Raw genomic sequence first — 113,433 nt, 5'->3', positions numbered from 1 at the left:
GCCGATGGCGAGGGCGCCGATCAGCACGTGGATGAGGCCGTTCACGGCGAAGCCGCTGCGGGCGACTCCGCGGAAGACACGGCTCTGCGAGACGTCTCGGGCCGCGCGTTTCGGGTTCGGGGTCATCGTTTCAGCGTGGCACGGCTGCGGCGAGCCCGCACAGAAGCCCCTGTGGAGAAGTCATGACGAGTCCACAGGCCCGTTCCCCGGCCCCGCCGCCCCGTAGAATCGACGGGTCATGAGCGCAACTTCCCCGCATCCGTTCTCCACCGCATCCGGCACCGAGGTGCGCGTGCGGTTCTGCCCCTCGCCCACCGGAACCCCGCACGTGGGCCTCGTGCGCACGGCCCTGTTCAACTGGGCCTATGCGCGTCACACCGGCGGCAAGATGATCTTCCGCATCGAAGACACGGATGCGAACCGCGACTCCGAGGAGAGCTACGAGCAGATCGTCGACGCCCTCACCTGGCTCGGCCTGAACTGGGACGAGGGCGTCGGTGTCGGCGGCCCGCACGCCCCCTACCGGCAGTCGGAGCGCTACGACATCTACCGCGGCGTCATCGCGCAGCTGATCGAGTCGGGGCACGTCTACGAGAGCTACTCGAACGCCGAGGAGATCGACGCGCGCAACGAGGCCTCCGGCCGCGCGAAGCAGCTCGGCTACGACAACTTCGACCGCGACCTGACCGAAGAGCAGCGCGCGGCCTTCCGCGCCGAGGGGCGCGAGCCCGCGCTCCGCCTGCGCGTTCCCGACACCGACCTCTCGTTCGACGACCTGGTGCGCGGCGAGATCACCTTCCCGGCCGGTTCGTTCACCGACTTCGTGGTGGTGCGGCCCAACGGGCATCCGCTCTACACGCTCGTGAACCCCGTCGACGACGCCCTGATGGGCATCACGCACGTGCTGCGCGGCGAAGACCTGCTCTCGTCGACCCCGCGGCAGATCGCGCTGTATCACGCGCTCATCGACATCGGCGTCACCACCTTCGTGCCGCGCTTCGGCCACTTGCCCTACGTGATGGGCGAGGGCAACAAGAAGCTCTCGAAGCGCGACCCGGAGTCGAACCTGTTCCACCACCGCGACCGCGGGTTCATTCCTGAGGGGCTCGTGAACTACCTGGCCCTGCTCGGCTGGTCGCTCGCGCCCGACCGCGACGTGTTCTCGCTCGACGAGATGATCGCGGCCTTCGATGTCGAAGACGTGCTGCCGAACCCGGCGCGCTTCGACCTGAAGAAGGCCGAGTCGATCGACGGCGACCACATCCGTCTGCTCGAGCCCGCCGATTTCGCGGGGCGGCTGATGCCGTACCTCGTGGCGGCCGGCGTCGTGACCGCGCCGCTGTCGCCGTCGCAGGAGGAGCTGCTCGCCGCCGTCGCGCCGCTGGTGCAGACCCGTATGGCGCTGCTGGGCGAGGCGCCCGAATTGCTCGGCTCCTTCTTCTTGGCCGCCGCCGAGCTCGAATACGCTCCGGATGCGCTGGCCACCCTCCCCGACAACACCGGGCTCGTGCTCGCGGCGGCCATCGGTGCGCTCGAGGAGGTTCCGCTGTCGGAGTGGGCGGCGGAGGGCATCCAGTCGGCCCTCGCCGATGCGCTCATCGAGGGGCTCGCCCTGAAGCCGCGCGTGGCCTACGGGCCGCTGCGTGTGGCGCTGTCGGGGCGGCGCATCTCGCCGCCGCTGTTCGAATCGATGGAGATCCTCGGCAAAGAGGAGACGATCGCGCGGCTGGACCGCCTCGTGAACGAGCGATGAAGGGCCGGGGCGAGGGCGGCGCGCCGGCGACCGAGGTTTCGGCTGCCGCCGCTGCGGCTGCGGCTGCGGCTGCGGCGATCGTGCCCGACCGGGAGGTGAGCGCGCCGACCGGTGACCGCTACGACGTGATCGTGATCGGCGGGGGACCGGCCGGGCTCTCCGCGGGCCTCAACCTCGTGCGCGCCCGGCGGCGCGTGCTGATCCTCGACAGCAACCGGCCGCGGCACTCGGCCACGCTGGTGTCGCACGGCTTCCTCACGCGGGACGGCGTCTCGCCGCTCGAGCTACGGGCGCTCGGGCGCGAGGAGTTCGCGGCCTACCCGACGGCGGAGTTCCATCAGGGGCTCGTGGAATCGCTCGAACCCGCACCGGCGGTGTCGGGCTTCGTCGTGAACGCGCGCGGTGTGCGCGGCTCGGCCGACCGGGTCGTGACCGCCCCCGTCGTGGTGCTCGCGAACGGTCTCACCGAGACCCTTCCCGCGCTCCCGAGCATGCGCGCCTACTACGGCACGAGTCTGCACAGCTGCATCGAGTGCGACCTCTTCGAGAAGAGCGGGGCGCCGCTCGCGCTCATCGGCACCACGTCCGACCTCGCCGAGCGGGCGCTGCTCGTCTCGCAGGTCACCGACGACCTCATCGTCTTCACCCACGGCTCGGAGGCGGTCACCCCCGCCGAGGAGGCCGCGCTCGCCGCGCGTGGAATCGCCGTCGAGCGCCGCCCGATCGCCGACCTGGTGGGCGACCGTTCGGGCCTCACGGGCGTCGCGCTCGAAGACGGCGCCGTCGTCGCCCGCACCGGAGGCTTCGTGCGCCCGCTCTGGTCGGTGCCGCTGGGCTACGCCTCGGGGCTCCATCTCGAGGTCGACACCGACGGCTACGTGGTGGTCGACGACCGCGGCGCCACCTCGGTGCCCGGCGTCTTCGCCGCCGGCGACATCACGCCGCCCGGCCCGCAGCAGCTCGTGGTCGCCGCCGGCGCCGGCGCCCGCGTGGCCGCGGCGGTGACCCGCCACCTGCTCGGCCCGCTCTAGCCCCGCCCCGCTGCGCTGCCGCGCGGGGGGCGCCGCGCCCCCGCCCCGCGGTGCCGCCGCGCCCCCGCCCCGCGGAAACGACGGAGCTCACGCGCGCCGACGGACCCTGCCTCCGTCGTTTCGGTGCCTGAGCCGCGCACTCCGTCGTTTCGGGGCGCGAGCTGCCAGTTCCGTTGTGGGTTTGCGTGAGCCGCCGGTTCCGTCGTCGCGGGGCGTGAGGGGTGCTGCTCCGCTGTGCGCCCGCAGAAACGACGGAGCTCACGCGCGCCGACGGACCCTGCCTCCGTCGTTTTCGTGTGTCCGGCGCGAACTCCGTCGTTTCGGGGCGGGAGCCGCCAGCTCTGTTGTGGGTTTGCGTGAGCCGCCGGTTCCGTCGTTGCGGGGCGTGAGGGGTGCTGCTCCGCTGTGCCCACGCAGAAACGACGGAGCTCACGCGCGCCGACGGACCCTGCCTCCGTCGTATCCGTGTGTCCGCCGCGAACTCCGTCGTTTCGGGGGGGGGGGGCGACCGGATGCCGACGCCGCACGCTCAGGCTTCGGCGCGCATCCGGCGGATCCAGTCGCGGCGGCCGGCCAGGTAGGGCTCGAGGTCGTGCACGCGGGTGAAGGCCACATCTTCGAAGGGCACGTCGCGCGCCTGCACCGCGAGGGTGCGGTCGCCGAGCATGGTCGCCGCCCACCACAGCGGACCGCGCACCCACACCTCGAAGGGCTCGTGCCGGTCGTCGACGCGCAGATCCACGATGCGGTCGGGCAGCCGATCGGTCGGAGGCACCCGCACGAACGGCACCGAACCGCGGTTCGCCAGCGTCACCGCGCGGCGGCGCAAGCGCTCCACCACTTCGCGGCTGTCGCCCTCACGCCAGTGCACGTGCACGGCGAAGGGGTCGGCGACGGGCGGCGGGGGAACCGGCTCACCGTCGTCGCCGCCGCTCCCTCCCGATCCGCTGTCCGAGCTCGCGCCCCCTCTGTCGCCGGTGCCCCGCGCGCCGTCTAGACCGCGCGCCCCACTCTGACTGGTCGAACCACCCGAGCCATTTCCGCCGTCGATCCGGCGGGCGCCATCCCGACCGCCGGCGTCGCCCGCGTCACCAGGACCGCCCGCGTGATCTGGACCGTCCGTTCCGCCTGAGCCGTCCGTTCGGCCTGGACCGCCCGTTCCGCCTGAGCCGTCCGTTCGGCCTGGACCGTCCGTTCCGCCTGAGCCGTCCGTTCGGCCTGGACCGCCCGTTCCGCCTGAGCCGCCCGCGCCGCCGGTCCCGTTCGCACTGCCCGTGCTGCTCGCTCCGCCCGTCCCGCTCGCGCCACCAGCGCTGTGCGTGCCGCCCGTCCCGCGCGTGCCGCCCGTCCCGCGCGTGCCATTTGCTCCGCCCGTGCCATCCGCACCGGAGCCACCGCGGCCTGCCCAGGAGTCGGGCCGCGCCCGAAGCAGTTCCGCGTGTGAGGCCGGGTCGCCGGACGGCTCGGGCTCGCCGAGCGAGATCACCTCCGGCATCGCGCGTGCGTACGACAGGCCCCGCGCCTGCCCCCCGTAGTCCCACTCCGTGACCATCGCGAAACCCGGCCAGCGCGCGAGCCCGAACGCCCCCACCGGCTCGAAAGTCGCCCGCAGGCGCGCATCCGTCTCATCCACACGCGACCAGAACTCGTCGGGTGAGAGTCGGCGACCGAACTGCATGGTCCCAGCCTGCCATCTCCTGCGCTGTCCAGCCGAACCGCAGGGATGCCGCGCCCCCGCGGAGTAGGGTCGGCGCCATGGCCCACGCTGACCTCTTCAACCTGCAGAGCACCATCGAAGGCGCGGGGGTCTGGGGGCTCCTCGTGGTCTGCGCGATCGTGTTCGCCGAGACGGGGCTGCTGATCGGCTTCTTCCTGCCGGGCGACACCCTGCTGTTCTTCACCGGGCTGCTCACCTTCACCGGTGTGATTCCGCTGCCGCTGCCGGTCGTCATCCTCGCCGTGTTCGTCGCCGCCTTCCTCGGCGACCAGGTGGGGTTCCTCATCGGCCGCCGCGCCGGCCCCGCCATCTTCGAGAAGCGCGACTCGGGTTTCTTCAGCCGCAAGAACGTCGAACGCACGCAGGCCTTCTTCGAGCGCTTCGGCGGCTGGGCGGTGACGATCGCGCGCTTCGTCGGCGTGGTGCGCACCTTCGCGCCCGTGGCGGCGGGCGTGGGCAAGATGAAGTACTCGCACTTCGCGGGGTACAACGCGCTCGGGGCTCTGCTGTGGAGCGGGGCGATCATCGGGCTCGGGTTCGCACTGGGCAACATCCCGGCGGTGGCGGAGGTGGTGCAGCAGTACATGGAGTGGGTGCTGATCGGGATCGTGGTGCTGACGGTGGGGTCGGCGGTGGTGGCTTACGTGCGGCAGCGGCGGGCGGCTGCTCGGGAGAAGGGGTCGGATGCTGCGGAGAGGGATGCTGCGGAGGCGCGGGGGGCGGATGCTGCGGAGGGGGATGCTTCGGAGGGCTCGGAGGGCTCGGAGGCTCGGGAGCGGTGAGGTGGTGGCGGTCTCGGTTTCCGGCTTCGGTTGGGCTTCGCCCAAAGGCGCCGGAAACCGAAACCGCCACCACCTCACCTGGTCGGTGGGTGCGGGCCGTTCCGTCGGTGGGGTGGGGTTGGGTGGGGATGGCTGGTCAGAGCAGGCGGAGCTTTTTGACGAGGGAGTCGATGGTGGGGCGGGGGCCGACGAGGCTGAGGGCGAGGGGAGCGAGCGCGTCGGGGGCGGTCGCGGCCAGCGCGGCGAGGTAGTCGTCGTAGACGCGGGTGGTCTGGGCGGAGAGGGGCATGTCGGCGAGCCAGACGTCGGCGGCGGCGAGGGCCTTCGCGCGGGTGTTGGCCAGGCGCTCGGCGGTGGCTCCTAGGAGGGTGCAGCCGGCCCACGGGAGGCCGGGATGCGCGTGCTCGGCCGCATCCGCTCCGCTCGGGCCGAGGAGGCCCTCGATGGCCTGGCCGGTGGCGGCGGCGACGCAGGCGACGGCGTTGGCCGCTCGCCCCGCGGGCAGCTCGGAGTCGACCACGATGACCCACTTGAGACGGGCCGCGCGCGTATCGGCGCCGGTGTCGATCTCGTCGGGCGAGTAGCCGGGCCGCGCGTCGGGCGAGGGCTCGGTGTCGAGCCCGGGTTCAGTTGCGTGCGAGGTGCTTTCGTTCATCATTTCGTCTCGAGCCTACGCACGCATCCGACTGCACTACAATCGACCCGTACTTAATCCGGCCAACGAGATGAATGGGCGATGCTCGACGAACTAGATACGGCCATCCTGCGGGAACTGCAGACGGATGCGCGGCGCACGAACCGCGACATCGCGGCGGCCGTGGGCGTCTCGCCCACCACTGCGCTCGACCGCACGCGGGCGCTGCGCGAGCGGGGCGTCATCCGCGGCGCGACCCTCGACGTCGACCTGCCCGCGATCGGCCGGCCGGTGCAGGCGCTCATCGCCGTGCGCATCCGGCCGCCGTCGCGCCGCAACATCGAGGGCTTCCGCAACTGGGTGGCGGCCCTGCCCGACACGCTCGGCGTGTTCGTGACCTCCGGCAACGAGGACTTCCTGGTGCACGTGGCCGTGCCCGACAACGACAGTCTCTACGCCTTCGTGATCGACCGGCTCACCGAGCGCCCCGAAGTCGCCGACGTGCGCACCTCGGTGGTCTACGAGCACCTGCGCAACACCCGCATCGCGCCCGCTTGAGCGGTGCGGGACTGGCGCCGGAGCGGTGAGGGAGCGTCAGACCGGCGGCTGGGGGTCGTACTGGATGCCGCGGCGCACCTCGATCGCGCGCTCGCGGCCGGCCAGGCGGTCGACGAGGTGCAGGGCCATGTCGATTCCGGCCGAGACCCCCGCCGAGGTGATGACGTCGCCGTCGTCGACGAAACGGGCCTCGCGGTCGACGCGGATGCTCGGATCGAGCTCGCCGAGGTAGTCGAGCGACTCCCAGTGGGTCGTCGCGGGCCGCCCGGCGAGGATGCCGGCCGCGGCATAGACGAGGGCGCCCGTGCAGACGCTCGCGAGCAGCGGCACGGTCTCGCGCTGGCTACGCAGCCACTCGAGCTCGGCCGGGTCGGCGAGGCGGGGCCGGGTGCCCTGCCCGCCGGGGTAGATGAGCACCTCGAGCGGGGGAGCGTCGGCCACCGTGGTGTCGGGCAGCAGGCGCAGGCCCTTCGCGGCGGTGACGGATGCGAGCTCGGCGGCGAGCATCCGCACCTCGTAGCCGTCTTCGGGGTGGGTGAGCGTCCAGTAGGAGAGAACCTCCCACGGGCCCACGGCGTCGAGCTCCTCGACGTTCTCGAAGAGCAGGATGCCGATCGTCTTCACTGTCATGCTGCCACGCTACGGGCGAGCGGATGCCGCGAGCCACCGCATTCCGGCCAGATCCCCGCGACTTGCCGCCACAAGCGCCCGGGCCGCCCCGTGTGTACGATCTGGGCATGATCGACGATCGGCTCCGCGGCATCCCTCTCGGTTCCGTCGATGTCACCGCGCCCGTGGTGCTCGACCCGTTCGCCGGGGTCGAGCCGCGCGACCCGGCGCTCGCCGACTACCGGGTGATCGCGAACAACCGGCAGCCGGTGGCTCTGCGGGACATCATGATCCAGCCCGTGCGCACGGGCTACATCGGCGCCGACCGGGTGAAGCCCGATCCGGCGCTCATCCCGCCGTCGGGAGCCGAGGCGGTGCCGGAGGTCGAGGTCGAGGTCGTGTACCTGCCCGTTCGTGACGGAGTGGCCCGGTGCCAGGTCTACCGGCCGGCGGGGGCCGACCCGCAGGAGCGCCTCCCGGTCGTGCTGTACTTCCACGGCGGGGGATTCACCGTGGGATCGAGCGAGGACACCGACTATCTCGCCCGTCGCATCGCCCGCGACGCCGGGGTGCTCGTGGTGTCGGCGAACTACCGGCTCGCTCCGGAGCATCCGTTTCCGACGCCTTTGGACGATGCGATGGACGTGTATCGCTGGCTCCGGGGCGACGGGGGAGCAGGCGACGGCGGCGACAGCGCCGACGGCGACGACGGCGCCGGGGAGCCTCGCGCCGGTGCCGCCCGGCTCGGCGGGGACCCTGCGTTCGTGGCGGTCGCCGGCGACTCGGCCGGATCGAACTTCGCCGCCGCGCTCCCGGTGCGGGCGCGCGACGAGGGTGTGCGGATGCCGGATGCGGTGCTGCTGCTGGGCGCGTTCGTCGACTTCCGCGCCGAGCGCTGGGCGTCGTTCCAGGCTCTCGCCCCGCGGGGCATCGTCTACGACAGTGCGTTCTTCGGCTTCATCCGTGGTGCCTACCTGACGGCCACCGACTGGGCGCATCCCTGGGCCAGCCCCATCGAGGCCGCCCTCGACGACTACCCGCCCACGTTCCTCACGTCGGGCACCCACGACCCGATCGTCGACTCGGCCCGGGAGTTCGCCCGCCGGCTCGAGCGGGCCGGCCGGCCGGTCTCGGCCTACTTCCCCGAAGGACTGCCGCACGGGTACTACTTCTTCCCCGGCATCCACCCCGCCGAGGAGCTCGAGGCCTTCGCGCGCGCCGCGGAGACCCTGCGGAGCGCGTTCGCCGCCCCGGGGCCATGAACCCGGTGCGATGAACCTGGAGCGATGAATGCGGTGCGCTGAACGGCGGTGCGCCGCGACGCTAGGGTGAAGGCGTGGTGCACAAGGCGGTCGACTCCTTCCTGCCGGTTCTGCCCGGCGGAGCCATTCCGCGCGGTGCCGGCTCGGACGTCGTGTTCGACGCCCTCGTGGGGGCGCTGATCTCGGGCGAGCTCGGACCCGGGATGACGCTCCACGACGCCTCGATCGCCGAGCACCTCGGCCTGTCACGGACGCCGGTGCGCGAGGCCATCCAGCGCCTGCGCGTGCTCGGCGTGGTCGAGGCCTCGCCGAGCCGGCACACCCGGGTGGTCGACGTGCCGCCGGAGCGCACCCGCGAGGCGCTGCTCACCTGGGCCGGGCTGTTCCAGGTGCTCTGCGAAGAGCTCGTTCCGCTCCGCGACCCGGCGACGGCCGAGGCGCTGGCCCGGGCGCACGGGGCGTTCCTCGCCGCGCGGGCGGCGGCCGACGACGTCGGCATGGCGCAGGCGAACTTCGCGTTCTACGCCGCGCCGCTGCCGCGCTCGCAGAACGCCGTGCTGCTCGACGCCATCCGTCGCGTGGTGTTCATCATCCGGCTCGGCGGACTCACCCTGCCGGCGCGGATCGACGTCGACGTGGTGGAGCAGGCCCAGCGCGATCTGGTGCGGGCGTTCGAGGGCGGTGACGTGGCGCTCGCCGCGTCGGCCTGCCGCTCGCTGCGCGAGCTCGAGATCCCCCAGAACACACCGGAACAGATGCCCGCAAGGGGTTGACTCGGGCGGAGGCCGCACCAATATACTGGTGCGGCCTCGTTCCCTGCGACTGGAGTCATCGATGATCCGTCCGAGTTCTCGCACCACTGTGTTCGCTTCGGCCGCCGCGGCCGGTGCCCTGCTGGCGGTGAGCCTCGCAGCACCCTCGTCGGCGTCGGCCGCCGTGCCTGAGTCGGCGCCGCAGGCGGCGAGCGTCTGCTCTTTCGACTCAGGCGTGTGCCAGGTCGACGGCAGTCCCGGTTCGCCGCAGTCGGTGACGATCCCGGCGGGCGTCGACCGCATCACGGCGGTGGTGATCGGCGGGGCGGGCGGCGCGAGCAGCCTGGGCACGCCCGGCGGGCAGGGCGGCCTGACCGTCGCCACCTTCCCCGTCGCGACGGGCGACGTGCTGAACATCGTGATCGGCGCGGCCGCGAACGGCGAAACGGCCGGCGTGGGATACACCCCGGGCGGATCCGGCGGCGGCTCCTCGCTGACGCCCGGCTTCATGCCCACGGGAGGAGGCGGAGGCGGATCGACCGCCGTCGTCGATCTGGGCTCGGGTGAGGTGATGGCGGTCGCCGGCGGTGGTGGCGGCGGCGGTGGCGACCAGCTCGGCGGAGGCGGGAGCGGCCAGGGCGGCGACGGCGGCAACCCGGCGTCGTCGGGTCAGAACGGCGGCGGGACCGGCACCGCGTCGCAGGGCGCCCCCGGCGGCCAGGGCGGCGGGGCGTCGAGTGCCGCCGGCGAGAACCGCGAGGCTTTCCTCGACCTGCCCACCTCGGGCGCGGGCGGCGGAGGATACGCGGGCGACGGCACCTCGGGTGGCGGCTCGAGCGGCAGCGTGGGAACCCCTGACGGCACGAACGACTACCCGGGCGCCGGTGGCGGAGGCGGCGGCAGCTCCTACGTCTCCTCCTCGGTGGTCACCTGGCGGTTCCTGGCCTCCGGCCCCTGGAACACCGCCGGCGACGGCACGGTTCTGCTCTACACCTCCTCGGCATCGATCTACACCTGCACCGGTGGGGTGCAGCACTACGACTTCGTGCATCCGGCCACCGGAGCCTTCGTGATCGCGGGTGGCGGAAGTGGAGGTTCGACCGAGGACGGCGGCCAGGGCGGCGGCGGCGCCCTGGTGACCGGTCAGTTCGGCTACTCGGGCAGCAGCCTCGACGTGCAGGTCGGATGCGCGGGCGGCGGTGACGTGACGAGCGGCTACGGCTTCGCCTCGGGCGGCGAGGGAGGCCACACCCATTCGGAGGTCACACGCGCCGGAGCGGGTGGCGGCGGTTCGTCGGGCGTGCTGATCCCCGGTCAGGGCGTGCCCACCGTCGGCGCCGGTGGTGGCGGCGGAGCAGGCGGCGGCATCTTCGACGCCATCTGCAATTGCTCCGGCGGCAACGGCGGCGTGGGTATCGGCGCTCCGGTCGTGGGCGGTGTCGGTGCGGCCGGCGACGGCGGCCCGGGCGGTGGCCTCACCGGAGGTGACGGTGGCCAGGGCGGCTTCGCGAACGGCGCCACGGGAGACTCCGGTGAATCGGGCACCGCGGTCGACGCGCCGGGCGGCGGTGGTGGCGGCGGCGTCGAGAACGGCGGCAGCTTCGGCCGGCGCAGCGGCGTCAGCTCGGCGGGCGGCGGCGGGGGAGCGGGCTCGTCGCTCTCGACCGCGACCTTCGTCTCGGGCGGCAGCCTCGACCAGGCCGTGTTCACCGACGGCATCGTGATCATCGTTCCGGTCTCGCCTCCGCTCGCCGACCCCGGCCTCGCGCCCGAGGAGCCGTCGACGGCGGTGGCGGCGGCCTCGACCCCCGCGGCGCGACTGGCCGACACGGGCGTGAGTGCGGCATCCGGAGACGGGCCCGTGGCTGTGGGTCTGGCGGCGGTGCTGCTGGCGGCGCTCGGCGTGCTTCTCACAGTGATGCGGCGTGCCGGCCGGCGGACGGCGCTGCGCCGCTGATGCTGGGGTTCGTGGCGGCGTTCCTGCCCTGGATCGTCTACTGGATCCTGGTCGGCAACAGCACCTACCTGATCGCCGTCGCGGTCGCGTTCGGCGTCGCGGTGGTGCTCCAGCTGGTGCAACTCGCCCGGCATCGCCGCATCGGTTCGCTCGAGTACGGCGGGCTGGCGTTCTTCGCGCTCTCGTTCGTGTCGGCTTTCGTCGTGGACGACGCGGTGATCGAGCAGTGGCTGCAGCCGTTGAGCAACGGCGCTCTGTTCCTCATCGCGCTCGTCGGGGTGCTGATCGGGCGCCCCTTCGTGCGCGACGCGGCGCGGGACAGCGTGGATGCGGCGACGGCTGCGAGCGACGGCTTCCGCTACGTCACCACGGCAATGACCTGGATGTGGGTGGCCGTGTTCGCGCTGATGACCGTCTCCTCGCTCATTCCGCCGCTCGTCGACGGCGCGGCGACCATCCGCGACGCGGCGGGCACGCTCTCGATCGTCTGCTACTGGGTGATTCCGTTCGCCCTGTTCGGCATCGCGGGCACGGTTTCGGCCGTGTTCCCGGGGTGGTTCGACGGGGCGACGAAGCGGCTGGACGCGCGGCAGGCGGCACTCGCCGGTGCCGGTGCCGGAGCCGGTGCCGGCGCAGAGGGAGGCACCGCGCTCGTGGTGGCCGACTCGGCCGCTCCGACCGGTCCGTCGGATCCGGACGAGCACGCCGAGCTCCACACGGCCGTCGCCATCCACGCCCCCGCCGAGACGCTCTACACCGACCCGCTGCCCGTCACGATCACCGGCCTCGTGCCCGGCAGCCGTATGACCGTGCGCGCCCGCACGCGCGACCTGCTCGGCCGGCGCTGGGCGGCATCCGCCGACTATGTCGTGCCCGAGAGTGGCATCCTCGACCTCGACACCGCCGTACCGGTCGCGGGCGACTGGTCGGGCGCCGGCTGGCCGGATGCCGGTGGGCGCGCCCTGATCGGCGCCCTGCGGTTCGCCGAGCTCGACCGCGTTCCCGAGCTCTTCCTCCCGCCGGCCGAGCCGCTGGCCCTGACGATCGAGGTGGGGCAGGACTCGCTGCCCGCGCTGGCGCGCCGCACGATCCGGCGCTCGCCGGCGCCCGCCGACCCGGGCGTACTGGTCACGGAGGTCGACGTCGACGGCCGCGCGGGCATCCTGGCTCTTCCCGTCGGTGCGCCGCCTGAGCGAGGCCACCCGGCGGTGGCGTGCTTCGGCGGCAGCGAGGGCGGTGTCGACTCGCTGCGGCTGGCGGCCTCCGTGCTCGCCGGTGCGGGCTACGCGGCGCTGGTGACGGCCTGGACCGACACCGACGAACGGGGAGGAGCGACGATCTCGGGCATCCCGCTCGAGCGCTTCGGAGCGGCCCTCGCCTGGCTGCGCGGCCACGCCGCCGTGGATGCGCGGCGCACGGCGGCTCTCGGCATCTCGCGTGGCGCCGAGGGGCTGCTGGCCGCGCTCGCCGGCGGATTCGCGGGTGCGGACGCGGTCGTGGCGCTGAGCCCGAGCTCGGTGCGCTGGCAGGCGGTGGGTGAGGACGGCGAGGAGGCGGGTGCCGGATCGTGGACGGGCGGCGGCGAGACCCTCGCCTGGCTGCCCCTGCGTGCGGGCGAGCTGGTGCCCCAGCTCGTGCGCAACGGCTGGAGCCTGTCGCGCGCAACGGCGCACGCGGAGCCCACGCTGCTGCGGCTGCGTCCCGCTTACGCGGGCGGGCTCCGGCACGCGGGAGCGGAGGCGCGCGTCGCTGCCACCATCGACGCCACCGCGATCGCCGCGCCGGTGCTCTTCGCGGGCGGCTCCGACGACGCCGTCTGGCCGGGTGCCGAGATGGCGGCGGAGCTCGCGTCGGTGCGCTCTCGCGCCGACGACGTGCTGCTGACGTTCCCGGGAGCCGGTCACCTGCTGCGTTTCGGCGTGCAGCCGACGGATGCGCTCTGGACCGGGGGCATCGCCCTCGGCGGCACCCGAAGCGGTCACGCGGCGGCCGAGACCGTCTTGTCGGCCGAGGTGCTGCGGTTTCTTGATCGTGCGCTCGGGCGGTGAGGGGCCCGACGTTCCCGGGAGGCCCGCTCGTTTTGGGAATCGGCCACCGGGTAGGCTAAAGTAAACAGTCGGCCCGGGCTTCGGTGCGGGCCAGTGGGGTATGGTGTAATTGGCAACACGGCTGATTCTGGTTCAGTTGTTCTTGGTTCGAGTCCAGGTACCCCAGCTTGAAACTCCTTTGATTCCGCGGGAATCAGAGGAGTTTTGTGTTTCGAGATACCCGGCAAATCGAGTACGGGGTCCTCAACCCCGTCCGGAGGGGTCTCGCCGCAACGCAGCATCGAGGAATGGCGGCAAGCCCACGCCGGCCCACCCTTGCGACGCGCCGGCCGCAACGTCCGCTACCTGCGCCCCGAAGTCCTCGCCTGTTCCAGGACCTGGTGCGACATGGCTGGAACCCGGCCAGATCGGCGCGACCCAGATCCGAACACTGGCCAGCGGACGGGTCCAAGCGACGGCCAGGATGCGCGACGACCTCGGCGAACCGCGCCGCCTGAAAGGCACCGGCAACACCAACCATCGCGGACGCCTGCGACGAGTTCCTGTACGAGAGGGAGCAGTCGGAAACAGTCGAGGACACCACGATGGAGTCCTACCGGTCGACGGTCAAACACATCGTCGTCCCGGCATGCGGAAACCTGCCGGCCGGCAGGGGAGACCGAGCTACGCGGTGAGGTGCGCGCCACCGTCAGACTCAATGACGGTGCCCGTGATGTTGGGGTTGGTAGACAAAAGGACCAGGACCTGGGCGACGTCATCCGCAGTGGCGATTCTCTTGGTCGGCAGCCCGGCGGCGATCTGGTCGAACAGGCCTTCGCGATCACCGTCGGGGATCATGTTCCACCACGGGGTATCGACGTAGCCGGGCGAGACGGCGTTGACTCGGATGGGTGCGAGCTCGGCGGCGAGGGGCGCGACGAGTGCTTCGATTGCAGCGTTCAGAGCGCCGATACCGGCGGTACCAGGCATGCCGGCCCGGGCGGTGATCGCACCCACCAAGGTGACCGACCCGGACTGGGAGAGATGGGGGACGGCGGCCTTCACCACGGTGAGGGTGGGCCAGAACTTCTCGTCAAACGCGGTGCGCAGTACGGCAAGGTCGAGATCCGCGAGTGGCCCGGCACCTTTGTTGCCGCTCAACGTCACGATCAACCGGTCGACCGTGCCCAGCTCAGCGAGGAGAGCGGAGACCGCGCCGGCACCGTTCGCGTCCAGGACATGCACCTCGAGAGCCGGGTGCGTCGCCTTGACGCCAGAGAGCGTGTCCGCGTTGCGGCCCGCGATGTGGACGGTGTCTCCGAGCGCGGCGAGCCGCACGGCGGTGGCCAAGCCGATTCCGGAGCTACCACCGATGATGAGAGTTGTGGACATGAGCCGACTCCTTTCGCGAGACGTTGCGGTTCGCATTAACGATAACAGAAAAACGACCCGTTGCGTCTCGCTTTTGTTAGACTGGCTGAATGACAAACACTGAGCCGACGCGTCGCGGGCCCAAACGCAGCGAGGAATCGCGACTGGCGATCCTCACATCCGCGTTCGAACTGCTTCAGGAAGTCGGCTATCGCGGGCTGACCATCGAAGGGATCGCAGCTCGCGCCGGCGTCGGCAAGCAGACCGTCTACCGGTGGTGGCCCACCAAAGCCGACGTTCTCCTCGAAGCCGGTGCCGTGAAGGCCGATCTCCGGGTCTCGATCGCAGATCACGGTTCCTACCGGAGCGACCTGGAACAGTTCCTCCGCGATTCGTTCACGCTTCTCGAATTCCCCGGACTCACGGGGCTGCTGCGAAGCCTGATGGCGGAAGCGCAGATCGATCCCGACTTCGCTACCCGCTTCCGCGACGGCTTTCTCAACCGACGGCGCAACGCCCTCATAGAGATTCTCGACCGCGCCACCCGTCGCGGCGACGCACCCATCCACCTGACTACAGAACTGATGGCCGACGTCGTGTTCGGCGTCATCTGGTACCGACTCCTCGCAACCGAGCGCCCCCTCAACACCCACGACGTCCCGCCGCTCCTGCATCTGCTGACCTCCGGCCCGGCCACCGAAAGAGACTCGCGTGCCTGATACCACCATCGTTATCACCGGCGCCACCGACGGGCTCGGGCGCGCCCTGGCCACCCATCTGGCGGCCGATCCGAGCATCCGGCTGATACTCCATGGGCGAAGCCGACACCGACTCGACGCCCTGCGCGCTGAATTCACGGCCTTGCCCGCACGGATCGACACTGTTCTCGCCGACCTCAGCGAACTCGCTCAGGTTCGCGGCCTCGCTGAGCAGATATCCTCCCTCACCGATCACATCAGCGTGCTCGTCAACAACGCCGGCATCGGAGCCGGAGAACCCGACGGCACCACCCGCCAGCTCACCATCGACGGCAACGAACTGCGCTTCGCCGTCAACTACCTGGCACCCTTCGCCCTCACCCAACGACTCCTGCCACTCCTCGACGCCGGTGCCCCCGCCCGAATCGTCAACGTCGCCTCGATCGGACAGTCACCGATCGACTTCGACGACCTCACCCTCCGCCACGGCTACAGCGGGCAACGCGCCTACGGCCAGTCGAAGCTCGCGATCGTGACCTACAGCCTCACGCTCGCGCAAGCCCTCGACCCTTCACGGGTGACCGTCAACAGCCTCCACCCCGCCACCTACATGCCAACCAAAATGGTCCTCGACTCCGTCGGCTACAGCATCGACAGCCTCGAATCCGGCCTGATCGCAACACTCCGACTCGTCACCGATCCCACCCTCGCCGGAATCAGCGGCCGCTTCTACGACGGCACCACCCCAACGCGAGCCCACGCGAACGCCCACCGCGCCGACATCCAGAGACGCCTCTGGGAGATCAGCGAACAACTCACCGACTGACCCGCCTCAGTAGGAGTGAATGCTCGACCTCGGGGAAGCCGACTCGGCTCGCGGCGCGGAGTCCTTGGCTCTGCTCGTCCCTGTCTGGCGGGTGCGCTCGGGTCCACCGGACCGGCGGTGATAGGTCACCGGGTGGCGGCACCGGCGAGGATGATGTCGATCCCGGCGAGGAACTCGGCGCGGTCGTCGTGCGTGCGCAGCGGCTCGGCCATCGTGCGCGTGAAATCGTAGGCCGAGGCATCCAGCCCCGCCCAATCGTCGGCCAGTTCATCGAGGACGTTCTGGCGATCGACCACCCCGCCGGGAAGCCGTGAATTGGTCGCGTTCTGGCCCGCGGCCCCGATGATGTACATCAGCAGGGTGGATGTCGTCGTGAACTGAGCCGGCTCGTCCACACCGAGCAGCCGCACCTGCCGGCCGATCCGCTCGAAGATCTCGAGCATGGTGGACTGCCAGGGCGGTCGCGCCAGCTGGGCGCCGATCCACGGGTGGTCGTCGATCGCGTCGAACAGCCCCAGGGCGATCGAGTGGATCGTGTCGGCCGCTGCTTCCGAATCCGGGTCGGCATCGCCCACCGCACGCTCGACGAGCGTCGCTGTGGCGACCCTCAGCAGCTCGCCTTTGTTCGCGACGTGCCACTGGATGGCGCCGTGACCGGTTCCGAGGCGGCTCGCCAGGGCGCGGAACGTGAGCCCGGCCTCGCCCTCCGTGTCGAGCAGGCCGATCGCGGCTTCGACGATGCGGTCGCGGGTGAGTGCTCCTTCGCGTCGTTCCGTGGTGCGCGGGTTCGTGGTCATGCCCCCATCTTGACACACCCTGGTACGGCGTGCCAGAGTTACTGGTACGTCGTACCAGACGCTTGGTGGACCTGAGGGCCCTGCTCACGAAAGGAATTCAGATGACCATCCCGGTCACGATCATCGGCGCCGGTCTCGGCGGACTCACCCTGGCGCGGGTCCTGCACGTCCACGGCGTCCCCGCCACGATCTACGAGGCCGAACCTTCGGCCGAGGCCCGCACGCAGGGCGGTCAGCTCGACATCCACGAATACAACGGGCAGCTCGCGCTCGAGGCCGCCGGTCTCACCGCCGAGTTCCGCTCCATCATCCATCTCGGCGGCGAAGCCTCCCGCGTGCTCGATCAGCAGGCCGGGGTGCTGCTCGACGAGCCCGACGACGGATCGGGCGGGCGGCCCGAGGTGCTCCGCGGGGATCTGCGCCGCATCCTGCTCGATTCGCTGCCCGAGGGGATCATCCGCTGGAACCACAAGGTCGTCGACGTGCGCTCGCTGGGGGAGGGACGCCACGAAGTGACCTTCGCCGACGGCTCGAGCGTCACCACCGAGCTGCTCGTGGGAGCGGATGGCGCGTGGTCGAAGCTCCGGCCGCTGCTGAGCGATGCCGTTCCCAGGTACGTCGGCACCTCGTTCATCGAGACGAACCTGCTCGACGCCGACGTTCGCCACCCGGCCAGTGCCGCCGCCGTGGGCGACGGGGCGATGTCGGTGCTGGCGCCGGGCAAGGGCATCATGGCGCACCGCGAGCCGGGCGACGTGCTGCACACCTACGTGGCGCTCACGAAGCCACAGGAGTGGATCGCCGAGATCGACTTCTCCGATGCCGCCGCCGCGACCGCGCGCGTGGCCGCCGAGTTCGAGGGCTGGGCTCCCGCGCTGCTGGAGCTGATCACCGACGGTGACACGCCTCCCGTTCCCCGCGCCATCCACGCCCTGCCGGTGGGCCACCGGTGGGAGCGGGTGGCGGGCGTCACCCTGATCGGCGACGCGGCACACCTCATGTCGCCGTTCGCCGGCGAGGGCGCCAACCTGGCCATGTTCGACGGCGCCGAGCTCGGCAAGGCGATCGTGGCGCATCCGGACGATGTCGAGGGCGCGCTCACCGCCTACGAGGCCGAGCTCTTCACCCGCAGCGAGGAGTTCGCGGCGGAGTCGGCCACCAATCACGAACGGTTCTTCGCCGACGACGCCCCGCAGGGTCTGCTCGACCTCTATGCCGGCGCACCCGCCGAGTGACCCGCTGCACCACCCGAACACCGATCGAAACGGAAGACCCGCAATGCACGCAGTACTGATCCAGGCACCCGATGGCGCCGACGCGTTCGCCGTCGCCGACCGGCCCGTCCGCGCCCCCGAAGCCGGGGAGGTGCTGCTGCGGGTTCTCGCGGCCGCCGTCAACCCGGCCGATGTGATGATGTGGCGGACGCTCGGCGGTGGCTCGGTCGAGGTGCCGTTCACGGCGGGGATGGACGCGGCCGGACTCGTCGAGGCCGTCGGGCCCGGCGTCGAGGGACTGCACGCCGGTCAGCGCGTGATGGCCGTGGTGTTCCCCCGCCGGCCGGAAGGCGGGGCGCAGGCCGAGCTCGTGATCGTGCCCGCCGCATCCGTCGTGCCGATCGCCGACGACCTCGATCTGGTGGACGCCTCGACCGTGCCGATGAACGGGCTCACCGCCCTGGCCGCTCTCGCGCTGCTTGACCTCCCGGCCGGGTCGACGCTCGCGGTCACCGGTGCGGCCGGTCAGCTGGCATCGCTGGCCATTCCGCTGGCCGCGCGAGCCGGCCTGACGGTGATCGCCGACGCGAAGCCCGACGACGTCGAGCTGGTGCGGTCGTTCGGCGCCGATCTGGTGGTGCCGCGCAGCGACGACTTCTCCGCTGCCGTGCGGGCTGTCGTTCCTGGGGGCGTGGATGCGGTGCTCGACACGGCCACCGTCACACGAACGGCGCTCGGCGCGATCCGCGACGGGGGAGCGATCGCCGTGCTGCGCGGCTGGGAGGGCTCCGAGCCGGAGCGGGGCATCCGGGTGGAGCGGGTCAGCGTCGGCGTGGCGCTGCAGAACACCGCATGGCTGCGCGGGCTGGCGGCCGACGCCGCCGACGGCGTGCTGCCGTTGCGCGTCGCGGGCACCGTGCCGGCAGCCGAGGCCGAGTCGGCTTATCTGCGCACCGAGGCGGGCGGACTGCGCGGCCGCCTGGTCATCACGTTCGGCTAGCCGGACCGGTCGTGCTGGCATGCGTTGAGATATACCTCTGTGCAAGCGTCGGGGGAGCGGATGCGGGATGGGCGTCGTTCCTGCAGCAACGACAGGTTGCGACTGGCGGCCCGTCCTGAGGCTCCCCGGCCGAGCGAATCACGATCGGCGCATCCGGCGGCGGAGCAGCAGGAGTGCGGCGCCAGCGCCACCGAGCAGCAGCACGCCCCAGAGCACGCCGGACGCGGATTCGGCGCCGCCGCCGGTGTTCGCGAGAGCCGGGGCCGGCGTCCCCGCCGGAGTGGGCGCGGCGGTTGGCGTCGCCGGCGGCGTCGGCCCGGGCGCCGCGGCCGTGGGAATGACCTGCGAGTCGGCCCGCACGCGCAGTCCCGTGCCGACGTCGTTGACGGCGGCGACCGAGACCCAGTAGGCCTTCCCCGCGACGAGGCCGTCCACCTTCTTGTGCCGCGCATCCGCGTCGGCCTTCCCCGTGACGGGGTCGCCGCCGTCGACCGGCGTGACCCGGATCAGGTACTGCGTGATCGCCGAGCCACCGGCATCCTGCGGGGCCGCCCAGTGTGCGGTGAGCGACTCCGTGCCGGCGTCGGCATGCACCTCGGTGGGGCCGGTCGGGGTTCCCGCCGTCGCGCTGATGATGACCTCCCCGGTGGTGTTGTCGAAGCCGATCGTATGCTTGAGGTAGAAGCCGTTGCCCGCGTTGAAGGTCTGGTTCGCGTTCTCGGTGTACAGGCCGTATCGGTAGGGCGCGACGCCCGGCTCCTCGATCTCCGCGTAGGGTTCGGCGGTGGCCGAGCTCGCCCAGGACACGGTCGCGCCCGTCTTCAGCCAGCCGAGGAGCTGGGCGCCCGAGCCGGGTTCGGGCGTGGAGTACACCGGGTCGACCAGGGGCTTGAACTGCTCGCCGCGGATCATGCCACCGCTCTGCCCGGTGTCGAAGACGGTGTCGTTGCAGGCCTTGGCGTGGTCGCCCTGGAACTCGATCGACCAGCACACCTCGGGCTCGAAGTAGACCGGCTGGCCCGACGGGTAGAAGCGGTCGCCGTCCTGCTCGCGCTGCAGAACGGTGTCGGTCTCACCCGCGTCGGCGGGCCTGCCGACCCGGATCACCGGATGCGCGGCGGTGAAGTCCACGGTGAAGCCGACGCTCTGCTCGTCGCCCAGCTGAGCGAGCGGGGAGAAGAGGTCGTTCCTCGGATCGCCGGCGTTGTGCGCATCCGACAGCCGCTGGCCGATGCCGATCACGCCGCCGATGTCGTCCTGGTAGCCGAGGCAGTGCGGGGTGCAGGAGGTCGCGTCGAGGAAGGCCACGTCGCCGGGGGACGTCACCACGCCGCCGACCTCCACCCGGGCCCGGGCGATGGTGCCGGAGGCCGAGGAACCGTCGTAGTCGATGTTCTGGTCGATGCCGGTGTCGAACACCGGGGTGGTGGGGTTCGTGATCGCGTTCGGGAACACCACCATGAAGTTGGTTCCCGTGTCGATCATCATCGGGATGGGGTCGCTGCCGTTGATCGAGACCTCCACGCGGGGGAGGTAGCTGCCGGTCACGGCGGTGAGGAGGGTGACGGGGATCTCGGGCTGAGCCGGGGGCGCGGCATCTGCTGCTGCCGCGTCCGCCGCTGCGGCCCCGATCGCGACGCGCGGTTCGGCGGCCACGGCCGAGCCTGCCGATGCCGTGATCGCGCCGGCCAAAAGCAGCGCCGCGGTCAGCGCAACCGCCCTCGCGCGCCCGACTCGACGTCCGTCCCCAGCCCGCCGACGCTCGCTCACGTCCGTCCCCCTTCGCACCCGCCATCCCCCCGGATGCGCGGCGAGACCAGCATAGAACCGGGGCCTCGGCCGCGGCCAGTGGATTCAGGAGTGCCAGCGGGTGAAGTCGGCGGCGGTGGTGGAGCCGGCTGGTGCCAGCCAGATCCGGGAGGTGTCGGCCGGCCGAGACGGGTCGTAGAGAACGCTCGCGGGGTCGCCGGTGGCGGGGAGGTCGCGGCGGGGCCACTGACCGGTCTTCTGCACCCAGCGGTCGGTGCCCGCGGCATCCGTGAATCGGACGGTGACGGTGCCCAGCAAGCCGCCCGAGCTCGGGTCGATCTCGGGGATCTCGACGATGACGCCCTGCTCGATGCGGCCGTGGGTGAGCAGGTGGGCGAGCACGTCCTTGTGCGAGCGCCGGCGGGCGCGGGCGATCGCGCCGATCAGGAGCAACACGACGGCCAGGATGCTGAGGCCGATCGGGAGCAGCCAGAACGCGCCGGGCGAGGAGAGGGCGAGCACGCCCCACCACGCGCCGGCGGCGAGGCCGACGAACAGGATCGAGCCCGGGCCGACGACGGGCGCCGACAGCAGCTTTCCGGTGAAGCGGCGGCTGGCGCCGGTGTGCACCAGGAAGCCGATGATCAGCAGCGGCAGGCCCACGATCATCCCGAAGATCGCCAGCGGCGGTTGGTCGGTGGCGGCCATGTCGTCGAATTCGGCGAAACCGAACAGGGCACGTGTCTCGAGGGCGGCGCCGACCGCGATCATCAGGAGTCCGATGACCACGCCGGTCAGGGCCGCCGGCGACCCGATCCGGGCCGCCTCCCGACGGCGTCGGGCGTCAACCGGATCGATCGTGCTCATGTCCGCGCTCCTCTTCGTCGTGCTCGCACGAACACGCTACCGGAGCGGCCTCTGCGGAATCACCGGCTCGCTTATTATTCCATAGCGCGGATAAATGCATTAGGGTGATAAGCCTGCTTCGAAGGGAATACTCATCATGACCGAGTGGATTCTGGCGAGCCCGTGCGGCTCTGTCGCGATCACCGTGACTCTCGACGGCGCCGGCGCGCTGTTCTATGGAATCACCCGCAATGGCGTCGCCGTTCTGGAGCGTTCGCGATGGGGGCTCGTCTGCCGCGACCGTGTGTTCCGCGACGGCCTCGTCGTGGTGCATGCTCCGGTGGTGTCCGTCGTCGAGCAGGACTACACCCTGCGCCACGGCAAACAGCGCTCGCGCCGGGTGCGAGCTGTGCGGGCGACGATCGAGGTCACGAATCCTGAAGGACACGGTCTGGCGGTGGAGCTCAGTGTGTCGGCGGACACCGCCGCATTCCGCTACCGCTTGCTCGGCGCTAGCGCGACGGTGACCCTTGACGAGGAGCTCACCACCTTCCGCTTCGTGAACCCCGGTCGCGCCTGGCTGCAGCCCACCTCACCCGCGGACGGCGGCGGCCCGGCCCACGAGAACCTCTATGCGAACGGCGTGGAGATCGGCACGGCGACCGAGGCATCGTCGTGGGACTTCCCGGCCGTGTTCGAGTCCGGGGCGCAATGGGCTCTGATCTCGGAGTCCGACCTCGACGGCACCTTCCGGGGTACGCGCCTCGCTTCCAGGCCCGACGGCCGGGAGTACTCGGTCACCGGGTCCGTCACCGAGGAGGGCATGGGGTACGGAGACGTGCACCCCACGTCTCGCGCGCCCTGGACGATGCCGTGGCGGTTCATCGCCCTCGCCGACAGCGCGCCGGAGCTGGTGGAGTCGATGGCCGTCTGGGATCTCGCCACTCCTTCGCGGGTGGACGACGATTCCTGGGTGGAGCCCGGTCGTGCCGCCTGGAGCTGGTGGTCGGAGAATGACAGCCCTCGCGATCTCGATGCACTGCGTCGCTACGTGGACCTGGCATCGGACATGGGCTGGGAATACTCGCTCGTCGACGCGAACTGGACGGTGCACAGCGAGGAGCAGATCCGCGGTCTCGTCGACTACGCGACCGAACGCGGCGTTCGGTTGTTCCTCTGGTACAACTCGGCCGGCACCAACAACGACTCCACTGAGGAGCCACGCGATCTCATGCACCGTGCTGACACGCGGCGCGCGGAGATGGCGAGGATCGCCGGCTGGGGCATCGCCGGAATCAAGGTCGACTTCTTCCACTCGGACAAACAGCTCGGCATCCAGCACTACCTCGGCATCCTCGAGGATGCTGCCGAGGCCCGTCTGATGGTCAACTTCCACGGAAGCACCATCCCGCGCGGCTGGGACCGCACCTGGCCACACCTTCTCACCATGGAGGCGGTGCGCGGTGCGGAGTGGTACTTGTTCGAGCCCCGCTTCGCCGAGGAGGCGGTGTGGCACAACACGATCCTGCCGTTCACGCGCAATGTCATCGGCTCGATGGATTACACCCCGGTCACCTTCAGCGACAAGGTGCGGCCGCACCTCACCACGGCAGCCCACGAACTGGCGCTCGCTGTCGTGTTCGAGAGCGGTTTGCAGCACTTCGCTGACTCACCCGAGGCGTATCTCTCGGCGCCCGAGGCGGTGCGACGGCAGCTCCGCGGCGTTCCGGTCGTCTGGGATGAGACCGTCGGGCTCGCCGGGGAGCCAGGCGACAGCGCGGTCGTCGCGCGCCGGTCCGGCGACGAGTGGTGGATCGCCGGAATCAACGCCGCCACGGCCAAGGAGCCCGAAGTGCTGGACCTCGCCCGGCTTGGACTGGGCGCCGGGGTGTGGGAGGTGCTGGGCGATGGGGAGACCCGCGATGCCGTCGTGGTGGAACGGAGGGACGCTGCGCAGCCGTTCGTGCGGCCCGCCCTTGGCGCGGGCGGAGGGTTTGTGGCGCGCCTGCTGCCCCGCTGACGGGCGAGCTCAGCCGAGCAGCAGCGATGACGGGCGAGTTGCGAACCGCTCGTCGAGTACGAGGCACGCGGCACCGATGGCGGCGACGTCCGCCCCCACGTCGGTGCCCGACACCTCCAGCTCGTGCAACGACGACATCGAAAACGCGCGGGCGGCCTGTTCGTGCAGGGTGGGCAGGTAGAGGTCGGCCAGCGGCGCCCAGGCGGGGCCGCCGCACACCACCATCTGGGTGTCGTGCATGTTGGCGATGATCCCCACCGCTCGAGCCAGTCGGTGCGCCGTCTCCTCGACGATCTCGCGGGCCGCGGAGTTGCCTCCGTCGACCCGCTCGCGCAGCGCGGCCAATCGGCGCACCGCGTGGCCGAGCTCGCCGTCGTGCGGGGTCGGGTCGAGTGCGCCACGAGCGACGCCCTCTCGCACGAGGCGCAGAGGCGAGCAGAGCGTGCCGAGGCATCCGCGATGCCCCTGGTCGCAGAGCGGACCCATGGTGTCGACCATCAGATGACCGATGTCGCCGGCGTTGGACGTGTGGCCGCGCACGACGAGGTCGTCGGTGATGAGGCCGACGCCCACGCCGCTGCCCAGATAGAGGAATGCGGCGTCGCTGACACCGGCCAGCGCGCCCGCCCAGCGCTCCGCGACGGCGGCGGCCACCACGTCCTTGTCGACGATGACGCTCAGGCCGGTCGCCGCGCCGAGGCGCTCGCGAAGGCGCTCGTGGTGCCATTTCGGCAAGTGGGGCGGGTCGACCATGGTGCCGCCCTCGACGTCGATCGGCCCGGGGACCGCCAGGCCGAGCCCGACGACTCTTGACCGGTCCACTCCGGTCTGATCCAGGAGTGCGTCAAGGGTGGGAGCCATCTGCTCGATCACCAACCCAGGGTCGTCGGGGTCGATGTCGGTCGAGTAGTGGGCCACGAGGCCGCCCGCGAGATCGAGCAGCACAGAGGTGACGGTCGCGGGGTCGATGTGGATGCCGAGGGCATACCGGCTGGACGGAACGATCTCCAGCGTGACGCGGGGCCGGCCGAATCCCTTCGTCGACGTTCCGGTCTCGGCGATCAGCCCCTGATCGAGCAGGCGCTGGCAGATGTCCGAGACCGATTGAGGTGCGAGCCCGGTCGCCGTCCGGAGTTCTGACCGGGAGGTACCGGACTTGGCGGCGCGGATGTACGACAAGATGACGGAATCGTTGAATCCGGCGACATGCCCGAGGTTTGTGCCCCGGCGGAGGCCGTTCGGTCTTCCGGGTGGTGGAGGCATCGTCATTCGCCTACTTTATCCGGCGTCCGCTACGATGATGCTAGTTGATCCGGAATCTGGAATTAGTAAGGAAGGCATCCCGACATGAATCGTGTCACGTGTCGGTCCGACGTCACCGTCGTCGGCGGCGGGCTCGCCGGTGTGGCGGCGGCCATCGCTGCCGCCCGGAGCGGCGCCACCGTCGCTCTCGTGAACAACCGGCCGGTTCTCGGGGGCAACTCGTCCAGCGAGATCCGGGTCTGGGTCGTCGGTGCCACCGCTCACGGTGCTCAGAAGTACGCGCGTGAGACTGGCATCATGGGCGAGCTCTTCCTCGAGAACCAGTGGCGCAACCCCGAAGGCAATCCGGTCCTGTGGGACCACGTCGTTCTCGACCTCGTGCGCGCGGAGCCAAACATCGCCCTGTACCTCAACACGGATGTGCGCGAGGTAGACGCCGTGGGTGAAGAGCGCCAGCGCACCATCCGCTCCGTGCGCGGATGGCAGATGGGCTCGGAGCGGCTGATCACCTTCGAGTCTCCGGTGTTCATCGACTGCTCCGGCGACGGCCTGGTGGGCGCCCTCGCCGGCGCGCGGTTCGCTAAAGGACGCGAGCCGAGGGAGTCGTTCGGCGAGTCGCTCGCGCCCGTGGTGGCCGACGACAACATGCTCGGCAGCACGATCCTGCTCTACACGAAGGATGCGGGCGAGCCAGTCGTGTTCGTGGCTCCGGACAGTGCGCGCGATATCGAGCCCACCGGCATCCCGGTGCGGCGGCAGATCGACACGGCGATGAACGGCTGTGACTACTGGTGGATCGAGTGGGGCGGAGAGCTCGACGCGGTCGACGACAACGAGAGCATCAGAGACGAGCTCTGGGGCGTGGTGTTCGGCATCTGGGACCACATCAAGAACTCGGGCGAGTTCGACGCCGACACGCTCACGCTGGAGTGGGTCGGCACTATCCCCGGCAAGCGCGAATACCGGCGGTTCCTCGGCGACCATGTGCTCACCGAGGGCGACATCCTCGACCAGACGCGGTTCCCGGATGTGGTCGGCTTCGGCGGGTGGTCGATCGACCTGCATCCGGCCGGCGGGATGTACGCGGAGGACGGCCCGTCGGCGCACCTGTTCGGGCCGGGCCTCTACGAGATCCCGTTCCGCTCCCTGTACTCGGTGAACGTCGACAACATGCTCATGGCGGGTCGGGACATCTCGGCCTCGCACGTGGCCTTCGGCAGCACGCGCGTCATGGCCACCTGCGCGGTGCTGGGCGAGGCCGCCGGGGCCGGGGCGGCGCTCGCTGCCCGACTGGGCGTTTCTCCGCGTGAGGTTGCGAACAGGCACATCGATGAGTTGCAGCAGCACCTGCTCCGTTCGGATGCATCGATCCTGGGCGTCGCCCGGGACGATCCTGCCGATCTGGCACGCACCGCGACGGCCTCCGCCACGCGCGTCGTCGACTTGCTCGCTGTCCCGCGCTCGCCCTCAGGGGAGCAGCTGGTCTCCCTCGCCGAAGGAGACTTCGGACTTGTGCTCCCCGCCGATCCGCGGCTCGACTCCGTGACGTTCGAGGTCGTAGCCACGGCGCCCGGCACGCTCTCCTGGGAGTTGTGGAGCACGCGGAACGGCCTCAACCACATCCCCGTCGACCGGATCGTGGGCGGTTCGGTCGGCGTCTCGGGCGAACCTCGTCAGAGCATCGACATCCCCACCGGCTATTCGCCGGAGCGACCGTGCTCCGTCGTGCTCGTACTGCGCGCGCACCCGAGCGTCTCGCTCGTCTCCGTCGCCGGTCCCGCGCCCTACGGCGTGATGGGGCTCCTCCGCCGTGACCCGAAGCTCGCGCACGGCACGGCTCAGTCCAACGCCTGGTCGGCCTTCGAACTGCGTCGCCGCTGCGTGGTGTTCTCGGCCCGGCCGGCGACCGAGGCCTATTCTCCCTCGCAGGCGATCCGTGGCGGGCAGCGGCCCTTCGACGGCCCTGACCTCTGGGCCTCCGTGCTGCCGGCAGGCGAGGCCGCGGTGCTGGAATTGGCCTGGCTCGCGCCCGTGCGGGCCGGCCGCGTTGAGCTCGTGTTCAACGACGACGTCGACGAGGACCTCATCAATCTGCACCACCATCGCACTCCCGAACGAGTGCTCCCTACTCTCGTGCGCGACTACCACGTGGAGTGCCGCACGGCCGAGGGCTGGGTGACCATGACGACCGTGACGGACAATCGTCGTCGGCGCCGCGTCCACCTCTTCGACGAACCAGTCGAGACCGACCGGCTCCGGTTGGTGGTCACCGCCACCAACGGGCACCCGCATGCCATGGTCGGCGCCCTCCGCGTCTTCGCCTGATCCCCGACAACTGGAGTTCCACTGTGCATGACGACCGTCAGCTCACCGAGGGTCGGCTGACCCGCTTCATCGACGATGTGCTTCCCGGCGCGCTTTACCGGCGCCGGAAGCCGTTGCAGGTTCAGGCCTGGCACGTGCCGGGCGAACCGGTTCCCGTCAGCAAGGCGCTCGCCGCCGAGTACCGCGCGGTCGAGGTGCCCTTCCCCTGGGGTGCCCCGTGGTCGACCTCCTGGTTCCGGGTGCGGGGCTCCGTCCCGCCCGAGTGGTTCGAAGACGGCCGACTGCCGGCCGGCACCCGGCTCGAAGTGGCGGTCGATCTCGGCTTCTACGGAGACCGGCCCGGTTTCCAGGCCGAGGGGCTGGCCTTTCTGCCCGACGGCTCCCTGGTGAAGGGGATCGCTCCGCGCAGCGCCTACGTGCCCTGGCCTGAGGGTCGGCGCGATCACGAATTCTTCATCGAGGCAGCCGCGAATCCGGATGTCGCGGGAGAGTACACCTTCCGCCCGACGCCTCTCGGCGATCGTGAGACGGCTGGCGCCGAGCCGCTTTACACCGTGCGGCAGATCGACCTCGGCTTGCTCGACACCACGGTGTGGGAGCTCGCCCAGGATATCTGGACGTTGCGCGGACTCATGGCCGAGCTGCCCATCGAGGGCTCGCGTCGCTGGCAGATCCTCCGCGCTCTCGAGCGGATGATCGACGTCGTCGATCCGGACGACGTGGCCGGCACCGCCGCTCGGGGGCGCGAGGAACTCGCCGGCGCACTGTCGTCTCCCGCCGCGGCCAGTGCGCATCGCGTGGTCGCGGTGGGCCATGCGCACATCGACACCGCCTGGCTGTGGCCGCTGCGCGAGACGATCCGCAAGTGCGCTCGGACCTTCGCCAGCGCCGTGGCGCTGATGGACGAGTATCCGGAGTACCGCTTCGCTTGCTCGTCGGCGCAGCAGCTGTTCTGGATCAAACGGGACTACCCCGCTCTCTTCCAGCGGATCCGGGAGAAGGTGGCCACCGGGCAGTTCGTCCCCGTCGGCGGCATGTGGGTCGAGCCAGACATGAACATGCCCGGCGGTGAGTCGATGGCGCGCCAGCTGGTGCTCGGCAAGCGCTTCTTCCTGGAGGAATTCGGCGTCGACTCCCAGGAGGCCTGGGTGCCGGACACTTTCGGCTACTCGGCAGCGATCCCGCAGATCCTTCGCGAGGCCGGAATGCGCTGGTTCATGACCCAGAAGATCTCCTGGAACCAGACCAACGAGATGCCGCACACCAGCTTTCTATGGGAGGGCATCGACGGCTCCCAGGTGTTCACCCACTTCCCCTCTGCGGACACGTACATCTCCGAGCTCTCCGGCGCGGAACTCGCGCACGCGGAGCGCAACTTCAAGGAGAAGGGCACCGCCGGGTCGTCGCTCGTTCCCTTCGGCTGGGGTGACGGGGGCGGAGGGCCCACCCGTGAGATGCTCGCGGCAGCGAGCCGTCTCCGGTCGCTCGACGGCTCACCGACCGTCGAGATCGACTCACCCGAGGCCTTCTTCGAGCGAGCAGAGGCCGAGTACGGCGAACCGCCGGTTTGGGTGGGAGAGCTGTACCTCGAGTTGCATCGGGGGTCGCTCACTTCTCAGCACCGCACGAAGCAGGGCAACCGGCGCAACGAGAACCTCCTGCTCGAGGCGGAACTGTGGGCGGCGACGGCGGCGGTGCGCGCCGGTGCGTCTTATCCCTACCGGGAGATCGAGGCGGCCTGGCAGACGGTTCTGCTGCATCAGTTCCATGACATCCTGCCGGGCACCTCGATCGCGTGGGTGCATCAGGAGGTGGAGGAGGCCAATGCGGACGTCGAGCGAACGCTCGAGCGGATCATCGCCGCCGCGCTCGCCGCGCTCTCCGGGCCAGGGGAGCGGGAGCTCGTCGCGAATGCGCGGTCCTTCCCCGATGCCGGGGTGCTCCCGTTGGGGGTGGGAGAGCCTGCTCCCGCCGGCGGTGAGCTGGACGTTCGCGAGACCGAGGCCGGCTTCGTGCTCTCCAACTCCCACATCGTAGTCGGAGTCGACCAGCTCGGGCACATCACCTCCCTCCGCGACACGACGTCGGGCCGCGAGGCCATCCCCGCCGGCGAATCCGGCAATGTGCTGATGCTGCACCGCGACACCCCGAATCTCTGGGACGCCTGGGATGTCGACGTGCACTACCGTCGGGCCGCCCGGCCGATCGACGGGATCGAGTCCATCGCGGCCGGACGTGAGCCGGACGCGGTGACGCTGACGATCCGGCGCAGATTCGGTACCTCGTCGATCAGTCAGGTGCTGCGGCTCGAGCGCGGCGCCGGATCGCTCGCGATCGAGAACACGATCGACTGGAAGGAGAAGCACAAGCTGCTGAAACTGGTGTTTCCGATCGACGTCCATGCCGACCGGTTCGCGGCCGAGACGCAGTTCGGGCATGTTTTCCGTCCCACCCATGTCAACACCTCCTGGGATGCGGCGCGCTTCGAGGTGAGCGCGCACCGGTGGATCCACGTGGCCGAGCCGGGTTACGGCGTCGCGATCGCCAATGAGTCGACGTATGGACACGACGTGACGCGGCACACCGTTGACGGTCGGCGCACGGTGGTGGCGGTGGGGCTCTCCCTGCTGCGATCTCCGGAGTTCCCCGATCCCGGCGCCGATCAGGGCGAGCACGTGATCCGGTTCGCTGTGCGCCCCGGGGCGGGCATCCGGGATGCCGTGCGGGAGGGGACCGCCCTGAATCTGCCGCGGAGGCGCGTGCGCGGAGGGCATCCCGTCGCGCCGGTGATCTCGGTCTCTCATCCTGGCGTGAGCGTCTCCAGCGTGAAGCTGGCCGAGGATGGCGGAGGAGACGTGGTGGTGCGGGTGTACGAGTCGGAGGGCGCTCGTGCCGAGGTCACGGTGACGGCGGATTTCGACGCCGGGACGCCCCGTCTCGTCGACCTGCTGGAGAGGGATTCCGGTCGCGAGACCGTCGCTTTCGGACCGGGGCGCATCACGCTCTCGCTGGGGCCCTTCCAGCTCGCGACCGTGCGGATCCCTCGTCTGTGATGTGTTTATCCGTAAACTTGACAAAGTCGCTTCCGCGGACGACGATGTAGACGTCCGCCTGCATGGACGATCCGAGTACAAAGGAGTATTGATGTCGAAACACAGCACACGCGCGACGGCGGGGGTCACCGCTTTCGTGCTCGCAGCGGTATCGCTGACCGCCTGCTCTGCAGGCGGGGGCACCGCGGCGGAGACTGCCGACCCCACCGCGCCGGTGACCATCGTGGTCGGTAATATGCCGACCAAGGACCAGGCCTCCAACCTCGAGCTGTTCAACAATCAGGTCGAGGCGTTCGAGGCCGCGCATCCCAACATCACGGTCCAGGGTGTCGAGACGAAGTTCGACCCGTCCACCTTCTCCGCGCTGGTGGCGGGCGGCTCGATGCCGACGACGATGATCGTGCCGTACACCAACATCCAGCAGCTCATCGCGAACGGCCAGGTGAAGGACATCAGCGAGGCGATCGCCGCCGATGACGTGCTCGCCCAGCTCGACCCCGACATCCAGGCCCAGACGAAGAACGCCGACGGCGCGTCGTTCGGCGTCGTGACCGCGGCGTACACGATGGCGCTCATCTACGATCGTTCGCTCTACGCCCGTGCCGGCCTCGACCCGGACGCACCGCCCACCACCTGGGACGCCGTCGCCAAGAACGCCAAGGCGATCGCCGATGCCACCGACGCCGCCGGCTTCGTGCTCCCCACCACGAACGGCTCGGGAGGATGGTCACTGTCGGCCATGTCGTACTCTTTCGGCAGTGAGCTGCAGGAGACCAAGGGCGACACGGTCACCGCCACCGTCGACTCGTCCGGCGTCACCGACGCACTCCAGTTCCTGCAGAACGTGCGGTGGAAAATGGATGCCGCGGGAAGCAATTTCCTGCTGAGCGCCGATGACATGCGTACCGCGCTCGCGTCGGGCCAGATCGGCCAAACCGTGCTCGGGGCGGACCTCTACCGCGACGTGGTGGGCAACCGCAAGATGCCGGCCGATGATCTGGGCATCGCGCCCCTGCCGCAGGCCGCTGATGGCCTCGGAACGCTCGGCGGCGGCGACATCTCGGTGATCAGCCCCACGGCGACAGCGAACGAGACGGCTGCGGCCCTGCAGTGGGACAAGTTCCGTTACCTTAACCGCTTCCTCGACAAGGATGCGGCCGTGCAGTATGCCGAGAAGTCGAAGGCCGGCGGGCTTCCGGTCGGGGCTCCGGAAGTGCAGCTCTTCACCCCGGCCGTCTACGACCAGTACCTGGAGTGGATCGCCCCGTACATCACGGTCGATCGGGATCACTTCACGGCCTACTTCGACAGCCTGAGCCAGTTACCGATCCTCGGCGAGCCGAGGGTCGCCGCGCAGGAGACCTATTCCACGCTCGACGCCGTGGTGCAGCAGGTCTTCACCGACGAGAGCACGGACATACCGGGCGTCGTCACCGGCGCCCAGACGACGGTGCAGGGGCTCATCGACTCGGCGCAGTGACGGCCGATCGACGCCCGGGCGTGAGGGAGGGCGATCCTCCCTCACGCCCGTCGACACGAACGAGGGACCATGGACGAGGGACAATGACCAACCGACCGACGACAGCGACGCGGCGACGCCGCGGACCTGCACACGCGCTCGTGCGCTGGTACCGCGGCGGGGGAGCAGGCAACCTGCTGTTCACGCTTCCCCTGCTGGTGATCTTCGCCCTCTTCAGCTGGTGGCCGATCTCCCGGAGTCTCGTGCTGAGCTTCCAGCACACGAACCTGGTGACTCCGGCCACGTGGGTCGGCTTCGACAACTTCGCGCGTGTGTTCGCCGATCCGCTGCTGCCGACCGCAGCATGGAACACACTCTGGTTCACCATTCTGGCGGTGCTGATCGGCTTCCCCGTGCCGATCCTGCTGGCTGTGTTCATCGGCGAGCTGCGCCGCACCAGAGGCCTCGCGAGCGTGCTCGTCTACATCCCGGTGATCATCCCACCCGTCGTGGCTGTGCTGCTCTGGAAGCAGATTTTCGATCCGAGTCCGAACGGTCTGCTCAACACCGTTCTGGGCTGGGTCGGAATCGGGCCGTTGCCCTGGCTGCAGAGCGCCGCGATGGCGATGCCGAGCATCGTCGTGCAGGCCACCTGGGCCGGCTTCGGAACGACTACCATCATCTACCTCGCGGCTCTCATGTCGGCACCCCCTGAACTGTACGAAGCGGCCGAACTCGACGGCGCCGGTATCGCGAAGCGCGCCTGGCACATCACCCTTCCGCATTTGCGCACCGTGATCCTGCTGATGCTCATCCTGCAGGTGATCGGCACTTTCCAAGTGTTCACAGAGCCTTTCGTGATGACCGGCGGAGGCCCGAACAACAGCACGCTCACTGTGCTGATGCTGATCTTCCGCTACGCCTTCGTCATCGGCGACTACGGCAAGGCCACGGCGCTGAGTCTGCTGCTCGCTCTGCTGCTCTCCATGCTGTCGGCGGTGTACCTGTGGGCGACGAGGAAATGGAACCGCACATGACGATCCCGAAGAACCCCGTTGAGGGCACGGATCCCGACATCGACCGCGGGATTATCTCGCCCAGCGAACGCAGCCGCCCGTCCGTGCGTCTCGGGCTCCTGGTGCTCAGCATCGTCGTGATCGGAACGCTCGCGCTGGTGGCGGCGGGCCCGATCCTGTGGCTGGCCAAGTCTGCGGTCTCGACAACGCAGGACATCCTGCGTGAGCCGTTCGCCTGGTGGCCGAGCGGCATCCAATGGGACAACCTCGTGCAGGCCTGGAACGGGATCGACGTGGGCAGGGCTCTCGCCAACACGGTGCTGATCGCCCTGGGCAATTGGTTCTTCGGCCTGCTCGTGGCGCTCACGGGCGGATACGCCCTCGCGATCCTCCGGCCGCGCTATGCGCGGGTCCTCACGGCGATGGTACTCGCGACCCTGTTCATTCCGAGCATCGTCTCGCTCGTCTCGCTCTACCTGACAGTGATCGACGTGCCGCTGATCCACGCCAACCTGATCGACACGTTCTGGTCGGTCTGGCTGCCCTCCGCTGCGACGGCGTTCAACGTGCTGCTGGTGAAAAACTTCTTCGAGGGCCTGCCGAAGGAGGTCTTCGAGGCGGCGCGGGTCGACGGGGCGAACGCCCTCGACGTGTTCTGGCGCATCGTGCTGCCGATGTCGAAACCGATCATTGGAGTGGTCTCGCTCCTCACCCTGGTCTCGGCATGGAAGGAGTTCCTCTGGCCGCTGCTGGTGTTGCCGTCAGCTGGCGTGCAGCCGCTGTCGGTGGTGCTGTACAAGGCGGCCAACACGGCCGAGACCGCGGTGCTGATCGCGGGGATGTTCATCTCCGTGATCATCCCCTTGCTGCTCTTCCTCGTGTTCCAGAAGCAGTTCCTGCGCAGTGCCGGCCAGGCCGGCGCGATCAAGGGCTGACGGGTGCTCCGCATCGCACCGGCGCGCGGGCCGGACCAGGCTCCGGCGTCGAAACCCGGCGTCGGCCTGCTGTCGACGCATTCATTCTCCTACGCCGTGGGGGTGGGCGAGGAGGTCATCGGCAGCCTCTGGCGGGCGCCCGTGGAGGTGCCCGGGGTGACGGATGCGCTGATCGTGCCCGGCACGAGTATTTCGTACGCCGTGTTCCCGGCCTTCCGCGCCGGCGCGGCGGCGGGGGAGGGATTCGAGGCCACGGCGGTCGCCATCGACCTCGAGTTCGACGACGGAAGCTGGCTGAGCGGGCACCCCGTCGAGGACGAGGCAGGCTACGGTCCGTCGGCCGCGCAGCGCTTCGACTCGCGCAGTGTGACTCCGGACCAGTGGAATCGTCGTACCTTCCCGCTCGACGCGGTGGCCGGGCGGCGGGTGGCGGGTGTCTGGGTGGTCGCCGAGGCCGTCGGCGCCGCACCGTATTCGGTGCACGGCTGGATCAGCGACATCGCGATCGAGGCCGTTCGGCCACAGGCGGACCGACTCACCGACCTGGTCGACACCCGCCGCGGATCGCACTCCTCCGGTGAGGCCTCGCGCGGTAACACGGTTCCGGCCGTCGCCCGGCCGCACGGCTTCAATCTGGGCATCCCGGTGACGGATGCCGCGAGCTTCGAGTGGCAGTATCAATACCATGCCGGCAACGGGCCCGACAACCGCCCTGCTCTGCAGGCGCTGGCCGTGTCCCACACCCCGAGCCCGTGGATCGGCGACCGCGGAATGGTCCAGCTGATGCCTATGGCCGACGTCTCCCTCTCCGATGCAACGGGGCCGCGGCGTGCCCGCCCGTTCCGGCACGCGGACGAGACGGCCCGGGCACACTACTATGCAGTGGAGCTGGGTGACGGTGTCGCCGCCGAGATGACCGCGACCGATCACGTGGTGATCATGCGCTTGACTCTGCCCCGTGGGGGTGGAGTTCTGCTCGACCAGCCCGATGACCGCGGCTCCCTGGTCTTCGACGCTGCGGATCGGCTGGCCCCGGTCACCGGCTACACGGACTCGAAGACCGACCGTGTGCCCTCCAACTCCTCCCGGATGTACTTCGCGATCGCCTTCGATCAGCCGCTCGCGGCCGTGCGCCGAGCCGCGGTCGCCGAGCGTCCTCGGGTCTCGGCAATGCTCGAGTTCGAGTTCGAGAGCGCGAGCAACGAGGTAGTTGCGCGCATCGCCACCTCGTTCATCGGCGTCGATCAGGCTCTGGCGGCGCTCGGCCAGGAAGCGCCGGCCTCGGCCGGATTCGATGACCTGGTCGACGACGCCCGGGAGTGCTGGCAGGACCAGTTGTCGGTGCTCACCATCGACGGCGGCAGCGAGGCGCAGCGGATCGACTTCGTCTCGAGCCTGTATCGTCTGTTCCTCTACCCCAGTCATGCCGGTGAGAACATCGGAACGGCGCACGAGCCCCGGTGGGCGTATGCCGACGTGGCCGGCTCCGCGCCGAGAGCCCACGGCGAACGGCACACGGGTTGTGAGGTACGACCGGGCCGCTCGTTCGTGAACAACGGATTCTGGGACACCTATCGCACGGCGTGGCCGGCATACTTCCTCCTCGAACCGGATCGGGCATCCGTCATGCTGGACGGCTTCGTGGAACATTTCCGCGCGGCGGGCTGGATCGAGCGCTGGTCGGCACCGGGAGCCACCGACTGCATGGTCGGCACGAGCAGCGACATCGTGATCGCGGATGCCGTTGCGTCGGGAGTCGAGCTCGCCGATTGGGAGGCCGCCTACGACTCGGCGCTGCGCAATGCCACGACGGTGAGCGATCGCACTGAGGTGGGACGCGCCGCGAACCACCGTGCGGTGTTCTGCGGCTACGTCTCGACGGCGGTGCACGAGGGACTCTCCTGGTCGCTGGAGAGCGCACTGAACGACTTCGGCATCTCCCGACTGTCGGCAGCGCTTCTGGAGCGGCTGCCCGGCGGGCATGCTCGCCGCGTGGAGATCGCCGCGAACGAGAGGTACTTCGGCAACCGTGCGCGCAACTACCGGCGGCTGTTCCAGCCCGAGTCGGGATTCTTCGTGGGCCGGGATGACGACGGATCGGCGCGCGTCGAGGCGGGCGGGTACGACCCGGCTGTCTGGGGCGGTGACTACACGGAGACGAACGGGTGGGGGATGGCCTTCTCGGTGCCGCACGACGGCGCCGGACTCTCGGATCTGCATGGCGGTCGTGCGGGGCTCGAGGCGAAACTCGACGAATTCTTCGCCACTCCTGAGTCGGGAGCTGCCGCGATCGCCGGATCGTACGGCCGGGTGATCCACGAGATGACGGAGGCTCGTGATGTGCGGCTCGGCATGCTCGGTCTGTCCAACCAGCCCGCGCACCACATCCCGTTCCTGTACGCGTTCACGGATGCTCCGCACAAGACACAGGCGATCGTGCGCGAGTGCATACGACGGTTGTTCCTTGGCTCCGACATCGGGCAGGGCTATCCGGGCGACGAGGACAACGGCGAGATGTCGGCGTGGTACCTCTTCGCGAGCATCGGCCTGTACCCTCTGACGCCGGCTTCGGGCGAGTACCTGATCACCGCCCCCGCGGTGGAGCGCTCGGTCATCCGTCTTCCCGACGGACGGCAGACCTCGATCCTGGCTCGAGGCCTCAGCCCCTCGGCGACGTTCATCCGGAGCGTCACTGTCGACGGGCAGCCCTGGGAGAAGGCTTCGATTCCGGTCGCGCTGGTTCGCACGGGCGTGGAGATTGTCATCGACCTCGTCTCGACGCCGGTCTCGCGAGCTGTCGAGCCGCACGACGCGCCGTTCTCGCACAGCCTCTCCGCCAGTCTTCCCCCGCTTCTGCTCGACCGCACAGCCCGCGTCGAGGATTCGCCGTTCGACGACGACTCCAGCACCGGGGTGGTGCTGGAGCCGGGTGAGAGCATCGAGCACGAATTCCCCGTTCCCGCGGTGCTGGACCTCTACACCGTGACTCTCGGCGATCCGGTGAGCTGTGCATCCTGGGTGATCGAGGCCGCTGATGCCGACGGAGTGTGGCGGGTGGTCGACGAGAGGCTCGATCAGCGATTCCGCTGGCCGCAGCAGACCCGAGCCTTCGAGGCCGCCGCGGAGGGCGCGTTCGCGCGGGTGCGCCTGACGGTGGCGGGCAGTGAAGCTCTCGACCTGCGCCAGCTCGAGTTCCTCGGCTGAGAGTATTCCCTCAGCCGAGGAACTCGAGCTGGGCGACGTCACCCGGCCAGGATCACTGGGCGGTACATCGACGGGTCCTTCGTGGCGCCGATCCCTGATCCCCATTCCAGGTAGCCGGTGCGCCCCGTGCCATCGCTGTCGTTGACGATGAACGAGTAGTCGACGACGCTCGCCGCTTCGGGGAGGCCGATCACCGATTTCGGAAGCGTCACCGCGTAGGTGGTCGTGTGCGCCGTGTCGTCGCGGGTGATCGTGGCGGACGCCGTTCCGATCGTGCCGGTGACGCCCGCGAAACCGTAGACCACCGTATTGCCGCTCGTGAGCAAACCGGCACCGATCTCGAAGCGCTGCGCCGCGGTGGCTCCGGGCGCCGCGAATGCGAATTGCACGGAGTCCTTCGTCCAGATGTCGGCGGCCGTGGCGCTCGGGGTCTGTACGTCGTCGGTGACCACCGCGTGGACGACTACAGAGATTCCCTGGTCGGCCACCCACATGCTCCCCGACAGGTCTTCGGGCGTGGCATTCCCGTCGCCAGCAAGGCTGAGCGCGCGGCCGTCCTCACGCAGGTCCGCGGACGGGGCATCGGGCGTGCCCTCGGCGAAGGCGGGGGCGAGAGCCGTCGTGCCGGTGATCGAGCGGGTGATGCCGTCGGCGAAGACGACCGTGACCGACTCGTCGAGATCGCTCCACTCCGGCAGGCCCGCCACGTCGATGGGGAACGAGAGGGCTTGGCCCGGTGGCACGGTGGTCGGCACGGTCGTGTCGAGCGCGGCTGTGCCGAGCTCCGCGCTCACCGCTGTGGCCGTCAGCGTGGTGTTCGTGCTCCGATTTGTCACCACCACATCGGCACCCAGACCGGCGATGTCGTCCTTGGGTACGATCGCCAGGCTCACCTTGTTGTCGACGACAGACACGGTGTGCGAGAACTCGGCGACGGTGCTGCCGCCCGCCTGCGCCTGCACCACCACGCTTTGCGGGCCCGCTGCGGCCGCTGCCGCTATCTGAAGGGTCGCGGTCGTGACGGTGCCCGAGACGGATGGCACGAGGATGCTGCGCGATCCGTCGGGCGTCGCGAACCTGACAGTCGTCGGGACGGCGTGCTCGATGCCCGAGCAGTCGACGGAGACGGCCACGTCGATCGTTTCGCCGGCCGGGGCCGCTGCGGGGAACGCCGCCGTATATTCGTCGCCGCTCGTGACACAAGACGTCGGAATCGGTGTTCCGGGCGTCTCTCCACCGGGGTCGACCCCAGGACTCGTGACTGCCGTGACCGGGCCGGCGAGATAGACTGCCTTCTCGCCGAGCGTGAGAGGGAGCACCCCGCCCACCGGAGTGACCGTCGTCGTCGCGCCCCACTGATCGGTGATCGTCACCGGACCGTCGGCGGCGATGTCGACGGTCACGGGAGTGGTCGACCACAGCACGCGCTTCGTGACGCCCGCCGGGTTCTCGAACACACCCGAATAGGCGCCCTCAGCGAGTGTCTCCATCCCCCTCGGCGCGAAGTGCGCCAGCTGGCGGGTGAGGGTGGCGTAGGTGACAAACACGGGTTTGGGTGCGGCCACCGTCAGTCCTTCGTTCATGTTGCGGAGCATCCCGTACCGGCACTCCTTGTCGCTGGAACTGACGCATGCGTCCACGAAGCCGTACCAGAACTCACGATCGAGACCGGTCTGCAGATTGAGCACCATGTCGCGCGCGAGATAGTCGGCCTGCTGTTGCTCGGTGACGCCCGCGCTCGATGTGTTGTATCCCGTTTCGGTGAGCCAGATCGGTGCGTCCTGGCCATCGGAGTACTGCTTGATCAGCGCCTGGAGCTGAGTGAGCAACGGCGCCGTCACTCCTTCTGGGGCGAGATTGCGTGCGTACTTGTGCACGCTCACAGCGTCGAGGTACTGCAGGCCGCCGATCTCGAAGAACCGCTTCAGCCAGTCGAGGTCGATGCCGGCCAAAGCCGGTCCGGCCACTTTCGCGCCAGGAACCTGGTCGTGCACCGCTTCGGACACCGCTTTCAGGATCTCGAGGTAGCAGTCGGCCGTGAGGCCGCAGGCTCCGTCATTGAAGCCGGTGCTGTCGAACTCGTTGTACACCTCGTAGTCGGCCGCGGTTCCGAACTGGCCGGCCACGTAGCGCCCATAGTTCGCGAAGCCGGCGATACCGGCCGGGGTACTGGGGGTGTGTCCGCCGTCGTAGAACGGATTGCGATAGTCGAGGATGATCAGCGGTCGCATGCCCGCGGCGACGATCGCGTCGAACTTGTCCCGGAAGAACTGCGGCATCGTGTACTGCCCCTGCGTCGGTTCCACGCGGGCCCAGGAGACGTCGAAGCGCACGTAGGCCGGTCCGAGCTGGTCGATCGTGCTCATCTGGTCTGCAGTGAGGAATGCGGCGGAGTATGACAGGCCGAAGCGGCTGTCGGAGCCCTGGGCGCTGTCGTCCTGTGGGGGCAGCACGGCGAAGGAGGTCGTGCGGGTCAGAGGCGTCGAGCCGTTGGTCGTGAGCTGCAGGCCGTAGTACCCCTCGGCGAAGGACGACAGATTCAACGTCGCTGTTCCGCCGCTGACCGCCAGAGTGCCCGATCCCGCGGCTGCCCCAGAGGCATCCGTGGCGGTCCAGGCGATCGCCGAACGATTGCTGGTCAACGCGATCGACCGGCTGGGCGCCGTGAACACGAGCGATGGCGTAGTGATTCCCAGAGTGGGCGTGGATGGTGGCGGTGACGTGCTGAAGGCCTCGAAGCCGGGGTTCGACAGCAAGTTCGTCGTGGACCCGGGCGCGGTGATGCTGAGATCGTCGAGCCAGACGGTGCCTACGTTCTGCAGGAGGAAGCGGTAGTCGAGCGTCGACTGCGAGGAGGTGGTGGTGTAGGTCCACGTCACTTGGGTCCAATCGTACGTGCCCGACGGGAACGAGCGTCGGGTCGCCCAGTCGGGGCTGAGCACGACCTGAGCCGTCGAGGATGAGGCCACGGCGGCACCCCTGACCCAGACGGCGAAGACATACGCAGTCGAAGGCTGCACGGGGATCGATTGAACGATGCCGCCGTAGGCGTTGTTTGCTTGCGGGGTGGTGCTCACGATCTTCGCGGCCGTGGAACCAGAGTGATGGATGCTCGCATCGGCGGTGACGGTGACGTCCGTGCCACCCGTGGCGAACTGCGACCACGAGGTGAGGGTGTTCGATTGGTCGACGCCCGCGGACACCGCGGTCGCCCCGGCCAGCGTCAGAAGTGCCGCCGCGATGAGCGCGGCGAGGACCATGCTCGCTCGTGACCTGACACACGCGAGAGTTGTGGGGAAGCGATGGTTGGCCTGGTGCATGAGTCCTCCTCGACTCTTTATCCGTAGTCTGGATTAAACAGTTCCCCAGCGAGTGTGTCAAGGGGCGGCGAAGCCGCGAGAGCCGAGTGGTTGCCCCGACGTCCCGGCGCGGTATCGTCGAACCGTGATCATCCGGGCCGGGGCATCCGACGAGCGCGACGCCTGCGTCGCCGTCTGGCTCGAGGCACTCCGCGCGCGCGACGAGCAGGACCAAGGGCCCGAGGTCGCCACGCGAGCCCACGCGAAGTTCGATCGGCCCCTCGTGCGGTTCGCGGTGGCGGTGGCGGGCGCTCGCGACGACCCGACGGCGTTCGCCCTCACCGAGGGCGCCGGCATCCGCTCCGGGGAACGCATCGCGATGCTCGAGCTGCTCGCCGTCGCTCCGAGCGACGCCGGGCGCGGTGTGGGGCGCGCCCTCGTCGTCGACGCCATCGACGCGGCGGCCCGACTGGGCTGCTCCACCCTCGAACTGCAGGTTCGAGCCGGCAACAGCAGGGCGGAGAAGCTCTACTCCTCGCTCGGGTTCACCCCGCAGGGAGAACCCGCACCGCACCCACTCGGCGGGCCGCCGATGGTCGCCTACGCGCGGCCTCTGTCCCCGATCTCCGCGTAGCCTGCGGTTCTCAGGCGGCCGGCGGCGCGAAGATCTCCGGATGCCGCGCCAGCTCGAGCCGGGTGCGCCGGATGTGGCTCAGCAGCAGGCGTTCGGCGTCGTCGCCGTCGCGCCGCCGGATCGCGTCGACGAGCAGGTGGTGCTCCATGTGCGTCACCGCCGAGCCGCCGATGCCCACCAGCCGGCTGAAGGCCCGCCGGTAGTGCTGAGTGGTGTTCCAGAGCTTCGCGATCATGCCCGAGACCAGGGTCGAATCCGCGGTGCTGTAGCTCAGCAGGTGGAATTGGCGGTCGAGACGGATGAACGTCTCCACGTCGTTGTTGAGTTCCATCGACGTGGCCAGGGAGTCGAGCTCGGCCACGATCTCGTCGGTCATGCCCGGCAGGCTCATGCGCAACAGCAGCGGCTCGAGCCGCTCGCGCACCTGGTAGACCTCCGAGCACTCCTGCTGGCTGAGGCTCGCCACCCACGCGCCCGAGTTGGAGACGAGCGTGACCAGCCCGTCGGCCTGGAGCACCCGCAGCGCCTCGCGCACCGGGATGCGGCTCGTGCCGTACTCCTCCGCCACGATCTCCTGGCGGATGCGCTGTCCGGGCGCGAGATCGCCGTGCAGGATCGACTCGCGCAGGGTCGCGGCGATGCGGTGGCTCGCCACGGCATCCTTCGGTGTGCTCGCGCTGGGCATCGTCCTCCCCGATCTGGTCTCAGCCGACGGTACTCCCATCAGCCCGCTGAGCCCGCCACCAACAGCGCGATGTTCGCGGGCCCGGCGGTGAGTGCGCCGCTCTCGATGCGCCGCGCGAGTGCGGTCACGAGCTGGTTGTTCGGTGCCGTTCCGCCCAGACGGTCCTGTGCGGCGGCGACCAGGCCGTTGAGTTCGTCGACCTCCGAGCGCCGGTGCTTGCGCCAGTCCTGCAGCACGGTGGTCATCGTGTCTGGGAGCGTGTAGCGGTCGAGCACGATCTCGAGCAGCTCTTCGGCGAAACGGTCGGGCGAGACCTCCGCGTCGGCCCGCATGCCGAAGATCGGGATGGTGCGGTTGCCGAGCGCGACCGCCGTGCGCACCGCCTCCTTGCCGGTCTCGACCATGAACGCGCGCATGCCCGGCACCTTCTCGGCCTCGGCGAGGGGGAGGTCGAGGATGGCTGAGGGCACCAGCTCGGCGGCGTTGACGACGAGCTTCATCCACTTCGACGAGCGGATGTCGGCCGAGATCTCCACCGTGCCCGCGTGCCCGAGCACCTCGGCCACCTCCGGCTCGCGGCCCTCGGTCGACGGATGGAAGCTGCCGATCGCGAACCAGGCCGGGGCCTGCTGGTTCACCACACCCGGCTCGAACATGTTCGCGGCCACCTCGATCACCGCGCCGAGGGTGCGCTCCGCGCCCAGCACCTCGGCCATGTCGTCGAGGGTCATCCCGTTCTGCAACCCGATCGCGAGGCCGGTGGGCTTGAGGAGCGGCTTGATCAGCTCGCACGCCCAACGCGTGTCGTAGGCCTTGACCACGACGAACACGAGATCGAACGGCTCGCGCAGCTCGGCCACCTCGCAGAGGTGCAGCACCCTGACGGGGGTGACGACGGTTCCCTCCGGCGTGTGGACGGTGACCCCGCTGCGGCGCATCGCCTCGACGTGCGCCGGCCACTGCTCGATGAAGGTCACGTCCAGGCCGGCCCGGGTGAGATCGGCGCCGATCGCCGCTCCGTTGGCGCCGGTGCCCAGAACCGCGATCCGGGGGCCGCCTCGCGAGCCCGCATCCTCGGCGCCGGTCATGAGGCGGCCGCCGGGATCGGGGTCGGCTGGAAGGCCAGCAGTCGCCAGCTCTCACCCTGCCGCACCCAGACCGAGATGGTGCTGCCGTTCAGCTCGACGGGGTTGCCGGCGATGCGCACGCTCGCCGTCATGGTGCCCACCACCACGGCGGTGTCGCCGCTCAGCAGGATGTCGGCGATCGGGTGGTCGATGCGCGAGTAGTCGAGCACGCCGGCGCGCAGCTTCTCGAGCAGGCTCGACCTGGTCTCGCGGGCGGCGCTGGAGTGGCCGTAGCCCAGCCGGTCGTGCAGCAGAGGCGCGAGGGCGTCGGCGTCTCCGGCCAGCATCGCCTCGAACCTCAGGTTCTCGAGGGCGGTGACGGCGGCGGCGTCCTGCGCGGCGCTGTCACGCACGGCGCTGTCGTGGGCCGGCGTGTCGCGGGTCGCGTGGTCGTGGGTCACGGGGTCTCCTCATTCTCCGGGGCGGGCCGGATGCCAGAGCAGCACCTCGGCGTCCTTCTCGTAGGCCTTGCCGCCGGGGTAGCTCACCAGCTCGAGCTGCATGCCCCAGGGGCTCAGGAAGTACACCCAGCGCTGACCCTCCGAGGCCCGCGACGAGCGGGTCGGCTCGCCGAGAACCCGGATGCCGCGGCTCGTCAGGTAGGCGATCGCGGCGTCCAGGTCGTCGACGTAGAACGCGAGGTGATGGCCGCCGATGTCGCTGTTGCGTGGCTGCTCGCGCTGCCCGTCCTGCGGCAGGTACTCGAAGATCTCGAAGTTGGGGCCGAAGCGGCAGCGGTAGAAGCGCAGCTCGCGCACGACGCTCGCGCGATCGACGTTGAGATGCACCGCCATCCAGTCGTCGTCATGAGCCATCGGGCCGAGGGAGTACACGTAGTCGCAGCCGATCACGTCGACGAAGAAGGCGTGCGCCTCGTCGAGGTCCGGCACGGTGAAACCGATGTGGTCGGTGCCGCGCAGCCCGGGGATCCCATTCGTCATGGCATGACTCCGATCGTCGTTGATGTATCCAATATGACGCGATTGCGGGAATATGTCTACGTTCAAAAGGAAAAAATGCTTGCAATGGATCCATTCGGCAATTACTGTGCTCAATAGCCGGTTGCCGCGCGCCCTCGTCGCGAACGCCGCAGCTCACACTGTCAAAGGAGAAGTGGATGCCCCGCGAGAAGCGATTGCAGCCGGGATCGAGTTGGGTCGAACTGACCACGACGGCGTCCGACTGGAAGGCCGCAGACCCCGGCCTGCTGGCCACCATGCTCGGTCAGCTCCACCTGATCCGGGCGTTCGAGGAGACCGTGCTCGAGCTGGCGGGCGAGGGCCTCGTGCACGGACCCGCGCACTCGAGCATCGGTCAGGAGGGCGGCGCGGTCGGCTCGATCGTCGGCCTGCGTTCGAGCGACGGGGTGAACGGATCGCACCGCGGCCACCACCAGTTCCTCGCCAAGGCGCTCACCCACGTGGCTCCGGACGGGCTTCGGCTCGGAGCGCTCGTGACGCCCGAGGTGCAGACGGTGCTGCAGCGCACGCTCGCCGAGATCCTTGGCCTCGCCCAGGGCTACTGCCGCGGTCGCGGCGGCTCGATGCACCTGCAGTGGTTCGAAGCCGGCGCGCTCGGCACCAACGCGATCGTCGGCGGCGGGGTTCCGCTCGGAGCGGGGAACGCGTGGGCGCAACGGCACGCCGGCACCACCGACCTCACGGTCAGCTACTTCGGCGACGGCGCCACCAACATCGGCTCGGTGCTCGAGACCCTGAACCTCGCCGCGGCCTGGAAGCTCCCGTTCTGCTTCTTCATCGAGAACAACCTCTACGCGGTGTCGACCCGGGTGGAGGAGGTCACCGCCGAGCCGCGGCTGTCGGCCCGCGCCCTGGGGTTCAACATCCCGGCCTGGCGGGTGGACGGAATGGATCCGCTGGCCGTGCATCTCGCGATGCAGAAGGCCGTAGAGCGGATGCGCGCGGGCGAGGGCCCCACGGTCATCGAGGCCGAGGTCTATCGCTTCTTCCACCAGAACGGTGCCTACCCGGGCAGTGCCTTCGGCTACCGCAGCAAGGACGAGGAGGCGGCCTGGCGCGATCGTGATCCGGTCACCCGGGTCGGGCGGGAGATGAAGGCGCTCGGCCTGATCGACGACGACGGCATCGCCGCGGTGCGCCGGCAGGCTCAGCACGCCATGGCGTCGGCGGTCGCCGAACTGCTCAACGCCGACCCCGACGGCAAGCCGGGCACCCGGCGCATCCGGCCCGAGCTGTGGCCCGATCCGGGTTTCAGCGACGTCGGGGTGCGCGGAGATCTCTCCGAGATCGCCGAGGCGCGCACGGCCGAGGAGGCCGACTTCACCGGCCCGATGTCGCCGCGCAAGTTCATCGACGCGGTCGCCGCGGTGATGGACCGGCGGATGGGCTCCGACGATCGTGTGATAGTGCTCGGCGAAGACGTCCACCGTCTGAAGGGCGGCACGAACGGCGCCACCAAGGGGCTGTCCGAGAAGTATCCCGATCGCGTGCTCGGCACCCCGATCAGCGAGAACGCCTTCGCGGGCCTCGGCGGGGGCATGGCGCTCGACGGTCGTTTCCGCCCGGTGGTCGAGTTCATGTACCCCGACTTCCTCTGGGTCGCCGCCGACCAGGTGTTCAACCAGATCGGCAAGGCGCGGCACATGTTCGGCGGCGAGAATCCGGTGCCGCTCGTGCTGCGCACGAAGGTCGCGATGGGCTCCGGCTACGGATCGCAGCATCTGATGGACCCGGCGGGCATCTTCTCCACCGCACCCGGATGGCGCATCGTCGCCGCCTCCACACCGTTCGACTACGTCGGGCTGATGAACGCGGCCCTCGCGATCGACGACCCCGTTCTCGTGATCGAGCACGTCGATCTCTACGCCTCGACGGGATTGATGCCCGACGACGACCTCGATTACCAGATCCCCTTCGGCACGGCCGCGGTGCGCCGAACCGGCAACGAGGTGACCGTTCTCAGCTACCTCTCGATGGTGGGTCACTCCGCCGAGGCGATCGAGGCCACCGGCGTCGACGCCGAGCTGATCGACCTGCGCTTCCTGGACCGGGCCTCGATCGACTGGGACACCATCGGGACGAGCGTGAAGAAGACGAACTGCGTGCTCATCGTGGAGCAGGGCGCTCTGGGCACCTCCTACGGCGGGTGGCTCTCCGACGAGATCCAGCGCCGGTTCTTCGACTACCTCGACCAGCCCGTGCAGCGCGTGACCGGAGGCGAGGCCTCGCCGAGCATCTCGAAGGTGCTCGAGCGCGCGGCCATCGCGAAGACCGAAGAAGTGGTCACGGCGCTCGAGACGCTGCGGGCCGCCTTCGGCGAGGGGAACTGAGCATGGCGACTATCATCCGCATGCCCGGTGTGCTCGCGGGTTCCCAGGAGGCCGTGCTGGCCGGCTGGCTCGTCGCCGTCGGCGACACGATCGCGGTCGGCGACCCGATCGCCGAGATCGAGACCGAGAAGGCGACCGTCGAATACGCGGCGGAGACCGCGGGGGTGCTCGGCCGCACCCTGGTCGGCCCCGGCGACTCGACCGAGGTCGGCGACCCGATCGCGGTTCTGCGCGCCGACGGCGAGGGCGACGCCGAGATCGATGCCGTGCTGGCGGGAGCTCCCGGCCCGGACTCCGGCGTCGGCCCCGACCCGGAACCGGGCCCCGGTGCCGGCATCGACTCCGACGCGAGCCCGGCGCCGACGACGACGTCCTCGAACACCGCTGTCGTCGCTCGCGACCCCGAGTCGGCGACCCCGGTCGTCGAGGCCTCGAGTGTCGCCGGTGCCGCAGAGGCGGCCGCCGGTGCGGTGACCGCCGCCTCTCCGGGCAGGAGCGGATCCCGCCCGCCGTCGAGTGGGGGGCGGCTCTTCGCCAGCCCGATCGCCCGGCGGATCGCGCGGGATCGGAACATCGACATCGCCGCCGTCATCGGCACCGGCCCCGGCGGCCGGATCAGCCGGCGCGACGTCGAGCTCGTCGCGTCACGTCCGGCCGAGCCCGCACCGAGGCCGGCTGCGGAGGCGGCGCCGCCAGCGGCATCCCCCTCCGCCGCCCCACGGGCCACGGGTCCGTCCGTTGGGGCCGACGACTGGGACGAGATCCCGCACACCGGCATGCGCAAGGCCATCGCCCGGCGCCTGACCGAGAGCAAGTCGACCGTTCCGCACTTCTACCTCACGACCGAGTGCGTGGTCGACGAGCTGCTGGCCCTGCGGGCGCGCATCAACGAGACCTCGCCGGTGCGCGTCTCGGTGAACGACCTGGTCGTCAAGGCCGTCGCGGCCGCCTTCGCCGACGTGCCCGAGGCCAACGTCACCTGGACCGACACCGCCATGCGGCGGCATCGCCGGGTGGACATCGCGATCGCGGTCGCGACCGACGGCGGACTGCTCACCCCGGTGCTGCGCGATGCCGGGTCGAAGAGTCTCACGGCCGTGAGCACGGGCATCGCCGAGCTGGTGGCCAAGGCGCGCGACCGCAAGCTCCGTCAGGACGAGCTGGAGGGCGGGAGCTTCTCGGTGACCAACCTCGGCATGTACGGCACGCTCGAGTTCTCGGCCATCCTGAACCCGCCGCAATCGGGCATCCTCGCGGTCGGCGCCGCCACGAAGCGGGCCGTGGTCGACGAGGACGGCGAGCTCGCGGTCGCCACCGTGGTGCGCTGCACCCTGTCCGTCGATCACCGTGCGGTCGACGGAGCCCTCGCCGCGCAGTGGCTCGCCGCCTTCACCACGCGGATCGAGAATCCCCTCAGCGTGCTGATCTGACGACCGCGGACGTCACCCGCGCCGTTCCACACCGCCCTCACCCCCAGGAGCACTTCGCATGACCACTTCTTCCCTCGCCGGCGCCGGCGCCGTCGACTCGCTCGCGCTGAGCGTGCCCACCGGACTGTGGATCGGGGGCCGGTCGCGATCGGCCTCCGACGGCAGCGCGTTCGCCGTGCTCGACCCGGCGACCGGCGAAGAACTCGCCCAGGTCTCGTCGGCCTCCGTCGACGACGCGTTGGCCGCTGTCGACGCGGCATCCGGAGCCGCGGCCGCCTGGGCAGCGGTGGCTCCGCGGCAGAAGGCCGAGATCCTGCGCCGGGCCTTCGAGCTGATGATCGAGCGACAGGAGGACCTCGCCCGCCTGATCACGATGGAGAACGGCAAGGCGCTCGCCGATTCGCGCTCCGAGGTGGCCTACGCCGCGGAGTTCTTCCGCTGGTACTCGGAGGAGGCCGTGCGCATCCAGGGCACCCTCGAGACCGCGCCCTCGGGCGCCAACCGCATCCTCGTGCTGCATCAACCCGTCGGCGTCGCCCTGCTCATCACGCCCTGGAACTTTCCGGCGGCGATGGCGACCCGCAAGATCGGGCCCGCGCTCGCCGCGGGGTGCACCATGGTGCTGAAGCCCGCCTCGGAGACTCCTCTGACGGCCCTCGCGCTGGTCGCCCTGCTGGAGGAGGCCGGAGTGCCCGCCGGTGTCGTCAACGTCATCCCGTCGAAACGTTCGGGAGCGCTCTCGAGGGCGCTGCTCGCGGACGAGCGGGTGCGCAAGATCTCGTTCACCGGGTCGACCGAGGTCGGCCGGGTGCTGCTGGAGCTCTCGGCGAAGACGGTGGTGAACGCCTCCATGGAGCTCGGCGGCAACGCCCCGTTCCTCGTGCTCGCGAGCGCCGACCTCGACGCGGCCGTGGCCGGCGCCATGGTGGCGAAACTGCGCAACGGCGGGGAGGCCTGCACCGCGGCCAACCGCTTCTTCGTGCACCGGTCGATCGCCGAGGAGTTCTCGAAGCGCCTCGCCGACGCCATGCGCGCCCTGGTGGTCGGGCCGGGGCTGGATGCGCACACGAACATCGGCCCGCTGGTCAACGACGAGACCCGGGCGAAGGTCGCCTCGCTCGTCGACGGCGCCGTGGGGGAGGGGGCGCGGGTGCTGGTCGGCGGTCACGCGGTCGCCGGAGCCGGCTCGTTCTACGAGCCGACGGTGCTGATCGACGTCGCCCCGGGGTCGGCGATCCTGCAGGAGGAGATCTTCGGTCCGGTGGCGCCTGTCGTGGTGTTCGACGACGTCGCCGAGGCCATCCGCTTGGCGAACGCGACGGAGTACGGTCTTGTGTCGTACGTCTACTCCGCAGACCTGGCCGAGGGCCTGCGGGTCTCCGAGGCCCTGGAGTCCGGCATGGTCGGCCTCAACCGGGCGGTGGTCTCCGACCCGGCCGCGCCGTTCGGCGGCGTCAAGCAGTCGGGGCTCGGCCGCGAGGGCGGCCACGAGGGAGTGCTCGACTACCTGGAGAGCAAGTACATCGCGGTGTCGTGGTGACGCCGGGCCGCCGCGTGCCAGGTCAGGACAGCTTGTCCATCGCCTGCAGGATGTCGACGGCCGAGTTGAGCTGATCGGCGGGCCCCGGCTTCGGAACCCCCGAGGTCGGCAGGTTCTCGCTCACGTCGCGCCGCCCGACGACGAACCACAGGCCCCTGGCCGGCACCGAGCCGTTGTTGACGTACATGTGCGGGCGCACCGAATCGAAGTTGAGGGAGTCGCCGGCCTGGATGACGAAGGTGTCGAAGTCGACGTGCACCGTCAGCTCGCCCGAGAGCAGGTAGGCGTACTCCGTGCCGGTATGCCGCATCATCTTGCCCTCGATCGAGCTCGAGGCCCCGGGCTCGTAGGTCACCAGCAGCGGATCGACCGGGCCGCCCGTGCCGGTGGCGAGCCGCTCCCAGCGCACACCGTTCTGCATCTCCAGAACCGGGTTGTCGGCGCCGTGCTGCACGGTGGTGCGGGTCGCCGCCTGCGGCCCGTCCGACGCGCTCGCGAAGCGGGGCGCCGCCCGGGGTGGCACGGCGCCGCCCGGCCCGGCGTCTCCGACGAGATCGTCGAAGGAGATGCCGAGGAAGTTGACGAGGGCGTAGAGCGTCGAGACCGACGGACGCGTCTTGCCGGTCTCGACCTGCGAGATCAGGCTCGCCGACACGCCGATGGCCGCGGCCACCGTGCGTAGGCTCAGACCTTTCGCCACGCGCGCCGTCCGCAATCTGGGTCCGATGTCGTCTTCGATGGCTCGACTCCCTGTCCGGTAGCACTGTACAAGCGTGATTGTGCAGTTGAGGTTTACGGCGGGTCCGTGTGAACGACCGTGGCGATAGTGTATGGCACGCTGTCCCAGGATCCGCCTATCCCGGCTGATTCGGCCACTTCGGACCATCGGTCCCGAGGCTCGTCTTTGGTGTAAGAATGAACATCTTGACAAGTGTGACTGCACATGTTGAGATGAACACGCCTCAATGCGGGGATATCAGACCCCTGCTTTGTAAGCGTTGGTGAACGGATGCCGGCGAGGCAAGCGACCTGAACGGTGATGTTCAGTGAAAGGGCTCCCATGAGTACAGCAACCCGAGGAACCATGTCGGTCGACTGGGAGCAGAGAGTCGATTTCGATCGGCTGCGCAGCGAGCGCCTCGCGCGGCTGAAGGTGCAGCTCGAGCGGAGCGAACTCGGGGCCGTCCTGGCCTTCGATTTCGCCAACATCCGCTACATGACCTCGACCCACATCGGCACCTGGGCCATGGACAAGCTCATCCGCTTCAGCCTGCTCACCCGCAAGACCGATCCGATCATGTGGGACTTCGGCTCGGCGGCCAAGCACCACTCACTGTTCAACCCCTGGCTCGACACCACCACGGCAGAAGCGGATGCCGACCCCCACGCCCCCCACCACGGCGCCGTCCGGCCGCGCCTCGAGCCGGGGTCGCGGGCCGGGATCTCCACCCTGCGCGGGGCGTTCAGCCCGCAGTCGGAGATCGCCGACAAGGTCGCCGCCAAGATCAAGCGCGAGCTCGAGAAGTTCGGGGTGGCCCACGAACCCCTCGGCGTCGACGTGATCGAGCTCCCCATCCTGTTCGCCCTCCAGCGCGCGGGCATCACCGTGGTCGACGGGCAGCAGGTGTTCCTCGAGGCCCGCCGCATCAAGACGGGCGACGAGATCACGCTGCTCACGACCGCCGCATCGATGGTCGACGCCGCCTACGAGGACCTCTACGAGTTCCTGAAGCCCGGGGTGCGCGAGAACGAGTGCGTCGGCCTGGTGTCGAAGAAGCTCTACGATCTCGGCTCGGAATACGTCGAGGGCGTCAACGCCATCTCGGGTGAGCGCTGCTCACCGCATCCGCACGTCTTCTCCGACCGGCTGATCCGCCCGGGCGACCCGGCGTTCTTCGACATCCTGCACAGCTTCAACGGCTACCGCACCTGCTACTACCGCACTTTCGCGGTGGGCTCGGCGAGCCGGGCGCAGAACGACGCCTACATCCGGGCCCGGGAGTACATGGACCGCGCGATCGCCCTGGTGCGCCCCGGCGCCACGACGGCCGACATCGTCGCCGTCTGGCCGACAGCCCAGGAGTTCGGGTTCCCCGACGAGGAGGCCGCGTTCGCCCTGCAGTACGGGCACGGCGTCGGCCTGTCGATCTGGGAGAAGCCGATCTTCTCGCGCCTGGTCTCGCTCGAGAACCCCGAGGTGATCGAGGAGGGCATGGTGTTCGCCCTCGAGACCTACTGGCCCTCGGCCGACGGCATCGGCGCCGCGCGCATCGAGGAGGAGGTGGTCGTGACGGCCACCGGATGTCAGGTGATCACGAAGTTCCCCGCCGAAGAGCTCATGGTGGCCGGCCAGCGCTACTACACCGTGGAGGGGCCGCTCTCGACCCTGCGCGACTCGCAGTCGAACCTCAACACCGCTGCGGGTCGCGGAGAGCCGGGCGCCTGAGATGGCGGCGGAACAGGCCACGATCGGGTTCGTCGGCCTCGGCACGATGGGCGAGGCCATGGCCGGCGTGCTCGTCGACGCCGGCCATCGCGTGGTGGTGTGGAACCGCTCGCCGGATGCCGTCACGCGGCTGGTGCAGAAGGGTGCGATCCCCGCGAAGAGCCTCTCCGACGTGCTCGAGACGAGGCTCGTGTTCTCGATGCTCGCGGCCGAGCAGGCGGTGGCGGACGTCTTCACGCGTGAGGTGCTCGACGCGGCACCCCACGGCACGCTGCACGTGAACATGGCGACCGTGAGCGCGGATGCCGGCACGAGCCTCGCACAGGCGCATGCCGACGCCGGCGTGGGCTACGTGGCAGCGCCCGTTCTCGGGCGCTCGACGGTGGCGGCAGCCGGAGCGTTGTCGATCCTGGTGGCGGGGGAAGCGGCATCCGTCGACCGGGCCACGCCCTACTTCGAACAGCTGGGTCGCCGCATCTGGGACTTCGGGTCGACGCCGAGCGATGCCAACGTCGTGAAGATCGGCATGAACTACCTGATCATCCACGCGCTGCAGGCGATGTCGGAATCGGTGGCCATCCTCGAGTCCCGCGGGATCGACACCGGCCGCTTCGTCGAGCTCGCGTCGGACAGCCTCTTTCCGGGCCCGGTCTACTCGGGCTACGGCGCCGAGATCTCGGAGCGGCGTTACCTGCCCGCCGGCTTCACCACCGAGCTGGGATTCAAAGACCTGCGGCTTGCGATCGACGCGGCCGCCGAGTCGGGCGCGGCGCTCCCCACCGCCGGTGTGCTGCGCGAAGTGTTCGGCGCAGCCCTGGCCGAGGGCCTCGCGCAATCGGACTGGGCCTCGATCGCCGAGGTCACCCGCTCACGCTCCACCTACTAGAAAACCTGAACCCGCCCGCGCCGTTCCGGCCGGGCGCCGGACGACGACGAGGAAGTTGACTCCCATGAAGGCTCTGCAGTTCACCAGCCAGGACGAGCCCGAGGTGCTCGAGTTGCCCGTCCCGCAGATCGCCGACGACGAGGTGCTCGTCGCCGCGCGTCGCGTGGGCGTGTGCCACAGCGACATCGACCTGCTCGAGGGGCGCTACATCATCCCCTTCCGCTACCCGATCATCCCCGGCCATGAGTGGTCGGGCCAGGTGGCGGCGGTCGGTTCGAAGGTCTCGGGCTTCACCGTCGGCGACACCGTCGTGGGGGAGTGCGTGATCGGCGAGGACCACTTCGGTTTCTCGATCTCGGGCGCCGGCGCCGACTACTTCGTCACCAAGCCGGCCTGGCTGCACAAGGTGCCCGCCGGTCTGTCGTTCGCCGATGCTGCGCTGGTCGAGCCGTTCAGCGTCGCCTACTCGGCGCTCATGAAGGTCGGCAACGCCAACGCGAGCGACACGCTCGTCGTGCTCGGCGCCGGCCCGATCGGCCTCGCGGTCACGGCCGGCGCCGCGGCGCTCGGCGCGGTGACCGTCGTGGTCGAGCCCTCCGAGGACCGCCGTGCCGCCGCCACGAAGCTCGGCGCGGCACACACGGTGCACCCGGATGACGCGGCCGACCTCCTCGCCTCGCTCACCGACGGTCGCGGGGCCGACGTGGTGATCGAGTGCAGCGGACGGCCGGAGGTCATGGCGCTCGCCCTCGAGTACGCGGGCCACCGGGGTCGGGTCTGCTACGTCGGCATCGATGTCGGCCGCTCGGCTCCCGCGAAGCTCGGGCTCATCCAGTCGAAGGAGCTCGCCATCACCGGCGTCATCGGCTCGGAGGGTCTGTGGCCCGCGACGCTGCGTTTCCTCGCCAACACGAAGATCGACCTCAGCCCGCTGATCACCCACGTCTTCCCCGCGGAGCAGGCCCTGGCGGCGCTCGATTCCGCTCACCACCCGCAGACCACGATCAAGGCGCACATCGAGTTCGACGCGCCGCTGCTCGGCTGACGCCGACGCCCGCTCCACCCCGAAGAGAGAGACGCCATGACTGTTCAGGATGCGACGCCCCCCACGACGGCCGTGCCGGCCACGATGTCGGCCGCCGTCTTCCACGGCGCGAAGGACATCCGCGTCGAAACGGTGCCGACGCCGACGGCGAAGCCCGGCGAGGCGGTGATCCGCGTGCTGCGTTCGGGCATGTGCGGCACCGACGCCTCCGAGTGGGTCGCCGGACCGAAGATCTTCCCCATCGCCAAGGAGCACCGGGTCACCCATCACCTCGGCCCGATGATCCCCGGGCACGAGTTCGTGGGGGAGATCGTGGCGGTGCCCGAGGGGTCGGCCTTCGGGCTCGGCGACGTCGTGGCATCCGGAGCCGGGGTGTGGTGCGGCGAGTGCGACCGCTGCCGCGAGGGGCGCACCAACATGTGCGACCACTACTACACGCTCGGTCTCAGCCTCGACGGCGGCATGGCCGAGTACGTCTCGTCGCCGGTCAAGAACCTCACCCGGGTGCCGGACGGGCTGTCGATCGACGCGGCGGGGCTCGCGCAGCCGCTGGCGGTCGGCATCCATGCGGCCCGCCGCTCGGGCGCGGTCGACGGAGACGGAGTGCTCGTCATCGGCGGTGGGGCGATCGCCTCGTTCGTTCTGGCCGGGCTCAAGCATCTGGTCGACGTGCGGGTGACGGTGGTCGAGTTCCCCGGGCCGAAGCAGGAGCGCGCCCTGCGGCTCGGCGCTTCGGCCGTCGTGAGCCCGGGCGACGAGCTCGCCGAACTCGTGCTCGAGTCGTTCGGCGGGGCCAAGCCCGATGTCGTCATCGAGGCGAGCGGAGCCCCGGGTCAGCTGGCCAACGCCCTCTCCTTGGTGCGCGACGGCGGGCGGGTGCTCGCGGTGGGGCTGCCGAAGGTGCCGCCGGCGATCGACGTGCACTCACTCGTGTTCCGCGAGGTCACGCTCGACTCGAGCCTCGCCCACGTCTGCGACACCGACCTGGGCGCGGCTCTCGACATCCTGGCCGAGGGCGTGCTGGGCGAGGAACTCGTGGAGCAGGTCGTGGGCCTCGCCGAACTCGGCGCCCAGCTCGACCGCCTCGTCGCGGGCCAGGTCGACGGCAAGATCCTGGTCGACCCCTCCCGCTGACGCTCGCGCGCCGACCTTCTGAAGCCGGCCCCTGACTCCGACCCGGCACCGCCGGGCGGCCTCAGCCCCGGGACTCGAGGGCGCCTGCAGCGGCCGCCGCGGCGGCCTGCTCGCGCAGGACGAACTTCTGCACCTTTCCCGAGACCGTGCGGGGGAAGGCGTCGACCTTCCAGAGCAGCTCGGGGTACTTCTGTCGCGCGATCGACCGGCGGTCGAGGTGGGCGGTCAGGTCGGCCAGGCGGAGTTCGGCTCCGGGCTCCAGCACCACGACCGCGCACGCCCGCTCGCCCATCAGCGGATCGGGCACGCCGATCATGGCCACGTCGGAGATGGCCGGGTGCGTCAGCAGCAGATCCTCGACCTCCTTCGCGCTGATGTTCTCGCCGCCGCGCACGATGAGGTCCTTGCGGCGCCCCGTGATCGTGATGAGGCCGTCGGGTGTGATGCTCGCCAGGTCGCCGGTGCGGAACCATCCGTCGTCGGTGAAGGCCGGCTCGTCGTCGCGAGGGTCGAGGTAGCCCACGAACAGCTCGGGGCCGCGCACTTCGAGCTCGCCGTCGTCGGCCAGGCGGGCGCCGGCCTCACCGATGAGGTGACCCTCCGAGGTGAGCCGGTCCGGCCCGGTGTCGTCGGGGCGCACGATGCACAGCGTCGGCATCTCGGTCGAACCGTAGGTGCGCGAGACCCGCAGGCCCATCGCGCGTTCGGCCTCGGCGACGAGCGAGGGCGGGATGTCGGCGCCGCCGCAGACGAAGGAGCGCAGCGACGACGGGGTGCCCCGGCGCGCGTAGCTGTCGGCGAGACCGCGAAGGAACGGCGTCGCCGCCACGGTGAAGGCGCAGCCGTCGCGCTCGATCAGGCCGGCGGCGACATCGGGATCCCAGCGGTCGAGCAGGGAGACGCTGCCGTGCGTGAGCAGCGGCGTCAGAACGCCGTAGAGCAGGCCCGTCACGTGGGCGAGCGGCGACGGCATGAAGACCGCTTCGCCGTCGAGGCCGAAGACCTCGCCGATCGACGCGGCTTCGTAGAGCAGCGTGCGGTGCGAGTGCAGCACGCCCTTCGGGGTGCCCGTGGTGCCCGAGGTGAACATCAGCAGGGCGACATCCGTGGGCTCGGCGGCGGTGATCGCCGGCTCCGCCGGACGGGTTGCCGGCGGGGCGGGGAGGATCGCATCGATGTCGAGAACGGCGGCGTCGAGCCCGGTGGCGGCGACGGCGCTCCGGGCCTGGGCGACGAAGTCGACGCCGCGCGCACTCGAGGCCACGACGACCGCCGCCGGTGCGGCGCTGCCGAAGATGGCCTCGAGCTCGCTGCCCCGGTAGATCGTCGTGATGGGGTTCACCACCGCGCCCATCGCCCAGGCGCCGTGCATCGCGGCGATGGTGCGCCAGGTGTTCGAGAGCTGCATGCTCACCACGTCGCCGGAACGCGCGCCCGCGGCGAGGAGGGCTTTGCGTACGATCGCCGCGGCGCTCGCCAGGGTGCGCCGGTCGATGCGGGCGTCACCGTCGATCACGTAGACCGTCTCGGGCAGGGTAGCCGCGGTCTCGGCGAAGACCTCGCCGATCGAGCGCTGCCAGGGCTCGAGCGAGGCGTAGGCGGTGCCGGCCGCGCGGGTGCGCTCACGCATCGGGGCCCCGCTCGGCGAAGCCGCGGGAGCCGACGCCGGACATGAAGATGGTGAAGAGCTGTCCGGAGACCTCCTCGTGCGTCAGCTTTCCTCCGGGGCGGTACCACTGGTAGGCCCAGTTGCACATGCCGAAGAGCGCGAACGACGCCGTGCGCGGGTCCTGCCAGGCGATCGACCCGTCCTTCATGCCCTGCAGGATCGCCGACTCGACCAGGTCCTCGTAGCGGTCGCGCTTGACCTTCGCCGACTTCTGCAACTCGGCGGGCAACTCCCGGAAGTACTCGAAGAACACCCGCACGTGACCGGGCTTCTGGTCGATCAGCGCGACGATGTCGTGCATCACGGCGTGCACGACCTTCACAGGGTCGTCGGTGTCTGCGGTGGTCGCCTCGAACAGCGAGAGAAGCTCGTCGATCCACTCGTCGTGGATGGCGTAGAGGATGTCGTGCTTCGCTTTGAAGTAGTGGTAGACGGTGGCCTTCGCGGTGCCCACCCGGTCGGCGATGGCCGCCGTGGTGGTGCGGTGGAAGCCGAGCTCGTCGAAGAGCGCCGCCGCCGCCTCGAGGATCTCGGCCCGGCGGATCTCGCCCGAAGCGGTGAGCGGGGCCTGGCGCGCAGCGGATTCGGAATCGGTCATGAGAACGGCTCCATCGTTCGGCGGACGGCGCGCTCGATGTCGGCGCGCTGGGGCAGCCACGCGGCCTCGAGCGGAGGGGCGTAGGGTGCGGGGGAGTAGCCGGCGCCGACACGCTGAGGCGGTCCGTCGAGCGCCCAGAACGCCTCGCTCACCACGGTCGACACGATCTCGGCGCCGACGCCGAAGTCGGTCACCGCCTCGTGCGCCACGACGAGCCGCGAGGTCTTCTTCACCGAGGCGAGCACGGTCTCGCGATCCCAGGGAGACACCGTGCGGAGGTCCACGACCTCGACGCTGATGCCCTCCTCGGCCAGCCGCTCGGCCACGGCGAGGCACTCGAGGGCCATGCGCGAGTAGCTGACCACGGTGACGTCCGTGCCCTCGCGCATCACCCGGGCGCGCCCGATCGGCACGCGGTGGCCCCGCGGCGCGCCGGGCGAGCGGCGGCCGTAGAGGGTGCGGTTCTCGATGTAGACGACCGGGTTGGGGTCGTCGATCGCCGAGCGCAACAACCCGTAGGCGTCGGCGGCTGTCGACGGCATCACCACGGTGAGACCCGGGATGTGGGCGAGCAGCGCCTCGAGGCTCTGCGAGTGCTGGCTCCCGGCCGAGCGGCCGGCACCGAACTGCGTGCGCACCGTCATCGACATCGAGGCCCGTCCTGCCGTCATGAAGTGCAGTTTCGCAGCCTGGTTGAGCAGTTGGTCGAAGGCGACGCCGATGAAGTCGAGATACATGATCTCGACCACCGGATGCAGCCCCGCCATCGCGCCGCCGACGCCGAGCCCGAGAACGGCGGCCTCCGAGATCGGGGTGTCGAGCACCCGGTCGGGATGCCGCGCGTGCAGTCCCCGGCTCACGGCGAACACCCCGCCGCCGGCCGCGACGTCGATGCCGGCGAGGAAGCTGAGCGGGTCGTCGTCGAGAGCGTCGGAGAGCCCGGCGCGGATGCCCTCGATGTACTTCACGGGGGCGGCATCCGGGTCCAGCGGCGCCTCGACGACGGCGGGCCGGTCGACGACGACGTAGCGCCCGGCGTCTTCGGCCAGCGGCTGGGGCGCCGTCTTGGCGCGCTCGGCGGCCGCCGTGATGGTGGCGGTCGCCCTGTCGCGGATGGCGGCGATGCGGTCGCCGGAGACGCCGAGGGCGCGCAAGCGGTCTTCGGCGACGGTGACGGGGTCGGTCGAGCGGGCGCGGCGCACGTCGTCGGTGTCGCGGTACTGCTGCTGATCGCCCTCGTAGTGGCCGTGCCAGCGGTCGGTCATCGCCTCGACGATCACCGGGCCGCCGGCGTGGCGGACCCCCTCGACCACGCGGGCCATCCGGTCGGCCACGGCCCAGACATCCGCGCCGTCGACGTCGAGGTAGGGCACGCCGTAGCCGCCGGCGCGCTCGCGCAGCGTGGCCGGGTGTCCGTCGGCGGCCGCGGTGAACTCGGCGTAGCCGTTGTTCTCGCAGAAGAAGACGACCGGCAGCGCCCAGAGCGCGGCCAGGTTGACGGCCTCGTGGAAGACGCCCTGGGCCACCGCCCCGTCGCCGAAGAAGGCGATCACGACGTCGTCGCCGCGCGTGCGGGCGGCGTGCGCCGCCCCGACCGCGATCGGCAGGCCGGCGCCGACGATGCCGTTCGCGCCCAGGATGCCGATGGTGGGGTCGGCGATGTGCATCGATCCGCCGCGGCCCTCGACGGCGCCGGTGGCGCGGCCGAACAGCTCGGCGAACATCGCCTCGGGCGGCATGCCCTTGGCGAGGCAGTGGCCGTGGCCGCGATGGTTCGAGGTGATCATGTCGCTGACCCGCAGCGGATGGCAGGCACCGACCGCCGCCCCCTCCTGGCCGAGCGAGACGTGCACGAAGCCCGGGATGTCGCCATCGCGGTAGAGGTCGCTGGTGAGCAGTTCGAAGGTGCGCACCTCGCACACCTTCGCGTAGAGCTGCTCCATCACGGCGGCGTCGGGCGCCTCGAGCGCGGGCAGGGCGAACGGGTCTGGATCGATGCCGATGGTCAATAGCCGCCCCTTTGCGGAAGAAAGAACCGGCCAGCGGGCCGGTCCTGTTTCGCTTCAGCATAGCGATATTCCCGCCATACCTGCATAATGAGTCATGCGCCGACCGGCCCGCCGGTCGGTTTCAGTGCAGCAAGTCCGATCAAAGGAGATCATCAGTGCGGCGTGACATCGAGTTCCAGAGCGAGGGTGACACCATCCGCGGGTGGCTGTTCACACCCGACGAGGGCGAAGGGCCGTTCCCCACCGTCGTCATGGCCGGCGGGTGGTGCTACGTCAAAGAGATCGTGCAGCCCACCTACGCCGAGATGTTCGCCCAGAACGGCATCGCCGCCATCCTCTTCGACTACCGCAATTTCGGCGACTCGGATGGCGCGCGCCGCCAGCACATCGACCCCTGGATGCAGATCGCCGACTACCGGCACGCGATCGACTTCGCCGAGACGCTCGACGAGGTCGACGACTCCCGCATCGGCGTGTGGGGCCTGTCGTACAGTGGCGGCCACTCGCTGATCCTGTCGGCCATCGACTCGCGCATCCGCTGCGCGGTGTCGCAGATCCCGGTCGTCGAGGGCTACCTCAACATGCGGCTCGCCAACGGCACCGTCAACTTCCGCCGTCTCGAGAAGGCCATCCTCGAGGCGCGCCGCACACGGTTCGCCGGTGGGGGAGACACCATGGTTCCGCACTTCACCCTCGACACCGGCAACGAGATCTCGGCCTGGCCCTTTCCGGAGGGCTACGAGGTGTTCCACACCTTCCAGCAGAACGAGGCGCCCAACTACGACTTCGACGCGACGCTCGAGTCGGTCGACCTGCTGATGGGCTACGACATCCGGCCCTTCCTGCACCGCATCGTCGACACGCCCACGCTGATGATCGTGGCCGAGAACGACGACATCACGCTGTGGGACGAGGCGATCGCCGCCTACAACGCCATCCCGACCTCGAAGAAGCGGCTCGTGGTGATCGACAAGAGCGACCACCTCGCGCTCTACAGCAACCGTTCGCTGCTCGAGCGCGCCGCCTCCGCCGCGACCGAGTGGTTCGTCGAGCGGCTGAAGCCGCTCGGTCAGCCCGTCTCGGGCTGAGTCCGGCCCGAGCACGGCCCCGCCCGATCCGGGCACGCGATTCCAGGCCCGCCCACTGCAAAGGAGCATCCATGCGCGCCGCTGTCTTCCATGCCGCCCACGACATCCGCATCGAGAACGTCGACGAGCCCACCGAGATCGGACCGGGCGACGTGCTGCTGCGCCCGTTCTGGTGCGGCATCTGCGGCACCGACCTGCACGAGTACGCGGCCGGGCCGATCGTCATCCCCACCCAGGCGCATCCGCTGACCCACGCCGCGGCGCCGCAGATCCTCGGCCACGAGTTCTCGGCCGAGGTGATCGAGGTGGGCTCCGGCGTCAGCACCGTGGCGCCGGGGCAGCGGGTGTCGGTGATGCCGATCCTCGCCTGCGGGGTCTGCTACTACTGTCAGCGCGGTCTCGGCCACCTCTGCGTGGACATGGCCTGCGTCGGCCTCAGCTTCGCCTGGGGCGGCATCGCCGAGCTGGCCGTCGTTCCCGCGACCCACGTGTTCGCGCTGCCCGACGAGCTGGACGAGGTGCAGGGCGCGCTCGTGGAACCCACGGCCGTCGCCGCCTACGGGGTGGACTCGGCGGGCGTCCGGCCGGGCGACACGGTGCTCATCACCGGTGCGGGACCCATCGGCGCGCTCGCCGCCGTCTACGCCGGCTCGCTCGGCGCCCGCGTCTTCATCTCCGAGGTCAACCCCGTGCGGGCCGCGCTGGCGCGCTCGCTCGACGTGGGGGAGGTGCTCGATCCCTCCTCCGTCGACGTCGTCGAGGTGCTGCGCGACGCGACCGGCGGCATCGGGGTCGACCAGGTGGTGGAATGCTCGGGCAACGAGAGAGCGCTGCAGACGGCCCTCGACGCCGTGCGGTCGTCGGGGCGGATCACCCAGACGGGCCTGCACACCCGCCCCGCCACGATCGACCCGATGATCCTCGCCCAGCGCGAGATCACCTACAACGGCACGTGGTGCTACCGGCTCACCGACTGGCCGCGCATCATCGGCCTGATCGCGGATCGCGGACTGCCGGTCGAGAAGGTCGTCACCGGCCGCATCGACGCCGTCGACCTCGTGCAGAAGGGTTTCGACGTGCTGCTCTCGCCGAAGGGCGAACAGGTCAAGGTGCTGGTCAATGCGCGCTGACGACACTCTCGCGGCCGGCATCCTGACCGGGGCCGCCGGCGGAAGGTTCCACGGTTCCGTCGCCGTCGTCACCGGGGGCAGCCGCGGCATCGGCCTGGCGATCGCCCAGCGGCTGGCCGCCGAGGGCGCGCGGGTGTGCATCACGGCGCGCCACGCCGAGGTGCTCGACGAGGCCCTGCAGACGCTGCCCGAAGGCAGCTGCATCTCGGTGGTCGGCCGCGCCGAGGACCCCGAGCACCGGGCCGAGGTGCTGCGCCGCGTCGGCGAGGCGTACGGCCGGCTCGACGTGCTCGTCAACGTCGTGGGCATGAACCCGGTGTTCGGCGAGCTCATCGAGGTCGAGCTCGCCGCCGCCCGGAAGATCTTCGAGGTGAACGTGATCACCCCCCTGGCCTGGGTGCAGGACATCGTGGCCGACCCGGTGCTGAAGTTCTCCGAGCGCGGCGGATCGATCGTGAACCTGTCCTCGGTCACCGGCACGACCCCGTCGCCCGGCATCGGCCTGTACGGCGTCTCGAAGGCGGCCGTCGCGCACCTGACCCGCACGCTCGCCGTCGAGCTCGGCCCCACCATCAGGGTCAACGCGGTCTCGCCCGCCGTCGTGCGCACCGTGTTCTCCCGGGCGCTCTACGAGGGCAAGGAGGACGCCGTGACGGCCGGCTATCCGCTCGGCCGGCTCGGCGAGCCCGCCGACATCGCTGCGGCCGTGGCCTTCCTCGCTTCCTCCGACGCGGCCTGGATCACCGGCGAAGTGCTTACGATCGACGGCGGCCTGCTGGCCGCGGGAGGGGTGGCCTGATGACCGGCGACCTGCTCGAACGCACCCGGGCCTTCATCCGCGACGTCGTGATCCCCGCCGAGCCCGAGCCCGGCACGACCCTCGACGAGACCGTCCTCGAGCGGCTACGCGCCGCCGCGCGCGAGGCCGGCGTGTTCGCCCCGCACGGCCCACGCGTGTACGGCGGCCAGGGCCTCTCGATCAGCGAATGGTCGCCGGTGTTCCAGGCCGCCGGCTACTCGCCGATCGGCCCGAGCGCCCTGGGCTGCATGGCTCCGGACGAGGGCAACGCCCACATGCTCGAGAAGATCGCGTCGCCGGCGCAGAAGCGCGCCTACCTCGAACCGCTCGTGCGCGGCGAGGTGCGGTCGGCGTTCGCGATGACCGAGCCGCACCCCGGGGCAGGCTCCGATCCGGATGCTCTGCTCACCACCGCGACGGAGGTCGACGGCGGCTGGCGCATCGACGGGGAGAAGCGGTTCATCAGCGGAGCCCGGGTCGCCGGCTTCTTCATCGTCATGGCCCGCACCGAACACGGCGCCACGATGTTCCTCGTCGACGCCGGCAACCCGGGAGTCAGTCTCGGCCGCGACATCCACACCATCGACCGGGCCATCGCCGGGGGCCACTCGCACGTGCACTTCGACGACTGCCGGGTGGGTCGGGATGCCGTGCTCGGCGCCCCGCACGAGGGCTTCCGCCATGCGCAGGTGCGACTCGGGCCCGCGCGCCTCACCCACTGCATGCGGTGGCTGGGCCTGGCGCGTCGTTCGCTCGACATCGCGCTGGACCGCGCCGATGCGCGCGAGCTGTTCGGGGCGCGCCTCGGCGACCTGGGCCTCGCCCAGGGGCTCATCGCCGACTCGGTGATCGACATCGAGACCTCCGAGGCCGTCATCGCGGCGTGCGCGGCGGCGCTGGAGACCGACCCCCGCGAGGGAGCCCGGCTCTCGTCGATCGCCAAGGTGCACTGCTCGGAGGCGATCTTCCGGGTGATCGACCGCTCGATGCAGCTCTGCGGCGGCGACGGCGTGTCGTCCGACCTGCCGCTTGCGTCGTACCTCGACGAGGTGCGGCCCTTCCGCATCTACGACGGGGCCAACGAGACGCACCGCTGGGCCATCGCACGGCGGGCCTCCTCGCGCCGGCGCCGCGAGCTCGCGGCCCTCGGAGTCGCCGGTGTCTCCGTCGCCATCGACGGGGCGGGGGTCTGAGATGACCGGTCAGCCGGACACCGCGGCCCCCGTGGTCGAGGTCGTCGACACGCGAGCGGATGCCGCGGCGCTCGTGGCGGCCGGCGGCGCACCTCTGCTCGTGCTCGACGTGCTCGCCGAGTTCCTCGACGCCCACGGAATCGGCGCCGGACCGGTCTCGGCCCGGCGCATCGGCGAGGGCCAGTCGAACGTCACCTACGCCGTCACCCGCGGTGACGAGACGGTCGTGGTGCGCCGGGGGCCGAGGCCGCCGCTGCCTCGGTCGACCCACGACATGGTGCGTGAGGCCCGGGTGCAGACCTTCGCCGCGTCGCACGGGGTGCCGGTGCCGCGCATCCTCGCCGTCTGCGCCGACGACACGCTCCTCGGCGTGCCGTTCTACGTGATGGAGCACATCGACGCCCTCGTGATCACCGACGAGATCCCCGCCGAGCTCTCGGCGCCTGAACAGCGGCGGCGGACCGGCGAGCAGCTGGCCGACCTTCTCGTGCGGCTGCACGAGGTGCCGGTCGACGGCGTCGACGCCGCCGGCCTCGGTCGCCCGGAGGGGTACCTCGAGCGGCAGGTCGAGCGGTTCCGGCAGCTCTGGAGCGCGAACTCCGAGCGCGAGCTCCCCGAGGTCGACGCCCTCGGCGCCTGGCTCGCCGACCACCGGCCGGTCTCGCAGCGCACCGCGCTGATCCACGGGGACTACCGGCTCGGCAACGTCATGTTCGACACCGGGGCACCCGCGCGAGCCCGCGCGCTCCTGGACTGGGAGATGTCGACCGTCGGTGACCCCCTCGCCGACGTGGGCTACATGACGGCGATGTATGCGGATCGCTCGTCGCCGACGACGATCATGCAACTGACCTCGGTGACCCGGGAACCCGGTTACCCCACCCGTGACCAGATCGTCGACCGCTACGCGCTCGGCTCGGGGGCGGATGTGAGCGGACTCGCCTGGTACGAAGCACTCGCGCTCTGGAAGTCTGCGGTGTTCTGCGAGGCGATCTACACGCGCTGGCTGCACGGCGAGCGTCCCGACGACGACTTCGGTCCCCGGCTGAGGGAGGGTGTGCCCGAGCTGCTCGAGGCTGCCCGCTCGGCCGCGGCGCGGAGGGGAGAATGACATGAGCGAACCACTCCGCACGCAACATCCGCTTCAGCACCTCGCGCCGGTCGCCCCCTGGAGCGACGTCGACATGCACGAGAGCACCTACCGGGAAGGCGACCTCGAGACGGTGCCCCCGGCTCGGACGCACTCGTGGATCCACGGCTACGTGGTCTCGGGCAGCGTGCGGCTCGGCATCGACGACGGCGACTGGCGCTGCGGACCGGGCGACTCGATCGTGATCGACGGACGCCGTGGCTACCGCGTGACCGGCGAGAGCACCGACCCCGCCCGTGTCGTCTGGTTCACGGCCGCCGACGAGGTCTAGGGCAGGTCCGGGAGCGCCTCGACGCTCTCGGCGGCGCCGTCCCACTGCTCCAGGAATTCCCGCCGGCCCACCACGAACCAGATGCCCCGCGCCGGCACGGCGGTGTGGTTGAAGAACATGTGCGGACGCACCGAGTCGAAGCAGAGCGAGTCGCCGGGGCCGAGCACGAAGGTCTCGGAGTCGAGCCGGAGGGTGAGCTCCCCGGACAGCAGGTAGGCGTACTCCACGCCCGCGTGCCTCATCATCATGCCCTCGATCGAGCTGGAGGCGCCGGGCGCATAGGTGACGATCAACGGGTCGACCGCGTGGGTCGGGCCCACGGCCATCCGCTCCCACACGACGCCGTTCTCCATCTCGATCACGGGGTTGTCCGCGGCCCGCTGAACCGGCTGGTCGGCCGGTGCCTCCGCGGCCGCGACCGGGGCGGCGCTCTCGCGCGGGGGCGCGGCGGCGGCGGGCGACGGTGCGGTGTCCGAGCCCAGGAGCTCGTCGATCGAGACTCCCAGGTGGTTGACGAGCAGGTAGAGCGTGCTCACCGAGGGCTGGGTCTTGCCGGTCTCGACCTGCGAGAGCAGGCTCGGCGACACGCCGATGGCGGAGGCCACCGAGCGCAGGCTCAATTTCTGGCCGACCCGGACGGCTCTCAGCCGGGGTCCGAGCATCTCGTTCATGTCCACCGCTCTCGTCCGTGCTGCCGATCGTGCGTCTCCATCTTCACCCCGGGCCCCTCGCGCAGCTCGCAAGGGGCCCGGGGTGCCGGATGCGCTAGACGAAGATGACGCCGCCGTTCACGTCGAGCGTGGCGCCCGTGATGTAGGAGGCGTTGTCGGTGGAGAGGAAGTAGACGGCGTCGGCGATCGACTTCGGGTCGCCGGCCACCTTGAGCGGGATCTTCGCCCACTCGATGTCGCGCATCTCCTCGAAGGTGATGCCCCGCTCGGTGGCCTCGTCGGTCAGTGCCTTGCGGTGCATCGGCGTGTTGATGTTGCCCGGCGCGACGGCGTTGACGCGGATGCCGACGTCGGCGAGCTCCGAGGCGAGGCACTGCACGAAGCTGATCACGCCGGCCTTCGAGGTGCAGTACGACGAGTAGAAGGGGTGACCCTGGCGGCCCCAGAACGAGGCGATGGCGACGACGGATGCTCCCGCGTTCTCGGGCAGCAGCGGCACCAGCTCCCGCGAGGCGAAGAACACGCCGCGCAGGTTGGTGTTGTGCACGCGGTCCCACTCCTCGGTCGACAGCGAGAGCACCGGAGCGCCCTCGGCCTGCACGGTGCCGGCGACGAGAGCGAGAGTGTCGATGCGTCCCGACCACTCGGTGACGGCCTTCGCGGCATCGCGCAGCGACTCCTCCGAGGACTGGTCGACGACGAGCGGCAGCAGCTCCGCGTCCGGGTAGTCGGCGAGGATGTCGGCCTGGAGGCGTTCGAGGCCCTCCGGGAAGAGGTCGGCCAGCACCACCCGGTCGCCGGCCGCGGCGAAACTCCGCGCGGTCTCACGGCCGATTCCACCACTGGCACCGGTGACGAACGCGACTCTGCTCTCTGACACGTGACTTACCTCCATGTTGTTGTGTTCGGGTTGTCGGGGAATCACCGGGCGGTGTGCGCGGTGACGGTGAGACGGATGCCGGCGGCGCGCTGGTGCATCGGCTCCACCAGCTCGATGCTGCGGGCCAGCTCGCCGCGCTCGATGGCGCGGGCGAGCTCCACCACGGCGGTGTTGGCCGGCGAGGCGAGACCGTGGCGGGCCAGCGTGTCGACGACGTGGCCGTTGAGCTCGTCGACCTCGCTGTGCCGACCCTTGATCCAGTCCTGCAGCACGGTCGACCGCGAGTGGGTGAGGATGTAGTGCTCCACGAGTTCGTCGAGCACCGTCTCGACGAAGGTCTCGGGAGTCGTGTCGGGCATGCCGAAGATCGAGCGGATGGTGGCCCCGTCGAGCTGCGCCGCCCGCACGGCCTCGTCGCCGGCCTCGAGCATCAGCTCGCGCATCCGCGGATGCCGGGCGCAGTCGGCGATCGACAGGTCGACGACGGCCGACGGCACCAGTTCGGCGGCGTTGAGGATGAGCTTCGCCCATTTGGCCGAGTGGATGTCGTCGGTGACCTCGACCGTTCCGGCGCGCCTCAGCAGGGCGGCGGCGGTCTCGGCGTGGTGGGCCGCCGAGGGGTGCATCGGGCCGACCGCGAACCAGGAGCGGTCGTGGGCGCTGTGCCGCTCGACGACTCCGGGGGTGTACATGGCCGAGGTGATCTCGATGACGGCACCGAGCGCGCGATGCTCGCCCACCACCTCGGCGATCACCGACCCGGTCATGCCGTTCTGCACACCCACGACGACGCCGTCGTCGGCCAGGTGGGGTGCGATGAGCTCGGTGGCCCAGCGTGTGTCGTAGGCCTTCACGAGCAGGAGTACGACGTCGAACGGCCGGCGCAGGGTGGCCACCTCGCACAGGTGCAGGATGTCGACGCGGGTGACCGTGGTCTCGCCCATCATCTCGACGCGCACGCCGTCACGGCGGATGGCCTCGACATTGGCGGGCCACTGGTCGATGAAGGTCACGTCGAGCCCGGCTCGAGCCAGGTCGGCGCCGATCGCCGCCCCGTTCGCGCCGGTGCCGAGCACGGCGATACGCAGCGCGGACTTCTCCGTCATGTGCACCATTGCACCTTCCTGTTGTACAGCTAGAATATACATGACACGGTTTGTGCGACAGTGTTAGCGTACGTTGTTAACCAATGTTGAACTCAAAGAAGAGGTAGAACATGGCCCCTCCGACGTTTGCGATGGTCGGGACCGGTGCCAACGGCGCATCGATCGGCGCCGACCTGATCAGGGCCGGCCTCGACGTCACCTTCATCGAGCAGTGGCCAGCCCACGTCGACGCGATGCGAACCCACGGGCTCACCGTCCACCTGCCCGATCGCACCGAGGTCACACCGGTCGACGCGTTCCACTTCTGCCAGGTGGCCGAGTTGCGCGGGACCTTCGACGTGGTGTTCGTGTCGGTGAAGAGCTACGACACGCGCTGGGTCTCGGAGCTCGTCCGGCCGCTGCTCGGGCCCGGATCGGTCGTGGTCGGCCTCCAGAACGGCATGACCGTCGACGACGTCGCCGAGATCTGCGGCGCCGATCGCACGGTCGGAGCGGTGCTCGGCATCGCCGCGAACATGTTCGAGCCCGGCGTCGTGCACCGCCAGTACGACAAGACCGAGACCTGGATCACCGTCGGCGGGCTCGACGGCCGCATCACCCCCGGGGTGGCGCTCGCCGCCGAGGCGCTGGGCCACGCCTCCGTCGCATCGGTGACCGACGACATCCGGGCCGCGAAGTGGATGAAGCTGATCGCCAACGTCCCCGAGATGCTGCCCTCGGCCATCCTCGGTGTGCCCCTGCTGACCGCGGTGTCGTTCGACGGCATGCGTCCGGTGATGGATGCGGCGTCGCGCGAGGCCTACGCCGTGGCCACCGCGCTCGGCGTGCGGATGGTGCCGATCTTCGGCCTCAGCGAGGCGCAGGTGCCGCCCGGCGACGACTACGCGCTGCTTCTGCTGGATCGAGTGCTCGAGTCGTACTCGCGGCCCGACACGCGCGTCGCGGTGCTGCAGGACTGGATGAAGGGCCGTCGCGCCGAGCTCGACGCGTTCAGCGGTTACATCGTGCGCAAGGGGCGCGAGGCCGGGGTCCCGGTGCCGGTGAACGAGGGCATCCTGGCCGTCGCCGAGCGGATCGAAGCCGGCGAGCTGAGGCCGGACCCCGCCAACGTCGGCGAGCTGACCGCCGTGCTCGAGCGCGTCTCATGACCGGCGCAGAGCCGGTTCGGCTGATCGCGACCTGCTGGACGACGGCGGGCGATGCCGCCCCGCAGCGCGGTGACGAGCGGAGCCCGATCGAGCTGCGCGAGCGCATCGAGACGGCCGCGGCCGCCGGATGGACGGGGTTCGGGCTCCTGCACGCCGACCTGATCGCCTACCGCGATTCGCGCGGCGGGCTGGCGGAGCTCTCGGCGATCCTGCGCGACAACGGCATGTCCCAGGTCGAATTGGAGTTCCTGGGGGAGTGGTGGACGGCCGACGGGCGCCGAGCGGCATCCGATCGGGTGCGGGCTGACCTGCTCTCCGCTGCACGAGAACTGGGGGCGCGGACGGTGAAGATCGCCGCCGAGATCGGTGACGCCCCGGTGGATCACGGCATGTTCCTGGCCGAGTTCGATGCGCTGGCCACGCAGGCGCTCGAGCACGGCACGAGGGTGGCGCTGGAACCGATGCCGTTCTCGAGCAACGTGCCCACCGTCGACGCCGGCGCCGCGATCCTGCGGGAGATCGCCAATCCGGGAGCGGGCCTCTGCGTCGACATCTGGCACGTCTATCGCGCCGGCACGCCCTATTCCGCCGTCGCAGCCCTGCCCGCCGAGATGATCTTCGTCGTCGAGCTGGACGACGGAACGGCAGCGCCCGTGGGCTCGCTCTGGGACGACACGATCGATCGCCGCCGGTACCCCGGTCGTGGCGCCTTCGACGTGCCCGGCTTCGTGCGCGCGGTCCGGGAGAGCGGCTACGACGGCGGCTGGGGCGTCGAGATCATCTCGGCCGAGCACCGCGCCCGGCCGATCGCCGAATCGCTGCCGCAACTCGCCTCCGAGACGCGGGCCCTGCTCGCCGAACCGGTCGGCTCCACCCACTGACCTCCGAAAGGACCTCCGCCATGCACGTCACCCCCCTCGGCACGACCGGACTCGAGATCTCCTCGGTCTCGTTCGGCACCGCCCCCCTCGGCCAGCTCTTCGGGCCTGTTCCCCTCGAGACCGGCATCGCGGCCGTCGACGAGGCCATCGATCTCGGCATCACCTTCTTCGACTCCTCGCCCTACTACGGCGACGCCGAAGAGCGCCTCGGCATCGCCCTCAAGGGCAAGCGCGATCGCGTGCTGATCGGCACGAAGGCGGGCCGCAACCGCGGCGAGATCTTCGACTTCAGCCCGGCCGCCATCCGCCGCAGCGTCGAGGAGAGCCTGCGGTTGCTGCAGACCGACCACCTCGACGTGCTGCAGCTGCACGACATCGAGTTCGTCGACCTGGGCCCCGTGCTCGACGACGGCTACGCCACGCTCCTGGCGCTGCGCGAGGAGGGCAAGTGCCGCGCCATCGGCATGACGGGCTACTCGCTCGCCGCTGCCCGGCGTGTGCTCACCGAGACGCAGGTCGACGTCGTGCTCAACTTCGCCCACGGAACACTGCTCGACAACTCGCTCTCCGACACGCTCGGCGACCTCGCCCGGGAGAGGGGGGTGGCGCTGATGAACGCCGCGGCGGTCGCGCTGGGCCTCCTGACCCCGGCCATCACGCGGATCGCCGCCGAGGGGCACATGTCGCCCTCCGGCGTCGTCGAGGCGGCGGTGCGCATGTCGGCGGTCTGCGCCGAGGCGGGCGCCGACATCGCCTTCCTGGCGAACCAGTACGCCATCCAGCGCAGCGGCGCCATCACCACGGTGGTGGGCACGACCGACGTCCACCACCTGCGCCAGGCCGTCGAGGCCGCATCGGCTCCGATCGACGAGGATCTGCTGCAGGCGGTGCTGGCCTGCAGGCCCGACGTGGCGGCCAATCAGTGGGCGCTGGGGCTCCCCGAGAACTCCTGAGAGGCGCGCTGTCCGGCACCCCCGGCAGAGCAGAAGGGGCGGTCCTCCACCGGAGAACCGCCCCTTCTCTGTCTGCCGGGGGTGCCGTCAGACCATCGCTGCGACGAGATCGACCTCGGCGGGCGGGGCCGTGACGTCCACGGCGACCGTCGAGGTGACCTTGCCGTCCTTCATCACGACGATCCGGTCGGACATCGACAGGATCTCGGGCAGGTCGTCGCTGATCAGCATGACCGAGACGCCCTGCTGCGTCAGGCCCTCGATGATGCGGTAGATCTCGGCCTTCGCACCGACGTCGACGCCGTTGGTGGGGTTGTCGAGCACCAGCAGCTTCGAGCCGAGAGTGATCCAGCGGGCCAGCAGCACCTTCTGCTGGTTGCCGCCGCTCAGGTTGCCGACGAGGGTGTCCGGCCCCGGAGCCTTGATGTTCAGGTCCTTGATCGCCGTGTCCGCGTTCGTGGTCTCCCGGCTGCCGCTCACGATGACCGGGCCCAGCGCGGCGCCGATCTCCGGCAGCGAGATGTTGTGCGACACCGACATCCCGGCGATGATGCCGTCGCGGTGGCGTTCGTTCGAGACGTAACCGAGGCTCGCGCGGATGCCGGCCCGGGCTCCCTGACGCGCCGGCACCACGCCGTTCACCTTCAGGCTGCCCGTGCTGCCCTGGCCGAGTTCGAACACCGCCCGGCCGAGGTCGGACTTGCCCGAACCCACTACGCCGGCCACGCCGAGCACCTCTCCGGGCAGGATCGTCAGCGAGATGTCGCTGAAGCCCTCGCCGCTGAAGCCGGTGAGCTCCAGACGGGGCTCCGTCTCCTCGTTCGTGCGCGCGGCGCGGCTGTGGCGCTCCGCTTCGCGCCCGACCATGAGCGAGTGGATGGCCTTCTCCGTCAGCGCGGTGGGGTCGTCCTGCACGCTGACGACCGAGCCGTCCTTGAGCACCACCATGCGGTCGCACAGCTCGATGATCTCGTCGAGCCGGTGCGACACGAAGACCTGCGCGGCCTGGTGCTTGATCCGCCGAACGAAGTCGAAGAAGAACTCGATCTGCTCGCGGGAGAGCGCGCTGGTCGGCTCGTCGTGGAGGATCACCGGATGCGTGATGCCGAGCAGGCGCGCCTGCGCGAGCGAGCGCACGATCTCCACCACCTGGCGCTCGGCGAACTTCAGCGAGTCGAGGTCGGCGCTCGGATCGAGCTCGACCGACAACTCGTCGAAGATCTCCTGCGTCTTCTTCACCATGCTGCGCTGGCTGATGATGCCGAAGCGGGTGAACGCCTTCTCGTGCGCGAGGTAGACGTTCTCCGCGACCGACATGTTCGGCACGAGCGCTTGGTGCTGGAAGATGCGGAAGATGCCCGACTCGGTCGCGGCGCGGTAGCTGTCGAACTGCGTCGGCTTGCCGTTGAAGACGAGCTCTCCCGAGTCAGGGGAGAGCGTGCCGCTCATCAGGCTGAGCAGGGTCGACTTGCCGGCGCCGTTCTCGCCCACGAGGCCGAGCACCTCGCCGACCCGGATGTCGAGCGAGATCGACCGCACGGCTTTGACGGGCCCGAAGCTCTTGACGATGTCGCGCGCCTGCAGCAGAGGCGCATGGGTCTCGATGATCACATCGGTCATGGCGTCTCGTCTCCTACTTGATGACGGTGAGCTTGGAGCGGTCGAGCGTGAGCGCCACCGCGAGGATGACGACCGCGCCCTGGATGATGTCCTGCAGGTACGGGGCCACGCCCATGGTGTTGAGCCCCACGCTGAGCGTGGTGATCACGAGAACACCGAGGATGGTGCGGTGCACGCCACCGACGCCACCGGTCAGCGCCGTGCCGCCGATCACCACGGCGGCGATCGAGTCGAGGGTCAGGCGGTCGCCCATGCCGGGGGTCGCCGCCCCGATGCGCGAGGCGAGCAATACGCCGGCGATGGCGGCCATGACGCCGGAGAGCACGAGCACCCACAGCTTCATCCGCCGGATGGGGATGCCGGCGAGTCCGGAGACCACCTCGGCGCCGCCGATGGCGAAGGTGTAGCGGCCGAAGCGGGTCTTGGCGCCCACGTAGGAGATGATCGCCCAGAGCAGGATCGCCCAGAGCGCGATGTTCGGCAGGCCGAGCAGGAAGCGGCCCTGCGAGATGTTGGTGAAGTCGAGGTTGAACACCTGCACGGGTCGTCCGCCGACGAACCAGAGGCCGACGCCTCCGACGACGAGGCTCATTCCGAGCGTGGTCAGGAAGCTGGGGACTTTCGCGTAGGCGAAGATGACGCCGTTCGCCAGGCCGACGATGACGCCGACCGCGATCCCGGCCAGGATCGCGAGGATCCACGAGCCGTCTTTCGCCACGGTCGCCGAGACGAGGCCGGCCAGGGTCACGGTGGCGCCGACCGAAAGGTCGATGCTGCCCATCAGCACGACGAAGGTCATGCCGATCGCCACCACGAGCAGGGCCGACGACTCGCGCAGGATGGTGACGGCGGTGTTCGGCTGGAAGAAGGAGGGAGCAAGCAGGGAGAAGAGGATGAGGAGGATGATGATGGCGCCGATCGGGAGCGCCACCCCCTTGAGTCCTCGCACTACTACGTTGTTTCGGCCACTCATGTTCGGACTCCGTACGGTTTCGGATGGATGATCAAGTCGAGCGAAGAGGGGTCTGGGTGGCTCGGGCGCGAAAGGCCCGAGCCACCCAGACCCTCGGGGGTGCTAGTCGCGACGCAGCAGCTTCCAGTGGTCGTTCCATTCCTGGGTGACCGCGTCCATGTTCGGCAGGGCCGCCGTGTACTCCGGAGGGTAGGTGAACCCGGCGGGTTTGTCGGCGAACGACCACATCTCCTCCATGTTGAGCGGGCGCACGCCGTTCTGCGGGTCCCAGTCGTTCGGGTAGGCGACCTTGCTCATCTTCACCCAGTCGTAGGGGTCGGACTCGCCGGCGTAGGTCGACAGGTAGTCGGCCGCGTTGTTCGCGTCGACGATGATGCCGTCCCACCAGAGCTGGCGGTTGAGCGGGTCGACCTTCGCGCCCTTGCAGTAGTCGAGCGCCTGCACGAAGGAGAATCCGGCGGTCCACTGGGGAAGGCTGGAGTAGACGGCGTACATCTGGCCGTTCTGGATCAGCTCGACCGTCGAGGCGTTGCCGTCCATGCCGGTGATCGGCACACCGGTGATGCCGGCCTCCGTCAGCGCGTTGAGGGCGCCGACTCCGACGTCGTCGTTCTGGCCGAACACGGCGTCGATCTTGTCGACACGCGAGATGATGCCCGCCATCGCGGTGCGGGCGTCGTCGCGGTTCCACTCGCCCGGCTCCTCGGCCACGAGCTTGATGTCGGGGTACTCGGCGAGGGCCTTGTTGAAGCCCGCGGTGCGCTGGGTGTCGGGGGTCGCACCCGGGTGGCCCGTGATGTGCACAACGTTGCCCTTGCCGCCGATCTTGTCGAACAGCTTCTTGGCGAGCAGGTACGCCGCCTGGGTCGACTGAGGGGTCTGGTAAAGCACGTACTGGCTGCCGGTGTCGAAGGGCGAGGTCCAGCTGGGCTGCTCCCAGGTGTTGGCGAAGCAGACGTTGTTGTCCTGGGCGAGCTTCGCCATGGCGGGCACGTTCGCCGGGTCCGGGGCGGTGACGAAGATGATCTTCACCCCGGCGTCGATCTGCTGCTGGAACTGAGCGAGCTCGGTGGCCGGGTCGCCTTCGTTGGTCAGTGCGACGTACTTGCCGTTGAAGGCCTCGACGGCGCGACGTGCGCCCTGGTCCCACCCCGAGTAGTAGTCGTTGTTCAGCGAGGTGAACAGGGACACCACGGTCTCGCCTTTGAGATCGACCGATGCGGGGACTGCGCTCTTGGTTGCGCCGCCGGCGGAGGTCGACGACGGGCCGCCGGCGCTGCAGCCGGTGAGGATCAGGCTCAGAGCCGCCGCCCCGACTATGCCGACCTTGATTGTTCGTTTCATGTCACTCCTTCGTGATCAGTCCTGGCGGGATCGGTGGTGGCTCATTCGCTCGTCACCGCGCTGGGCATCAGTGTACAACCACACTGTCGGGTCCACTATCGTGTCTTGAGCCTCACTGCACAACCATTGCACACTAACAAATTGATAACTTGGCGGATAGTTTTCCGCAGCAATCCAGCAAAGTTGTGCAAAATCGGCCGCCGTACCCGGCTCCCGCAATCCGGGATCCGCGTCGATTCCTGGCTGGACACATCGCGGAGCGTTCAGTAACGTTGAATTGTGGTCATGCCGCCGAAACGGCGTTGAACGTGCCGACGACGACGTCGGCAGATGACCCTGTCAACAAGGAGGCTGACATTGGTGGATCTCGGACTGACCGCGAAGAAGGTGGTCGTCACGGGTGGCGCAACCGGCATCGGGCGCAGTGTCGTCGAGGCGTTCGCCGCCGAGGGAGCACTGGTCGTGGCCGTCGACATCCGCGAGGACCTGATCGCGACCTACGCCTCGGAGGGCGGCATCCATGATCGGGTGACCGCGGTCCACGCCGACATGACCGTGGCCGACGACATCCGGTCGGCCGTCGATCAGGTGATCACGGTGTTCAGCGGAGTGCCCGACATCCTGGTCAACAACGTGGGTGCCGGCCGGCTGGCGTCGTTCGAGGAACTCACCGACGACGACTTCCACCGCACCTTCGAGCTCAACTTCTTCTCGATGGTGCGCATCTGCCGCGCCCTCGTGCCCGGCATGTACGCGGCGGGCAAAGGGGCGGTCGTGAACGTGACCTCGGATCTCTCGCGCCAGGCCGAAGACGTGATCGTCGACTACGCCGCGTCGAAGGCGGCGGTCGCGAGCGTGTCGAAGTCGCTCGCGCGCGCCTATGCGCCGCGGGTGCGGGTGAACAACGTGGCTCCGGGCCCGATCTGGACGCCGTTCTGGACGGATGCCGACACCGGCTGGCTGAAGAACATCGAGGCGGCCTACGGCGCGCGCGGCCAGGATGCCGTGGACGCCCTGATCGCCGACCGCGGCATCCCGATGGGCCGCATGGGAACCCCCGAGGAGGTCGCCAACGCGGTGCTCTTCCTCAGCTCGGATGCCGCGGGCTTCACCACGGGCTCCACCCTCGGCGTCGATGGCGGCTCCGTCCGCGCCACCCTGTAGTTCTTGAGAGAGGAAATTCGTCCATGAAGACCACGAAATCGAACCGTGCCGTCGTGATCACCGGAGCGAGCGGGGGCATGGGCCGCGAGGCGGCCGCCCGCTATCTCGAGGCGGGCGACCGCGTGGCGCTGCTCGACATCGACGCCTCCGCGCTGGCCTCGGTGGCGCAGGCACTGCGTGCGGATTTCCCGTCGTCGGATGTGCTCGAGGTGCCCTGCAACGTGGCCTCGCCGGAGTCGGTGGAGGCGGCGCGCGACGCCGTCGCCGCGTGGTCGGGCGAGGTCGACGTGCTCGCGCTGATCGCGGGCGTGCTGCAGAAGGCGGGGCCGATCATCGAACTCCCGATCGACGAGTGGGACCGCACGCAGAACATCAACCTGCGGGGCGTGTTCCTGATGGCGCGGGCGTTCGTGCCGTTGATGCCGAGCCACGACGGAGCCTCGATCGTCACGATCGGCAGCTGGTACGGTCGCTCGGGGCACGCGCTCTTCTCGGCGTACTGCGCGTCGAAGGCCGGCGTCATCAACCTCACGCAGACGCTCGCCGCCGAGCTCGCGGAGCGCGGCATCCGGGCCAACGTCGTCTGTCCGGGCAACATCGACACCGAGATGCACCGCAAGGCACTGCGCGAGGAGGCCGAATCTCGCGGCATCACCTTCGAGCAGATGAAGGACATCGAGTGGGCCAAGATCCCGCTCGGCATCGCCGGGCCGGCGTCGACGATCGTCGACGCGGTCGAGTTCCTCACCTCGGCGCACGCGTCGTACATCACGGGGGCGTCGATCGACGTCAACGGTGGTGTGCTCTTCCACTGATCCGTGCTCACGCCGGACATCCATCGAATCACCTGACTGCAAGGGAGCAGAAATGACTGCACGTCTCACCGGAAAGACCATCATCGTCACGGGCGGAGGCTCGGGCATCGGCGCGGGAATCGGCCGCGGGCTCGCCGCCGAAGGAGCGAACGTCGTGCTGGCCGACCTCAATCTCGACGCAGCGCAGGCGGTCGCCGACGAGATCGCGGCCACGGGCGGATCCGCGCTCGCCGTGAAGGTCGACGTCGCCGATCGCGCCACCGTCGCATCCGGCATCGCGAAGGCCGTCGAGACCTTCGGGCATCTCGACGGCTACTTCAACAACGCCGGCATGAACTCGCCGATGAAGTTCCTGGACATCACCGAGGACAACTTCTCGCTCATCATGCGCATCAACGCGCTCGGCGTGCTGATCGGCACGCAGGAGGCGGCGAAGCAGTTCATCGCGCAGGGCGGCGGCGGCAAGATCGTCAACACCGCCTCGATCGCGGGTCGCACCGGTTTTGCGAGCTTCGCGCCCTACAGCGCCTCGAAGGCCGCGGTCATCTCCCTGACCCAGGCCGCTGCGCGCTCGCTGGCCGAGCACGGCATCACCGTGAACGGGTTCGCGCCCGGCGTGGTGGCGACGCCGCTCTGGAAGAAGCTCGACGCCGACCTCGAGAAGATCGGCGAGGGCGACTCCGGCTTCGACTCGATGGCCTCGGGCATCCTGCTCGGCCGCCCGGCGCAGCCCGAGGACATCGCGCCCACGGCGATCTTCCTGGCGTCGAGCGACTCCGACTACGTGACGGGGCAGATCATGGCCATCGAAGGCGGGATGATCCTGGTCTAGTCGCTACTGCGCGCCGGCGGCCACGCGGTGTGGCCGGCCGGCGCGTGTGCGGTCTCCGTTGTGCTCCCGCGGAGGCCCGTCGGACCGGCGCGGATCTCGGGCCGGCCATGGTGGCCGACCGGTTCTCCCCGAGCGCCGACGGTCACGGGCCTGCTCATGTTCGGCGTCCCCGAGCCGCGCGCGCGGGCCTTGGCGGCGCGCCGATCCTGACCGAGGCCCCGTGCCGTGTCGCACTCCTCTACTAACGTAGATCGCGGCGGCTCTCGGCCCCGCCGTTCAGGGGCTCGTCGAGCTCGAGGGCAGCGAGAACGGCGTGGCGACAGGCTCCGACGGGCCCGCCCTCGGCTGCAGCTGGCACACCCCGGAGACCGCCAGCGGGAGCACCGACCTCGTGGAGTACGGCGGCATCTCGGTGGGGGTGTCGCGCGATCCCGAGTACACGGAAGAGAGCATGCAGCCGCTCGGATGGAACGTCGAGAACGCCCGCGTCGCCTCCGCGGGTGCGTGGGCGCTGAAGGTCGGGGGCGGCTACGACCCGGCCGAGCAACTGGACGTCACCGGGGTGCAGGTCGTGCGGGACGGGGTCGTCGTCGTGTTGACCTCGGGCGGCGTGGCTCTTCAGGACGTTCCGCAGCTGGCCTCCTTGACGAACAAGTGGGCGCTGGATGCCGGGGTGTGGGTCTTGGAGCTGATGGACTGAGGCTCGGTCGACCTCCGTGGAGCGGCGTGCTGTGGATCGTGGCCGGTCGCGCTACGGTCGCTGCATGGGGGAATCGGATGCCTCGGAGTACGAGGCCGTGCAGGCCGCAGAACTCGCCCTTCTGTCCTCGGCGGTGCGCGCCGACACGGAGCGCGTGGAATCCCTGCTCGCCCCCGACTTCGCCGAGATCGGCCGCTCGGGCCGCCGCTGGACGCGCGCCGAGACGGTAGCGGCTCTGCGGAATGAGACCCCGCGTGAGGCGCCGGCGACGTCGGAGTGGCTGTTCGATCGCCTGAGCCCGGAGCTCGTCCTCGTCACCTACCGGGTCCACGGGGCGCACCACGACAGCAGGCACTCGTCGCTCTGGGAGCTCGCGGGCCCGCGCATCCGTTTCCACCAGGGTACGATCATCCCGCCGGGCTGACCGGCGGCGGCTCCCACCTGAGGGTCTCCAACTGGGGATGGGCCTCGAGAGCCGCGATGAGCTCCGCAGAACCACTGACTCGAGTGCCGAAGAGGTCGTAGTCCGTGTAAACGAACCAAGATCGATCGGTCGGCCAGAAATTGCTCGGAGTGAATCCCCGCAGCTCGCCGACCAGGTCGAACACCTCAGATAGCCCGCCTTCGTAAACGACCTCATCGTCGTAGCTGCCGGTGGTGAGTGCTGCGGGGTAGAAGGCACATCGCTGTCCTTGCATCTCTTCACGAAGAGCCTCCACCAGGACTCGAAGGCTCTCACTGTCCAAGGAGCCCTCGCCCGGAGGCCGGATCGACAGGGGCCAGCTACCGCGTGGGAACCAGCGAAAGCAGGGAGGAACTTCGCTGCCTTGCCCGGGCGTCGAACCCGACCTGGAGAAGTAGTCGCTCCACGTGAGTCGTCTCCACCCGTCACCCGGATGCTCTGTGAAGCCCAGGGTGATCCCGCTGTCGATCCCGATGTCGTCAAGGTCGACGGTGCCGATCGGCGCCGACGCGCGTTGCCCCCCTTCCCGGCGCGCAATGCGCAGGTGCTCGTATGTCAGATCTGATGGCAGCCCAGTGTGCTCATACATCGCGTGCAACACCCAGATTGAATCGTCCCACCCGGCCAGATCCAGCCCGGTCACGCCGTCGCGCTGGTCGGGCTCAATCCACGAAAGCGCCTTCGACGCTTCCGTCCGCTCGAGTCTCCGCATGATCCGAGCGTATGGGAGCTGAGGAGCAAGGAGAACTCGCGGCCTTCTGCTGGATCGGAGTCACGGTCGGCAATGGTCCTTCGCTCAGGAGAGGGCATCTCGATCACCCTTGATGACGGCCGAGAGTTCGCCGTGACGGTCGGAGACAGCGCGACGGGAGTGGCCCTACTCAGGAACCTGCCGGAACGCCATTTCTAGGCGCTTTCCCAGTCCGGACAGCCGGACAGCGGCGCGCAAACCCGAGGCGGCGCGGCACCGTCAGGCGCGGGCGTCAGCCACGTCGCGGGCCTTGAGGTAGCGGTACTTCGAGACCGGGTGCGTGCCGAGCACGACTTTGCCGCGGGAGTGCAGCTTGTCGAGGTCGGCGTAGGCCAGGGCTACGTCGGAGAGGGGGTAGAAGCCCGAGATCAGCAGGCTGAAGGCGTGCTCGTCGGCCAGCGCCAGCAGCACCTCGAGCTGGCGGGTGCCGTGCGCGACGGTCTCCGGGTCGTTCTCGAGCAGCTTCAGTTCGAGGTCGCGCCGGTCGGCACTCGAGCGGTAGCGGGATGCCGGCACCCCGAGCTCGGCCGCGAGCTCCTGCCCGTCCTGGCCGAAGTTGTCGATGAAGGCGGTGACGCCCTGTGGGGCCGCGGCCCGGATGCGGTCGGCGATGCCGGGACCGTACTTCACCGGCACGATGCCGAGCTGGCGCAGGTAGTCGAAGTTGCGGTCGCCGCAGGTGCCGATGACGGTCGCCCCGCGGTGGCGGGCGAGCTGGGCCTCGATGCTGCCGACGCCACCGGCCGCCGCCGAGATGACGACGGTGTCGCCGGAGGCGATGTGCAGCTGATCGAGGGTGTCGAGCGCGGTCACGCCGGCGAGGTAGAGCCCGCCCGCCGTCTCCCAGGTGACGCCCTTGGGCTTGCGCACGAGCGCGCCGACCGGAACGGTGAGGTAGGTCGCATGGGCACCCGAGCGCACGTGCCCGACCACCTCGGATCCGCGCGGGAAACGCCGGTCGTCGGAGTCGACGACGATTCCGGCGAAGTCGCTGCCGGTACCGCGGGGGAAGGGCTCCGAGGCCCACGCGCCTTCGCGGCCGGAGCGGATGAAGCCGTCGATGTGGCTGATGCCCGCCGAGATCACCTCGACGGTCACTTCGCCCGGGCCGGGTGGCGGCAACGGCCGGGAGAGCGTCTGCAACACCTCGGCGCCGCCGGCGTGGTCGTATTGGATGACTCTGGTCTCCGTCGGCTTCTTCACCGTGACCACCTCGCTTCTCAGGTCTGGGTCCAGGCTATGCAGGCGGGTGGGCGGAGTCCAGGGGTCGCACGAAGATCCTCGGCGACCCACGGTTCGAAGAGCTGGAACGCGTCGGTGTGGGGTCCGTGGGATCGGATGGGGAGCGGGCCGGAGTAGCCGAGCCGCCCGAGGCCGCCCTTGCCGTGGGTGACCGGGTGCAGCTAGGCGTGGCGGCGGCGCCGCACCAGTGCGCTGATCGGGCGCGCGAGCGCGGCGAGCAGCATGCTCCACAGGCCGACGCCCGGGACGGCGATCGCGATCACCAGCGCCGCGGCCACGAGGGCCACCGAGACCCAGCGCAGACCGAGCACCAGCGGTGAGGGCACGTGCCGCGGCTCGATCGCGCCGGAGCGGATGAGCGCGCGCTCCTCGAAGCGCGCGACGATCATCGTGACGAGGATCGACCCGACGTAGATCGCCCTCGCGAGGGCGTCGCCCCCGGCCGCACCGACCTCGATGACCGTGGCGAGCGGGATGAAGCACACGCCCGCGAGCCACAGCAGGTTGATGTTCACGACGGCCGCGTTCCACGAGCGGGCGTGCGTGAAGAGCCGGTGATGGTCGCGCCAGAACAGCGCGATGGTGATGAAGCTGACGCCGGCTGCCAGGAGCGCAGCGGCGTTGTCGGCGAAGTACGAGGCGGCCGTGCCGCCCGCGAGATCGCGTGCGGTGTCGATCAGGGGCAGCACCACGAGGGTGATCGCGATCGCGCAGACGGCATCGCTGAAGAAGGCGAGCCGATCGGCGCCGCGTTCGGCGTCGGCGGCGTCGGCCAGCTCGGCGGGATCCGGGGCTTCGGCGGCTTCGGGGGTGGGCGCTTCGGCGGATGCGGTCATCGTTCGGCAAGGCTACAGCGCCCTACCGTTCACGACCTGAAACTGTCAACCCCTGAATCACTAGTTATGCAGATCTTTCAGGGACTGGCATATTTGGCGATGGCAACCGCATCCGGTGGCCCGTGCTGAAACCGAGGGGGATTCCGATGACCGCTGCGACCAACGACGTCTCCACCATGATCCGCTGGCGTCAGGCGGAAGACGGGTTCTGGGTCGGCTCGCAGAACGGATGCTTCGCCGGCACCATCGACCAGAGCGGCACCCACGTCTACGCCCGCGACCAGTTCGGCAGCTACATCGGCGACTTCATCGACCTCGCCCGGGCCCAGAGCGCTCTCGCGGAGCGGCTGGTGGTGGCCGCGAGCTCCGGCCCGGCCCGCGTGGCGGTGGCCTGATGCCCCAGAACGTGGTGCGGCGCGAGGCCGTTCACCTCTACTCCGCGGCTCCGGCGACGGAGGCGGCGGCGGAGGCCGTGCAGGCCCTGCTCCGGCTCCGCAAGGCCGAGGGCAACGAGATCGAACGGGTTCGCAAGGCCAGCGGCCTCAGCCCGCACGAGTTCCACGCCGTGCGCTACCTCCTGCAGGCGCAGCGGGAGGCGCGGGACACCGGGCCGAAGGACCTCGTGGTGATGCTCGGCATCTCCAACGCCTCGGTCACCAACCTCATCGATCGCCTCGAGCAGATCGGCGACATCGAGCGGGTGCCCCACCCCCACGACCGCCGCGCCCAGCTGCTGCGCCCCACGGCCGCGGCCGCCGCCAAGATCGAAGACGCCTATCGCAGCTTCCACCAGATCGTGGTCGACGTCATGGACTCCCTGAACACCGCCGACGCCGAACTCGTCGCGCGCACCCTCAACACCGTCACCGAACGACTCGAGAAAGGTCACGAATCATGAGAACAGCCTGGATGCAGTCCTGCGGTCAGCGTTACCTGGTCGAACGATTCGACGACGGCAGCTTCGGCATCACGCTCGGCGACGACTTCCTCGGCTTCGTGCTGCGGGTCGACGGCGACTACCTCGCCATCGACGGCACCGAGGCGGGGGAGGGCGGCGTGGTCGCCGCCACTTGCACGCTGGGCGCCGCCGCCGCGGCGCTGGCGGGCACGCCGGCCGACCACTCCCGCGCGCACCTCGCCGCGGTGGCCTGAATCGGGCTCAGTCGCGCGCATCCGGTGATCGCGTCAACCGCGGAACCAGCCGCACGAACACGACCATGCCGACGAGTTCCACGAGCGTCTGCGTCACCACGGCGAGCGGCGCGAGGTCGAGCGCAGCCGGCAGCGCCAGGGCGAGTGGCAGCACGACGAGCGAGTTGCGGGTGGACCCGCTGAAGACGAGAGCGCGCGTGGCGGCGGCATCCAGTCCGACCAGCCGGCCGGCGGCCAGCCCCACCCCGAGCATGACGGCGAGGAACGCCGCGTAGAGCGGCACCACGCGGGCCAGGGCCACGGCCTCGCCGCCGACCGCGGCGATCTGCGAGGCGACGACCACCGCGAGCGTGAGCATCATCAGCGGCACCATCGCGCTCGCCGCGGCGGACTCGATCGCCCGGCCGGCCCGATGGCGGCGGGCGATCGCCTGCACCAGGGCCGCCGCGGCCAGCGGTGCCACGATCAGCACGAGGAACGCCTCGACGAACGGGGCGAGATCGATCAGCCCGGCCGTCTCGCTGCCCGCGAAGAGCACGAGATACACCGGGAGCAGCACGATCTGCAGCAGCATCAGCACGGGGACCGCCGCGAGCAGCCGGGCCTTCGCGCCGCCGGCGAGGCCCGTGAACACGATCACGTAGTCGACGCAGGGGGCGAGCAGCACGAGGAGGAGCCCGACGAGCAGTGCGCGATCGTCGGCCACGAAGCGCGAGAGCCCGAGCGCCACCGCCGGCACGACCACGAAGTTGACCACGAGCACGGTGCCGAGGAACCGGATGTCACGGAAGGAGCGTGCGACCTCGATCACCGGCACCCCGAGGAAGGTGGCGAACAGCAGCAGCCCCAGTACCGGGTTGATGGCGACCGTCAGGGCGGGCGCGGCAGCGGGCGCGAACGACCCGGCGAGGCCGCCGATCGCGAGGGCGGCGAGGTAGAGGGGGATCTGGTGGCGGTCCCACCAGCCGGCGAGCCGCTGCATCCGTTCAGCTTAGGGATGCGCACGGCCGTCGAGACGCCCAGCGATTTCAGCGGGGTCGAGAGGCTGAAGTCTCCAGCGCTCGCCGGCAGGGGAGGTCAGTGCGCGTTGAGCGCCGCGACCGTCGCGTCGAAGCGGCCCTCGACCTCGGCGAAGCGCAGGAACTTCACACGCTCCACGAGGATCTCGGGCGCTGCGGGCGAGGCTTCCCAGAGCGCCATCACCTCGTCGGCGAACGCGTCGAGGTCGAGGTAGCCCTCACGCATCGACTGGCCGGGGGTGAGCTCGGTCTGAACGGCCGGCGGCACGAGCTCGACAACCGTCACCGAGGTGCCGGCCAACTGTAGCCGGATGCTCTCGGTGAAGCGGTGGATGAACGCCTTCGTCCCGTTGTACGTCGGCGTGAACGCGAGCGGCACGTGCGCGAGGCCCGACGAGACCGTCATGAGTGTGGCATCCGGCTGCGAGGCGAGCTGGGGGAGGAAGGCGGAGACGAGCCGCAGCGGGCCCAGGATGTTGGTGTTCACCTCGCGCTCGGCGATCTCGAGGAACGCGGATGCCGGGTCGAGCACGTTCTCGGTGGCCATGATGCCGGCCATCGCGATGAGCACGTCGAGCGAGCGATGCTCCGCCACGAGCCGGTCGCGGGCCGCGAGCACCGAAGCGGGGTCGGCGGTGTCGATGGCGACGGTCGCGAAGCCGTGCGCTGCGGCGAGCGAGGCGAGCACCTCGGTGCGGCGGCCGCCGATGATGACGGTGTTGCCCGCATCCTTCAGTCGGAGGGCGAGGGCGAGACCGATTCCTGAGGTCGCGCCGGGGATGAAGACGGTTTTTCCGGTGATGTTCATGGCTCGAGTCTGCGGCGGCCCGGGCGCCACGGGGAGGGAGGCCTTATCGGAGGACTGCCGCTCCCTGCCTCCCGTCGGGCTCGAGGCCGATAATGGAGCGATGGACCGCCCCGCGCTCGCCGCCTTCCTCCGCTCGCGCCGCGAGGGGCTGCGCCCCGAAGACGTGGGTCTCTCCGCCGGGCCCCGCCGCCGCGTGAACGGCCTGCGGCGGGACGAGGTGGCCGCGCTCGCGGGCATGTCCACCGACTACTACGTGCGGCTCGAGCAGTCACGGAGCCCGCAGCCCTCCGAGCAGATGCTCTCCGCCGTCGCCCGCGCCCTCCGCCTCACGAACGACGAGCGCGACTACCTCTACCGCCTCGCCGGACACAACGCCCCGAAGCGCACCCCGCTCGACACCCATGTGGCCCCGCAGCTGATGCGCGTGCTCGACCGCCTCGACGACACCCCGGCGCTCATCCTCTCGAGCCTCGGCGAGACGCTCGAGCAGAACCGCCTCGCCGCGGCCCTGCTCGGCGACCACTCCGGCCATACCGGATTCGCCCGCAGCAGCGTCTACCGCTGGTTCACCGACCCCGCCGACCGTGACATCTACCCGCCTGCCGACCGTGACCACCACAGCCGGGCCCAGGTCGCCGGACTGCGCGCGGCCTACGGCGCCGCCGGGCCCGACTCGCGAGCCGGAGCCCTCGTGCGCGAGCTGCAGAGACGGAGTCCCGAGTTCCGGGGGATCTGGGGGCTTCAGGATGTGGCCACCCGCTTCGAAGACCACAAGACGCTGCTGCACCCCGAGCTCGGCGCCATCGACCTCGACTGCCAGGCGCTGTTCACCGAAGACCAGGGGCAGGCGCTGCTGGTGCTGACCGCGGCCCCGCGCTCCGACGCGGCCGAGAAGCTCGCCCTGCTCGCCGTGATCGGCCAGCAGCAGTTCAGCGCGCCGGTCTGAGGCGCGGCATGAGCGAAGAGCGGGGAACCGCCGCGGCCGCGGCCGGAGACGGTGCCGCTCCGGGCGGCGGCCCCGCGCATCCGGAGCCCCGCCGCCGGCCCACCCTGCTCGACCGCTTCTACACGGCCGGCATCGTGGTGAAGGGCATCGACGGAGCCGTCGAGCTCGTCGCCGGACTGCTGCTGTGGTTCGCGCCGGGCCTCATCCACTCGGCCCTCTCCGGCCTCGTGGCCGAGGCGCAGGAGGGCACCGCGAGGTTCGACCACCTCATCGCCAGCAACCTCGCGCGCGTCGACGACGGGCTGGCCGGCCACGGGTCGAGCGCCTTCCTCATCGCGTTCCTCGTGGTGCACGGAGTGGTGAAGCTGGTGCTGGTCTATTGCCTGCTGCGCAAGTGGCACCGGGTGTATCCGTGGGCGCTCGCGGTGCTCACCCTCTTTCTCGCCTACCAGGTCTACGCGCTCGCCACGGGGCCCTCGATCGGCAACGCCGTCTTCACGGTCATCGACGCGGCCATCATCGTGCTCGTCTGGCGCGAGTACCTCGAGCTGCGCCGCTACGCGACCGAGGATGCGGGCACCGGCGCCCCCTCGCCGCGCGACGCGACCACGCCCTGAGCCGGGTGCCCGGGCTGATCATGGGAGTGGGAGTCTCATCGGTTTTTCGTTAGCGTTCATAGGGCCAGCGCGTGGTGGCGACCGCTCATTCGGGTTGAGCCGGAGGCCACCACGCGCGTGGTACGACGAGTTCTCGGGCTTCGGGGCCTCTCAGCGGTGTGAGGCGAGGGGATGTCGATGAAACGAACCGACACACGCGATTCCGCGCTGCGGGAAACGCGCCGCGAACGGCCAGTCTTCAGGTGACCTCATCGCGCCGAGTAGCCAGCTCCAGGGGCACGCGAAGACGCAGGACGCTCTTCGGTCGTCTCGGCGCAGCACTCCTCATCGCGGCCGGAGCATGCGCGCTGCTGTGCTTCGGTTTGAACTGGTGGCTCGGCATCTTGTCATTCGCCTTCCTGGCGCTGTGCGTGATCCTGCTCTTCCTCGGCGCGCTCGCGCTCTTCATCAGTGGGCCGCCCGATGATCTCTGAGCTGGATACCTGAGCCTGTCTGCCCGTCCGGTCAGGACACCGCCACGGGCGCGCCCGTGAGCGCGCCGTCGACGAGGTGCACCACGCCGTGCATCCGGGGCAGGTGCGCGGTGTCGTGCGTCACGAGCAGGGTCGCCGTACCGAGCTGTTCGGTGAGCTCGAGGATGAGCTCGATGATGGCGGCGCCGCGCTCCTGATCGAGCGCGCTCGTCGGCTCGTCCACCAGCAGCACCGTCGGCTCGTTCATCAGCGCCCGCGCGATGTTCACGCGCTGCCGCTGACCGCCCGAGAGCTGATGCGGCCGCTTGTCGCGCTGCGCGCCCAGTCCCACCGCCTCGAGCAGCTCGCCCGCCCGCGCCGCAACCGCGGCCCGGCGGCGACGGCTGTGCCGCTCGCCGAGCTCGTTCATCACGGCGAGCTGCTCGACGGCGGTGAGTGAGGGGATGAGGTTCGACTGCTGGAACACGATGCCGATCGCGCGCCGCCGCAGCTCGGTGGCCTCGCCGGCGTCGAGGGCCGTCGCATCCACGCCGTCGATCGACACCACGCCCGAATCGGGCCGGATGAGCGTGGCGGCCACAGCGAGCAGGCTCGATTTGCCCGAGCCGCTGGGCCCGGTGATGCCGGTGACGGTTCCCGGATGCGCCGCCAGCGACACCCGGTCGAGCGCGGTGATGCGGGAATCCCCGTCGGGGAAGGTGAGGGTGACGGTGTCGAGGCGGATCATCGGTTGCTCCCGAGGGCGGTGAGGGGGTCGGCGGAGGTGACGGAACGGAGGGCGAAGGCGGCGCCGGCGAGACCGAGCACCACCATCAGCAGGCCGGGCACCACGGTGGTGAGCGGGCTGAGCAGGAAGGGGAGCGCCGTGCCGGCGAGGGCACCGAAGACGGTGACGAGCAGCAGGCCGATGCCGATGCCGAGCACGAGAACGAGCAGCGCCTGGCCGAGGGCGTCGCGCACGAGTGACGCGGTGCTCGCCCCGAGCGCCTTGAGCACGGCGATGTCGCCGCGCCGCTGCATCGTCCACACCGTGAAGAAGGCGCCGATCACGAGCCCCGAGATGCCGAACAGCAGCACCACGATGAGCAGCAGCGAGCCGATCTCGGAGCGGAAGGCGCTGAGCGCCGTGAGGGAGCCGAGGACGGTCTGCGAGCTGGTGCCGATGGCGGCATCCGCGGCGTTCCAGTCGGGCTGGCCGCTGACGGCGAGCACGGTCGAGGAGGTGACGGCGTTGCCGCCGGCTCCGGATGACGCCTGCCAGTCGTGCAGGGTCATGGTCACGACCGGCGTGTGGCTGTACCAGCTGTCGCCGCCGATCGACTCGACCGTGTAGTCGGTGCCGGCCACCGAGATCCGGTCTCCGACGGCGGCGCCGAGCGCCTTGGCCGCGGGTGCCGAGAGGTCGAGGAGGCCGTCGCCGCTCGGAGCGCCGGCGAATCCCGGAGGCGCCCCGAGCACGGCGACCGCGGTGCGCAGCTCGCCGGCCTCGGCACGGGTCTGCGTGATGCCGAGCGGCGAGACGGAGGTGACGCCGGGTGTGGCCGCCCACTGCGCGGCCTGCTGCCCGGAGACGGCCGAGTCGGCGAAGGTCACCTCCGAGCCGCCGGCCGCGGGCGCGGAGAAGACCAGGCGGTCGGCCGGGATCGCCAGCACGGCCGAGATGTTCTGCACGGCGAGCCCGCCGGTGAGGCCGCTGAGAAAACCGACGAGCACGGTGATGAGCGCGACGACGGCGCCGATCAGGGCGAAGCGGCCGCGGGCGAAGCGGAGGTCGCGGAGGGCGACGAACATGGTGTTCCTTTCGGCCACCGGGTTCTCGGTGACTCTTCCACTGTTCCGTTCCGGGGCGCTCCGGACATCCGCCGCCGGAACACGATCCGGCGACCGGAGGCAGGAGCCGAGGTTCGTCCTTTCGGACGATGACCCGCGCGCGGCGGGCGCGTAAAGTCCATGCCATGGCCCACTCCGCTCTCACCCCGGTCTTCGTGGGGCTGCGGACCGGGTTGCACCTGCTCTTCATCGCGCTGACGCTGCTGGTGGTCATCCGGGCCGTGCTGGTGCCGGCGCCGAGCGGGCCGCTCGTCATCGCGCTGGCGGCGATCGTGCTCGTCACCTACGGTCTCGGCGCGGTTCTCGCGCGCTCCGGGCGGGGCCGCCGCCCGGGCCTGGGCCGGATGCCGGCGCTCGTCTGGCTGGCCGTGCTCACGCTCGAGTGGGTGCTGCTGCTCTGGGTGACCCCCGACGCCGCCTACCTCGTCTTCCCGCTGTTCTTCCTGCAGCTGCACCTGCTCGGGCGGCGGTGGGGTTCGGCGGCGATCGTCGCCTCGACCCTCGTGGTGATCGTGGTGCTGGGCCTGCACGGCGAATTCACCGTCGGGGGAGTGGTCGGCCCCCTGGTGGGCGCGGGCGTGGCCCTCCTGATCGGGCTCGGCTACCAGGCCCTCGCCCGGGAGGCCGAGCAGCGCGAAGCGTTGATGCGGGAGCTGCTCGCCACCCGCGGGCAGCTCGCGGCGACCGAGCACGAGTCGGGCGTGCTCGCCGAGCGGGCCCGGCTTGCGCGGGAGATCCACGACACCGTCGCGCAGGGGCTGTCGAGCATCCAGATGCTGCTGCACGCGGCCGAGCGGGCCGACCCCGGCCGACCGGGCGCCGAGTACATCCGGCTCGCGCGGGAGACGGCCGCGGCGAACCTCGTCGACGCGCGCCGCTTCATCCGGGAGCTCACCCCACCCGAGCTCGACGAGCAGGGGCTCGGCGGGGCGCTGCGCCGGCTCGCGGAGTCGCAGTGGGCGGCGCAGGGGCTCGAGGTGCGGGTGCAGGTCTCCGACACGGTGGCGCTGCCGATGCACCTGCAGACCGCCCTGCTGCGCATCGCGCAGGGGGCGATCGCGAACGTCATCCAGCACGCCCACGCCACGACGGCCACGATCGCGCTGCTCGCCGACGCCGACGGGCTGAGCTTCACGGTGACCGACGACGGCGTCGGCTTCGACCCCGCTGCGGCGGCGGATGCGCCGGCCGGCTCCTCCGACTCCTTCGGGCTCCAGGCGACCCGGGAACGGGTGCAGCAGCTCGGCGGATCGCTCGACATCGACGCCGCACCGGGCCGCGGCACGAGGCTCGCGGTCACGATCTCCCCATTGGCGGCCTCGTGATCCACCTGCTGATCGCCGACGACCACCCGATCGTGCGCACCGGCCTGGTGGCGCTGCTGGGTTCGGAAGACGACTTCGAGATCGTGGGCGAGGCCTCCGACGCCGACGCGGCCGTCGAGGCCGCCGAGCGGCTGAACCCCGACGTGGTGCTGATGGACCTGCAGTTCGGGGCGGCCGGCAACGCCACCGGGGCCGACGCGACCCGGCGCATCCGTTCGCTCGAGGCCCCGCCGTACGTGCTGGTGCTCACCAACTACGACTCGGATGCCGACATCCTCGCCGCCGTCGAGGCGGGCGCGAGCGGCTACCTGCTGAAGGACGCCCCGCCGCACGAGCTCGTGGCCGCCGTGCGCGCGGCCGCGGCGGGCGAGAGCGCCTTGGCGCCCGTGATCGCCTCGCGGCTGCTCGACCGGATGCGCGCCCCGCACGCGAGCCTCAGCTCCCGCGAGCTCGAGGTGCTCGAGCTGGTGGCGGCCGGTCGCTCCAACGCCGAGATCGCCGCGGCCCTGTTCGTGGGCGAGACGACGGTGAAGTCGCACCTCGCGCACATCTTCTCGAAGCTCGACGCCACCTCGCGCACGGCGGCCGTGTCGACGGCGCGGCGGCGGGGCATCCTGCGCTGATCGCGCTGATCTGAGCGGCAGATGTGAGCCGCCGAACTCCCCGCAGCATCCGCGCCCGAGCAGGCGTACCCTGCTGTCACCGGCACCTCGTCGTGCCCGGGAGGAGGCAGAGATGGCCCGGATCGTGGTGGGCGTCATCCCCGGGATGCCCGACGCCGTTCTGCGTGCGGCCTCGCACTTCGCGCGCCGCTTCGACGCGGCCCTCGTGTGCGGCTTCGTGGACACCAGCCGCTACGTCGAGCGCGGCGAGGGCACGGGTGCGGGGCGGGCGCTGCACTCGGCGCCGATCGACCCCGACCTGGCCGATGACGAGCCCGCGGTGATCGCCCCGGAGCTCGCCGCCCAGCTCGACCGCGTGCTCGACGGCGCCGTTCCCTGGGAGGCCTTCGTGCTCGCCGGCGACCCGGCGCTCGCTCTCGCGTCGCTCGCCGACCAGGTCGACGCCGAGATGATCGTGGTGGGCACCCGCGAGGGCACCATGCGCGGAGCCCTCGGCGAGTTCTTCAACGGCTCGGTCGCGGTGCATCTCGCGCATCGGCAGCACCGCCCGGTGGTGGTGGTGCCGATCTCGCCCGTGGCCAGCGGCCCGCTGCCCTGGGAGCCGCGCTAGGGGTCCGCCGAACGCGCGGGCGACGACGGCGTGCCGATCAACCGGATGCCGGAGTCACGAAGCGAGCCACATCCCGGTGCCGGCCGCCGCGACCGCCGCCACGAACATGCCGAGCCCATGGAAGGCGGCCGCGAGACGGTGGCCGTCGCGGGCGAGCTGCACCACGTCGGCGCTCGCCGTGCTGAACGTCGTGTACCCGCCGAGGAACCCGGTGCCGACCACCGCCCGCCACTCCGCGGGCAGCACGTGCGCGAGGGCCAGACCGGTGGCGAAGCCGAGCAGGAGCGAGCCCGAGACATTGATGATCAGGGTGCCCACCGGGTACCAGCCCGGGAACAGGGCTTTGGTGCCCGCGCCGAGCAGCAGGCGGCAGACGGCACCGGCGCCGCCGGCGAGCGCCACGGCGAGGAACGCGGCGGCGGCCGTCATCGTGGCGACCTCTCTCGTGCCGCGGGCCGCTCCTGTTTCCGCCGTTCGTCCGATCGCCCTCGCCGCAGTGCGCCAGCGGCGCGCGTGCCGCCGTAGGCCGCCGCCACCCCCAGCACCACGGTCGCCAGGCCGTAGAGGATGCTGTCGCCGACGCGCGAGGTGTCGAGCAGACCGTCGGCGTCGACGGCGAACATGCCGTAGGTGGTGTAGCCGCCGAGCACGCCGGTGCCGAAGAACGTCGAGATGCTCCGTGCGCGCCACCGGTCGGCAGGGCCGCGCACCCACTCGTTCAGCGCGCCGAGCGCGAAGGCGCCGGTGACGTTGATCGCGAAGGTGACCGGCAACGCGCCCTCGGTGGGCAGCAGCAGGGTCAGGCCGTACCGCAGGCTCGTGCCGAGCGCCCCTCCGGCGAACACCGCGACGATGTCGAGGAGGCGGATCGCGGGTGGTCGCTGCATCGGTCTCGCCTCGCTCCGCTCCGGAATCCGTCGCCACACGGCCGGTCTCCGTGACCGTGCGTCGCTCGTGAGCCTGACGCATCCCGGCGCGTCGCGGTAGCGACAAATGACGTGACTTCGTGCGGCAGACGTCCTACGGAGCCGAGCGGAGGGAGCCGGCCTTCACGAGCGGGATGACCTGCTCGGCGAAGCGGCGCATCTCCTCGAGGGCCGGCGAGAACTGCAGCAGCAGCGTGTCGACGCCCACGGCCTCGAACTCGAGGATCTTCGCCGCCACCTGCTCCGGGGTGCCCACGAAGCCGGGGCGGAGGCCCCGGTTCGACACCGAGTAGTCCTTGAGGTCGACCTTCGTGTCGAGCTGCGACTTCGACACGAACTCCTGATAAGAGGTGTAGGCGGCGCCCTCGCGCACGTCCGTGATGCGGTCGAGCTCGGCCTGCGCCTCCTCCTCGGTGTCGCGCACGATGGCGTAGGCCGCCATGCCGAAGTGCTCGAAGGGCTCGCGGCCCAGAGCCGCACGGCGGCCGCGCATGTCGGAGATCTTCGCGTCGAGCTCCTCCACCGTGCCGCCGTGGGTCAGGTAGGCATCGGCGAAGCCCGAGATGGCGGCGCGGCCGGCCTCGCTCTCGCCGCCGGCGTAGACGAGCGGATGCACGGAGGGCTTGGGCTCGAGGTAGGTGCCCTCGAGGGTGTAGTTCGGCCCCGCGTGGCTGTAGGGCGTCTCCGTCCAGAGCCCGCGCAGCACCTCGACGTACTCGCTCGTGAGCGCGTAGCGGTCGTCGTGGGCCCGGAACTCCACCCCGTACTGTCGGGCCTCCTCGGCCCACCAGGCCGACACCACGTTGAGGGTGAAGCGGCCGCCGGCGATCTCCTGGATGGTGGCCGCCTGCTTCGCCGCGAGCGCCGGCGGGTGGTAGCTGGGCCGCAGCGCGACCATGATCTCGATCGAGGTCGTCACCGCCGCGATGCCCGCAGTGGTGGCCCAGGCATCCAGCGTCGGCCCGTCGTAGCCGCGGATGTCGTTGAGGTTGAGCTCGGGGATGAGCGTCACGTCGAAGCCCACCTCCTCGGCCGTGCGGGCGATCTCGGCGAGGTGCGCGAAGCTCAACGGGGTGTTCTCGTCGTCGACGTTGCGCAGCCAGCCACCGAAGACGGGGGTCCAGTAGCCGAATCTCACGCGCTGACCGCCTCGTACCGCTGGGCGAGCTCCGCGCCGAGGAAGCGGGCGACCGCGGCCGCCGCCGAGCGCGCCGAGACCGCCTCGACGTCGGGGCTGTAGTTCGTGTTGGTGTTGATGTCGTAGGGGAGGAGCCGGCCGTCGGCCGTCTCGAAGAACTCCACGCCCGCGATCTCCACGCCCTGCTCGCCGAGGAACGCCTCGAGCTGCGCGATGAGCGGATGCGTCGCGTCGATGTCGTGGCGCTCGCTGAACAGGCTGCTCGCCGTCGCCGTCGCCGTCGCCGTCGCGGGCACGTCGCACGCCGCCGGCGCGAAGCCGCTCGGCTCCGGCACCGCGCAGGCCTCGGCCGGGCAGAGCTCGAACGAGCCCGCCGAGGTGTCGACCCGCACGGCGTAGACGAACCGGCCGCCCACGAACTCGGCCCGCGTGATGAACGGCGACGCGGTGGTGATGTACTCCTGCAGCAGAGTGATGCCGTCGACGGGATGCTCGAACTCGGGCCCGTCGACGTAGCGGTCGAACTCCGCGAGATCGTCGAAGCGGCGCACGCCGAGGCCCTTGCCGCCCTGGTTGTGCTTGGTGATGAACGGCGTCGGCAGCTCGCGCGCCCGGCGCTTGAGGTCGTCGGTGCCGAACACCACGATGGTGTGCGGCACGTCGAAGCCGGCCGCGCGCAGAGCCGCGTACTGCGCCGCCTTGCTGACCTCGAGCTCCACCACCCGGCTGCCGTTGACGACCCGGCGACCCCACGACTCGAGCCAGCGCAGCACCGCGCGCGAGTAGTCCTTGGCGTGCTCGTGGTCGCGGGTGTGCGAGGAGGCGCTGAGGCGCGACCAGAACACGCCCTGCGGCGGCTCGGCGGAGATGTCGATCGAGCCGGTGGTGAGCGGCCACTCGGCGAAGGGCACCCCGGCCGCGTCGAGGGCGGCGGCGAGCGGCGGGATCCACTCGGCGTTCTCATGCAGGATGTGCACCAGGGGTGCCGTCGAATCGCTCATCCTCCGATCGTACGGCTCGGTCGTCGACCGGTTCGCAGCGGCGATGTCACACGGCGCAACGTGCGCCGCTACATCACCGCGCCGAAGTAGGAGTACTTCACGAAGACCTCTGCGGCGAGCCCGGCCTCGTCGAGCACGCCCTGCACCGCGGTGAGCATGTACTTCGAGTCCCAGCCCATGTAGAGGTGGGTGTTCTCGTCGAGCACGTCCCAGTGCCCGTTCCAGGCCTGCGTCTCGTAGATCGGCCCGCCGCGGCCCGCGCTGAACCGCACCACGGCCTCGCGCGAGTCGGCCCACAGACGTTTGAACACGCGGTTGAAGAGGTACTTGACGTCGTAGACCTCCCAGTGCTCGCCGCGGTACTCCACGTAGTCGAACTCGCGCTCCCAGCCGCGTGGCCAGCCGCGCCGGCGGGTGGCGTCGAGGATGGGCGTGAGGTCGTCGTCGTCGATTCCCGCGGAGCCGGGCCGAACCCAGACGCCGAGGAAGAGCTCGGTGAGCTGCACGGTGCGCTCCGCGATCGCCGCCGTGCCCCAGGCGGGGAGCTCGGCGAGGGCACGGCTGATCGAGACCTCGCTCTGCGCGTAGACGGCCCGCTTCTCGGGGAAGGAGCGGTCGAAGGCGCGCTCCGCGAGCGGCTGCTCGAGCAGGGCCAGGTTGCCGAGCGTCTGCGCGAGGGCGCGGTGGCTGTTCTGCTCGTCGTCGCTGTAGTCGGCCCAGACGCGCTCGCCGTCGCCCGTCCAGTCGTCGCCCGGGGTGAGCGGGAAGACGTGCTCCAGGTCGAGCCCCGCGGCCGAGTCGACCCCGGCGATGCGGCCCAGCACGTAGGCCGCGTGCGGCAGCTCGCTGTACTTCAGGGCCACGCGCACCCGCTCGTCGGAGGGCGTGATGCGGGCGATCGCCCGCACCAGCGCATCCGGCCCGTCCTCGCGGGCGCGGCACAGCCGGGCCACCATGCGATCGGTCGTGATGCCGACCACCGTGCGGCGCAGCAGCAGCGATTGGATGTCTTCGAGCGTGGCGACGAGGGCCGCGGCGTCGGTCGTGCCCCGCGCGAAGTCGCCGTAGGCGCGCATCGCGAGTGGGTACATCCCGCGCCCGAAGGTGTTGAGGTGGGCGAGGTGGCGGCCGACCTCGGCATCCGGTGCCCGGTGCGGCTCGAGGAGGGTGCGGTAGACGGCGGAGTAGTCCCGCCACTCGGCGGCGTGCTCGCGCAGGGACTGCAGGTCGAGCCGCGGGAACTCGTGCCGGAAGGCGTCGTAGACGCCGCGTTCTCCGGCCACCACCACCTCGCGGCCCGTGGTCATCACGAGGTAGTGCCGCCAGAAGCTGCCGATCGACTCGCCGGTGTTGCGCTCGATCGGCAGCCAGTACTCGTCTTCGATCTCGCTCTGCTCGGTGTGCGAGAGGCCCATCAGCACGTAGTTGTGGATGAGTTCGTGGTCGCGCAGCGGCTCGCCCGTGGAGTTCAGGCTCTCGAAGATCTGCTGCGCGTTCGCCTCCGCCCCCAGGGTGATGGCCACGTGCTCGAGCTTCTGCAGGCCGCTCCAGATGCGCGGCGCCTCGTCGGCGTGCACCTGGCTGCGGAAGAAGGCGTAGTTGTCGTCGAAACGGGAGTCACGCAGCGCATCCCCGTCGCTCCGGCGGTCGAGCACGACGCTCTCGAAGATCTCGGCCCAGCCGCGGTGCGGCCGCAGCTTCGTGCGGGAGGGGTCGTCGGCGCGCACGAGCACCTGCTCGAGCTCGGCGGCGAGCAGCGGATCGGTCTCGCGCACGCTGTGGTGCAGGGCCGCGACCAGCAGCATCAGGGTGGTGATGCGCTGCTGGCCGTCGATGAGCACGAGTTCGCCGGTGCCGTCGTCGCCGCTCGTGGAGAGGATGGAGCCGATGAAGTGCCGGTGCCGCTCGCCCGACCCGGAGACGGCGCGGATGTCGCCCAGCAGCTGCTCGCAGCCGCCGATGTCCCAGCGGTACTGGCGCTGGTAGACCGGAACCACGATCGAGGTCGAGGCCTCGGAGAGCCAGGCGATGGTGTTGACTGCGGTGGCCTCGACGTTCGTGGCTGTGACCATGGTTCTCTGTTCGCCTCTCGGTCGCGCGGCAGGTGCAGCCGTCGAGTCTAATAGAAGCGGATGCGCGCGCCCCGGGGCATCCGGACCCTCCGCATGACCAAAGTCCCTTCTCAGGGGCCGGAATGTAGGCTTGCCTAAGTTCGGGCCTGTTAAAACGTGCTGGCCCACGACGAAAGGGCATGATTCACATCATGGGTTACATCAAGTCCGCCGCTCTCGAAGAGACCGGCTACGTGGTTCTCGACCGCTACAACACAGAGATCGATCCCAAGGAATGGCTCGACCTCGAGTACAACGACTGGAAGTCGTCGGGTGACACCCGCTTCGCACCGCTCGCCAGCGCCTTCGGCGAGATCGAGTGCAACGGGTTCTGGAACCACAAGCCGCCGCGCACCGACAAGGACGGCGTCTGGATCCCCTCGCAGAACGCGATCGCCCCCACCCTCACCGCCCGCGCCCAGGAGCCCGGCGCCAACGTCGGCCGCTGCCGCGTGATCGAGCTGCAGCCCAACACCTACGCCGACTGCCTCTACAACCTGCACCAGGACGACAACAACCGCCTGAACCCCGACGGCACCGGCTGGGTCGTGCGCGGCTTCTTCAACCTCACCGACGACACCGACAGCTACTTCGTGCTGCGCGAGAACCGCACCGACCCGAGCGGCGAGGTGCGCATCGCCCTCCCGGCCGGCGCCCAGCTCGTGATCGACACCCAGCGCCTCTGGCACGCGGCCGCCCACTACGGCACCGAGCCGCGCTACTGCCTCATCACCTCGTGGGAGTCGGGCCCCGAGCTCGACGCCTACATCGAGAAGTACCACGGCGTGAACCACACCGAGAGCGTCGACGTGCCGCAGGACGTGCTCGACGCCGGTCAGGCCGAGCAGGCCCGCCGCATCGCCGCCCGTGCCGCCGCGCTCGCCGCGCGCGGCCAGGCGGAGAAGCTGGCGATGAGCGAGGCCTGATCCTCCGCTCGTCGTGCCCGAGGGCCCTGGTCGTGAGACCGGGGCCCTCGCTCGTTCGCGGGCGCCGGTGCGGGCTGCGCCTCGCGGATGCGGAGCACGGCTGACATACTTAGGTAATGCTTACCTACTCCTCGTCGTCGTCCGCGTCGGAGAAGGCCCGCGACGCGCGGCCGGCGTACCGCCCGTTCCGGGCCGCCGTCGCCCGCATCGCGGAGCTCAGCCCCGGCTTCCGCCGGGTGACGTTCACCGGCCCGGACTTCGACGGCTTCGGCACCGCCGGTCTCGACCAGCGCGTCAAGATCGTGTTCCCGCACGCCGACGGACGACTCGGCGACTGCGGCTGGGACGACCCCGACACGATTGCGCAGGGCACCTGGTACCAGCGCTGGCGTGAGCTGCCCGACAGTGAGCGCAACCCCTTCCGCACCTACACCGTGCGCGCGGTGCGTCCGGCCGAGAAGGAGCTCGACGTCGACTTCGTCGTGCACGGCCACGAGGGTGGAGCCCCCGGCCCCGCCGCGCTCTGGCTCGAGGCCGTCGCGCCGGGCGACCCGCTCGTCATCGTGGGACCCGACGACGCGAGCGTCGACTACCGGATCGGCCTCGACTGGCACCCCGGCGACGCGGTGGACTACCTGCTCGCCGGCGACGAGACGGCGGCGCCAGCGATCTGCAGCATCCTCGAGTCGCTCCCCACGGGCACCCGCGCGCACGCCTTCATCGAGGTGCCGCACGCCGCCGACGCCGTCGAGCTCGACTGCCGGGCCGAGGCATCCGTCACCTGGCTCTGCCGCGACGCGGGCCACACGGCTCTCGATGCCGCCGTGCGCGCATGGGTGGGTGAGCATCGAGACACCCTCGCTCCGGCATTGAGCGCCCCCGAGGAGCTCGCCGAGATCGACGTCGACGTGGAGATGCTCTGGGATTCGCCGGGCGAGCCTCCCGCCGACGCCGCCGGCCTCGGCGAACACCGCTTCTACGCCTGGCTGGCGGGGGAGTCCGCGGTGATCAAGGGCCTGCGGCGCCTTCTCGTGAGCGAGGTCGGCGTGGACCGCCGGCGCGTGGCGTTCATGGGCTACTGGAGGCTCGGCAAGGCCGAAGCTCAGTGACGCGGGTCGCCGCCCCGGCGGTGCCCGCCGTGCTCGGCCGCCGCCGCGCCGCGCGCGTGGTGGGCCTCGTGGTGCTGCTCGTCGTGGTGGCGCTCGCGGTGTTCGCGAGCCTCTTCCTCGGGTCCCGCTCGATCGAGCTCTCGGCGGTGCTGGATGCGCTCACCGGCCGGGCGGGCGACCAGGTCGAGCAGATGGTCGTGCTCGACCTGCGGGTCCCGCGCACCGTGATCGGCCTCGTGGCGGGCGCCGCCCTCGGCCTCGCGGGCGCGCTCATGCAGGGTCTCACGCGCAACCCCCTGGCCGACCCGGGCCTCCTCGGGGTGAACGCCGGGGCATCCCTCGCCGTGGTCGTGGCCATCTCGGTGTTCGGGGTGAGCGCGCCCTCCGGCTACGTCTGGTTCGCGTTCCTCGGGGCCGCGGTCGCGGCCGTGGTGGTGTACCTCGTGGCCTCCGGCCGGTCGGGGCCGAGCCCGCTCGGGCTCACGCTGGCCGGCGCCGCGGTCACCGCCGTGCTGACCTCGGCGATCACCCTCGTGCTCCTGCGGAGCCTCGACACGCTCGGGCAGTACCGCTTCTGGTCGGTGGGCTCGCTCGTGGCTCGCGATGTCGGGCTCGTGGGCACCCTCGCACCCTTCCTGCTCGTCGGGGCGGCGGCGGCGCTGCTGCTCGGCCGCAGCCTCAACGGGCTCGCCCTCGGCGACGACGTGGCCCGGGGCCTCGGGCAGCGGGTCGGTCTCACGCGCGTCGTGGCCGGCGTCGCCATCATCCTGCTCTGCGGCTCCGCCACCGCCCTCGCCGGGCCGCTCGTGTTCGTGGGGCTCGTGGTGCCGCACCTCGCGCGACGGTTCGTCGGCGCCGACTACCGCTGGATCCTCGCCTACTCCGTTCCGCTCGGTGCCGCCCTGCTGGTGCTCGCCGACACGCTCGGTCGCCTCGTCGCCCAGCCGGCCGAGCTCGAGGCGGGCATCGTGGTGGCGGTCATCGGCGCCCCGGTGCTGATCGTGCTGGTGCGCCGCGACCGGGCGGTGGTGCGATGAGCTCCCTCGTCGTCGCGGCCGTGCGCCGTCGTGGCCGGCGTCGTCTCGGCCTCGTCGCGGGCGTGCTCGTGCTGCTCCTCGCGACGATCGCGGTGCTCGCCCTGATGCTCGGCGACCGCGTGATCTCCCCGGGTGACGTCGTCGCGGCCCTGCTCGGCCAGGGTAGCGGCGGCGACCGTTTCGTCGTGCTCGGCCTGCGGCTGCCGCGTCTCACGCTCGGGCTCCTGGTCGGCGCGCTCTTCGGGCTCGCCGGAGCCGTGTTCCAGAGTCTTCTCGGCAACCCGCTCGCGAGCCCCGACATCATCGGCGTCTCGCAGGGCGCGAGCGCCGCCGCCGTCGCCGCCGTGCTGCTCGCCGGGTGGAGCGGGCTCGCACTCTCGCTCGCGGCCTTCGGCGGGGCCGTCGCCGTGGCGGTGCTCATCCTGCTGCTCGCCGGCCGCTCCGGCGCGGCGGCCGGAACGCGCTTCGTCATCATCGGCATCGCCCTCGCGTTCCTCGCGCAGGCCCTGATCGGTTTCCTGCTCACCCGGGCCGACGTGCGCGACGCCCAGTCGGCGCTGGTCTGGCTCGTCGGCAGCATCGGCACGGTGCAGCCCCAGGAACTCGTGGTCACGGCTGTGGGCGGAGCGGTGCTGCTCGCCGCCCTGATCGCCCTCGCCCCCCGGCTCCGGATGCTGCAGCTCGGCGACGAGGCGGCCACCGGTCTCGGCGTGCGGGCGCCGCGGGCGCGCATCTTGTTGCTGCTCGTCGCGGTCGGCTTCGCGGCGCTCGGCACGGCGGCCGCGGGCCCGATCGCCTTCGTCGCCTTCGTCTCCGCCCCGATCGCCCGAAGGCTGCTCGGGGGCACGGGCCCCGCGCTCGCCGTGAGCGCGCTCGTGGGCGCCGTGGTCGTGGCGGGCGCCGACGTGATCGCCCAGCACGCCGTGCCGGGGCTCCAGGTGCCGGTGGGCATCGTCACCAGCGTCATCGGCGCTCCGGTGCTGCTCGGGCTCGTGGCCCGGGCCGGGCGCACGAGAGGAATCGCATGAACCCCCATGAACTCAAGGCCGCAGGCCTCGCCCTGGGCTACGACGGACACCGAGTCGTCGACGATCTCGACCTCGTGGTGCCCGACGGGCGCATCACGGTGATCGTGGGCCCGAACGCGTGCGGCAAGTCCACCTTGCTTCGGTCGTTCGCCCGGCTGCTGCGTCCGGAGGCCGGGGTGGTGACCCTCGACGGCACCGACGTGCACCGCTATCCGAGCCGCCGCCTCGCGACGGTGCTCGGGCTGCTGCCGCAGCAGCCCGTCGCGCCCGAGGGCATCGCGGTGGCCGATCTCGTGGGCCGGGGGCGTTTCCCGCGCCAGGGCCTCTTCCGGCAGTGGACCGCCGCCGACGATGCCGCCGTGACCGAAGCGCTGCGGGCCACCGACACGCTCGATCTGGCCGCGCGCCGGGTGGAGGAGCTCTCCGGCGGCCAGCGGCAGCGGGTGTGGATCGCCATGGCCCTCGCCCAGCAGACCGAGGTGCTGCTGCTCGACGAGCCCACCACCTTCCTCGACGTCACGCACCAGATCGAGGTGCTCGACCTGCTGCACGAGCTCAACCGGGAGCGCGGCACCACCGTCGTCATGGTGCTGCACGACCTCAACCTCGCGGCCCGCTATGCCGACCACATCGTGGTGATGGCGGGCGGGCGCATCGTCGCCGAGGGGGATCCCGCATCGGTCGTCACGGCGGAGGTCGTGCGCGAGGCGTTCGGGCTCGAGGCGCTGGTCATCCCCGATCCGGTGAGCGCCTCGCCGCTCGTGGTGCCGATGGGGCGCTTCCACTCTTTAGGGTAGGCTGTCCTTACTTCTGCAACCCGAACGAGGAGGCCCCCGTGCCACGACTGAAAACGGCGAGCGTCATCGCCACCACCCTGGCCGCGGCGCTGCTGCTCGCCGGCTGCAGCGGCTCGCCGAGCGACTCCGCCGCCGGCGCCGGCGCGAGCGCCTCGGCCGACTCCGGTCAGCCCGTCACCATCGAGCACGCCTTCGGCGAGACCACGGTGCCCGCCGATCCGCAGCGCGTGGTCACGCTCGGCTGGGGGAGCACCGAGGCGGCCATCGCCGTCGGCGTCGTTCCCGTCGCCATCCCCTTCGACTCCTACGCGGGCGACTCGAGCGGCGTTCTGCCGTGGGTGGCCGACGCGGTGCAGAAGGCCGGCGCCACGATGCCGACCGTGCTCCCCGAATCGCCCGACGAGCCGCCCTACGAGGCCATCGCCGCGGCCGACCCCGACGTCATCCTCGCCGTCTACTCCGGCATCACCGAGGAGCAGTACGAGACGCTCTCGCAGATCGCCCCGGTCGTGGCCTACCCCGACGTGGCCTGGAGCACCCCGTGGCGCGACGTCATCAGCACGGTCGGCACGGCCCTCGGCCGCTCCAGCGAGGCGGATGCCGTGCTGCAGGGGATCGACGGCGAGCTCGCCGCCGCGGCCACCGCGCATCCGGAGTTCGCCGGCAAGACGATCGCCGCGGTCTGGGACGTCGGCGGAACCTTCTACGTCTACAAGCAGGCCGACCCCCGGGTCGGGTTCATGCTCGATCTCGGCTTCCAGGTCGCGCCCGCCGTCGACGCCCTGGCGAACGGCGACTCCACGTTCTACTACACGCTGAGCTACGAGCAGCTCGACAAGCTCGACGCCGACGTGGTGCTGAGCTACTCCGACACGCAGGCCGAGGCCGATGCCTTCCTCACCTCGCCGCAGACCTCGGTCATCCCCGCGGTGAAGGCCGGTCACGTGGCGCAGCTCGTGGGCACCCAGTACGTCGCCGCGGTGTCGCCGCCGAACGCGCTGTCGCTGCCCTGGGGGCTCGACCAGCTCGTGAGCGCGCTGGCGGCTGCCACGAAGTAGCGCTCGCGCCCTCCGCGCCCGGGATGCCCGGCCGCCGCCGTCTCACGACGCCGGTGTGCCGGGCATCCGTCGTTCCACGCGGGTGTTTCAGCGCTGGAGGTTCTTCCGTGCCGTCTCGTAGTCGTCGGGCGTGTACGGCCCGGGCACGAACTGACCTTCGTCGAGCAGGATGCGCAGGTCTTCCGCCGTGAGATCGGGCGCGTACTGCGGCTCGGGCTGCGCATCCGGAGCCACCGTCAGCGCGGGGTCGGAGAGCACTGCGGCCGCCGCGGAGATGATCGCGCGCGACCCCTGCTCGCGGGAGGCCTGCTCGAGCGAGTCGACGCGCAGCAGCCCGGCGTTGTAGACGGCGGCGGCGGCGATCGCGAGAACGGCGAGCGCCGGGAGCAGGGCCCGGCGCCGGAAGGCGGCCGTCGCCGCCACTCCCAGCACCGGCAGCATCAGTGCGACCATGTAGTACACGTAGCGGCCGGCACCCGCCTCGGGGATGCCGAGGTTCACCCGCGAGAAGCCCGTGAGCAGGGCGAAGGCCACGGCGGCGAGCGTCGTGGCGAGCGCGAGCGGCCGCGTGCGCCAGAGTGCGGTGAAGCGCGCGGCCACCACCAGCAGCACCACGGTGAACAGCACGATGCCGAACAGCGGGATCGGCGTGATCGCCTGCAGGGCGTCGACGAACATCGTCGCGGCGTATTGCGGCACGGCGGTGAGCAGCTGCTCGACGGTCTCGGCCCGGCCGGCGGGAGCCTGCACGAAGGCCGTCGCCGCGTACAGGTACCAGGCCGCGTAGATCACGACCGAGGGGGCGATCAGCAGCGCGGCGCGGCGCCATCCGCGTCTGCGCCAGGCCAGCACCGCGGCCGCGGCCAGGAGCGGCAACGCGGTGCCGGCGAAGGCGAGCGAGGTCACCGAGAGCACGACGAAGCCGGCGTCGGCGAGCGCGGGACGCCGGGGCTCGGCCACGTCGACCACGAGCAGGGCGCCGAGGCCGAGCAGGATGGCGCCCATGAAGCCGATCTGGAAGCCCCAGAGGATGTTCTGCGCCCCGGCGCCGAGCACCGTGAAGAAGAACGCGAGCGCCACGGCGACCCATTCCTGAACGCCGACGCGGCGGAGGATGCGCCACAGCAGGTGGGCGATTCCGAGGTGGATGGCGATGGCGAGCCCCACGTAGGGCGCGTAGCTGCGGAGGCCGAACATGCCCTGCAGGGCATGGGTGAGGAGCATCGGACCGGTGCTCCAGTGCCCCACGTGCGGGGCGAGCAGGTTTGTGGGTCCGCTGGGCACGAGGAAGGCCCACTCGTCGAAGAAGAACCACTGGTGCCGGGCGCACACCGCGATGAAGAGGCCGCCCGCGGCGAGCAGCAGGTAGTGCCAGAGCTCGGGCCGGCGCAGCACCTTCGCCACTCGCGCCCCCTCCCTGGAATCCCGGTCGTTCCGCCGACCCGGGCCAGGCTACTGGATGCGCGTGGCGGTCAAGCCGCACCCGGCCGGTGCGGCGCGCGTCGGATCGCCGGTCGTCGAGGCGTGGTCACGGATGCGGTGGTGCGGCGAAGGCGTGCAGGAGCCGCGTGAAGGTGCGCAGCTCCTCGTCGGTCCACCCGGCGATACGCCCGGTGAAGGCGGCGCCCCGCAGATCGAGGGCGGAGAGCACGCGGTTCGTCCCCTCGGGGGTGAGAGACACCACGACGGCACGGCGATCGGTGGGGTGCTGCTCGCTCCGCACGAGGCCGAGTTCGCGCATCCGGCCGATCAGGCTGCTGGTGGAGCTGCGGTCCATCGCCACCGCCTGGGCGAGAACGCTCGGTTTCGTGGCGCCGTAGGCGTGGAGCCAGCGGGCGAGGTGGAACGCGGCGGGCGGCAGCTCGGGGTGGAACGCGGCCGCCGAGGCTTCGGTGAGAGCCCGGGATGCGCTCAGCAGGGCGTTGAGCTCGCTTCCGAGAGCGAGCTCGAGGGCGATGCGACCGGTCGCCTCCGACTCCGATGTAGTGGACATTTCGCCATCATATTCGTATAGTGGGCAATTCCCAACTATATCGAGAGGGTGTCGCCATCATGCAGGCCGACCCGAGCATCCGCTCCACCATCCGTCCGACCATCGTCATCACCGGCGCCACGAGCGGTCTCGGGCGCATCGCCGCCCGGCACCTCGCTGCCGGCGGAGCGCGGCTCGTGCTCACCGCGCGCAGTGCCGAGCGGGCGCAGGAGACGCTCGCCGAGATCCAGGCGGCGGTGCCGCAGGCCGAGCTCGAGGTGGTGATCGCCGATCTCACGCGGCTCGACGAGGTGCGCCGCGCGGGCCGGCAGATCGTCGAGCAGCACGAACGCATCGACGTGCTCGTGAACAACGCGGGGGTGCACGCCTTCGCGCAGCGCATCACCGCCGACGGCTACCCGGTGATGGTGGGCGTCAACTACCTGGCGCCCTGGCTGCTGACCTCCGAACTGCTACCCGCGCTGCTGCGCACCCCGGGAGCACGGGTGGTGAACGTCGCCTCGGAGGCATCTCGGCGGCACGGCACCCTCGCGCTGCCGGCAGACCTCACCGACACCCGGAGCTTCACCGCCCGTGGCTCCTCGCCGCTCTACGGCAAGTCGAAGCTGCTCGACATCATGTTCACGCTCGAACTCGCACGCCGGCTGGAAGGCACCGGGGTGACGGCGAACTGCCTGGATCCCGGCTTCAACGTCACCGGGCTCGGGCGTGAACTCGGGTTCGCCGCCCGCTTGGAGCGCGTGCTCACCGCGCTGCACGTCGGCGATCCCGAACGCGGCGCCGGGCTCATCGTGCGACTCGCGGCCGACCCCCAGTTCGCCGGCGTGAGCGGCGCGTACTTCAGCCGGCGCCGCGGGCGGGATGCGCGCATCACCCCCGTGGATCCGGCCGGCGACCCCGCCTTGGCGGCTCTGCTCTGGGCAGAGACCGAACGCCTCGTCGCCGGCTGAGGGAGCAGAAGACTCCGGCAGCGCTTCGGCGCCCCCGAGGAGGTGCCGGAGGGATCGCCGCACGCCCGCACGGTCACCAGTACAGTTGGCGCAGTGGGGAACGGCCTCTGAGGGGATTGTCATGGCTCGTCTGACCAACGTCGAACTGCTGAAGCGCATCGAGGAGCTCGAAGCCGAGAACTCCGCGCTCAAAGAAGAGGTCGAGAACCAGCCGACCGTTCCGCTCGAGCCCCTCGGCGCATCCGGCGGAAGCGGCGGCGGCGGCGCCCCCGCGAAGAAGAAGCGCGGCTGGCCGTGGACTCTGCTCGCGACCGTGCTCATCGTCCTCGGCGCCGTGCTCGCCCCGGTCGCGGTGGTGTCGGCCTGGGCGAAGGTCGAGCTCACCGACACCGACCGCTTCGTGGCCGCTTACGCACCGCTCGCGAAAGACCCGGCGGTGCAGGCGTTCATCACCGACGAGGTCGTCACGGTGATCAACCAGCAGGTCGACGTGGAGAAGCTCACCTCCGACGTCGTCGACGGCATCACCTCGCTCGGCACCGGGCCGGCAGCCACGCAGGCCCTCAACCTGCTGAAGGGGCCGGCGGCCGCGGGCATCCAGTCTCTCATCCGCACCGGGGTCTCGCAGTTCGTGGCCTCCGACGCCTTCGCGAACGTGTGGCAGACGGCCCTGCGCGTGAGTCACACGCAGCTCGTCGCCGCGATGCAGAACGACCCGAACTCGGCCGTGAAGCTCGGCGGCGACGGCTCCGTCGGCATCCAGCTCGGCCCCATCATCGATGCCGTCAAGTCGGCGCTCGTGGATCAGGGCATCGGCTTCGCGAGCCAGATCCCCACCATCGACCGCACCATCGTGGTGGCGCAGTCGGATGCGCTGCCCACCGTGCAGCTGGGCTACGGCCTGGCGGTCGCCGCGGGCGCGTGGCTGCCATGGATCGCCCTGGTGCTGCTCGCCGCCGGGGTGCTCGTCGCCCGCCGCCGCTCGGTGGCGCTCATCTGGGCAGCCGTGGCGCTGGCCCTCTCGATGGCGCTCGTGGCGGCGGCCTTCGCCGTGGGCAACGTGCTGTTCATCAGCTCGGTGAGCCCGACGCTCCTGCCCTCGGGCGTGGCCGGGCTGCTCTACGAGACCGTGGCCGGGGCGATGCGGGAGACCACGGTCGCGGTTCTCGTGCTCGCCCTGGTGGTGGCCGTGGTGGGGTGGTTCGCGGGGCCGTTCGACACCCCGCGCAAACTGCGGGGTCTCGCGTCGGAGGGGGCGAACCGCCTGCGGCGCGTGGCCGAGCGGCGCGGCGTCACCACGGGCCGCGTGGGGGAGTGGATGTACGCCCAGCGCGTTCTGCTGCGCGTCGCGGTCGCCGTCATCGCGTCGGCGATCGTGATCTTCGTGCGGCCGATGTCGGCCGGCCTCATCGTCTCGACACTCGTGCTCTCGCTCGTGGTCGTCGCGCTGCTCGAGATCCTCCAGCGCCCTGTCATCACGGTGCCCGCGAACGCCTCGGCCGACGTGCCGGTGGTCGAGGTCGAGTAGCCGGGATTCTGCCGACCACGTCCAGGTGGGCAGGCCAGAGCGCCACCGTCGCGTGGTCCCGCTCGGCACGCCGCAACCGCAGCTCGGCGGTCAGCAGGCGTAGAGGCTGTCCAGGCCGTAGCCCATGCTGTCGTAGCCGCCGACGACCACCACGTGGGTGGCGTGCAGGTTCTGGATGTCGGCGAGCACGTCTGTCGGCACGCACTGCCCGTTGACCAGGTAGAGCGGCGCGTGCGCCGCACCTGCCCGGGCCCCGACCGAGAGCCCGTCGGGGTAGTTCATGCCCGTGGCGAGGAAGACGGTGTCGGACGCCGTGAACGAGGCGCGGTTGAGTGCCACCGCGGCTCCGAAGCGGTCGTCGCCGGCCAGCCGCGTCACCGCGATGGTCGCTCCGAGCGAGGATGCGACCGCCGGGGAGACCGAGACCGGCCCGCCGACGATCGTGACGGCGCTCGTGTGCAGCGCCACCAGTTCCGCCCGGGTTGCGGCGTCGGCCGAAGCGGCCGATCCGTTCACGAGCAGGACCGGTGCTCCGGATGCGCCGGCCGCCGCCCCCGAGGAGAGCGCGTCGGGGTAGTTGGCCCCGGTGACGACGAACACCTCGGCAGCACCGCCCGGGAAAGCGTGGTCGATCACGCCGCGCGACACTTCGTAGCGATCGGCGCCCCCGATGCTCGTGGTGGGTGCCAGGGCCTCCAGCCGGTGCAGCACGGCGTCGCCCACCGACGCGGGACCGCCCACCACGACGATGCCGGCGGGGTGCAGGCGGGTGATTTCGGCCTCGACGTTCGCCGGGAGCCTGTCGGGCAGGGTGAGGAGCAGGGCACCGCCCTCCTTGGCCGCGGCGGGTGCGGCCGAGAGGGCGTCGGGGAACTTGGTCCCGGATGCGACGTACACGACGGGCGCCCCCGCGACGGGGTCGGGGAACTCGGCCTGGGCATTGCCGATGGCCACCTCGTAACGGTCGGCCCCGGCGAGGCGCGCGGTGCTCACGCCGGGCATCGTCACCGTGGTGCTGGTCGCCGCCGCGGAAGCGCCGAGCATTCCTTCGTGAGTGGCGAACTCCGAGGCCCAGACGGTGTGCCCGACGTCGGCGACCGTGATCGGGTAGTCGAGCGAGCCGGCCGGCAGGGCGACCGCGTTCTGCTGGTTCGAGCGGAACCACGCGATCGATGTGGTCTGGGGTGAGGGGTTCCACGACGCCGGGGTGTAGTGCAAGGTCGAGCCCACCGTCGTGGAGCCGCTCAGCGAGGGGTTGGCGGTGAGCTGAACCGCCGTCACCACGATCGACTTGCAGCCGAGATCCGCGGGTGCCGGAGTCGATCGGGGGAGGTTCGGGCGGAAGCTCGCGCAGATCCGGTAGGTGCCGGCCCCGCGCATCCAGATCCCGTCATCGAAGCCGAACACGCCGAGGAGGTCCGGATGCGCGGCGCGCACGTCGGGCCGGTCGCGGTAGGAGACGGCGATCCCCGTGCTGGCCGAGTGCTGTCCGTTGGCGGGGTCGGTGAAGTCGACCGCGAGGTCCACCGAACTGCCGTGGTACTGGCCGTCGTTCAGAATGCGGTCGTCGGAGGTCCAGCCGTGCACGCGCAGCATCGGGGGAACAGCGGCGAAATCCACGCTCACTCCCTCGAACGCGCCGGTGATGGAGGCCGGTGGCACGACCACGGATCCGCATCCGATCACTTCGAAATTGGCCTCGACGCAGATCTTGTAGGGGCCGTAGTCGTCGGGCATGCCGTACGCCAGGCGGAAGCCGTGGTTCGGACCATAGGCGGGGAACACCTGGCCGACGTCCTGCCGCGGGAGGGTGAGCGAGCCGCCGGACGCGCCCCAGCCCGTGCGTCCGTCGGGCCACTGCATCTGGAGCTCGATCAGGATGCCGGAGGACCCGGGGTTCGCGTCGATCACCCAGCCGTTGATCACGATGCCCTCGCCGCGCACGAACTCGATGGAGTCGACGCTGCCGAGCATGAAGTGCGTGGGTCCGATCGGCGGGAAGGGAACGCCATCGGCGTTCGCGGCGGACGCCCCGGTGACGACGAGCATCGCGGTGACCACGGCGGCCACCGCCGCGGAAAGGAACCGGCGCATGAGACCCCTGACCTCGCCCGACCCCCGGGCATACGGACCGACTGCTGTCGATCTGGCTCAGTCTGCCAGAACGCGCCGCCGTCTAGAAGTCGTCGACGTGCAGGTGGTTGCAGGTGTCGTAGAAGTCGATGAAGTTGATGAACGAGGGCTCGTTGCCCGCCGCGGCGCGGCACTGCGACTGGCCCACGCGGGAGCCGTTCGGCATCATCGGGTCGAGCACCGAGATGAGGTCGAGCGAGGCCTGGTTCGCGCCGGTGGTGGGCACGCCGCCCACCGAGGTGAAGTCCACCGCGTGGCCGCCGCCCTGCATGTAGTGGGCGGATGCCGTGCCCGCACCCTCGATCTGGCCCGTGCAGCGGCGGCTGATGTCGCTGACCCCGGCGCTGCCGAAGGCCCGCACCGCGGCCACCATCGCCTGCAGGATGGTGACGTCGATGCCGCAGTTGGCGACATCCTGGCCCTGCGCGATCCACGCGATCTCGAAGATGTGGTCGGGGGTCGAGCCGTGGAACTGGCCGTTCGCGACATAGCCCATGAGCTCCTGGGCGAGGGCCTGGGCGTCGCCCGAGACCGCGCCGACGACCGAGTAGCTCGCGCCCCCGCCGGCCTCGCGCGCGGCGGCAGCCGCAGCGGCACGGGCGGCTGCTTCGGCGGCCGCCGCGGCTGCGCGCGCCGCCACACCGGCGTCGTACTGCGCCTTCGTCGTGGCGGTGTTCTGCTGCAGGGTCGTCAGCTGCGCGTTCAGCTCGTCGCGGTGCGCGTTCTGCTCCTGCAGCTGCGCCACCATGGCCGCCTGCGCCTGCGCGGCCTGCTCGAGAGCGGCCTGCGCGGCCGCCGCGAGGCCGCTGAGGGCCTGCTGGGCCACATCCGCCTGCTCGCTGAGGGTCTTGGCGGTGTTGCTGTCCTGGCTGGCGCTCGCGTAGATGCCGTTCACGGCCTGGGCGAGCTGGCCGGCGGAGCTCAGCTGCGCGAGCAGCGTGTCGGCCTGCGCCGAGTTGCTGGTGATGAGCATCGAGGTCAGGTCGGGGCCGCCCGAGCGCGCGAACTGCGCCGCCACCACGGCCGCGCGCTTCTTCGACTCCTCGGCCTTCGCCGACGCGGCGGCCGACTGGGTCTTGAGGGCGTCGGCCTTCGCCTGCCCGGCGGTGAGCGCGGCCTGGGCGGCGTCGCTCTCGGCGGTGCGCTCCATCACCAGCTCCTGCGCCGCCTGCACCTTCGCCTGCTGGTCGGAGATGACCTTCTGGATGGCGGCGATCTCGTCGTTCTTCGCGCTCTCGCTGGCCTGCGCGGCCTTCACGTCGTCCCAGGTGGGGTAGTCGTCGGCAAAGGCGGCGGGGCTCCCGGCGAGCGTTCCCGCGGCGGTGAGTGCGACCACGAGCAGGGCCGTTCCGGCCGAGCGGATGCGCGAGACCACCCGGTGCCGGACGGGGGCCCGGCGGCGGGCGGACAGGGTACGGGGCGACGTTTTCATGAATCCTCAGCCGGCGGAGTGCGCTCAGGATCAGCACCCCGACGCAGCCATCTAAACCCGTCGATGCACTCCTGTGCGTGGTTCGGGTCGGCAATTCGCGAATCTGTGAGTCGCACCGGAAAGTGCCGGCGGCATCCGCCCGGCGGGGTGCGCATCCGTCGCGCCGCTGCTGTTATCGTCGGCGCATGAACCGAACGCCACGCCCGGCCCCGGATGCCAGCCCCGGCCGCTACGGCGCCTCGGCCACCGTGCAGATCGATCCGCGCCGGGTGGGCCGGGTCGACATCGGCTACAGCCCGGTGATGGACGGCGACGCCGACCCGGGCGAGATCGTCTGGACCTGGGTGCCCTACGAGGAGAACGACGGCCGCGGCAAGGACCGCCCGGTGCTCGTGGTGGCCCGGGAACCCGGCGGCACCGTGCTCGGTCTGCAGCTGACCTCGAAGCCGCACGACGACACCGGGGACGTGGCGATCGGCTCCGGCGCCTGGGATTCCGCCGGGCGGCCCAGCTGGGTGCGGCTCGAACGGGTGTTCCGGCTGCACCAGGCGGGCGTGCGGCGGGAGGCCGTGGCGCTCGACGGAGCGCGGTTCGCCCTCGTGGCGCGGGAGCTGAGCCGCCGGTTCGGCTGGAAGGCCGCCCCCGTCGCAGCTCGGGCCGGGGCACCGGGCTCGGCGGCCCACTCGGGCAATGCCTTCGTGCGGATGCTCCGCAGCATCCTTCCCGGCTTCGGCCGCCGCTGAGCCTCGGAGAGGGGGGCGGCGGCCGAAGCGGCCGGTCAGTGCCCCGGGTAGGGCGGGGTGGGGTTGTTCGCGCGCAGCACCTCGAGTCGGGCGCGGTACTCCACCTCGTCGATGTCGCCCTGGGCGAAGCGCTCGGCGAGGGTGGCCTCGGCGCGGTGGCCGGGGAGGCCGCCGCCGAAGCGTCCGCTCGCCCAGGCGGCCCGGCGCCAGCGGCGTCCGACGGTCGCGAACAGCACCGCGAACAGGGCGAGGAAGAACAGCGGCACGAGCAGGAAGAGCCAGACGAAGCCGCCCCCGTGCATGCCGGGGCCCAGGAAGGCGGGGGCCGGTGCGGCGGAGGCGAGCACAGCTGATGTGAACACGATGGGTCCTTTTCTCTCGGGCTCCGGTGGAGGTGGAGCCTCTGAGGACAAGCCTCGTCGCCGGGCGCGTGCGGCGGATCTGCCCGGGGGTGGCACTTGGACTACACCCGGGGGAGCAGGCGGGGCCCTGCTCGTACTGCGGATGCGTGCCGTCAGGCGCCCGCACGCCCGGGGGCGACGAGTCCGGTCTCGTAGGCGATCACCACGAGCCGCACCCGGTCGCGGGCCGCGAGCTTCGTCATGATGCGCGACACATGGGTCTTCGCGGTGAGCGGGCTGAGGAACAGGCGTGCGCCGATCTCGTCGTTCGTCAGGCCCTCGCCCACCAGGGCGAGCACCTCCCGCTCGCGGGCGGTGAGCGGTTCGAGGAGCGCGGGGTCGGGCGCTTCCGTGAGGTCGCGCGAGACGCGTTCGAGCAGGCGCCTCGTGACCCCGGGGCTCAGCAGGGCGTCTCCGCCGGCGACCACCCGCACCGCCCGGATCAGCTCGACCGGCTCGGTGTCCTTCACCAGGAATCCGCTCGCCCCGGCCCGGATCGCCCGGCCCACGTACTCGTCGAGCTCGAAGGTGGTGACGATCACGATGCGGGTGGCCGCCAGCTCGGGGTCGGCCGTGATCTGCTCGGTGGCCCAGAGCCCGTCGCCGTCGGGCATGCGGATGTCCATCAGGATGACGTCGGGCCGGGTCGCGCGCACGAGCGACACGGCCTCGGTGCCGGAGCCCGCCTCGCCCACGACCTCGAGGTCGGGCTCCGAGTCGAGCAGGCTGCGGAAGCCACCTCGGATGAGCTGCTGGTCGTCGGCCACTGCCACGCGGATCATCGTTCGTCTCCCGGGTCGGTGTCGTCGTCGTCGTGATCGGTTCTGCTGCCGCTGGGCGGGATGCTGCCGCCGTGTCCGGCTGCGTCGGCGAATCGGGCTTGGCCGGGCGCCGCGGTGCCGCGGCCGGCTTCGGTGCCGTCGTCAGTGGGCGGGATGCTTCCCCCGGCCGGCTTCGGCAGCGTCGCCGCCACCGTGAAGCCGCCGCCCGGTCGCGGGCCGGCCGCGAAGCTTCCCCCGAGCAGTTCGGCGCGCTCGCGCATGCCGAGCAGACCCCGCCCCGGCCTCGGCTGCGCGCCCGCGGAGCCGCCCGTGACCGCACCCGTCCCCGGGCCGTCATCCGTCACCGTCACGGCGTACGCCTCCGCGGTCTCGGCGAGCGTCACCGCCGCCGTGCGGGCCCCGGCGTGCCGCACGACGTTCGTGAGCGACTCCTGCGCGATGCGGTAGAGCGCGAGCTGCGTGGGCTTGGGCACGGCGTCCGGATGCGCGATGCCGTTCTCGAGCGACACCGCGACCCCCTGCGACGACACCGAGTCCACCAGGCTCGCCACCCGCGAGAGATCGGGCTCGGGAACCAGCGGTGCAGCCTCCGCCGCCTCGCCCGGCGAGCCGCCCGCCGCATCCTGCCCCTCCCGCAGCACCCCGAGAACCGAGCGCACCTCGTCGAGGGCGCGCTTGGAGGCCTCCTTGATGTCGGCCAGGGCGCTCGCCGCCTTCTCGGGCTGCGTGTCGATGAGGTGCAGGCCCACCCCGGCCTGCACGTTGATCTGGCTGAGCGAGTGCGCGAGCACGTCGTGCAGCTCGCGCGCGATGCGCACGCGCTCGGCCTGCACGGCGGTGAGGCGGCGGTCGGCGGCCCGCCGGCGCAGCTCGTCCAGGCGCTGGCGTCGCGTGCGGATGCCCTCGCCCACCCCCACGAGGAGCACCAGGCCGAGGCTCACCGCCACCACGAGGGCGGGCTCCCAGGCGGCGTGCAGCAGCAGCCCGCCGGCGATCGCGAGGAGCCAGGCCGCGCCGAGCGACACCCAGGCCCAGACGCGGGCTCCGCGCACCACGGCCCCCACCACGGCGAAGGCGAGCGCGATGTAGGGCGGTGCTGCGCCGTGGGCGGTGAGCAGCACGTAGGCGGCCGCCGCCGCCGAGACGACGGCCACCACCGGACCGGGAAAGCGCCGGGCGAAGACGAGCGCCACCGGACCGAGGAGGGCGAGCAGGATGCGCACGACGAGCCGGGCGGGCTCGTCGCCGAAGGCCTCGCCCAGGTCGAACAGGCCGCGCATCCGCACCGCCACGAGCGCGCCCGGCACCTGCACGACGAAGGAGACGATGACCGGCACCCACAGCGTGACCCACCCGCTCAGCCGGAAGCGCGGCCAGTCGGGCATGCTCCCGTCGGAGACCCGCGCCCAGTGCGCCTCCCACTCGGCGGCGCGGTCGCGCCCGCGACCGCGCGCACGATCGTCGGGGGTGCGGGCCGGGGAGGGCATGGCTCGATGCTAGCCGGGGGTCCTGGCCGGGGCATCCGCCCTCCGGAGCGCCACGGCCTCCGTCACTACTCTTCGTGGAGTACGGATGCTCCGGGTCGACGCCCGCGTCCGCGCAGCGATATCACAGATCGCCCTCACGACGTGCCGCGCGGCGTTCTCCGACGATTGACGGCTAAGTGAGCGTTGCGGGAACACGAGAACGGCATTTCGAGGCGGCGGTAAACGCGGCATGAATTCTGGGAGTTCCGGCCTGAGCGGACTCTCAGTCTCAATAGCGTCGGACGCGTTGCCTGTTACCCCTTGGCGGGCGACCCCGTCTCCGGCTCCGCCGTTTCCACCGAAGGACGTCCACTCGTATGAAGAGCGAACAGCTCACGCGCGCCCTCACGCGCCTCACCCCACGAAAGGCGGTGGTGGCGGGCAGCATCGCCACGGCCGTCGCGCTCGCCACGCTCGGCGGCGGCATCGCCTACGCCGCGGGCGGGCTCAACCCGCCGCCGGTCAACCCCGCCCTCGTGCACGTGGCCTCGGCCGTGCCCGACCGCGTCATCCTGACCCCCACCGAGACGCCGTTCGCCACCCAGAACGTGTCGTGGCGCACCTCGGTCGACGTCGTGAATCCCCAGGTGCAGCTCGCCTCGATGACGAAGGGCCCGGTCACGGCCTCCACCACGACCGCCGCCGCGAGCACCACCGAGTTCGCCACCGACCTCGGCTACCGCATCAAGTACCACACGGCCACCCTCACCGGCCTCGCCGCGGACACCTCC

103 protein-coding genes and 1 tRNA gene (2 of these 104 running past the window's edge) are annotated in these 113,433 nt (G+C 70.6%); 61 read left to right on the top strand and 43 right to left on the bottom strand.

The window, feature by feature from the left end:
* Positions 1-126 carry the beginning of a DUF1206 domain-containing protein gene (locus VD659_RS00770; protein ID WP_423259195.1) on the bottom strand. It extends 693 nt beyond the left edge of the window, so the window shows 126 of its 819 coding nt (coding positions 1-126); it begins with the start codon at positions 124-126; its stop codon lies off the left edge, out of view.
* Between the two features lie 112 nt (positions 127-238).
* Here VD659_RS00770 and gltX point away from each other — a divergent pair, with 112 nt between their 5' ends.
* A complete protein-coding gene (gltX, locus tag VD659_RS00765; protein WP_423259194.1) occupies positions 239-1,753 on the top strand; it encodes a glutamate--tRNA ligase in 1,515 nt (504 codons plus the stop codon).
* Positions 1,750-2,784, top strand: coding sequence for an NAD(P)/FAD-dependent oxidoreductase (locus VD659_RS00760; RefSeq protein WP_423259193.1), 1,035 nt, complete (start codon positions 1,750-1,752; stop codon positions 2,782-2,784). Before gltX ends, VD659_RS00760 begins: the two co-directional genes overlap by 4 nt.
* A 529-nt stretch (positions 2,785-3,313) precedes the next feature.
* Here the strand turns inward: VD659_RS00760 and VD659_RS00755 are convergent.
* Positions 3,314-3,661, bottom strand: a complete 348-nt coding sequence (locus VD659_RS00755) for a hypothetical protein (protein WP_423259192.1) — start codon at positions 3,659-3,661, stop codon at positions 3,314-3,316.
* Positions 3,662-4,539: 878 nt separating this feature from the next.
* Here VD659_RS00755 and VD659_RS00750 point away from each other — a divergent pair.
* On the top strand, positions 4,540-5,283 hold the full coding sequence (locus tag VD659_RS00750; protein ID WP_423259191.1) for a DedA family protein: 744 nt from the start codon (positions 4,540-4,542) through the stop codon (positions 5,281-5,283).
* Between the two features lie 136 nt (positions 5,284-5,419).
* Here the strand turns inward: VD659_RS00750 and VD659_RS00745 are convergent, their stop codons facing one another.
* Entirely contained in the window at positions 5,420-5,941 is a 522-nt protein-coding gene (locus VD659_RS00745; protein WP_423259190.1) for a DUF2000 domain-containing protein, read from the bottom strand.
* 78 nt (positions 5,942-6,019) lie between these two features.
* Between VD659_RS00745 and VD659_RS00740 the strand changes: the two genes are divergently transcribed.
* Positions 6,020-6,475: an Lrp/AsnC family transcriptional regulator gene (locus VD659_RS00740; protein WP_423259189.1), complete on the top strand. Its 456-nt coding sequence runs from the start codon at positions 6,020-6,022 to the stop codon at positions 6,473-6,475.
* Positions 6,476-6,511: 36 nt separating this feature from the next.
* Here VD659_RS00740 and VD659_RS00735 read toward each other — a convergent pair whose 3' ends face one another.
* Positions 6,512-7,105, bottom strand: a complete 594-nt coding sequence (locus VD659_RS00735) for a DJ-1/PfpI family protein (protein ID WP_423259188.1) — start codon at positions 7,103-7,105, stop codon at positions 6,512-6,514.
* A gap of 107 nt (positions 7,106-7,212) precedes the next feature.
* On the opposite strand from VD659_RS00735, the gene VD659_RS00730 reads away from it, so the two are divergent.
* The 5 genes from VD659_RS00730 to VD659_RS00710 all read left to right on the top strand — a co-directional run bounded on the left by VD659_RS00730 (position 7,213) and on the right by VD659_RS00710 (position 13,269).
* The gene (locus VD659_RS00730; protein ID WP_423259187.1) at positions 7,213-8,346 is read left to right on the top strand and encodes an alpha/beta hydrolase; all 1,134 of its coding nucleotides are present in this window, start codon (positions 7,213-7,215) and stop codon (positions 8,344-8,346) included.
* Between the two features lie 74 nt (positions 8,347-8,420).
* Positions 8,421-9,119 carry a GntR family transcriptional regulator gene (locus tag VD659_RS00725; protein WP_423259186.1) on the top strand — a complete coding sequence of 233 codons (699 nt, stop codon included), beginning with the start codon at positions 8,421-8,423 and terminating at the stop codon, positions 9,117-9,119.
* Positions 9,120-9,180: 61 nt separating this feature from the next.
* Entirely contained in the window at positions 9,181-11,055 is a 1,875-nt protein-coding gene (locus VD659_RS00720; RefSeq protein WP_423259185.1) for a hypothetical protein, read from the top strand.
* Complete coding sequence (locus tag VD659_RS00715) at positions 11,055-13,103, top strand: acyl-CoA thioester hydrolase/BAAT C-terminal domain-containing protein (RefSeq protein ID WP_423259184.1); 2,049 nt, start codon at positions 11,055-11,057, stop codon at positions 13,101-13,103. Before VD659_RS00720 ends, VD659_RS00715 begins: the two co-directional genes overlap by 1 nt.
* A gap of 94 nt (positions 13,104-13,197) precedes the next feature.
* Positions 13,198-13,269, top strand: a tRNA-Gln gene (locus VD659_RS00710).
* A 497-nt stretch (positions 13,270-13,766) separates the two neighbouring features.
* On the opposite strand, the gene VD659_RS00705 is transcribed toward VD659_RS00710, so the two are convergent.
* The gene (locus VD659_RS00705; protein WP_423259183.1) at positions 13,767-14,474 is read right to left on the bottom strand and encodes an SDR family oxidoreductase; all 708 of its coding nucleotides are present in this window, start codon (positions 14,472-14,474) and stop codon (positions 13,767-13,769) included.
* An 89-nt stretch (positions 14,475-14,563) separates the two neighbouring features.
* On the opposite strand from VD659_RS00705, the gene VD659_RS00700 reads away from it, so the two are divergent.
* Both VD659_RS00700 and VD659_RS00695 read left to right on the top strand, forming a co-directional pair.
* Positions 14,564-15,172, top strand: a complete 609-nt coding sequence (locus tag VD659_RS00700) for a TetR/AcrR family transcriptional regulator (protein ID WP_423259182.1) — start codon at positions 14,564-14,566, stop codon at positions 15,170-15,172.
* Complete coding sequence (locus VD659_RS00695; RefSeq protein WP_423259181.1) at positions 15,165-15,977, top strand: SDR family NAD(P)-dependent oxidoreductase; 813 nt, start codon at positions 15,165-15,167, stop codon at positions 15,975-15,977. The genes VD659_RS00700 and VD659_RS00695 overlap by 8 nt, the downstream gene beginning before the upstream one ends.
* A gap of 125 nt (positions 15,978-16,102) precedes the next feature.
* Here the strand turns inward: VD659_RS00695 and VD659_RS00690 are convergent, their stop codons facing one another.
* Entirely contained in the window at positions 16,103-16,774 is a 672-nt protein-coding gene (locus VD659_RS00690; protein WP_423259180.1) for a TetR/AcrR family transcriptional regulator, read from the bottom strand.
* A 101-nt stretch (positions 16,775-16,875) separates the two neighbouring features.
* Here VD659_RS00690 and VD659_RS00685 point away from each other — a divergent pair, with 101 nt between their 5' ends.
* Together VD659_RS00685 and VD659_RS00680 are read left to right on the top strand one after the other, a co-directional pair.
* On the top strand, positions 16,876-18,009 hold the full coding sequence (locus VD659_RS00685; protein WP_423259179.1) for an FAD-dependent oxidoreductase: 1,134 nt from the start codon (positions 16,876-16,878) through the stop codon (positions 18,007-18,009).
* Positions 18,010-18,052: 43 nt separating this feature from the next.
* Positions 18,053-18,988: a quinone oxidoreductase family protein gene (locus VD659_RS00680; protein WP_423259178.1), complete on the top strand. Its 936-nt coding sequence runs from the start codon at positions 18,053-18,055 to the stop codon at positions 18,986-18,988.
* A 138-nt stretch (positions 18,989-19,126) separates the two neighbouring features.
* Here the strand turns inward: VD659_RS00680 and VD659_RS00675 are convergent, their stop codons facing one another.
* Positions 19,127-20,644, bottom strand: coding sequence for a fibronectin type III domain-containing protein (locus VD659_RS00675; RefSeq protein ID WP_423259177.1), 1,518 nt, complete (start codon positions 20,642-20,644; stop codon positions 19,127-19,129).
* A 198-nt stretch (positions 20,645-20,842) separates the two neighbouring features.
* Entirely contained in the window at positions 20,843-21,604 is a 762-nt protein-coding gene (locus VD659_RS00670) for a hypothetical protein (RefSeq protein WP_423259176.1), read from the bottom strand.
* Between the two features lie 136 nt (positions 21,605-21,740).
* Between VD659_RS00670 and VD659_RS00665 the strand changes: the two genes are divergently transcribed.
* Entirely contained in the window at positions 21,741-23,603 is a 1,863-nt protein-coding gene (locus tag VD659_RS00665) for a glycoside hydrolase family 97 catalytic domain-containing protein (RefSeq protein WP_423259175.1), read from the top strand.
* Positions 23,604-23,612: 9 nt separating this feature from the next.
* Here VD659_RS00665 and VD659_RS00660 read toward each other — a convergent pair whose 3' ends face one another.
* Positions 23,613-24,782 (bottom strand): ROK family protein, encoded by a 1,170-nt coding sequence (locus tag VD659_RS00660; protein ID WP_423259174.1) that lies wholly within the window; start codon positions 24,780-24,782, stop codon positions 23,613-23,615.
* Positions 24,783-24,950: 168 nt separating this feature from the next.
* Here VD659_RS00660 and VD659_RS00655 point away from each other — a divergent pair, with 168 nt between their 5' ends.
* The 6 genes from VD659_RS00655 (at position 24,951) to VD659_RS00630 (ending at position 36,858) form a co-directional block, all read left to right on the top strand.
* On the top strand, positions 24,951-27,191 hold the full coding sequence (locus VD659_RS00655) for an FAD-dependent oxidoreductase (protein ID WP_423259173.1): 2,241 nt from the start codon (positions 24,951-24,953) through the stop codon (positions 27,189-27,191).
* Between the two features lie 23 nt (positions 27,192-27,214).
* Positions 27,215-30,244 carry an alpha-mannosidase gene (locus tag VD659_RS00650; protein ID WP_423259172.1) on the top strand — a complete coding sequence of 1,010 codons (3,030 nt, stop codon included), beginning with the start codon at positions 27,215-27,217 and terminating at the stop codon, positions 30,242-30,244.
* 91 nt (positions 30,245-30,335) lie between these two features.
* The gene (locus VD659_RS00645) at positions 30,336-31,724 is read left to right on the top strand and encodes an ABC transporter substrate-binding protein (RefSeq protein WP_423259171.1); all 1,389 of its coding nucleotides are present in this window, start codon (positions 30,336-30,338) and stop codon (positions 31,722-31,724) included.
* An 83-nt stretch (positions 31,725-31,807) separates the two neighbouring features.
* On the top strand, positions 31,808-32,740 hold the full coding sequence (locus VD659_RS00640) for a carbohydrate ABC transporter permease (RefSeq protein ID WP_423259170.1): 933 nt from the start codon (positions 31,808-31,810) through the stop codon (positions 32,738-32,740).
* The gene (locus tag VD659_RS00635) at positions 32,737-33,654 is read left to right on the top strand and encodes a carbohydrate ABC transporter permease (RefSeq protein ID WP_423259169.1); all 918 of its coding nucleotides are present in this window, start codon (positions 32,737-32,739) and stop codon (positions 33,652-33,654) included. Before VD659_RS00640 ends, VD659_RS00635 begins: the two co-directional genes overlap by 4 nt.
* A gap of 3 nt (positions 33,655-33,657) precedes the next feature.
* The gene (locus tag VD659_RS00630; RefSeq protein WP_423259168.1) at positions 33,658-36,858 is read left to right on the top strand and encodes a GH92 family glycosyl hydrolase; all 3,201 of its coding nucleotides are present in this window, start codon (positions 33,658-33,660) and stop codon (positions 36,856-36,858) included.
* A gap of 38 nt (positions 36,859-36,896) precedes the next feature.
* On the opposite strand, the gene VD659_RS00625 is transcribed toward VD659_RS00630, so the two are convergent.
* Positions 36,897-40,118 (bottom strand): glycosyl hydrolase, encoded by a 3,222-nt coding sequence (locus tag VD659_RS00625; protein WP_423259167.1) that lies wholly within the window; start codon positions 40,116-40,118, stop codon positions 36,897-36,899.
* 184 nt (positions 40,119-40,302) lie between these two features.
* Here VD659_RS00625 and VD659_RS00620 point away from each other — a divergent pair, with 184 nt between their 5' ends.
* Positions 40,303-40,791 carry a GNAT family N-acetyltransferase gene (locus VD659_RS00620; protein WP_423259166.1) on the top strand — a complete coding sequence of 163 codons (489 nt, stop codon included), beginning with the start codon at positions 40,303-40,305 and terminating at the stop codon, positions 40,789-40,791.
* Positions 40,792-40,801: 10 nt separating this feature from the next.
* On the opposite strand, the gene VD659_RS00615 is transcribed toward VD659_RS00620, so the two are convergent.
* Genes VD659_RS00615 through VD659_RS00600 form a run of 4 tightly spaced genes read right to left on the bottom strand, consistent with a single transcriptional unit; the run spans position 40,802 to position 43,544 of the window.
* On the bottom strand, positions 40,802-41,476 hold the full coding sequence (locus VD659_RS00615; RefSeq protein WP_137836717.1) for a GntR family transcriptional regulator: 675 nt from the start codon (positions 41,474-41,476) through the stop codon (positions 40,802-40,804).
* Between the two features lie 38 nt (positions 41,477-41,514).
* On the bottom strand, positions 41,515-42,564 hold the full coding sequence (locus tag VD659_RS00610) for a ketopantoate reductase family protein (protein WP_423259165.1): 1,050 nt from the start codon (positions 42,562-42,564) through the stop codon (positions 41,515-41,517).
* Positions 42,561-43,004, bottom strand: a complete 444-nt coding sequence (locus VD659_RS00605) for a nuclear transport factor 2 family protein (protein WP_423259164.1) — start codon at positions 43,002-43,004, stop codon at positions 42,561-42,563. Before VD659_RS00605 ends, VD659_RS00610 begins: the two co-directional genes overlap by 4 nt.
* A 9-nt stretch (positions 43,005-43,013) precedes the next feature.
* Positions 43,014-43,544 carry a VOC family protein gene (locus tag VD659_RS00600; protein ID WP_423259163.1) on the bottom strand — a complete coding sequence of 177 codons (531 nt, stop codon included), beginning with the start codon at positions 43,542-43,544 and terminating at the stop codon, positions 43,014-43,016.
* A 176-nt stretch (positions 43,545-43,720) separates the two neighbouring features.
* Here VD659_RS00600 and VD659_RS00595 point away from each other — a divergent pair, with 176 nt between their 5' ends.
* From VD659_RS00595 to VD659_RS00585, 3 genes are read left to right on the top strand one after another with little or no spacing between them, the layout of a single operon-like run.
* Positions 43,721-45,913: an alpha-ketoacid dehydrogenase subunit alpha/beta gene (locus tag VD659_RS00595; RefSeq protein ID WP_423259162.1), complete on the top strand. Its 2,193-nt coding sequence runs from the start codon at positions 43,721-43,723 to the stop codon at positions 45,911-45,913.
* A gap of 2 nt (positions 45,914-45,915) precedes the next feature.
* Positions 45,916-47,343: a dihydrolipoamide acetyltransferase family protein gene (locus tag VD659_RS00590; RefSeq protein WP_423259161.1), complete on the top strand. Its 1,428-nt coding sequence runs from the start codon at positions 45,916-45,918 to the stop codon at positions 47,341-47,343.
* Between the two features lie 58 nt (positions 47,344-47,401).
* Entirely contained in the window at positions 47,402-48,883 is a 1,482-nt protein-coding gene (locus VD659_RS00585; protein ID WP_423259160.1) for an NAD-dependent succinate-semialdehyde dehydrogenase, read from the top strand.
* 22 nt (positions 48,884-48,905) lie between these two features.
* Here VD659_RS00585 and VD659_RS00580 read toward each other — a convergent pair whose 3' ends face one another.
* The gene (locus VD659_RS00580; protein WP_423259159.1) at positions 48,906-49,598 is read right to left on the bottom strand and encodes a helix-turn-helix domain-containing protein; all 693 of its coding nucleotides are present in this window, start codon (positions 49,596-49,598) and stop codon (positions 48,906-48,908) included.
* Between the two features lie 345 nt (positions 49,599-49,943).
* Here VD659_RS00580 and VD659_RS00575 point away from each other — a divergent pair, with 345 nt between their 5' ends.
* The 4 genes from VD659_RS00575 (at position 49,944) to VD659_RS00560 (ending at position 54,394) form a co-directional block, all read left to right on the top strand.
* A complete protein-coding gene (locus VD659_RS00575; RefSeq protein ID WP_423259158.1) occupies positions 49,944-51,329 on the top strand; it encodes a M24 family metallopeptidase in 1,386 nt (461 codons plus the stop codon).
* A gap of 1 nt (position 51,330) precedes the next feature.
* Positions 51,331-52,215 (top strand): NAD(P)-dependent oxidoreductase, encoded by an 885-nt coding sequence (locus VD659_RS00570; RefSeq protein ID WP_423259157.1) that lies wholly within the window; start codon positions 51,331-51,333, stop codon positions 52,213-52,215.
* Between the two features lie 64 nt (positions 52,216-52,279).
* Positions 52,280-53,260 (top strand): zinc-binding dehydrogenase, encoded by a 981-nt coding sequence (locus VD659_RS00565; RefSeq protein ID WP_137836709.1) that lies wholly within the window; start codon positions 52,280-52,282, stop codon positions 53,258-53,260.
* Positions 53,261-53,296: 36 nt separating this feature from the next.
* Positions 53,297-54,394 (top strand): zinc-dependent alcohol dehydrogenase, encoded by a 1,098-nt coding sequence (locus VD659_RS00560; protein WP_423259156.1) that lies wholly within the window; start codon positions 53,297-53,299, stop codon positions 54,392-54,394.
* A 61-nt stretch (positions 54,395-54,455) separates the two neighbouring features.
* Here the strand turns inward: VD659_RS00560 and VD659_RS00555 are convergent, their stop codons facing one another.
* From VD659_RS00555 to VD659_RS00545, 3 genes are read right to left on the bottom strand one after another with little or no spacing between them, the layout of a single operon-like run.
* Entirely contained in the window at positions 54,456-56,024 is a 1,569-nt protein-coding gene (locus VD659_RS00555; RefSeq protein ID WP_423259155.1) for an AMP-binding protein, read from the bottom strand.
* Positions 56,017-56,661, bottom strand: coding sequence for a TetR/AcrR family transcriptional regulator (locus VD659_RS00550; RefSeq protein WP_423259154.1), 645 nt, complete (start codon positions 56,659-56,661; stop codon positions 56,017-56,019). Before VD659_RS00550 ends, VD659_RS00555 begins: the two co-directional genes overlap by 8 nt.
* The gene (locus tag VD659_RS00545; RefSeq protein ID WP_423259153.1) at positions 56,658-58,670 is read right to left on the bottom strand and encodes an alpha-ketoacid dehydrogenase subunit alpha/beta; all 2,013 of its coding nucleotides are present in this window, start codon (positions 58,668-58,670) and stop codon (positions 56,658-56,660) included. Before VD659_RS00545 ends, VD659_RS00550 begins: the two co-directional genes overlap by 4 nt.
* Positions 58,671-58,681: 11 nt before the next feature.
* Between VD659_RS00545 and VD659_RS00540 the strand changes: the two genes are divergently transcribed.
* From VD659_RS00540 to VD659_RS00515, 6 genes are all read left to right on the top strand, one after another.
* Positions 58,682-59,758, top strand: coding sequence for an alpha/beta hydrolase (locus VD659_RS00540; RefSeq protein WP_423259152.1), 1,077 nt, complete (start codon positions 58,682-58,684; stop codon positions 59,756-59,758).
* A 71-nt stretch (positions 59,759-59,829) separates the two neighbouring features.
* Entirely contained in the window at positions 59,830-60,888 is a 1,059-nt protein-coding gene (locus VD659_RS00535) for a 2,3-butanediol dehydrogenase (RefSeq protein ID WP_423259151.1), read from the top strand.
* Positions 60,878-61,687: an SDR family oxidoreductase gene (locus tag VD659_RS00530; protein ID WP_423259150.1), complete on the top strand. Its 810-nt coding sequence runs from the start codon at positions 60,878-60,880 to the stop codon at positions 61,685-61,687. Before VD659_RS00535 ends, VD659_RS00530 begins: the two co-directional genes overlap by 11 nt.
* A complete protein-coding gene (locus VD659_RS00525) occupies positions 61,687-62,880 on the top strand; it encodes an acyl-CoA dehydrogenase family protein (RefSeq protein ID WP_423259149.1) in 1,194 nt (397 codons plus the stop codon). Before VD659_RS00530 ends, VD659_RS00525 begins: the two co-directional genes overlap by 1 nt.
* A 1-nt stretch (position 62,881) precedes the next feature.
* Positions 62,882-63,991 (top strand): phosphotransferase family protein, encoded by a 1,110-nt coding sequence (locus VD659_RS00520; RefSeq protein WP_423259148.1) that lies wholly within the window; start codon positions 62,882-62,884, stop codon positions 63,989-63,991.
* Position 63,992: 1 nt separating this feature from the next.
* The gene (locus VD659_RS00515; RefSeq protein WP_137836702.1) at positions 63,993-64,301 is read left to right on the top strand and encodes a cupin domain-containing protein; all 309 of its coding nucleotides are present in this window, start codon (positions 63,993-63,995) and stop codon (positions 64,299-64,301) included.
* Here the strand turns inward: VD659_RS00515 and VD659_RS00510 are convergent.
* The 3 genes from VD659_RS00510 to VD659_RS00500 form a co-directional block, all read right to left on the bottom strand.
* Positions 64,298-64,972 carry a cupin domain-containing protein gene (locus VD659_RS00510; protein WP_423259147.1) on the bottom strand — a complete coding sequence of 225 codons (675 nt, stop codon included), beginning with the start codon at positions 64,970-64,972 and terminating at the stop codon, positions 64,298-64,300. The genes VD659_RS00515 and VD659_RS00510 overlap by 4 nt on opposite strands.
* A 94-nt stretch (positions 64,973-65,066) precedes the next feature.
* A complete protein-coding gene (locus VD659_RS00505) occupies positions 65,067-65,852 on the bottom strand; it encodes an SDR family NAD(P)-dependent oxidoreductase (protein ID WP_423259146.1) in 786 nt (261 codons plus the stop codon).
* Positions 65,853-65,893: 41 nt separating this feature from the next.
* Complete coding sequence (locus VD659_RS00500; protein ID WP_423259145.1) at positions 65,894-66,958, bottom strand: ketopantoate reductase family protein; 1,065 nt, start codon at positions 66,956-66,958, stop codon at positions 65,894-65,896.
* A 110-nt stretch (positions 66,959-67,068) separates the two neighbouring features.
* On the opposite strand from VD659_RS00500, the gene VD659_RS00495 reads away from it, so the two are divergent.
* From VD659_RS00495 to VD659_RS00485, 3 genes are read left to right on the top strand one after another with little or no spacing between them, the layout of a single operon-like run.
* Positions 67,069-68,106, top strand: a complete 1,038-nt coding sequence (locus VD659_RS00495) for a ketopantoate reductase family protein (RefSeq protein WP_423259144.1) — start codon at positions 67,069-67,071, stop codon at positions 68,104-68,106.
* Positions 68,103-68,987 (top strand): sugar phosphate isomerase/epimerase family protein, encoded by an 885-nt coding sequence (locus VD659_RS00490; RefSeq protein WP_423259143.1) that lies wholly within the window; start codon positions 68,103-68,105, stop codon positions 68,985-68,987. The genes VD659_RS00495 and VD659_RS00490 overlap by 4 nt, the downstream gene beginning before the upstream one ends.
* A gap of 20 nt (positions 68,988-69,007) precedes the next feature.
* On the top strand, positions 69,008-69,940 hold the full coding sequence (locus VD659_RS00485; protein WP_423259142.1) for an aldo/keto reductase: 933 nt from the start codon (positions 69,008-69,010) through the stop codon (positions 69,938-69,940).
* Between the two features lie 87 nt (positions 69,941-70,027).
* On the opposite strand, the gene VD659_RS00480 is transcribed toward VD659_RS00485, so the two are convergent.
* The 3 genes from VD659_RS00480 to VD659_RS00470 form a co-directional block, all read right to left on the bottom strand.
* Entirely contained in the window at positions 70,028-71,560 is a 1,533-nt protein-coding gene (locus tag VD659_RS00480) for a sugar ABC transporter ATP-binding protein (RefSeq protein WP_423259141.1), read from the bottom strand.
* Between the two features lie 13 nt (positions 71,561-71,573).
* Positions 71,574-72,509, bottom strand: coding sequence for an ABC transporter permease (locus tag VD659_RS00475; RefSeq protein ID WP_423259140.1), 936 nt, complete (start codon positions 72,507-72,509; stop codon positions 71,574-71,576).
* A gap of 126 nt (positions 72,510-72,635) precedes the next feature.
* Complete coding sequence (locus VD659_RS00470; protein ID WP_423259139.1) at positions 72,636-73,877, bottom strand: sugar ABC transporter substrate-binding protein; 1,242 nt, start codon at positions 73,875-73,877, stop codon at positions 72,636-72,638.
* 360 nt (positions 73,878-74,237) lie between these two features.
* Between VD659_RS00470 and VD659_RS00465 the strand changes: the two genes are divergently transcribed.
* The 5 genes from VD659_RS00465 to VD659_RS00445 all read left to right on the top strand — a co-directional run bounded on the left by VD659_RS00465 (position 74,238) and on the right by VD659_RS00445 (position 77,812).
* Entirely contained in the window at positions 74,238-75,041 is an 804-nt protein-coding gene (locus VD659_RS00465) for an SDR family NAD(P)-dependent oxidoreductase (RefSeq protein ID WP_423259138.1), read from the top strand.
* Between the two features lie 23 nt (positions 75,042-75,064).
* Positions 75,065-75,856 carry an SDR family oxidoreductase gene (locus tag VD659_RS00460; RefSeq protein WP_137836691.1) on the top strand — a complete coding sequence of 264 codons (792 nt, stop codon included), beginning with the start codon at positions 75,065-75,067 and terminating at the stop codon, positions 75,854-75,856.
* Positions 75,857-75,908: 52 nt separating this feature from the next.
* A complete protein-coding gene (locus VD659_RS00455) occupies positions 75,909-76,688 on the top strand; it encodes an SDR family NAD(P)-dependent oxidoreductase (protein WP_423259137.1) in 780 nt (259 codons plus the stop codon).
* Positions 76,689-77,001: 313 nt separating this feature from the next.
* Positions 77,002-77,388: a hypothetical protein gene (locus tag VD659_RS00450; RefSeq protein WP_423259136.1), complete on the top strand. Its 387-nt coding sequence runs from the start codon at positions 77,002-77,004 to the stop codon at positions 77,386-77,388.
* 64 nt (positions 77,389-77,452) lie between these two features.
* On the top strand, positions 77,453-77,812 hold the full coding sequence (locus VD659_RS00445; RefSeq protein ID WP_423259135.1) for a DUF4440 domain-containing protein: 360 nt from the start codon (positions 77,453-77,455) through the stop codon (positions 77,810-77,812).
* Here VD659_RS00445 and VD659_RS00440 read toward each other — a convergent pair.
* From VD659_RS00440 to VD659_RS00430, 3 genes are all read right to left on the bottom strand, one after another.
* Complete coding sequence (locus VD659_RS00440) at positions 77,796-78,563, bottom strand: hypothetical protein (RefSeq protein WP_423259134.1); 768 nt, start codon at positions 78,561-78,563, stop codon at positions 77,796-77,798. The two genes, VD659_RS00445 and VD659_RS00440, sit on opposite strands and share 17 nt — an antisense overlap.
* Positions 78,564-78,821: 258 nt before the next feature.
* Positions 78,822-79,805: an NADP-dependent oxidoreductase gene (locus tag VD659_RS00435; protein ID WP_423259133.1), complete on the bottom strand. Its 984-nt coding sequence runs from the start codon at positions 79,803-79,805 to the stop codon at positions 78,822-78,824.
* A 200-nt stretch (positions 79,806-80,005) separates the two neighbouring features.
* Positions 80,006-80,680 carry a TMEM175 family protein gene (locus VD659_RS00430; RefSeq protein ID WP_423259132.1) on the bottom strand — a complete coding sequence of 225 codons (675 nt, stop codon included), beginning with the start codon at positions 80,678-80,680 and terminating at the stop codon, positions 80,006-80,008.
* A gap of 146 nt (positions 80,681-80,826) precedes the next feature.
* Between VD659_RS00430 and VD659_RS00425 the strand changes: the two genes are divergently transcribed.
* Genes VD659_RS00425 through VD659_RS00415 form a run of 3 tightly spaced genes read left to right on the top strand, consistent with a single transcriptional unit; the run spans position 80,827 to position 81,832 of the window.
* Complete coding sequence (locus VD659_RS00425; RefSeq protein WP_423259131.1) at positions 80,827-81,075, top strand: hypothetical protein; 249 nt, start codon at positions 80,827-80,829, stop codon at positions 81,073-81,075.
* Entirely contained in the window at positions 81,075-81,578 is a 504-nt protein-coding gene (locus VD659_RS00420; protein ID WP_423259130.1) for a MarR family winged helix-turn-helix transcriptional regulator, read from the top strand. Before VD659_RS00425 ends, VD659_RS00420 begins: the two co-directional genes overlap by 1 nt.
* Positions 81,575-81,832: a hypothetical protein gene (locus tag VD659_RS00415; protein ID WP_423259129.1), complete on the top strand. Its 258-nt coding sequence runs from the start codon at positions 81,575-81,577 to the stop codon at positions 81,830-81,832. The genes VD659_RS00420 and VD659_RS00415 overlap by 4 nt, the downstream gene beginning before the upstream one ends.
* A gap of 7 nt (positions 81,833-81,839) precedes the next feature.
* Here the strand turns inward: VD659_RS00415 and VD659_RS00410 are convergent, their stop codons facing one another.
* Positions 81,840-82,814: an arsenic resistance protein gene (locus VD659_RS00410; protein ID WP_423259128.1), complete on the bottom strand. Its 975-nt coding sequence runs from the start codon at positions 82,812-82,814 to the stop codon at positions 81,840-81,842.
* Positions 82,815-82,909: 95 nt separating this feature from the next.
* Positions 82,910-83,659 carry an SDR family oxidoreductase gene (locus VD659_RS00405; protein ID WP_423259127.1) on the bottom strand — a complete coding sequence of 250 codons (750 nt, stop codon included), beginning with the start codon at positions 83,657-83,659 and terminating at the stop codon, positions 82,910-82,912.
* Between the two features lie 100 nt (positions 83,660-83,759).
* Here VD659_RS00405 and VD659_RS00400 point away from each other — a divergent pair, with 100 nt between their 5' ends.
* The 3 genes from VD659_RS00400 to VD659_RS00390 all read left to right on the top strand — a co-directional run bounded on the left by VD659_RS00400 (position 83,760) and on the right by VD659_RS00390 (position 85,695).
* Positions 83,760-84,605, top strand: a complete 846-nt coding sequence (locus tag VD659_RS00400; protein ID WP_423259126.1) for a helix-turn-helix transcriptional regulator — start codon at positions 83,760-83,762, stop codon at positions 84,603-84,605.
* A gap of 8 nt (positions 84,606-84,613) precedes the next feature.
* Positions 84,614-85,222, top strand: coding sequence for a DUF2127 domain-containing protein (locus VD659_RS00395; protein WP_423259125.1), 609 nt, complete (start codon positions 84,614-84,616; stop codon positions 85,220-85,222).
* 242 nt (positions 85,223-85,464) lie between these two features.
* The gene (locus tag VD659_RS00390) at positions 85,465-85,695 is read left to right on the top strand and encodes a hypothetical protein (RefSeq protein ID WP_423259124.1); all 231 of its coding nucleotides are present in this window, start codon (positions 85,465-85,467) and stop codon (positions 85,693-85,695) included.
* 31 nt (positions 85,696-85,726) lie between these two features.
* Here VD659_RS00390 and VD659_RS00385 read toward each other — a convergent pair whose 3' ends face one another.
* Complete coding sequence (locus VD659_RS00385) at positions 85,727-86,422, bottom strand: ABC transporter ATP-binding protein (RefSeq protein ID WP_423259123.1); 696 nt, start codon at positions 86,420-86,422, stop codon at positions 85,727-85,729.
* Positions 86,419-87,486, bottom strand: coding sequence for an ABC transporter permease (locus VD659_RS00380; RefSeq protein WP_423259122.1), 1,068 nt, complete (start codon positions 87,484-87,486; stop codon positions 86,419-86,421). The genes VD659_RS00385 and VD659_RS00380 overlap by 4 nt, the downstream gene beginning before the upstream one ends.
* Positions 87,487-87,650: 164 nt before the next feature.
* Between VD659_RS00380 and VD659_RS00375 the strand changes: the two genes are divergently transcribed.
* The 3 genes from VD659_RS00375 (at position 87,651) to VD659_RS00365 (ending at position 90,083) form a co-directional block, all read left to right on the top strand.
* The gene (locus VD659_RS00375; RefSeq protein WP_423259121.1) at positions 87,651-88,850 is read left to right on the top strand and encodes a sensor histidine kinase; all 1,200 of its coding nucleotides are present in this window, start codon (positions 87,651-87,653) and stop codon (positions 88,848-88,850) included.
* Positions 88,847-89,473 (top strand): response regulator, encoded by a 627-nt coding sequence (locus VD659_RS00370; RefSeq protein ID WP_423259120.1) that lies wholly within the window; start codon positions 88,847-88,849, stop codon positions 89,471-89,473. The genes VD659_RS00375 and VD659_RS00370 overlap by 4 nt, the downstream gene beginning before the upstream one ends.
* A 112-nt stretch (positions 89,474-89,585) precedes the next feature.
* Positions 89,586-90,083: a universal stress protein gene (locus tag VD659_RS00365; protein WP_423259119.1), complete on the top strand. Its 498-nt coding sequence runs from the start codon at positions 89,586-89,588 to the stop codon at positions 90,081-90,083.
* A gap of 54 nt (positions 90,084-90,137) precedes the next feature.
* On the opposite strand, the gene VD659_RS00360 is transcribed toward VD659_RS00365, so the two are convergent.
* The 5 genes from VD659_RS00360 to VD659_RS00340 all read right to left on the bottom strand — a co-directional run bounded on the left by VD659_RS00360 (position 90,138) and on the right by VD659_RS00340 (position 95,220).
* Positions 90,138-90,512, bottom strand: coding sequence for a fluoride efflux transporter FluC (locus tag VD659_RS00360; RefSeq protein ID WP_423259118.1), 375 nt, complete (start codon positions 90,510-90,512; stop codon positions 90,138-90,140).
* The gene (locus VD659_RS00355; protein ID WP_423259117.1) at positions 90,509-90,970 is read right to left on the bottom strand and encodes a fluoride efflux transporter FluC; all 462 of its coding nucleotides are present in this window, start codon (positions 90,968-90,970) and stop codon (positions 90,509-90,511) included. The genes VD659_RS00360 and VD659_RS00355 overlap by 4 nt, the downstream gene beginning before the upstream one ends.
* A 133-nt stretch (positions 90,971-91,103) precedes the next feature.
* Positions 91,104-92,147 (bottom strand): LLM class flavin-dependent oxidoreductase, encoded by a 1,044-nt coding sequence (locus VD659_RS00350; RefSeq protein ID WP_423259116.1) that lies wholly within the window; start codon positions 92,145-92,147, stop codon positions 91,104-91,106.
* Entirely contained in the window at positions 92,144-93,148 is a 1,005-nt protein-coding gene (locus VD659_RS00345; protein ID WP_423259115.1) for an ATP-grasp domain-containing protein, read from the bottom strand. The genes VD659_RS00350 and VD659_RS00345 overlap by 4 nt, the downstream gene beginning before the upstream one ends.
* A 68-nt stretch (positions 93,149-93,216) precedes the next feature.
* Positions 93,217-95,220 (bottom strand): DUF262 domain-containing protein, encoded by a 2,004-nt coding sequence (locus VD659_RS00340; RefSeq protein WP_423259114.1) that lies wholly within the window; start codon positions 95,218-95,220, stop codon positions 93,217-93,219.
* A 191-nt stretch (positions 95,221-95,411) separates the two neighbouring features.
* On the opposite strand from VD659_RS00340, the gene VD659_RS00335 reads away from it, so the two are divergent.
* The 6 genes from VD659_RS00335 (at position 95,412) to VD659_RS00310 (ending at position 101,214) form a co-directional block, all read left to right on the top strand.
* Entirely contained in the window at positions 95,412-96,185 is a 774-nt protein-coding gene (locus VD659_RS00335; protein WP_423259113.1) for a hypothetical protein, read from the top strand.
* A 116-nt stretch (positions 96,186-96,301) separates the two neighbouring features.
* Complete coding sequence (locus VD659_RS00330) at positions 96,302-97,294, top strand: siderophore-interacting protein (RefSeq protein ID WP_423259112.1); 993 nt, start codon at positions 96,302-96,304, stop codon at positions 97,292-97,294.
* Complete coding sequence (locus tag VD659_RS00325; protein ID WP_423259111.1) at positions 97,291-98,331, top strand: FecCD family ABC transporter permease; 1,041 nt, start codon at positions 97,291-97,293, stop codon at positions 98,329-98,331. Before VD659_RS00330 ends, VD659_RS00325 begins: the two co-directional genes overlap by 4 nt.
* Positions 98,328-99,359, top strand: a complete 1,032-nt coding sequence (locus VD659_RS00320; RefSeq protein ID WP_423259110.1) for a FecCD family ABC transporter permease — start codon at positions 98,328-98,330, stop codon at positions 99,357-99,359. The genes VD659_RS00325 and VD659_RS00320 overlap by 4 nt, the downstream gene beginning before the upstream one ends.
* A complete protein-coding gene (locus VD659_RS00315; RefSeq protein WP_423259109.1) occupies positions 99,356-100,156 on the top strand; it encodes an ABC transporter ATP-binding protein in 801 nt (266 codons plus the stop codon). Before VD659_RS00320 ends, VD659_RS00315 begins: the two co-directional genes overlap by 4 nt.
* Before the next feature lie 38 nt (positions 100,157-100,194).
* The gene (locus VD659_RS00310; protein WP_423259108.1) at positions 100,195-101,214 is read left to right on the top strand and encodes an iron-siderophore ABC transporter substrate-binding protein; all 1,020 of its coding nucleotides are present in this window, start codon (positions 100,195-100,197) and stop codon (positions 101,212-101,214) included.
* A gap of 87 nt (positions 101,215-101,301) precedes the next feature.
* Here the strand turns inward: VD659_RS00310 and VD659_RS00305 are convergent, their stop codons facing one another.
* Together VD659_RS00305 and VD659_RS00300 are read right to left on the bottom strand one after the other, a co-directional pair.
* Positions 101,302-102,618, bottom strand: a complete 1,317-nt coding sequence (locus VD659_RS00305; RefSeq protein ID WP_423259107.1) for a hypothetical protein — start codon at positions 102,616-102,618, stop codon at positions 101,302-101,304.
* A gap of 124 nt (positions 102,619-102,742) precedes the next feature.
* Positions 102,743-103,207: a MarR family winged helix-turn-helix transcriptional regulator gene (locus tag VD659_RS00300; RefSeq protein ID WP_423259106.1), complete on the bottom strand. Its 465-nt coding sequence runs from the start codon at positions 103,205-103,207 to the stop codon at positions 102,743-102,745.
* A gap of 59 nt (positions 103,208-103,266) precedes the next feature.
* Here VD659_RS00300 and VD659_RS00295 point away from each other — a divergent pair, with 59 nt between their 5' ends.
* Entirely contained in the window at positions 103,267-104,157 is an 891-nt protein-coding gene (locus VD659_RS00295) for an SDR family NAD(P)-dependent oxidoreductase (RefSeq protein WP_423259105.1), read from the top strand.
* A gap of 121 nt (positions 104,158-104,278) precedes the next feature.
* Positions 104,279-105,685, top strand: coding sequence for a hypothetical protein (locus VD659_RS00290; protein ID WP_423259104.1), 1,407 nt, complete (start codon positions 104,279-104,281; stop codon positions 105,683-105,685).
* A 90-nt stretch (positions 105,686-105,775) separates the two neighbouring features.
* On the opposite strand, the gene VD659_RS00285 is transcribed toward VD659_RS00290, so the two are convergent.
* Together VD659_RS00285 and VD659_RS00280 are read right to left on the bottom strand one after the other, a co-directional pair.
* On the bottom strand, positions 105,776-107,779 hold the full coding sequence (locus VD659_RS00285; RefSeq protein ID WP_423259103.1) for a cell wall-binding repeat-containing protein: 2,004 nt from the start codon (positions 107,777-107,779) through the stop codon (positions 105,776-105,778).
* A gap of 82 nt (positions 107,780-107,861) precedes the next feature.
* Positions 107,862-109,250, bottom strand: a complete 1,389-nt coding sequence (locus VD659_RS00280; protein ID WP_423259102.1) for a hypothetical protein — start codon at positions 109,248-109,250, stop codon at positions 107,862-107,864.
* 185 nt (positions 109,251-109,435) lie between these two features.
* On the opposite strand from VD659_RS00280, the gene VD659_RS00275 reads away from it, so the two are divergent.
* Positions 109,436-109,993, top strand: a complete 558-nt coding sequence (locus VD659_RS00275) for a type II toxin-antitoxin system PemK/MazF family toxin (RefSeq protein ID WP_423259101.1) — start codon at positions 109,436-109,438, stop codon at positions 109,991-109,993.
* A gap of 35 nt (positions 109,994-110,028) precedes the next feature.
* Here VD659_RS00275 and VD659_RS00270 read toward each other — a convergent pair whose 3' ends face one another.
* The 3 genes from VD659_RS00270 to VD659_RS00260 form a co-directional block, all read right to left on the bottom strand.
* Positions 110,029-110,355 (bottom strand): hypothetical protein, encoded by a 327-nt coding sequence (locus VD659_RS00270; protein ID WP_423259100.1) that lies wholly within the window; start codon positions 110,353-110,355, stop codon positions 110,029-110,031.
* A 152-nt stretch (positions 110,356-110,507) separates the two neighbouring features.
* A complete protein-coding gene (locus tag VD659_RS00265) occupies positions 110,508-111,176 on the bottom strand; it encodes a response regulator transcription factor (RefSeq protein WP_423259099.1) in 669 nt (222 codons plus the stop codon).
* Positions 111,173-112,663, bottom strand: a complete 1,491-nt coding sequence (locus tag VD659_RS00260; RefSeq protein WP_423259098.1) for a sensor histidine kinase — start codon at positions 112,661-112,663, stop codon at positions 111,173-111,175. Before VD659_RS00260 ends, VD659_RS00265 begins: the two co-directional genes overlap by 4 nt.
* A gap of 356 nt (positions 112,664-113,019) precedes the next feature.
* Here VD659_RS00260 and VD659_RS00255 point away from each other — a divergent pair, with 356 nt between their 5' ends.
* A protein-coding gene (locus VD659_RS00255) for a fibronectin type III domain-containing protein (protein ID WP_423259097.1) crosses the window boundary here: on the top strand, positions 113,020-113,433 show its 5' portion. Its footprint extends 1,860 nt past the window's final position; only the first 414 of its 2,274 coding nucleotides appear in the window; it begins with the start codon at positions 113,020-113,022; the stop codon falls past the right edge of the window.

Source organism: Herbiconiux sp. 11R-BC, from assembly GCF_049472555.1.
In the GTDB taxonomy this organism is placed as follows: Bacteria; Actinomycetota; Actinomycetes; order Actinomycetales; family Microbacteriaceae; genus Herbiconiux.
The sequence above is the reverse complement of the archived record's forward strand: the minus strand, read 5'-3'. Positions and strand labels throughout refer to the sequence as shown.

Bases quoted from the DNA above. Each gene is read 5' to 3' on its own strand.
- VD659_RS00685 (WP_423259179.1), top strand. From the start codon at position 16,876: ATGACCATCCCGGTCACGATCATCGGCGCCGGTCTCGGCGGACTCACC.
- VD659_RS00455 (WP_423259137.1), top strand. From the start codon at position 75,909: ATGACTGCACGTCTCACCGGAAAGACCATCATCGTCACGGGCGGAGGC.
- VD659_RS00625 (WP_423259167.1), bottom strand. From the start codon at position 40,118: ATGGTCCTCGCCGCGCTCATCGCGGCGGCACTTCTGACGCTGGCCGGG.
- VD659_RS00575 (WP_423259158.1), top strand. From the start codon at position 49,944: ATGAGTACAGCAACCCGAGGAACCATGTCGGTCGACTGGGAGCAGAGA.
- VD659_RS00260 (WP_423259098.1), bottom strand. From the start codon at position 112,663: ATGCCCTCCCCGGCCCGCACCCCCGACGATCGTGCGCGCGGTCGCGGG.
- VD659_RS00395 (WP_423259125.1), top strand. From the start codon at position 84,614: ATGAGCGAAGAGCGGGGAACCGCCGCGGCCGCGGCCGGAGACGGTGCC.
- VD659_RS00315 (WP_423259109.1), top strand. From the start codon at position 99,356: ATGAACCCCCATGAACTCAAGGCCGCAGGCCTCGCCCTGGGCTACGAC.
- VD659_RS00720 (WP_423259185.1), top strand. From the start codon at position 9,181: ATGATCCGTCCGAGTTCTCGCACCACTGTGTTCGCTTCGGCCGCCGCG.
- VD659_RS00495 (WP_423259144.1), top strand. From the start codon at position 67,069: ATGGCCCCTCCGACGTTTGCGATGGTCGGGACCGGTGCCAACGGCGCA.
- VD659_RS00415 (WP_423259129.1), top strand. From the start codon at position 81,575: ATGAGAACAGCCTGGATGCAGTCCTGCGGTCAGCGTTACCTGGTCGAA.
- VD659_RS00485 (WP_423259142.1), top strand. From the start codon at position 69,008: ATGCACGTCACCCCCCTCGGCACGACCGGACTCGAGATCTCCTCGGTC.
- VD659_RS00380 (WP_423259122.1), bottom strand. From the start codon at position 87,486: ATGTTCGTCGCCCTCCGCGACCTCCGCTTCGCCCGCGGCCGCTTCGCC.
- VD659_RS00560 (WP_423259156.1), top strand. From the start codon at position 53,297: ATGACTGTTCAGGATGCGACGCCCCCCACGACGGCCGTGCCGGCCACG.
- VD659_RS00285 (WP_423259103.1), bottom strand. From the start codon at position 107,779: ATGCGCCGGTTCCTTTCCGCGGCGGTGGCCGCCGTGGTCACCGCGATG.
- VD659_RS00440 (WP_423259134.1), bottom strand. From the start codon at position 78,563: ATGCGGAGACTCGAGCGGACGGAAGCGTCGAAGGCGCTTTCGTGGATT.
- VD659_RS00740 (WP_423259189.1), top strand. From the start codon at position 6,020: ATGCTCGACGAACTAGATACGGCCATCCTGCGGGAACTGCAGACGGAT.
- VD659_RS00375 (WP_423259121.1), top strand. From the start codon at position 87,651: ATGGCCCACTCCGCTCTCACCCCGGTCTTCGTGGGGCTGCGGACCGGG.
- VD659_RS00460 (WP_137836691.1), top strand. From the start codon at position 75,065: ATGAAGACCACGAAATCGAACCGTGCCGTCGTGATCACCGGAGCGAGC.
- gltX (WP_423259194.1), top strand. From the start codon at position 239: ATGAGCGCAACTTCCCCGCATCCGTTCTCCACCGCATCCGGCACCGAG.
- VD659_RS00705 (WP_423259183.1), bottom strand. From the start codon at position 14,474: ATGTCCACAACTCTCATCATCGGTGGTAGCTCCGGAATCGGCTTGGCC.
- VD659_RS00640 (WP_423259170.1), top strand. From the start codon at position 31,808: ATGACCAACCGACCGACGACAGCGACGCGGCGACGCCGCGGACCTGCA.
- VD659_RS00645 (WP_423259171.1), top strand. From the start codon at position 30,336: ATGTCGAAACACAGCACACGCGCGACGGCGGGGGTCACCGCTTTCGTG.
- VD659_RS00280 (WP_423259102.1), bottom strand. From the start codon at position 109,250: ATGAAAACGTCGCCCCGTACCCTGTCCGCCCGCCGCCGGGCCCCCGTC.
- VD659_RS00525 (WP_423259149.1), top strand. From the start codon at position 61,687: ATGACCGGCGACCTGCTCGAACGCACCCGGGCCTTCATCCGCGACGTC.
- VD659_RS00520 (WP_423259148.1), top strand. From the start codon at position 62,882: ATGACCGGTCAGCCGGACACCGCGGCCCCCGTGGTCGAGGTCGTCGAC.
- VD659_RS00760 (WP_423259193.1), top strand. From the start codon at position 1,750: ATGAAGGGCCGGGGCGAGGGCGGCGCGCCGGCGACCGAGGTTTCGGCT.
- VD659_RS00300 (WP_423259106.1), bottom strand. From the start codon at position 103,207: ATGTCCACTACATCGGAGTCGGAGGCGACCGGTCGCATCGCCCTCGAG.
- VD659_RS00330 (WP_423259112.1), top strand. From the start codon at position 96,302: ATGCTTACCTACTCCTCGTCGTCGTCCGCGTCGGAGAAGGCCCGCGAC.
- VD659_RS00360 (WP_423259118.1), bottom strand. From the start codon at position 90,512: ATGACGGCCGCCGCCGCGTTCCTCGCCGTGGCGCTCGCCGGCGGCGCC.
- VD659_RS00405 (WP_423259127.1), bottom strand. From the start codon at position 83,659: ATGAACATCACCGGAAAAACCGTCTTCATCCCCGGCGCGACCTCAGGA.
- VD659_RS00470 (WP_423259139.1), bottom strand. From the start codon at position 73,877: ATGAAACGAACAATCAAGGTCGGCATAGTCGGGGCGGCGGCTCTGAGC.
- VD659_RS00500 (WP_423259145.1), bottom strand. From the start codon at position 66,958: ATGACGGAGAAGTCCGCGCTGCGTATCGCCGTGCTCGGCACCGGCGCG.
- VD659_RS00515 (WP_137836702.1), top strand. From the start codon at position 63,993: ATGAGCGAACCACTCCGCACGCAACATCCGCTTCAGCACCTCGCGCCG.
- VD659_RS00275 (WP_423259101.1), top strand. From the start codon at position 109,436: ATGAACCGAACGCCACGCCCGGCCCCGGATGCCAGCCCCGGCCGCTAC.
- VD659_RS00590 (WP_423259161.1), top strand. From the start codon at position 45,916: ATGGCGACTATCATCCGCATGCCCGGTGTGCTCGCGGGTTCCCAGGAG.
- VD659_RS00425 (WP_423259131.1), top strand. From the start codon at position 80,827: ATGACCGCTGCGACCAACGACGTCTCCACCATGATCCGCTGGCGTCAG.
- VD659_RS00745 (WP_423259190.1), bottom strand. From the start codon at position 5,941: ATGATGAACGAAAGCACCTCGCACGCAACTGAACCCGGGCTCGACACC.
- VD659_RS00445 (WP_423259135.1), top strand. From the start codon at position 77,453: ATGGGGGAATCGGATGCCTCGGAGTACGAGGCCGTGCAGGCCGCAGAA.
- VD659_RS00295 (WP_423259105.1), top strand. From the start codon at position 103,267: ATGCAGGCCGACCCGAGCATCCGCTCCACCATCCGTCCGACCATCGTC.
- VD659_RS00690 (WP_423259180.1), bottom strand. From the start codon at position 16,774: ATGACCACGAACCCGCGCACCACGGAACGACGCGAAGGAGCACTCACC.
- VD659_RS00700 (WP_423259182.1), top strand. From the start codon at position 14,564: ATGACAAACACTGAGCCGACGCGTCGCGGGCCCAAACGCAGCGAGGAA.
- VD659_RS00600 (WP_423259163.1), bottom strand. From the start codon at position 43,544: ATGACGAATGGGATCCCCGGGCTGCGCGGCACCGACCACATCGGTTTC.
- VD659_RS00345 (WP_423259115.1), bottom strand. From the start codon at position 93,148: ATGAGCGATTCGACGGCACCCCTGGTGCACATCCTGCATGAGAACGCC.
- VD659_RS00670 (WP_423259176.1), bottom strand. From the start codon at position 21,604: ATGAGCACGATCGATCCGGTTGACGCCCGACGCCGTCGGGAGGCGGCC.
- VD659_RS00735 (WP_423259188.1), bottom strand. From the start codon at position 7,105: ATGACAGTGAAGACGATCGGCATCCTGCTCTTCGAGAACGTCGAGGAG.
- VD659_RS00385 (WP_423259123.1), bottom strand. From the start codon at position 86,422: ATGATCCGCCTCGACACCGTCACCCTCACCTTCCCCGACGGGGATTCC.
- VD659_RS00680 (WP_423259178.1), top strand. From the start codon at position 18,053: ATGCACGCAGTACTGATCCAGGCACCCGATGGCGCCGACGCGTTCGCC.
- VD659_RS00615 (WP_137836717.1), bottom strand. From the start codon at position 41,476: ATGCCCAGCGCGAGCACACCGAAGGATGCCGTGGCGAGCCACCGCATC.
- VD659_RS00530 (WP_423259150.1), top strand. From the start codon at position 60,878: ATGCGCGCTGACGACACTCTCGCGGCCGGCATCCTGACCGGGGCCGCC.
- VD659_RS00550 (WP_423259154.1), bottom strand. From the start codon at position 56,661: ATGACCGATTCCGAATCCGCTGCGCGCCAGGCCCCGCTCACCGCTTCG.
- VD659_RS00535 (WP_423259151.1), top strand. From the start codon at position 59,830: ATGCGCGCCGCTGTCTTCCATGCCGCCCACGACATCCGCATCGAGAAC.
- VD659_RS00265 (WP_423259099.1), bottom strand. From the start codon at position 111,176: ATGATCCGCGTGGCAGTGGCCGACGACCAGCAGCTCATCCGAGGTGGC.
- VD659_RS00570 (WP_423259157.1), top strand. From the start codon at position 51,331: ATGGCGGCGGAACAGGCCACGATCGGGTTCGTCGGCCTCGGCACGATG.
- VD659_RS00565 (WP_137836709.1), top strand. From the start codon at position 52,280: ATGAAGGCTCTGCAGTTCACCAGCCAGGACGAGCCCGAGGTGCTCGAG.
- VD659_RS00555 (WP_423259155.1), bottom strand. From the start codon at position 56,024: ATGCGTGAGCGCACCCGCGCGGCCGGCACCGCCTACGCCTCGCTCGAG.
- VD659_RS00320 (WP_423259110.1), top strand. From the start codon at position 98,328: ATGAGCTCCCTCGTCGTCGCGGCCGTGCGCCGTCGTGGCCGGCGTCGT.
- VD659_RS00410 (WP_423259128.1), bottom strand. From the start codon at position 82,814: ATGCAGCGGCTCGCCGGCTGGTGGGACCGCCACCAGATCCCCCTCTAC.
- VD659_RS00585 (WP_423259160.1), top strand. From the start codon at position 47,402: ATGACCACTTCTTCCCTCGCCGGCGCCGGCGCCGTCGACTCGCTCGCG.
- VD659_RS00340 (WP_423259114.1), bottom strand. From the start codon at position 95,220: ATGGTCACAGCCACGAACGTCGAGGCCACCGCAGTCAACACCATCGCC.
- VD659_RS00290 (WP_423259104.1), top strand. From the start codon at position 104,279: ATGGCTCGTCTGACCAACGTCGAACTGCTGAAGCGCATCGAGGAGCTC.
- VD659_RS00510 (WP_423259147.1), bottom strand. From the start codon at position 64,972: ATGAACGAGATGCTCGGACCCCGGCTGAGAGCCGTCCGGGTCGGCCAG.
- VD659_RS00595 (WP_423259162.1), top strand. From the start codon at position 43,721: ATGCCCCGCGAGAAGCGATTGCAGCCGGGATCGAGTTGGGTCGAACTG.
- VD659_RS00610 (WP_423259165.1), bottom strand. From the start codon at position 42,564: ATGACCGGCGCCGAGGATGCGGGCTCGCGAGGCGGCCCCCGGATCGCG.
- VD659_RS00730 (WP_423259187.1), top strand. From the start codon at position 7,213: ATGATCGACGATCGGCTCCGCGGCATCCCTCTCGGTTCCGTCGATGTC.
- VD659_RS00655 (WP_423259173.1), top strand. From the start codon at position 24,951: ATGAATCGTGTCACGTGTCGGTCCGACGTCACCGTCGTCGGCGGCGGG.
- VD659_RS00665 (WP_423259175.1), top strand. From the start codon at position 21,741: ATGACCGAGTGGATTCTGGCGAGCCCGTGCGGCTCTGTCGCGATCACC.
- VD659_RS00635 (WP_423259169.1), top strand. From the start codon at position 32,737: ATGACGATCCCGAAGAACCCCGTTGAGGGCACGGATCCCGACATCGAC.
- VD659_RS00420 (WP_423259130.1), top strand. From the start codon at position 81,075: ATGCCCCAGAACGTGGTGCGGCGCGAGGCCGTTCACCTCTACTCCGCG.
- VD659_RS00400 (WP_423259126.1), top strand. From the start codon at position 83,760: ATGGACCGCCCCGCGCTCGCCGCCTTCCTCCGCTCGCGCCGCGAGGGG.
- VD659_RS00480 (WP_423259141.1), bottom strand. From the start codon at position 71,560: ATGACCGATGTGATCATCGAGACCCATGCGCCTCTGCTGCAGGCGCGC.
- VD659_RS00715 (WP_423259184.1), top strand. From the start codon at position 11,055: ATGCTGGGGTTCGTGGCGGCGTTCCTGCCCTGGATCGTCTACTGGATC.
- VD659_RS00430 (WP_423259132.1), bottom strand. From the start codon at position 80,680: ATGACCGCATCCGCCGAAGCGCCCACCCCCGAAGCCGCCGAAGCCCCG.
- VD659_RS00365 (WP_423259119.1), top strand. From the start codon at position 89,586: ATGGCCCGGATCGTGGTGGGCGTCATCCCCGGGATGCCCGACGCCGTT.
- VD659_RS00335 (WP_423259113.1), top strand. From the start codon at position 95,412: ATGGGTTACATCAAGTCCGCCGCTCTCGAAGAGACCGGCTACGTGGTT.
- VD659_RS00750 (WP_423259191.1), top strand. From the start codon at position 4,540: ATGGCCCACGCTGACCTCTTCAACCTGCAGAGCACCATCGAAGGCGCG.
- VD659_RS00490 (WP_423259143.1), top strand. From the start codon at position 68,103: ATGACCGGCGCAGAGCCGGTTCGGCTGATCGCGACCTGCTGGACGACG.
- VD659_RS00355 (WP_423259117.1), bottom strand. From the start codon at position 90,970: ATGCAGCGACCACCCGCGATCCGCCTCCTCGACATCGTCGCGGTGTTC.